Source organism: Mesorhizobium sp. CNPSo 4688 (genome assembly GCF_057784295.1).
The window spans coordinates 168,035-283,377 of the sequence record NZ_JBWLUY010000006.1; the positions used below are offsets into that span (position 1 = coordinate 168,035).

General features: G+C 63.4%; 104 protein-coding genes (2 of these 104 running past the window's edge). 40 read left to right on the top strand and 64 right to left on the bottom strand.

Annotation, left to right across the window (positions count from 1 at the left end):
• On the bottom strand, positions 1–345 hold the 5' end (the start) of the coding sequence (locus AC04SH_RS12990; RefSeq protein WP_488575310.1) for a FadR/GntR family transcriptional regulator. The gene continues 438 nt to the left of window position 1, outside the view; only the first 345 of its 783 coding nucleotides appear in the window; its start codon is at positions 343–345; its stop codon lies off the left edge, out of view.
• 176 nt (positions 346–521) lie between these two features.
• Complete coding sequence (locus tag AC04SH_RS12995) at positions 522–1,511, bottom strand: sugar-binding protein (protein WP_477231626.1); 990 nt, start codon at positions 1,509–1,511, stop codon at positions 522–524.
• A 417-nt stretch (positions 1,512–1,928) separates the two neighbouring features.
• Between AC04SH_RS12995 and AC04SH_RS13000 the strand changes: the two genes are divergently transcribed.
• The 12 genes from AC04SH_RS13000 to AC04SH_RS13055 all read left to right on the top strand — a co-directional run bounded on the left by AC04SH_RS13000 (position 1,929) and on the right by AC04SH_RS13055 (position 12,947).
• Complete coding sequence (locus AC04SH_RS13000) at positions 1,929–2,669, top strand: ATP-binding cassette domain-containing protein (RefSeq protein WP_112560281.1); 741 nt, start codon at positions 1,929–1,931, stop codon at positions 2,667–2,669.
• A gap of 20 nt (positions 2,670–2,689) precedes the next feature.
• Positions 2,690–3,688: an ABC transporter permease gene (locus tag AC04SH_RS13005; protein ID WP_477231627.1), complete on the top strand. Its 999-nt coding sequence runs from the start codon at positions 2,690–2,692 to the stop codon at positions 3,686–3,688.
• Between the two features lie 24 nt (positions 3,689–3,712).
• Complete coding sequence (locus tag AC04SH_RS13010; protein ID WP_488575311.1) at positions 3,713–4,483, top strand: SDR family oxidoreductase; 771 nt, start codon at positions 3,713–3,715, stop codon at positions 4,481–4,483.
• Between the two features lie 179 nt (positions 4,484–4,662).
• Positions 4,663–5,490: a helix-turn-helix domain-containing protein gene (locus AC04SH_RS13015; RefSeq protein ID WP_488575312.1), complete on the top strand. Its 828-nt coding sequence runs from the start codon at positions 4,663–4,665 to the stop codon at positions 5,488–5,490.
• A 112-nt stretch (positions 5,491–5,602) separates the two neighbouring features.
• On the top strand, positions 5,603–6,046 hold the full coding sequence (locus tag AC04SH_RS13020) for an SRPBCC family protein (RefSeq protein WP_488575313.1): 444 nt from the start codon (positions 5,603–5,605) through the stop codon (positions 6,044–6,046).
• 15 nt (positions 6,047–6,061) lie between these two features.
• Positions 6,062–6,856, top strand: a complete 795-nt coding sequence (locus AC04SH_RS13025; RefSeq protein ID WP_488575314.1) for an FAD binding domain-containing protein — start codon at positions 6,062–6,064, stop codon at positions 6,854–6,856.
• A gap of 61 nt (positions 6,857–6,917) precedes the next feature.
• The gene (locus AC04SH_RS13030) at positions 6,918–7,400 is read left to right on the top strand and encodes a (2Fe-2S)-binding protein (RefSeq protein ID WP_488575315.1); all 483 of its coding nucleotides are present in this window, start codon (positions 6,918–6,920) and stop codon (positions 7,398–7,400) included.
• Positions 7,401–7,527: 127 nt separating this feature from the next.
• Positions 7,528–8,895: a xanthine dehydrogenase family protein molybdopterin-binding subunit gene (locus AC04SH_RS13035; protein ID WP_488575316.1), complete on the top strand. Its 1,368-nt coding sequence runs from the start codon at positions 7,528–7,530 to the stop codon at positions 8,893–8,895.
• 1 nt (position 8,896) lies between these two features.
• Positions 8,897–9,901 (top strand): xanthine dehydrogenase family protein molybdopterin-binding subunit, encoded by a 1,005-nt coding sequence (locus tag AC04SH_RS13040; RefSeq protein ID WP_488575317.1) that lies wholly within the window; start codon positions 8,897–8,899, stop codon positions 9,899–9,901.
• Between the two features lie 9 nt (positions 9,902–9,910).
• Entirely contained in the window at positions 9,911–10,792 is an 882-nt protein-coding gene (locus AC04SH_RS13045; RefSeq protein WP_488575318.1) for an AAA family ATPase, read from the top strand.
• A gap of 149 nt (positions 10,793–10,941) precedes the next feature.
• Positions 10,942–12,060, top strand: a complete 1,119-nt coding sequence (locus tag AC04SH_RS13050; protein ID WP_488575470.1) for a vWA domain-containing protein — start codon at positions 10,942–10,944, stop codon at positions 12,058–12,060.
• Positions 12,060–12,947, top strand: coding sequence for an amidohydrolase family protein (locus tag AC04SH_RS13055; protein WP_488575471.1), 888 nt, complete (start codon positions 12,060–12,062; stop codon positions 12,945–12,947). Before AC04SH_RS13050 ends, AC04SH_RS13055 begins: the two co-directional genes overlap by 1 nt.
• Positions 12,948–13,115: 168 nt before the next feature.
• Here AC04SH_RS13055 and AC04SH_RS13060 read toward each other — a convergent pair whose 3' ends face one another.
• Entirely contained in the window at positions 13,116–13,523 is a 408-nt protein-coding gene (locus AC04SH_RS13060) for a carboxymuconolactone decarboxylase family protein (RefSeq protein WP_488575319.1), read from the bottom strand.
• 102 nt (positions 13,524–13,625) lie between these two features.
• A complete protein-coding gene (locus AC04SH_RS13065; RefSeq protein ID WP_488575320.1) occupies positions 13,626–15,059 on the bottom strand; it encodes a DHA2 family efflux MFS transporter permease subunit in 1,434 nt (477 codons plus the stop codon).
• A gap of 112 nt (positions 15,060–15,171) precedes the next feature.
• On the opposite strand from AC04SH_RS13065, the gene AC04SH_RS13070 reads away from it, so the two are divergent.
• Positions 15,172–16,173, top strand: a complete 1,002-nt coding sequence (locus AC04SH_RS13070) for an ornithine cyclodeaminase family protein (RefSeq protein ID WP_477231639.1) — start codon at positions 15,172–15,174, stop codon at positions 16,171–16,173.
• Entirely contained in the window at positions 16,170–17,651 is a 1,482-nt protein-coding gene (locus AC04SH_RS13075) for an HAL/PAL/TAL family ammonia-lyase (RefSeq protein WP_488575321.1), read from the top strand. Before AC04SH_RS13070 ends, AC04SH_RS13075 begins: the two co-directional genes overlap by 4 nt.
• 25 nt (positions 17,652–17,676) lie before the next feature.
• Here AC04SH_RS13075 and AC04SH_RS13080 read toward each other — a convergent pair whose 3' ends face one another.
• The 12 genes from AC04SH_RS13080 to AC04SH_RS13135 all read right to left on the bottom strand — a co-directional run bounded on the left by AC04SH_RS13080 (position 17,677) and on the right by AC04SH_RS13135 (position 29,534).
• The gene (locus AC04SH_RS13080; RefSeq protein ID WP_192259435.1) at positions 17,677–18,480 is read right to left on the bottom strand and encodes a 3-methyl-2-oxobutanoate hydroxymethyltransferase; all 804 of its coding nucleotides are present in this window, start codon (positions 18,478–18,480) and stop codon (positions 17,677–17,679) included.
• A gap of 84 nt (positions 18,481–18,564) precedes the next feature.
• Positions 18,565–19,650: a fatty acid desaturase family protein gene (locus AC04SH_RS13085; RefSeq protein ID WP_477231642.1), complete on the bottom strand. Its 1,086-nt coding sequence runs from the start codon at positions 19,648–19,650 to the stop codon at positions 18,565–18,567.
• A 20-nt stretch (positions 19,651–19,670) separates the two neighbouring features.
• Positions 19,671–20,585: a sugar phosphate isomerase/epimerase family protein gene (locus AC04SH_RS13090; protein WP_477231643.1), complete on the bottom strand. Its 915-nt coding sequence runs from the start codon at positions 20,583–20,585 to the stop codon at positions 19,671–19,673.
• 60 nt (positions 20,586–20,645) lie between these two features.
• The gene (locus AC04SH_RS13095) at positions 20,646–21,734 is read right to left on the bottom strand and encodes a Gfo/Idh/MocA family protein (protein ID WP_488575322.1); all 1,089 of its coding nucleotides are present in this window, start codon (positions 21,732–21,734) and stop codon (positions 20,646–20,648) included.
• A 103-nt stretch (positions 21,735–21,837) separates the two neighbouring features.
• Positions 21,838–22,902, bottom strand: coding sequence for an ABC transporter ATP-binding protein (locus AC04SH_RS13100; protein ID WP_488575323.1), 1,065 nt, complete (start codon positions 22,900–22,902; stop codon positions 21,838–21,840).
• Positions 22,902–23,690, bottom strand: a complete 789-nt coding sequence (locus AC04SH_RS13105; protein ID WP_488575324.1) for an ABC transporter permease — start codon at positions 23,688–23,690, stop codon at positions 22,902–22,904. The genes AC04SH_RS13100 and AC04SH_RS13105 overlap by 1 nt, the downstream gene beginning before the upstream one ends.
• Complete coding sequence (locus tag AC04SH_RS13110; protein ID WP_477231647.1) at positions 23,691–24,560, bottom strand: ABC transporter permease; 870 nt, start codon at positions 24,558–24,560, stop codon at positions 23,691–23,693.
• Between the two features lie 64 nt (positions 24,561–24,624).
• Positions 24,625–25,686: an ABC transporter substrate-binding protein gene (locus tag AC04SH_RS13115; protein ID WP_477231648.1), complete on the bottom strand. Its 1,062-nt coding sequence runs from the start codon at positions 25,684–25,686 to the stop codon at positions 24,625–24,627.
• 36 nt (positions 25,687–25,722) lie between these two features.
• A complete protein-coding gene (locus AC04SH_RS13120; RefSeq protein ID WP_488575325.1) occupies positions 25,723–26,691 on the bottom strand; it encodes a PfkB family carbohydrate kinase in 969 nt (322 codons plus the stop codon).
• Entirely contained in the window at positions 26,688–27,716 is a 1,029-nt protein-coding gene (locus AC04SH_RS13125; RefSeq protein WP_488575326.1) for an ADP-ribosylglycohydrolase family protein, read from the bottom strand. The genes AC04SH_RS13120 and AC04SH_RS13125 overlap by 4 nt, the downstream gene beginning before the upstream one ends.
• Positions 27,717–27,719: 3 nt before the next feature.
• Positions 27,720–28,445, bottom strand: a complete 726-nt coding sequence (locus tag AC04SH_RS13130; protein ID WP_477231651.1) for a GntR family transcriptional regulator — start codon at positions 28,443–28,445, stop codon at positions 27,720–27,722.
• A 318-nt stretch (positions 28,446–28,763) separates the two neighbouring features.
• Positions 28,764–29,534 carry an IclR family transcriptional regulator domain-containing protein gene (locus tag AC04SH_RS13135; RefSeq protein ID WP_488575327.1) on the bottom strand — a complete coding sequence of 257 codons (771 nt, stop codon included), beginning with the start codon at positions 29,532–29,534 and terminating at the stop codon, positions 28,764–28,766.
• A gap of 116 nt (positions 29,535–29,650) precedes the next feature.
• Here AC04SH_RS13135 and AC04SH_RS13140 point away from each other — a divergent pair, with 116 nt between their 5' ends.
• Genes AC04SH_RS13140 through pcaF form a run of 3 tightly spaced genes read left to right on the top strand, consistent with a single transcriptional unit; the run spans position 29,651 to position 32,500 of the window.
• The gene (locus AC04SH_RS13140; protein ID WP_488575328.1) at positions 29,651–30,508 is read left to right on the top strand and encodes a CoA transferase subunit A; all 858 of its coding nucleotides are present in this window, start codon (positions 29,651–29,653) and stop codon (positions 30,506–30,508) included.
• A complete protein-coding gene (locus AC04SH_RS13145; protein ID WP_488575329.1) occupies positions 30,505–31,293 on the top strand; it encodes a CoA-transferase subunit beta in 789 nt (262 codons plus the stop codon). Before AC04SH_RS13140 ends, AC04SH_RS13145 begins: the two co-directional genes overlap by 4 nt.
• Position 31,294: 1 nt before the next feature.
• Positions 31,295–32,500 (top strand): 3-oxoadipyl-CoA thiolase, encoded by a 1,206-nt coding sequence (gene pcaF, locus AC04SH_RS13150; RefSeq protein ID WP_488575330.1) that lies wholly within the window; start codon positions 31,295–31,297, stop codon positions 32,498–32,500.
• 13 nt (positions 32,501–32,513) lie between these two features.
• Here the strand turns inward: pcaF and pobA are convergent, their stop codons facing one another.
• The 6 genes from pobA to pcaD are packed head-to-tail and all read right to left on the bottom strand — an operon-like array spanning position 32,514 to position 37,332.
• Positions 32,514–33,686 carry a 4-hydroxybenzoate 3-monooxygenase gene (gene pobA, locus AC04SH_RS13155; protein ID WP_488575331.1) on the bottom strand — a complete coding sequence of 391 codons (1,173 nt, stop codon included), beginning with the start codon at positions 33,684–33,686 and terminating at the stop codon, positions 32,514–32,516.
• Entirely contained in the window at positions 33,686–34,738 is a 1,053-nt protein-coding gene (locus AC04SH_RS13160) for a 3-carboxy-cis,cis-muconate cycloisomerase (RefSeq protein WP_488575332.1), read from the bottom strand. The genes pobA and AC04SH_RS13160 overlap by 1 nt, the downstream gene beginning before the upstream one ends.
• A gap of 19 nt (positions 34,739–34,757) precedes the next feature.
• Positions 34,758–35,372: a protocatechuate 3,4-dioxygenase subunit alpha gene (pcaG, locus tag AC04SH_RS13165; RefSeq protein WP_488575333.1), complete on the bottom strand. Its 615-nt coding sequence runs from the start codon at positions 35,370–35,372 to the stop codon at positions 34,758–34,760.
• A complete protein-coding gene (gene pcaH / locus AC04SH_RS13170) occupies positions 35,372–36,127 on the bottom strand; it encodes a protocatechuate 3,4-dioxygenase subunit beta (protein WP_488575472.1) in 756 nt (251 codons plus the stop codon). Before pcaH ends, pcaG begins: the two co-directional genes overlap by 1 nt.
• A complete protein-coding gene (pcaC, locus tag AC04SH_RS13175; RefSeq protein ID WP_477231659.1) occupies positions 36,117–36,530 on the bottom strand; it encodes a 4-carboxymuconolactone decarboxylase in 414 nt (137 codons plus the stop codon). Before pcaC ends, pcaH begins: the two co-directional genes overlap by 11 nt.
• Positions 36,523–37,332 (bottom strand): 3-oxoadipate enol-lactonase, encoded by an 810-nt coding sequence (pcaD, locus tag AC04SH_RS13180; protein ID WP_488575334.1) that lies wholly within the window; start codon positions 37,330–37,332, stop codon positions 36,523–36,525. The genes pcaC and pcaD overlap by 8 nt, the downstream gene beginning before the upstream one ends.
• A 93-nt stretch (positions 37,333–37,425) precedes the next feature.
• Between pcaD and pcaQ the strand changes: the two genes are divergently transcribed.
• From pcaQ to AC04SH_RS13220, 8 genes are all read left to right on the top strand, one after another.
• Positions 37,426–38,343, top strand: coding sequence for a pca operon transcription factor PcaQ (pcaQ, locus tag AC04SH_RS13185; protein WP_181055612.1), 918 nt, complete (start codon positions 37,426–37,428; stop codon positions 38,341–38,343).
• A gap of 300 nt (positions 38,344–38,643) precedes the next feature.
• The gene (locus AC04SH_RS13190) at positions 38,644–39,942 is read left to right on the top strand and encodes an ABC transporter substrate-binding protein (protein ID WP_488575335.1); all 1,299 of its coding nucleotides are present in this window, start codon (positions 38,644–38,646) and stop codon (positions 39,940–39,942) included.
• Positions 39,943–39,965: 23 nt separating this feature from the next.
• On the top strand, positions 39,966–40,706 hold the full coding sequence (locus AC04SH_RS13195) for an ABC transporter ATP-binding protein (RefSeq protein WP_488575336.1): 741 nt from the start codon (positions 39,966–39,968) through the stop codon (positions 40,704–40,706).
• Positions 40,703–41,431: an ABC transporter ATP-binding protein gene (locus AC04SH_RS13200; protein WP_488575337.1), complete on the top strand. Its 729-nt coding sequence runs from the start codon at positions 40,703–40,705 to the stop codon at positions 41,429–41,431. The genes AC04SH_RS13195 and AC04SH_RS13200 overlap by 4 nt, the downstream gene beginning before the upstream one ends.
• On the top strand, positions 41,428–42,324 hold the full coding sequence (locus AC04SH_RS13205; protein WP_477406274.1) for a branched-chain amino acid ABC transporter permease: 897 nt from the start codon (positions 41,428–41,430) through the stop codon (positions 42,322–42,324). The genes AC04SH_RS13200 and AC04SH_RS13205 overlap by 4 nt, the downstream gene beginning before the upstream one ends.
• Positions 42,321–43,385: a branched-chain amino acid ABC transporter permease gene (locus AC04SH_RS13210; RefSeq protein ID WP_488575338.1), complete on the top strand. Its 1,065-nt coding sequence runs from the start codon at positions 42,321–42,323 to the stop codon at positions 43,383–43,385. The genes AC04SH_RS13205 and AC04SH_RS13210 overlap by 4 nt, the downstream gene beginning before the upstream one ends.
• Before the next feature lie 2 nt (positions 43,386–43,387).
• Positions 43,388–44,173 (top strand): coniferyl-alcohol dehydrogenase, encoded by a 786-nt coding sequence (locus AC04SH_RS13215; RefSeq protein ID WP_488575339.1) that lies wholly within the window; start codon positions 43,388–43,390, stop codon positions 44,171–44,173.
• Between the two features lie 95 nt (positions 44,174–44,268).
• Positions 44,269–45,714: an aldehyde dehydrogenase gene (locus AC04SH_RS13220; protein ID WP_488575340.1), complete on the top strand. Its 1,446-nt coding sequence runs from the start codon at positions 44,269–44,271 to the stop codon at positions 45,712–45,714.
• 93 nt (positions 45,715–45,807) lie between these two features.
• On the opposite strand, the gene AC04SH_RS13225 is transcribed toward AC04SH_RS13220, so the two are convergent.
• Positions 45,808–46,869 (bottom strand): LacI family DNA-binding transcriptional regulator, encoded by a 1,062-nt coding sequence (locus AC04SH_RS13225; protein ID WP_488575341.1) that lies wholly within the window; start codon positions 46,867–46,869, stop codon positions 45,808–45,810.
• A gap of 200 nt (positions 46,870–47,069) precedes the next feature.
• Here AC04SH_RS13225 and AC04SH_RS13230 point away from each other — a divergent pair, with 200 nt between their 5' ends.
• On the top strand, positions 47,070–48,101 hold the full coding sequence (locus tag AC04SH_RS13230) for a hydroxyacid dehydrogenase (RefSeq protein WP_488575342.1): 1,032 nt from the start codon (positions 47,070–47,072) through the stop codon (positions 48,099–48,101).
• Between the two features lie 201 nt (positions 48,102–48,302).
• The gene (locus AC04SH_RS13235; protein ID WP_488575343.1) at positions 48,303–48,542 is read left to right on the top strand and encodes an exopolysaccharide production repressor protein; all 240 of its coding nucleotides are present in this window, start codon (positions 48,303–48,305) and stop codon (positions 48,540–48,542) included.
• A gap of 165 nt (positions 48,543–48,707) precedes the next feature.
• Here AC04SH_RS13235 and AC04SH_RS13240 read toward each other — a convergent pair whose 3' ends face one another.
• Positions 48,708–49,037: a YciI family protein gene (locus AC04SH_RS13240; protein WP_488575344.1), complete on the bottom strand. Its 330-nt coding sequence runs from the start codon at positions 49,035–49,037 to the stop codon at positions 48,708–48,710.
• Positions 49,038–49,415: 378 nt separating this feature from the next.
• The gene (gene msuE / locus AC04SH_RS13245; RefSeq protein WP_477231672.1) at positions 49,416–49,976 is read right to left on the bottom strand and encodes an FMN reductase; all 561 of its coding nucleotides are present in this window, start codon (positions 49,974–49,976) and stop codon (positions 49,416–49,418) included.
• A 266-nt stretch (positions 49,977–50,242) separates the two neighbouring features.
• On the opposite strand from msuE, the gene AC04SH_RS13250 reads away from it, so the two are divergent.
• Positions 50,243–51,889, top strand: a complete 1,647-nt coding sequence (locus tag AC04SH_RS13250; protein WP_488575345.1) for an acetolactate synthase large subunit — start codon at positions 50,243–50,245, stop codon at positions 51,887–51,889.
• Positions 51,890–51,896: 7 nt separating this feature from the next.
• On the opposite strand, the gene melA (AC04SH_RS13255) is transcribed toward AC04SH_RS13250, so the two are convergent.
• The 6 genes from melA (AC04SH_RS13255) to melA (AC04SH_RS13280) all read right to left on the bottom strand — a co-directional run bounded on the left by melA (AC04SH_RS13255) (position 51,897) and on the right by melA (AC04SH_RS13280) (position 60,884).
• Complete coding sequence (gene melA, locus AC04SH_RS13255) at positions 51,897–53,267, bottom strand: alpha-galactosidase (RefSeq protein ID WP_488575346.1); 1,371 nt, start codon at positions 53,265–53,267, stop codon at positions 51,897–51,899.
• Positions 53,268–53,288: 21 nt separating this feature from the next.
• Positions 53,289–54,956: an ABC transporter ATP-binding protein gene (locus AC04SH_RS13260; RefSeq protein ID WP_477231675.1), complete on the bottom strand. Its 1,668-nt coding sequence runs from the start codon at positions 54,954–54,956 to the stop codon at positions 53,289–53,291.
• 10 nt (positions 54,957–54,966) lie between these two features.
• Complete coding sequence (locus tag AC04SH_RS13265) at positions 54,967–56,100, bottom strand: ABC transporter permease (RefSeq protein ID WP_488575347.1); 1,134 nt, start codon at positions 56,098–56,100, stop codon at positions 54,967–54,969.
• The gene (locus tag AC04SH_RS13270) at positions 56,101–57,108 is read right to left on the bottom strand and encodes an ABC transporter permease (RefSeq protein ID WP_488575348.1); all 1,008 of its coding nucleotides are present in this window, start codon (positions 57,106–57,108) and stop codon (positions 56,101–56,103) included.
• Positions 57,109–57,210: 102 nt separating this feature from the next.
• Positions 57,211–59,322: an ABC transporter substrate-binding protein gene (locus AC04SH_RS13275; RefSeq protein ID WP_488575349.1), complete on the bottom strand. Its 2,112-nt coding sequence runs from the start codon at positions 59,320–59,322 to the stop codon at positions 57,211–57,213.
• Between the two features lie 95 nt (positions 59,323–59,417).
• Positions 59,418–60,884 (bottom strand): alpha-galactosidase, encoded by a 1,467-nt coding sequence (gene melA, locus AC04SH_RS13280; RefSeq protein WP_488575350.1) that lies wholly within the window; start codon positions 60,882–60,884, stop codon positions 59,418–59,420.
• A 246-nt stretch (positions 60,885–61,130) separates the two neighbouring features.
• Between melA (AC04SH_RS13280) and AC04SH_RS13285 the strand changes: the two genes are divergently transcribed.
• Positions 61,131–61,973: an AraC family transcriptional regulator gene (locus tag AC04SH_RS13285; RefSeq protein ID WP_112562145.1), complete on the top strand. Its 843-nt coding sequence runs from the start codon at positions 61,131–61,133 to the stop codon at positions 61,971–61,973.
• A 19-nt stretch (positions 61,974–61,992) separates the two neighbouring features.
• Here AC04SH_RS13285 and AC04SH_RS13290 read toward each other — a convergent pair whose 3' ends face one another.
• From AC04SH_RS13290 to AC04SH_RS13320, 7 genes are all read right to left on the bottom strand, one after another.
• Positions 61,993–63,060, bottom strand: coding sequence for an ABC transporter ATP-binding protein (locus tag AC04SH_RS13290; RefSeq protein WP_488575351.1), 1,068 nt, complete (start codon positions 63,058–63,060; stop codon positions 61,993–61,995).
• 3 nt (positions 63,061–63,063) lie between these two features.
• Positions 63,064–63,912: a carbohydrate ABC transporter permease gene (locus tag AC04SH_RS13295; protein WP_488575352.1), complete on the bottom strand. Its 849-nt coding sequence runs from the start codon at positions 63,910–63,912 to the stop codon at positions 63,064–63,066.
• On the bottom strand, positions 63,912–64,835 hold the full coding sequence (locus tag AC04SH_RS13300) for a carbohydrate ABC transporter permease (RefSeq protein ID WP_477231682.1): 924 nt from the start codon (positions 64,833–64,835) through the stop codon (positions 63,912–63,914). Before AC04SH_RS13300 ends, AC04SH_RS13295 begins: the two co-directional genes overlap by 1 nt.
• Positions 64,836–65,052: 217 nt before the next feature.
• A complete protein-coding gene (locus tag AC04SH_RS13305; protein WP_488575353.1) occupies positions 65,053–66,330 on the bottom strand; it encodes an ABC transporter substrate-binding protein in 1,278 nt (425 codons plus the stop codon).
• A gap of 26 nt (positions 66,331–66,356) precedes the next feature.
• Positions 66,357–67,553: a PLP-dependent transferase gene (locus tag AC04SH_RS13310; protein WP_488575354.1), complete on the bottom strand. Its 1,197-nt coding sequence runs from the start codon at positions 67,551–67,553 to the stop codon at positions 66,357–66,359.
• The gene (locus AC04SH_RS13315) at positions 67,550–68,284 is read right to left on the bottom strand and encodes a FadR/GntR family transcriptional regulator (protein ID WP_488575355.1); all 735 of its coding nucleotides are present in this window, start codon (positions 68,282–68,284) and stop codon (positions 67,550–67,552) included. The genes AC04SH_RS13310 and AC04SH_RS13315 overlap by 4 nt, the downstream gene beginning before the upstream one ends.
• A 120-nt stretch (positions 68,285–68,404) precedes the next feature.
• Positions 68,405–69,112 (bottom strand): DJ-1/PfpI family protein, encoded by a 708-nt coding sequence (locus AC04SH_RS13320; RefSeq protein ID WP_488575356.1) that lies wholly within the window; start codon positions 69,110–69,112, stop codon positions 68,405–68,407.
• An 87-nt stretch (positions 69,113–69,199) separates the two neighbouring features.
• Here AC04SH_RS13320 and AC04SH_RS13325 point away from each other — a divergent pair, with 87 nt between their 5' ends.
• On the top strand, positions 69,200–70,147 hold the full coding sequence (locus AC04SH_RS13325; protein WP_488575357.1) for a GlxA family transcriptional regulator: 948 nt from the start codon (positions 69,200–69,202) through the stop codon (positions 70,145–70,147).
• A 49-nt stretch (positions 70,148–70,196) separates the two neighbouring features.
• On the opposite strand, the gene AC04SH_RS13330 is transcribed toward AC04SH_RS13325, so the two are convergent.
• The 4 genes from AC04SH_RS13330 to AC04SH_RS13345 form a co-directional block, all read right to left on the bottom strand.
• Positions 70,197–70,976 carry an SDR family oxidoreductase gene (locus AC04SH_RS13330; protein ID WP_488575358.1) on the bottom strand — a complete coding sequence of 260 codons (780 nt, stop codon included), beginning with the start codon at positions 70,974–70,976 and terminating at the stop codon, positions 70,197–70,199.
• A 24-nt stretch (positions 70,977–71,000) separates the two neighbouring features.
• Positions 71,001–71,951 (bottom strand): L-arabinose ABC transporter permease AraH, encoded by a 951-nt coding sequence (gene araH / locus AC04SH_RS13335; protein WP_488575359.1) that lies wholly within the window; start codon positions 71,949–71,951, stop codon positions 71,001–71,003.
• A 10-nt stretch (positions 71,952–71,961) separates the two neighbouring features.
• Positions 71,962–73,473 carry an L-arabinose ABC transporter ATP-binding protein AraG gene (gene araG / locus AC04SH_RS13340; RefSeq protein WP_488575360.1) on the bottom strand — a complete coding sequence of 504 codons (1,512 nt, stop codon included), beginning with the start codon at positions 73,471–73,473 and terminating at the stop codon, positions 71,962–71,964.
• 70 nt (positions 73,474–73,543) lie between these two features.
• Positions 73,544–74,533: an arabinose ABC transporter substrate-binding protein gene (locus tag AC04SH_RS13345; protein ID WP_477231691.1), complete on the bottom strand. Its 990-nt coding sequence runs from the start codon at positions 74,531–74,533 to the stop codon at positions 73,544–73,546.
• 259 nt (positions 74,534–74,792) lie between these two features.
• Between AC04SH_RS13345 and AC04SH_RS13350 the strand changes: the two genes are divergently transcribed.
• The gene (locus tag AC04SH_RS13350) at positions 74,793–75,482 is read left to right on the top strand and encodes a FadR/GntR family transcriptional regulator (protein ID WP_488575473.1); all 690 of its coding nucleotides are present in this window, start codon (positions 74,793–74,795) and stop codon (positions 75,480–75,482) included.
• Positions 75,483–75,489: 7 nt separating this feature from the next.
• Positions 75,490–76,638, top strand: a complete 1,149-nt coding sequence (gene dgoD / locus AC04SH_RS13355) for a galactonate dehydratase (RefSeq protein ID WP_488575361.1) — start codon at positions 75,490–75,492, stop codon at positions 76,636–76,638.
• Between the two features lie 39 nt (positions 76,639–76,677).
• On the opposite strand, the gene AC04SH_RS13360 is transcribed toward dgoD, so the two are convergent.
• Entirely contained in the window at positions 76,678–77,484 is an 807-nt protein-coding gene (locus AC04SH_RS13360; protein WP_488575362.1) for a family 1 encapsulin nanocompartment shell protein, read from the bottom strand.
• Positions 77,481–78,533 (bottom strand): Dyp-type peroxidase, encoded by a 1,053-nt coding sequence (locus AC04SH_RS13365; protein WP_488575363.1) that lies wholly within the window; start codon positions 78,531–78,533, stop codon positions 77,481–77,483. The genes AC04SH_RS13360 and AC04SH_RS13365 overlap by 4 nt, the downstream gene beginning before the upstream one ends.
• Positions 78,534–79,170: 637 nt before the next feature.
• On the opposite strand from AC04SH_RS13365, the gene AC04SH_RS13370 reads away from it, so the two are divergent.
• Positions 79,171–80,196 (top strand): WecB/TagA/CpsF family glycosyltransferase, encoded by a 1,026-nt coding sequence (locus tag AC04SH_RS13370; protein ID WP_488575364.1) that lies wholly within the window; start codon positions 79,171–79,173, stop codon positions 80,194–80,196.
• Positions 80,193–81,419, top strand: a complete 1,227-nt coding sequence (locus AC04SH_RS13375) for an FAD-dependent oxidoreductase (protein ID WP_488575365.1) — start codon at positions 80,193–80,195, stop codon at positions 81,417–81,419. Before AC04SH_RS13370 ends, AC04SH_RS13375 begins: the two co-directional genes overlap by 4 nt.
• A 194-nt stretch (positions 81,420–81,613) precedes the next feature.
• On the opposite strand, the gene AC04SH_RS13380 is transcribed toward AC04SH_RS13375, so the two are convergent.
• Positions 81,614–82,762, bottom strand: a complete 1,149-nt coding sequence (locus AC04SH_RS13380; protein ID WP_477231696.1) for a GNAT family N-acetyltransferase — start codon at positions 82,760–82,762, stop codon at positions 81,614–81,616.
• 259 nt (positions 82,763–83,021) lie between these two features.
• Here AC04SH_RS13380 and AC04SH_RS13385 point away from each other — a divergent pair, with 259 nt between their 5' ends.
• Positions 83,022–84,524, top strand: a complete 1,503-nt coding sequence (locus tag AC04SH_RS13385; protein ID WP_488575366.1) for a glucosamine inositolphosphorylceramide transferase family protein — start codon at positions 83,022–83,024, stop codon at positions 84,522–84,524.
• A 112-nt stretch (positions 84,525–84,636) separates the two neighbouring features.
• Here AC04SH_RS13385 and AC04SH_RS13390 read toward each other — a convergent pair whose 3' ends face one another.
• Together AC04SH_RS13390 and AC04SH_RS13395 are read right to left on the bottom strand one after the other, a co-directional pair.
• The gene (locus AC04SH_RS13390; protein ID WP_477231698.1) at positions 84,637–85,731 is read right to left on the bottom strand and encodes a glycosyltransferase family 4 protein; all 1,095 of its coding nucleotides are present in this window, start codon (positions 85,729–85,731) and stop codon (positions 84,637–84,639) included.
• Positions 85,728–87,140, bottom strand: a complete 1,413-nt coding sequence (locus tag AC04SH_RS13395; RefSeq protein WP_477231699.1) for a lipopolysaccharide biosynthesis protein — start codon at positions 87,138–87,140, stop codon at positions 85,728–85,730. The genes AC04SH_RS13390 and AC04SH_RS13395 overlap by 4 nt, the downstream gene beginning before the upstream one ends.
• Positions 87,141–87,373: 233 nt before the next feature.
• Between AC04SH_RS13395 and AC04SH_RS13400 the strand changes: the two genes are divergently transcribed.
• From AC04SH_RS13400 to AC04SH_RS13410, 3 genes are read left to right on the top strand one after another with little or no spacing between them, the layout of a single operon-like run.
• Positions 87,374–89,521, top strand: coding sequence for a GumC family protein (locus AC04SH_RS13400; RefSeq protein WP_488575367.1), 2,148 nt, complete (start codon positions 87,374–87,376; stop codon positions 89,519–89,521).
• A gap of 3 nt (positions 89,522–89,524) precedes the next feature.
• Positions 89,525–90,652 (top strand): glycoside hydrolase family 5 protein, encoded by a 1,128-nt coding sequence (locus AC04SH_RS13405; RefSeq protein WP_488575368.1) that lies wholly within the window; start codon positions 89,525–89,527, stop codon positions 90,650–90,652.
• Positions 90,649–92,178 carry a hypothetical protein gene (locus tag AC04SH_RS13410; RefSeq protein WP_488575369.1) on the top strand — a complete coding sequence of 510 codons (1,530 nt, stop codon included), beginning with the start codon at positions 90,649–90,651 and terminating at the stop codon, positions 92,176–92,178. Before AC04SH_RS13405 ends, AC04SH_RS13410 begins: the two co-directional genes overlap by 4 nt.
• Before the next feature lie 44 nt (positions 92,179–92,222).
• On the opposite strand, the gene AC04SH_RS13415 is transcribed toward AC04SH_RS13410, so the two are convergent.
• From AC04SH_RS13415 to AC04SH_RS13435, 5 genes are all read right to left on the bottom strand, one after another.
• Entirely contained in the window at positions 92,223–93,107 is an 885-nt protein-coding gene (locus AC04SH_RS13415; RefSeq protein WP_488575370.1) for a hypothetical protein, read from the bottom strand.
• 159 nt (positions 93,108–93,266) lie between these two features.
• On the bottom strand, positions 93,267–94,919 hold the full coding sequence (locus AC04SH_RS13420; protein WP_488575371.1) for an FAD-binding dehydrogenase: 1,653 nt from the start codon (positions 94,917–94,919) through the stop codon (positions 93,267–93,269).
• A 61-nt stretch (positions 94,920–94,980) separates the two neighbouring features.
• Positions 94,981–96,693: an aldehyde dehydrogenase family protein gene (locus AC04SH_RS13425; RefSeq protein ID WP_488575372.1), complete on the bottom strand. Its 1,713-nt coding sequence runs from the start codon at positions 96,691–96,693 to the stop codon at positions 94,981–94,983.
• Positions 96,694–96,715: 22 nt separating this feature from the next.
• Positions 96,716–97,888: an alanine racemase gene (locus AC04SH_RS13430; protein WP_488575373.1), complete on the bottom strand. Its 1,173-nt coding sequence runs from the start codon at positions 97,886–97,888 to the stop codon at positions 96,716–96,718.
• On the bottom strand, positions 97,885–99,174 hold the full coding sequence (locus tag AC04SH_RS13435; protein ID WP_488575374.1) for a D-arabinono-1,4-lactone oxidase: 1,290 nt from the start codon (positions 99,172–99,174) through the stop codon (positions 97,885–97,887). The genes AC04SH_RS13430 and AC04SH_RS13435 overlap by 4 nt, the downstream gene beginning before the upstream one ends.
• Positions 99,175–99,489: 315 nt before the next feature.
• Between AC04SH_RS13435 and AC04SH_RS13440 the strand changes: the two genes are divergently transcribed.
• Positions 99,490–100,665, top strand: a complete 1,176-nt coding sequence (locus AC04SH_RS13440; protein WP_488575375.1) for an alpha-D-ribose 1-methylphosphonate 5-triphosphate diphosphatase — start codon at positions 99,490–99,492, stop codon at positions 100,663–100,665.
• A 12-nt stretch (positions 100,666–100,677) separates the two neighbouring features.
• On the opposite strand, the gene uxuA is transcribed toward AC04SH_RS13440, so the two are convergent.
• Complete coding sequence (gene uxuA / locus AC04SH_RS13445; protein ID WP_488575376.1) at positions 100,678–101,862, bottom strand: mannonate dehydratase; 1,185 nt, start codon at positions 101,860–101,862, stop codon at positions 100,678–100,680.
• An 83-nt stretch (positions 101,863–101,945) separates the two neighbouring features.
• On the opposite strand from uxuA, the gene AC04SH_RS13450 reads away from it, so the two are divergent.
• Positions 101,946–102,731, top strand: coding sequence for an SDR family oxidoreductase (locus tag AC04SH_RS13450; RefSeq protein WP_488575377.1), 786 nt, complete (start codon positions 101,946–101,948; stop codon positions 102,729–102,731).
• 55 nt (positions 102,732–102,786) lie between these two features.
• Here the strand turns inward: AC04SH_RS13450 and AC04SH_RS13455 are convergent, their stop codons facing one another.
• From AC04SH_RS13455 to AC04SH_RS13505, 11 genes are all read right to left on the bottom strand, one after another.
• Entirely contained in the window at positions 102,787–103,623 is an 837-nt protein-coding gene (locus AC04SH_RS13455) for an amidohydrolase family protein (protein WP_488575378.1), read from the bottom strand.
• A gap of 51 nt (positions 103,624–103,674) precedes the next feature.
• Positions 103,675–105,204 carry an MDR family MFS transporter gene (locus AC04SH_RS13460; RefSeq protein WP_488575379.1) on the bottom strand — a complete coding sequence of 510 codons (1,530 nt, stop codon included), beginning with the start codon at positions 105,202–105,204 and terminating at the stop codon, positions 103,675–103,677.
• Between the two features lie 210 nt (positions 105,205–105,414).
• A complete protein-coding gene (locus tag AC04SH_RS13465) occupies positions 105,415–106,260 on the bottom strand; it encodes an ABC transporter ATP-binding protein (protein ID WP_477231714.1) in 846 nt (281 codons plus the stop codon).
• Positions 106,257–107,180, bottom strand: coding sequence for an ABC transporter permease (locus tag AC04SH_RS13470; RefSeq protein WP_477231715.1), 924 nt, complete (start codon positions 107,178–107,180; stop codon positions 106,257–106,259). Before AC04SH_RS13470 ends, AC04SH_RS13465 begins: the two co-directional genes overlap by 4 nt.
• A gap of 97 nt (positions 107,181–107,277) precedes the next feature.
• Positions 107,278–108,213: an ABC transporter substrate-binding protein gene (locus AC04SH_RS13475; protein ID WP_477231964.1), complete on the bottom strand. Its 936-nt coding sequence runs from the start codon at positions 108,211–108,213 to the stop codon at positions 107,278–107,280.
• A 349-nt stretch (positions 108,214–108,562) separates the two neighbouring features.
• Positions 108,563–110,623: an SPFH domain-containing protein gene (locus AC04SH_RS13480; protein ID WP_477231716.1), complete on the bottom strand. Its 2,061-nt coding sequence runs from the start codon at positions 110,621–110,623 to the stop codon at positions 108,563–108,565.
• A 398-nt stretch (positions 110,624–111,021) separates the two neighbouring features.
• Positions 111,022–112,218, bottom strand: a complete 1,197-nt coding sequence (locus AC04SH_RS13485) for a mandelate racemase/muconate lactonizing enzyme family protein (RefSeq protein ID WP_477231717.1) — start codon at positions 112,216–112,218, stop codon at positions 111,022–111,024.
• A gap of 8 nt (positions 112,219–112,226) precedes the next feature.
• Positions 112,227–112,553: an NIPSNAP family protein gene (locus AC04SH_RS13490; protein ID WP_488575380.1), complete on the bottom strand. Its 327-nt coding sequence runs from the start codon at positions 112,551–112,553 to the stop codon at positions 112,227–112,229.
• A gap of 104 nt (positions 112,554–112,657) precedes the next feature.
• Positions 112,658–114,016 (bottom strand): mandelate racemase/muconate lactonizing enzyme family protein, encoded by a 1,359-nt coding sequence (locus AC04SH_RS13495; RefSeq protein ID WP_488575381.1) that lies wholly within the window; start codon positions 114,014–114,016, stop codon positions 112,658–112,660.
• A 65-nt stretch (positions 114,017–114,081) separates the two neighbouring features.
• Positions 114,082–115,248 (bottom strand): mandelate racemase/muconate lactonizing enzyme family protein, encoded by a 1,167-nt coding sequence (locus tag AC04SH_RS13500; protein ID WP_352561441.1) that lies wholly within the window; start codon positions 115,246–115,248, stop codon positions 114,082–114,084.
• A gap of 54 nt (positions 115,249–115,302) precedes the next feature.
• A protein-coding gene (locus tag AC04SH_RS13505) for a GntR family transcriptional regulator (RefSeq protein WP_488575382.1) crosses the window boundary here: on the bottom strand, positions 115,303–115,343 show its final stretch. The gene runs 670 nt beyond the window's last position; the window shows 41 of its 711 coding nt (coding positions 671–711); its start codon lies beyond the right edge, outside the window — the gene reads right to left on this strand; the stop codon is at positions 115,303–115,305.

Here is a 115,343-nt window from a genome sequence, read left to right on the forward strand (position 1 = left end):
GGCCAGCACATCGCGGTCGAGCAGGTTCCAGCGTTCCCTCGGCTCGACCCAGCTGCCGATCTTGGGCCGTGAAGCCAGCAGGCTTTTGGCCATGAGCATCTTGATGGCTTCGCGCACCGCCGAGCGGCTGACGTTGAACATCTCCGCCCATTTGGCTTCGTTTGGCAGGATGGCGCCCGGCGGATAGTCGCCACGCACGATTCTGAGGCCGATTTCGCTGGCCAGCGATCCATGCACGCTCGATCCGGGGCTCCACGCCATATCCGGCCGTCGAACAGTTGTGGCCACCGGACTGGCCGGCACATCGGTCCTGGCGGATTGCCTTCTTGGTCTGTCGTCCGGCATCTTGGGCATCGGCAATCTGTCGCTGGCAATCCATTCCGGAATTGACCGAGCCCTTCGCCGAAAGCAAGACGCATGGACCCGTCAAAGCCGGAGCCTGACGCCCCGACAATGTTGCCTGTCCTTGTCCCTGAGGGAAGTGACGGGGCGCCCTCGAAAGGACGCCCCGGTATCGCTGGCTACTTCTGGATGCAGGTGTCGACTGTATCCTTGGTGCATTCGTCGAGGCCGGTGAACACCGGATCGTCGACCTTCTTGCCTTCGATCAGGTCGATCATCACCGACGGCGCCTTGTAGCCCATTTCGAACGGCCGCTGGCCAACCAGTGCGGTGACGAGGCCGTCCTTGGCGATCGCCACTTCGTCGCCGATCGTGTCGGCGGCGCCGATGACGAAATCATTGCTGGCGATGCGGTCCTTGAGCGGCCCGAACAGGTCGCGATAGGGCTGCGGGGCGCCGAACAGCGGCCAGCCGCCCATGATGCCGAACGCATCCAGCTTCGGGTTGGCGGCGAGGATGTCGGTCATCGCCTGCACGCCCTTGGCGCCATCGTCATTGGTGAACACCGGGCAGCCGGCGACTTCAGTCCAGCCGCCTTCGCCGGCCAGTGCCGCCAGGCCTTCCTTGCCCGACAACGCGTCGCGCATGCCTTGCGCGCGGCGCAAAATGTTGTCGGCCGCAGGATTGCCTTCGATGGTGCAGATCGTGCCGCCGTTCGGCTTGCCCTTCTTGATGTACTCACCGATCTTCTTGCCCATCAGGTAGTTGTCGGTGCCGAGATAGGTCTTGCGAAGTGCTGCATCTTCCTTGGCCAGGTCGGCGTCGACGGTCATGATCGGGATCGTCGGATTGGCGGTCTTGATCGTCTGCGCGATCAGCGGCGCGTTGGACGGCGAAATCGCCATCGCCACCGTGTCGGCCTTGCTCAGCATGTCCTGCACGATCTGCGCCTCGCCGGCCTCGTCGGAAGTCGAGGCCGGGCCGGTGTAGAAGCACTCATACTCCGAGCTGGCGTTTTCCTTGTTCCACTTCTCGCAGCCCTGGTGGATTGCCTCGAAGAACGGATTGTCGAGACCTTTCACCACGATGACGAGCTGCTTCTTGGCCAAAGCCGGCCCGGCGCCCAGCGCCATCGCGGCGACGGCGGCGAGCAAAACTGTTTTCCTCATATCAGTCCTCCCTTGGAAACAGACGGACACGGCGTGCCCGCCACACAAACCAACCCGGATGCGGTGACAGAGGATCGTTATGCGAACGCTCGTGTCGGCAGGCCAGGTCGATAAGCATTTTCATTTCGGTCAGCCGGATTCGAAAAGGCCGGCAAGCACCGATGCGTTCCCTGCTGATCCCATAGGCAAACCGGATGGGGCCGGCAGGTTACTCCTCCGCCATCCAGCTAATATCGGCTTGTGGCCAACGTCAATGGTATTTGTCCTACAAAACGGATTTTTAGATTCCGCCTGCCGATTGACGCCCGTGCAGTCATTTGCGTAAATGGAATTCAACATCGCTGTCCCGGGAGGAGCTGGGTAAGCGTGGGCCGCGGGCGGAACCGATGGCCAAAGCACGGGGAGGCAAGAAGGCTGGTGGCGGTTCTCGAACTCACCAACATCTCGAAACATTTCGGCGCCATCCAGGCGGTCAACGACGTCTCGTTGTCCATCGAGCCGGGACAGGTCGTCGGCCTGATGGGCGACAACGGCGCCGGCAAGTCGACACTGGTCAAGATGATCGCCGGCAATTTCCGCCCGAGCCACGGCTCGATGCAGATGGATGGCAAGGAGCTGATCCTGCATAAGCCGGTGGAGGCGCGCCAGCACGGCATCGAGATCGTCCACCAGGATCTGGCGCTGTGCAACAATCTGACCGCTGCCGCAAACGTCTATCTCGGCCGCGAATTGCGCCGGGGCGTCGGCCCGTTCCGCATCCTCGATTATGCCGCCATGTACAAGCGCGCCGGGCAGATTTTTGCCGAACTGAAATCGGAGACGCGGCCGCGCGACCTGGTCAAGCAGATGTCGGGCGGCCAGCGCCAGGCGGTGGCCATCGCCCGCACCATGTTGTCGCAGGCCAAGATCGTGCTGATGGATGAGCCGACGGCGGCGATTTCGGTCCGCCAGGTCGCCGAAGTGCTGAACCTGATCCGCCATCTGCGCGACCAGGGCATCGCTGTGGTGCTGATCAGCCACCGCATGCCCGACGTCTTCGACGTCGCCGACCGCGTCATCGTCATGCGGCGCGGCAGGAAAGTCGCCGACAAGAGGATCGCATCCAGTTCGCCCGAGGAAGTCACCGGGCTGATCACCGGCGCCATCGAACAGGTCTGATTAGGGGATAAAGGTCGACAATGGCAGTCACGCTTGACCAGACGATCGCGCAGAAACAGCACAGCTTTTTCTCGCGCATATTCGCCAGCCAGACCTTCTGGGTGGTGATTGCCGTCATCCTCGCCTGCATTTTCCTGTCGTTTGCCACCGACGCCTTCGCCACCCAGAAAAACCTCTACAACATCACCCGCAACATCACTTTCGTCGCCATCATCGCGCTCGGCATGACCTTCGTCATCATCACCGGCGGCATCGACCTGTCGGTCGGCTCGGTGCTGTGCCTGTCGTCGATGGTGCTGGCCGTGACCATGCATGCAGGCTACTCGATCGAGGTCGGCATCCTGGCCTCGATCGCCACCGCGCTGGCCATCGGCGCCTTCAACGGCATATTGATCGCCTATCTCGGCTTTCCGCCTTTCGTGGTGACGCTCGGCATGCTGTCGATCGCGCGCAGCCTGGCCATGGTCGCCTCCAACAACACCGTCGTCTTCCAGTTCGGCCCGGACCACGACAAGCTTCTGGCGCTGGGCGGCGGCGCCTGGGTGTTCGGCATCGCCAATCCGGTGCTCTACATGATCCTTTTGGCGCTGATCACCGGCTTCACGCTGCGCTGGACCAAGTTCGGCCGCCACATCTTCGCCATTGGCGGCAATGAGCACGCGGCGACGCTGACTGGCGTTCCCGTCAAGCAGATCAAGGTCGCCGTCTATATGATTTCGGCGCTGGCGGCCGGCATTGCCGGCATCGTCCAGACCGGATGGCTGGGCGCCGTCACCACCAATCTCGGCACCGGCATGGAGCTGCAGGTGATCGCCGCCACCGTCATCGGCGGCGCCAATCTCGCCGGTGGCGTCGGCACCGCCTTCGGCGCCATCGTCGGTGCCGCGCTCATCGAAGTGATCCGCAACAGCCTCGGTCTGCTCGGCATCAATGCCTTCTGGCAAGGCGTGTTCATCGGCGGCGCCATCCTGCTTGCGGTGTTGTTCGACCGCATCCGCAACTTCAGGCGCAATGACTGAAACCTTCGGCTGGAAACCATTGCTTTGACATCGAAATCGCTGTTCGATCTTAGCGGCCGGCTGGCGCTGATCACCGGCTCCGGCCAAGGCATCGGCCTGGCATTGGCGCGCGGCCTTGCCGAGCATGGTGCCAATGTCATGCTCAACGGCCGCGATGCCGGCAAGGTCGCGAACGCAGTGACAGGTTTGCGCGACGCCGGCTTCACGGCGCACGCCTCTGTTTTCGATGTGACCGATTTTCGCGCCGTCGATGCGGATGTCGCCAGGATCGAGGCCGAGATCGGTCCGATCGACATCCTGATCAACAATGCCGGCATCCAGTTTCGCGCCCCGCTCGAGGATTTTCCCGAGGAGCAGTGGGAGCGGCTGTTCAAGACCAATGTCTCCGGCGCCTTCCATGCCGGCAAGGCGGTCGCCCGCAACATGATCGCGCGCGGAAAAGGCAAGATCATCAACATCGGTTCGGTGCAGAGCGAACTCGCCCGGCCCAACATCGCGCCCTATACCGCGACCAAGGGCGCGATCCGCAACCTGACCCGGGGCATGTGCACCGATTGGGCGAAATACGGCTTGCAGATCAACGCCATCGCCCCCGGCTACTTCCGCACCGAAATGAACCAGGCGCTGGTCGACAACCAGGAATTCTCCGCCTGGCTGGAAAAGCGCACGCCCGCCGGCCGCTGGGGCTATGTCGACGAGCTGATCGGCGCCGCCGTGTTCCTGGCGTCGGACGCATCGTCCTTCGTGAACGGCCACACACTCTATGTCGACGGCGGCATGACGGCTTCGGTTTGATGGTTCTTCCCTTCTCCCTTGTGGGAGAAGGCAAAACCCTATCGCTCAGTCTGAAAATCCGCTGCCGCGCATGGCAGCACACGGCTGCTTTCGCCCTGCGCCTTGACGGGAGCCCGAACTCAGCCGCACAATCCCAATGCAGGCGAAGGGAGGCCAGTCGTCTGCGGGAGGATATACCCATGACGGACGCGATCAGGCTCTATTGGGGCCGGTTCGGACATGTTTCTGTCCTGAATGTCGCCAGCGACTTCGTCACCCATGCTCATGTCGAGGCCCACATCATCATCTGGCTGGAAGGCACGGCCGGCGAGATGACCATCGGCCGCGAGACGGTGCGGCTGGGTCCAGGCACCGCCGCCGGCATCAACTCCTTTCAGCCGCACAGCCATGTCCTGTCGCAAAACGGCAGGCCGGGCCTGTTCCTGGCCTTCTACATCGACCCGGACTGGGCGCGCCGGCGCCGCGACCTGCCTTCGTCAGCGCCGCTGTTCGCGCAGGCCGCGATCACGCTCGAACCCTGGCTGCACCAGGCCGCCGCCAATCTGCTCGATCATCTGAGCGACAATGAAAGCATCGACGACGTCGCCAATTACGAGATCGAGCGCTTCATCGATTCCGTGCTCGACGCCGCCGATGCCTCGGCGCCGCAGGAGGCACGCATCCGCATCAACACCATGCAGGATTTCCGCGTCCGCAAGGCAATCCAGCTGATGAAGGCCAATGTCTGCGAACGTATTTCGTTCGACGATGTCGCCCGCAGCGTCGGCCTGTCGCGGCCGCATTTCTTCGCTTTGTTCAAGGAACAGACCAATCTGACGCCCAATGTCTACTGGAACACGCTGCGCATGGAGGAAGCCGTGCGGCAATTGCAGTGGTCGCAGGAGCCGCTGATCGCGGTCGCCTGCAATCTCGGCTTCACCACCCAGGGCAATTTCTCGCGCTTCTTCCGCGACCATGTCGGCGTGCCGCCGACGCTTTACCGCGAGGCGGCGCGGGCCATGGCCTGAGCGAAACGGCTGTTTTTCAGACTCCTTGATACGGACGCGAGACGCATTGATAAGCGCCGCGCCAGCTGCCGCCCTACCCTCGCCACATGTTGGATTTGTAGGGGAAGAGCATATGGTTGATGTCACCATCTCCAGCGTCATCGACGCGCCGGTCGAAAAGGTCTGGGCGCGCATACGCGACTTCAACGGCCTCCCGGGCTGGCACCCACGCATGGTCGAAAGCCATATAGAGGACGGCAAGGACGCCGGCACCATCGGCTGCGTGCGCAATTTCGAGCTCGCCAGCGGCGCCCGCATTCGTGAAAAGCTGCTCGATTTCTCCGACGAGAATTTCCGCGTCAGCTATTCCATCCTCGAAACGCCGCAGCCGCTGACCAACCACACGGCGACGCTGCAATTGCGCCGGGTGACCGACGGCGACCGCACCTATGCCGAATGGACAGCGAGCTTCGACGCCGCGCCCGAAGAGGCCGACAAGATTGCCGCCGGCATGGGCGCCAATGTCTTCCAGGGCGGCTTCAATGCGCTGAAAAGCCATTTCGCCGGCCAAAGCTGAACCGGGGAGCCTGCCATGGCACTTGCCCTCCAGACTTTTTCGACCGTTCGGGATGCCAATGCGGCGCTAAAAGCTGCCGGCACCCGTTATCTCGGCGGCGGCACGCTGGTCGTACGCGCCGCCAATGAAGGCGACATTTCGGTCTCCAGTCTTGTTCGCTCGACCGATCCGGCGCTTTCGGCCATCGAGGTCACGGACGGCAAGGCCCGCATCGGCGCGTCGGTGACGATGGCGGCCGTCGCCCGCCATCCCGAGTTAGCCACGCTCACCAAGGCCGCACGCGCCGTCGGCGGCCCGGCGATCCGCAACATGGCGACCGTCGGAGGCAATTTGTTTGCACCCGCGCCCTATGGCGATTTCGCGGTCGCTCTGCTGGCGCTCGATGCGACGGTCGGTACCGATGACGGGGAATTGCCGATTGGGGATTTCTTGGCCATGCGGGACGACAACCACGCCATCGTCACCTCAGTCGGCTTCGCGCTGCCGAAGGCCGAGAGCTTCCGCTTCCTGAAAGTGTCGCGCGTGAAACCCAAGGGCGTCTCGGTGCTGAGCATCGCCGCCGTGCTCGAACAGACCGGCGACGGCGCCATATCCTCGGCGCGGATCGCGCTCGGCTGCATGGCAGACCGGCCGATGCGCGCCAGGGCGGCGGAAAAGGCGCTGATCGGCAAGCGGCTTGACCGGGACGGCATCGCAGCAGCGCTGGCTGCGGCAGGTGAAGGCACTTCGCCGATCACCGATCCGATCGCCAGCGCCTGGTATCGCGCCGAGGTCCTGCCGGTCCATCTTGGTCGTCTGCTGCTTACTTAACCACCGCTAGGGGGGGCGCGCGTCTGTCCGATCAATCGGGCAGGCGCGCTGGGAGGAAAACATGGCAAAGGTTCCGGTTCAGTTCACGCTCAACGGCAGCGAGAAGGCCGAATTCGTCGAGGGCGGCACGACGCTGCTGCATGCACTGCGCGACAAGATCGGCGACACCTCGCCGAAGGGCGGCTGCCATCAGGGCACCTGTGGCGCCTGCTCGGTCATCATCGACGGCGAACTCCGGCTCTCTTGCCTGACCCTGGCCGAAACCTGCAATGGGGCGGCCATCACCACGACATCTGGCCTCGCCGAAGCCGGCGTTTTGCATCCGCTGCAGCGCGCCTTCCTCGACGCCTTCGCCACGCAGTGCGGCTTCTGCACGCCGGGCATGATCATGGCGGCCAAGGTGCTGCTCGACCACACGCCCAACCCCAGCCGCGAGGATGTCGTCGAGGCGCTGTCCGGCAACATCTGCCGCTGCACCGGCTATGAGCCGATCATCCAGGCGGTGCTGACCGCGGCGCGCGCCAATTCGCAGAACGCGGCCTAGAGCCGGATGATTTCAGGTCGAATCGACCTGAAATCTGAATCCGGCTCTAAATCAAAGAGATAGAGCATAATGTCGTCCGAAAACCGCTTCACACTTTTCGGCATCATGCTCTGAGGGGACCAAAAGAATGGAACTGCGCAAGAGCTATTTCGCCGACCAGCGCAAGGACGGCCTGCACGAGATCGGCCAGGGGCGGCCACGGTTGGATTCGCCAGGCCATGTCACCGGCAAGACCGCCTATTTCGCCGACCGCAATTTCCCCGGCATGCTGCACCTGAAGATGGTGCGCAGCCCACACCATCATGCCCGCATCCGCGCGATCGACATTTCCGAAGCCGAAGAGCATCCGGGCGTTGTGAAAATCCTCACCGCCAAGGACGTGCCGCACAATGTCTACACCATCCTGATCCTGATCCAGATCGGGCCGGAGGACGAAACGGTGCTGGCCGACGGCAAGGTGCGCTGGAAGGGCGAGGCCGTGGTGGCGGTGCTGGCCGAGACGGAGCGCGCGGCGCAGGAAGCCGCCGCCAAGGTCAAGGTCGACTACGAGGTGCTACCGGCCGTCTTCGACATGGAGGAAGCGCTGAAACCTGGCGCACCGTTGGTCAACGAATACCACGGTCAGAATTATTATCTCTACGACAGCGGCGAATGCCGCAAGGTGCGTTTCGGCGATGTCGAAGCGGGCTTTGCCGGCGCCGACCACATCCTCGAGCAGAGCTACCAGTCCTCGCCGATCGAGCATGCGCCGACCGAGACCACCGGCTGTATCATCGCGCCCGAGGGCAATGACCGCTTCACCTGCTACACCAACACGCAGGCGATGTTCTTCACCCTCGACAACGCCTCGATCATCCTGCAGATGCCGGGCTCGAAGCTGCATTTCGTCGGCGGCACGGTCGGCGGCGGCTTTGGCGGCAAGGTCGATGTCATCGTCGAGCCGATTGCCATCCTCGGCGCCAAACTAACCGGACGACCGGTCTGTTTCATCTACAGCCGCGAGGAGGAGATGCAAATCTCCTCGCCGCGCGCGGCCGAAAAGGTCGTCATCAAGGACGGCGTGATGAAGGATGGCCGCATCGTCGCGCGCAAAGTCACCGGCTACACCGACGCCGGCGCCTATTCGCGCCACTCGCCCTATGGCGCGCAGAAAGGGGCGGCGCACTATCCCGGCCCCTACACGATCCCCAATGTCTGGATCGACACTTATTGCGTCTACACCAACCGCACGCCGTCGTCGGCCATGCGCGGCTTCGGCGTCACCATCGGCGACTTCGCGCTGGAGGTGCAGATGGACAAGCTGGCGCGGCTGATCGGCATGGACCCGCTCGAATTCCGCTTCATCAACGCCTATCGCGACGGCGACATGAAGGCGCATCGCCAGCCGACAGAAGGCGCCGCACTCATCGAATGCATGCAGGAGGCCTCGCGCGCCGCCAACTGGCCGGTGGCGGAGAAATTCATGGCGATGTCTTCCTATACGAAGGGAGCTTGAGATGGCGATCCGGCGCGGACGCGGCGTCGCCGCGATCAACTACCCCACCGGCATGAATCTCGGCGGCGATCCGACCCAGGCGCTGGTGCATTCGACACCGACCGGCAATTTCATGGTCACGCTATCCTCGGTCGATCTCGGCCAGGGCCTGAAGCAGATCATGGCGCAGATCTGCGCCGAGACCATCGGCGTGCCGACTGACCGCGTCATCATCGACACCGCCGACACCGACACCGGCCCGCACTGCATGGGCACCTTCGCCTCGCGCGGCACGCACCGCGCAGGCAATGCCGTCATCCAGGCGGCCAAGGAAGCCCGCCAGGTGATGCTGGAAGTGGCCGCCGAAGAGCTGGAGGTGAACGCCTCCGACCTCGAGACGGATGGCGAAGGCAACATCCTGGTCAAGGGCGCACCGCAAAAGTCGATTTCGATCTTCGATGTCGCGCTGTCGGCGCATTTCAAGCGCGGCCGCTCCATTTCGGGCCGGGGCATGTTCCTGATCCCGCGCTCCTACCCAGAGAAGGAAACCGGGGCGATGAAGCCGTCGACCTGCTACGCCCATGCCTGCACGGTGGCCGAAGTCGAGGTCGACGACGAGACCGGTGAGGTGACGGTGCTGACGGTGAAGAACATTTTCGAGATCGGCCGTGCGCTGAACCCGAAAATGGTCGAGCAGCAGTTGGTCGGCGGCTCCTGGATGGGCATCAGCCATGCCCTCTACGAGACGACCGAGCCCTATTATCCCAACCGCGACCATGGCGGCACCGACTTCAACCAGTATCTGATGCCGGGGCCCGGCGACCTCGCCGAGACCGAGATCATCGTGCTGGAGCGACCGTCCGCCGACGGGCCCTATGGCGCCAAAGGACCGGGCGAGATGTGCGCCAACCCGCAGATACCGGCGGTGGCCAATGCCGTCTTCGACGCCGTCGGCGTGCGCATCGACACGCTGCCGATCACGCCGGAGCGCATCCTGCGGGCGCTCAAGGCGCAGGCGGCGAGCTGAGGACTGGAAATGCCGGAGGTGACTGCCGAGACTGTCGCGACCTCACCGGAGGCGGTGGCGCAGCATCTCGCCGCCTCGCGCTATCTCGCCGACGACAGCCTGGCGACCGCCATCTTCCTCGCCATTCGGCTCCGCAAGCCGCTACTGCTCGAAGGCGCGCCGGGTGTCGGCAAGACGGAAGCCGCCAAGGCCATCGCCGAACTGCTCGGACGCGATTTGGTGCGGCTGCAATGCTATGAAGGCATTGATGCCGCGCATGCGCTCTACGAATGGAACTACCAGCGCCAGCTGCTCGCCATCCGCCATGCCGGCGAGCACGAAATTGACATCTATGACGACCGTTTTTTGATCGCCCGGCCGCTGCTGCAAGTGCTGCGGGCGCCCGAGCAGCTTGTGCTGCTGGTCGACGAGATCGACCGCTCGGACCATGAGTTCGAAGCGCTGCTTCTGGAATTTCTCTCCGACTTCCAGATCAGCATTCCCGAACGCGGCACCATTCGCGCCGAGGCGCAGCCGGTCGTCATCCTGACCTCCAACCGCACCCGGGAGCTGGCGGAAGCGCTGCGCCGCCGCTGCGTCTATCATTGGATCGGCTACCCCGATGCAAAGCGAGAAGCCGAGATCATCATGCTACGCGCCGGCGGTGTCGCCGAGGCCACCGCGCGTGCGGTCGCCCATGCCGTGCAGGAGATCCGCGGCCGCCCGCTCGCCAAGCCGCCGGGCATCTCCGAGGCCGTAGAGTGGGCCAACGCCGCAACTATCCTCGAAAAGGGCGGCAGTCCATGGCCACAAGCCTTCCGCCGCGCCATCGGCGTGCTGATCAAGGACGAGGAGGATCTATCCTCTATCGCACCGGAGCTTGGCCGGATTGTCGAGGAGGCACTGGCGTGAGCCGGGACCTCAACGACCCCTTCGCCCCGTTCACGGGGAGAAGGTGCCCCGAAGGGGCGGATGAGGGGCGGCGCCATGGTGGGCAGAAGGTGGCGCTGCCCCTCACCTGCCTGCCGGCATCCTCTCCCCGTAAACGGGGCGAGGAGAGCTTGCCCCGCGCCGCCGAACCCTTGCTCGGCTTCGCTCAGCTGCTGCGCCACCACGCCTTTCCCATCGCACCCGAGCAAGTCTCCAGCTTCATGCAGGCCGTTACCCTGCTCGGCCCGCGCTCCATGGCCGACATCCACGAGGCGGCGCTCGCAACGCTCGCGCCCTCACCCGACCGCCGCGGCGAATTCGACGCGCATTTCCGCAGTCATTTTTATGGCGACGCCAGCCCCTCGATCGAAGGCGAAGAGGACGAGGAAACCCGCATCAAGGACGATCACGGCACGCGCGAGGAAAAGAACCAGACCGCGCGCCAAGAGAAAGGTGGCGAATTGTCGTCGGCGATCGAACAGCTGAGCAGCCGCGACTTCCAGCGCGACGATGATGGCCTTGGCCCCTTTTGCCGCAAGCTCGCTTCCGCGCTGCCCGCGCGCCGCTCCTTCCGCACCGTGCGCACCCGTTCGCGCGGCACGCTCGACCTGCGCCGTTCGCTCAGCGAAATCGTCAGCGCCGATGGCGACATCCCCTCGCCGCTGTTGCGCCGCCGCCAGACCATGCCGCGCAAGCTGCTGCTCTTGATCGATATCTCCGGCTCGATGAAGCTGCATACTGCCGACTATCTCAAACTGGCGCATGCGACCGTGCAAGGCGCCGACCGTGCCGAGATCTTCACCTTCGGCACGCGGCTCACCCGCATCACCTCGGCACTGCGCATCCGTGATCGTGACCAGGCGCTGGCGCGCGCCGCTGCACTGGTCGACGACTGGGATGGCGGCACCCGCATGGGACCGACGCTGCTCGCCTTTCTCTCGGTGCCGCGCTTCTCGGCCTTCGCGCGCGGTGCTGCAGTCGTCATCCTGTCGGATGCGCTGGAACGCGGCGACCATGCCGATCTCGAAACCGCGATACGCCGCCTGAGCGCCAGCGCCTTCCGGCTTTCGCTGGCAACACCTTTGGCCGGCGATCCGCGCTTCCAGCCCGCTACAGCGGCGCTGCGCGCTATCCTGCCTGACCTCGACGATCTCATCGACGGCTCGTCGCTGAACAGCCTCACCGATTTCATCCTGTCGCTCGCCCACCCTGCCCCGGCGGCATCGACAATCTGGAAAAGGGTTTCGTGATGCAGAGAGCCATCGACGCGCATTTCCACATCTGGCGCCAGAAGGATCAGCCCTGGCTGGTCGGACCGATGGTGCCGCGCATTTTCGGCCCCTATGAGCCGATCCGCCGCGACTATCCGATCACGGAATTCCTCGAAGACCAGAAGGGCGCCGGCGTCGAGAAAGCCGTCTATGTCCAGACCAACTGGGCCAAGGAGGATTTCGAGAAGGAAGTCGCCTTCCTGCAGAAGACCGCTGATGAAACCGGCTGGCCGCACGCCATCGTCGGCTATACCGACATGACGGTCGACGATGTCAGACCGCGGATTGATCGGTTGAAAAAGTATCCGCTGCTGCGCGGCGTGCGCATGCAGCTGCACTGGCATGAGACGCCGGCCTTCCGCTTCGCCGCCTCGGCCGACCAGGTCATCGACCCCAAGATCCGCGCCAATGTCGCGCGGCTGAAGGATTATGGTCTGTCCTTCGACCTCCAGCTTTTCCCCGCCCAGATGAAGGACGGGCTGACGCTGGTCGGCGAGAACCCGCAGACCAATTTCATCCTCACCCATGCCGGTATGCTGACCAGCATGGAGCCGGAGACGACCGAGGCCTGGAAGGCTGGCCTGCGCACGCTCTCCGCCGCGCCCAACTTCTATGCCAAACTGTCCGGACTCGGCACCTTCGTGCACCGCAACGACCCGGATCTGATCGCCTACATCGTCAACAATGCGATCGACATTCTGGGTAGCGACCACCTGATGTTCGGCTCGAACTTCCCGATCGAGAAACTGTGGACCAGCCACGCCGAGCTGATCCAGGCGCACCGCGCGGCAGTGGCGAAGCACGGGGCGGCGGCTGAGGGGGATATTTTCTGGAACACGGCCGAGAAGGTTTATCGGCCGGTATAGCGCGGCGCTGCCCTTGCCTTCCCCCCTTGTGGGGGAAGGTGGATCGGCGCGCAGCGCCGAGACGGATGAGGGGTGTTCCAGCGGAGTGAAACGTTGGCGTTCCCTGGAGCACCCCTCATCCGTCGCCTTCGGCGACACCTTCTCCCACAGGGGGAGAAGGTGAAGAGCCTACTTCACCTCAAACTCCGGATCGACCGGAATCTGCATCGCCGTCACCAGATGGTTGGTCTGCCCGGCAAGCCCGATGATCGACACCAGCTCCCCGTGCTGCGCATCGGTCATGCCCTTGGCGCGAGCGGCGGCCGTATGCGAATGGACGCAGTAGGAGCAGCCATTGGCGGTCGAGACTGCGATGTAGATCATCTCCTTGGTCAGCGGATCGATGGCGCTCTCCGTGGCCATCACCACCTTCACCTGTTCCCAGGTCCGTTTCAGCAAGGGTGGATCATTGGCCAGCCCGCGCCAGAAATTGTTGACGAAATCCGATTTGCGCGTCGCCCGGATCTCGTCGAACACTGCCTTCACCGCGGGGATCTTCTCCACCTCGGCATCGCTGAGAAGTCTTGTGGCGGCCATGACGTTTCCTTTCGTTTGGATCATTCTGCAAGCTGGGGGTGAATCAAGGCGTGAGCAAACACGGCTAATCCCTTTGCCACACTTTGATTTTTGGGCTGAACGTCAACCCTGCGTCGCGTGACCCGAAACCTCGGCGCCCGCACCGGGCGGCAGCACGAGGAACCGCAACGCCGCCACCAGCCCGATGGCGCCGATCACAACAAAGGCGATGCGAAAATCGATGAGGTCCAGCGCCGGCTGCGCCCTGACGATCTGCGACAGGTTGAGGATCGCCGCCGCCACCGCGACGCCGAACAGCATCGCTATCTGCTGCAGCATCGATGACAGCGTCGCCGCCGAACTGCGCTGCGTCGCGTCGATGTCGGCGAAGGCCAGCGTGTTCAGCGCGGTAAACTGCATCGAGCGCGACAGGCCGGCGACCAGCATCAACGCCACCACCAGCGCCTGCGGCGTCTCAGGCGAGATCGCCGCGCAGGCCATGATCGAGGCCGACGCGATGATGCCGTTGACGACCATCACCGTGCGAAAACCGAAACGCCGCAGCATCGGCGTCGTCACCGTCTTCATGCCGAGATTGCCGAGGAAATAGGCCAGGATCATCAGGCCGGCATCGACCGGCGAAAGGCCGAAACCAACCTGGAACAGCAATGGCAGCAGGAACGGCGTGGCGTTGATCGCCACACGGAAGATCGTGCCGGCGGCAAGCGTCGAGATGGCGAAGGTCAGTACCTTGAACGCACTGAGATCGAGCAGCGGATGCGGTGCGCGCCTGAGATGCCGCGCCGCCAGCCAGCCGATGAAGATGCCCGCCGCGATCAGCAACACCGTCGGCAAGGCGCCGTCTTCGGGATGCGCAATGCGTTCAAGGCCATAGAGCAGGAGCGCAAGCCCCAGCGACGTCAGGAAAAACCCCGGCCAATCCAAAGGCTTGGGATCGGCCTCGCGGTCGCCGGGAATGAAGCGGGCGACCAGCGCCAGTCCGATCAACCCAAGCGGGATGTTGATGAAGAAATTCCAGTGCCAGGAGAGATAGGTGGTGATGAAGCCGCCGAGCACCGGCCCGACAACGGGCGCGAACAGCGCCGGCCAGGTGATCAGCGCCGTGGCGTTGAGCAGCTCCGACTTCGGCGCATTGCGTAGCACGAGAATACGCCCGACCGGCGTCATCAGCGCGCTGCCCAGGCCCTGCACGACGCGGGCAGCGACGAATTGAGGGAGACTTTGCGAGAAGCCGCAGACGAGCGAGGCCAGCGTGAACAGCACGATCGCCAGCAGGAAGATGTTGCGCGCCCCGAAGCGGTCGGCAAGCCAGCCCGACAGCGGTACGAACACCGCCATGGTCAGCATATAGACGGTGATGCCGATGCTCATCGCCACCGCCGGCACGCCGAAGGATTGGCCCATCTGCGGCAGCGAGGTCGAGATGATCGTCGAATCCAGCAGCTGCATGAAAAACGCGATGGCGACGATCAGCGCCACGCGCCGCGCATTGCTGGCGGTCTCAGTGGAGGCTTCGGTGTCGGGAACGGCAGTCATGACGAACCGCGTTGAACAGCATATGGCTGGCCCAGTCCAGAGCCTAGCCAACAAACTTCCGTGTCGGCGCGCGGCCTGTTATGGATTAGCGCCTTAGCGGCAAGGAACCTGCATGAAGCCGATCTATATCGACTACCTCAATGCCCTCGATATCGAAGCCCTTGAGATGACCGACGGCGAAATCATCGCCGCCGTCGAGGCCGGACTGGTCGCGCAAGGCAATGGCCAGACGGTGATCGAGCCGCGCGTCCATCTCGAGCCTGATCCCTCCTTCCACGGCCATTTCAACGTGCTGCGCGGCTACGTCGCGCCGCTCGATGCGGCCGGCGTGAAAATCGTCGGCGACTATGTCGACAATTATCTGCACGGCCTGCCCTCGGAATTCGGCATTTTGAACCTGTTCGATCCGCGCACCGGCACGCCGCGCGCCATCCTCGACGCCACCGTCATCACCGACATGCGCACCGGCGCCGTCACCGCCATCGGCGCCAAGCATCTGGCGCGCAAGAACTCGAAGGTGCTTGCCCATATCGGCGCGCGCGGCACCGCCTACTGGAATGTGCGCCTGCTCGATCATCTCTTCGATTTCGACGAGATCCGCGTCCATTCGCGCCGGCCGGAAAGCCGCGACGGCTTTGCGGCCAAACTTTCAGCCGATCTCGGCAAGAAGGTCACCGCGGTCGCTGACTGGGAGAGCTGCGTGAAAGGCGCCGACATCGTCGTCGAGGCCTCGCGGCTTTCGGAGCCGCAGCCGCTGCTCAAGACCGAGTGGATCAAGCCCGGCGCTTTCGTCGTGCCCTATGGTACGATGAGCGCGGTGGAGCTGTCGCTGACCGACATCATGCAGAAAATGGTCGTCGACGATTGGGGCCAGTGCAAGGGCGGCAAGTTCGGTTCGCTGCGCGCCCATGTCGAGACCGGGCGGCTGAGCGAAAAGACGCTGCATGCCGAACTCGGCCAGATCGCTGCCGGCCTGAAAGCCGGGCGCGAAAGCGACGACGAGACGATCCTGTTCTGGCATCGCGGCCTGTCGCTGTCCGACATTGCGCTGGGCAAGGCAATGCTGGCCAAGGCCGCAGACAAGGGCATTGGCCAGAGGCTGCGCTTCGCATGAGCGCGCTCGTCCTCAGCGGCGCCGGCATCAGCGTCGAGGATGTCGCGGCCGTCGCCCGTGGCGGCCGCAAGGTCGAGGTCGGGCCTGCGGTCATCGAGAGGCTCGACAAAGCTCGCAAAGTGCTTGACCAGGCCGCCGCGTCCGGCCAGCAGATTTACGGCCTCAACACCGGGCTCGGCGCCAATCTCGGCACCACGGTCGAAGGCGATGCCAGTGCCTTCCAGCGCCAGCTGCTGGAAGGCCGCAGCGGCGCTGTCGGCGAGCCGCTGCCGCAAGAGGCGGTGCGGGCGACCATGCTGGCGCGTGCCGCGATGTTCTCGGTTGGCGGTTCGGGTATTTCGCCGGCTGTTTTGACCGCCCTTGTCGACGCGCTCAATGCGGGCGTTCATCCTGTGATGCCGTCTCTAGGTTCAATCGGCGCCGGCGACCTGCTGCTGATGACCGCGATAGCCCGCACGCTGATTGCGGAGGGCGAGGCTGACTACCAAGGCCGGCGCATGCCTTCCGCAAAGGCGTTGATGATGGCGCGGCTGGCGCCGGTCAGCCTGGCGCCCAAAGACGGACTGTCGTTGATCAATGCTTCGGCGGTCTCGACGGGCGCCGGCGCGCTGGCGCTCGCTGATGCCCTCTCAGCCTTTGAACAACAGCAGCAAGCCGGCGCACTGACGATGGAGGCACTTGGCGCCAACCGCACCATTCTCGATCCGCGCCTGCATCTGGCGCGTCCGGCGGCCTGCCAGCAGCTTGCGGCAAAGGAGCTACGTGATCTGCTCGCCCGCGACGAGCAACCGCCGCCCACCACCTTGCAGGATCCGCTTTCGGTCCGCTGCATGCCGTCGATACACGGCGCGCTGATCCAGGCGATCGACAATGCAAGGCTTGCGGTAGAAATCGAGCTCAACGCCGCCGCCGACAATCCGCTGGTACTCGGAGAGGACAATCTGGTCTTGTCGACAGGCAATTTCCACACCGCCTCAATGGCACTCGCTTTCGAGACGCTTGGCCTCGCCATCGCGCAGGCCTCAGCCGCAACGGCCGCACGCTTCGTCCAACTCACCGGCTCCGGCCGCAACGGCCTGCCCAAATATTTGTCGCCAATCGGCGGCGCGTCCGCCGGCTTCGTGCCGCTGCAAAAGACAGTCACGGCGATCCTCGCCGCCATCCGCCACAAGGCCAATCCCGTGATGCTCGACTTCCTGCCGGTCTCGGAAGGCGTCGAGGACCATGCGACGCAGACGCTGCTCGCTGTTACGAAATGCGCCGGCATGATCGTCCTGTGGAGACGGTTGATCGCCTTTGAGCTGATGGCGGCAGCACAGGCGGTCGATTTGCGCGAAGGCCTGACGCTGGCGCCGGCGACAGGAGTCATCCATGCGGCGGTGCGCGCGCACGTGGCGAGCCTCAGGGAAGACAGGCCACTCGGCCCGGACGCCGAGCCGCTTTACGCCTCGCTCGCCAACGGTGGTTGGCGGGCGTAACCGCGACCAGGCCAGATCGGCGAGTTCAGGCCTTTTCATCCACCCTTTTCATGAATTGGCTGAGCTCGGCCGGGTCCATGCGCACCACATGCTTGTCTTCCGGATAAGCGCCGCTGTTGACGTCGGCGACATATTCGGAAAACGCCGCCACCCGCTCTGCTTGCAAGCGGTCATATTCGGCTGCGAAATTGCGATAGACCTTGGAATGGCGCGGCATGTGGCCCCGGTTCTGGCCAAGTATGTCGTCGGCGAACAGGTATTGCGCATCGCAGCCGGTGCCCGCTCCCATCGACAGCATGATCAGCGAGGTGCGCTCCGAGATCGCCTTCGCCACCTCGACCGGCACCACTTCGATCTCGGCGCCCAGCGCACCGACGGCCTCATACTGCTTGACCGCCTCGAAGATCTGCATGGCGGTGTCGGCGGTCTTGCCGACCGCCTTGAAGCCGCCGGTCCAGGTCGCGCGCGACGGAATGAGGCCGACATGGCCGATGACGGGGATGGCATCGTCGGCAAGCCGTTTGACGGTGGCGAAGCCGGCGCTGCAATAGACCGCGTCGGCGCCGGCCTTGTAGAGCCGGAAGGCCCAGCGCAGGAAATCGTCCGCCGTGCCGATCTCGTAAAAGTTCTCGCCCGGCATGGTGAACAGGCTGGGCGCGGCATCGCGGTATTGCGGGTTGAGCACCAGCTCCGGCGGCACCGAGACGATGTCTACCCCTGCCCGCTCGGCGGCCTCGGCCTCATCCATGGTCAGCACGCGCAGCATGGTTAGCTGGCGCTTGCCCTTCATAGCGCGTAAATCGGCCACCGTCGGTCTCTTTCGGCTCATCTAATGTCCCTGTTGCTGGAATTGATTTTCCCGATCACCTTACCGGCCACGAGACAGGCCGGATAGCTGGGTTCATAGGCACGACTACTCCGCCGCCGACATATCGACCTCGTGAAACTCACCGCGATAGGGCCGCGCCGTCGGCGGCAATTCGCGCTTGAGGAAATAGTCCTCGTATCGCAGCTGCTTCAAAAGCACCGGCCAGACCTCGCGGTAGGCATGCCACATTGACGGGTTCGCCACCGGCAAATCGTGCTTGATCAACTCGTGCAGCCTCGGCAGCGCGTGATAAGGCACCATCGGGAACATGTGATGTTCGACGTGATAATTCATGTTCCAGTAGATGAAGCGGCTGACCGGGTTCATGTAGACGGTGCGGGTGTTCAGCCGATGGTCGACGACATTGTCGGCCAGCCCGATATGCTGCAGCAGTCCGGTCAGCACCATGTGCCAGCTGCCATAGAGGCGTGGCAGGCCGATCAACACCAACGGCAGCCATGATTTTAGCGCGATCGCGGCGGCAATCGCCGCCGCATAGATGGCCACATGCCAGCGCGCCGCCATGATGGCCTTGCCCTGTTCGCTTTCCGGAATGTAGCTCTTTTCATCGTCAGACAGCTTGCCGAACGCCTGGCGCACCAGGATCGGCAGCGAATAGCGGAAATCGAGAATGCCGGTGAAGGCGAGCGCCGCCTTGATCAGGTTTGGCGGCCGCATGACAGCGATCTCGGCATCGCGCCCGACGATGACGGTATCGGTGTGATGCCGGGCATGGCTCCAGCGCCATTGCACCGGGTTGCGCACCACCATGAAGCTGGCAATCTCGTAGACGACATCGTTCATCCAGCGCGTGCGGAAAGCCGTGCCATGGCCGCATTCATGCCAGCGCGAATCGCTCGACGAACCATAGAGCACGCCATAGACAAGCAGGAATGGCACCACCCACCACGTCCCCCAGAACCAGACGATGCCGGTGGCCGAGCCCAGGATCGCAGCGATCCAGATGATGGTATCGCGGATCGCCGGCCCGTCGGAGCGCTGCATCAGCTCCTTCATCGCCTTGCGCGGCACGTCGGTATGATACCACTCGGCCGAAGCAAGCCCGGTCTCGATGGCCCGGCGGGTGCTCTCGCCGACCAGGCTGTAATCGCGCTTTGTCTTGGCCGCCATCGTCACCTCCCGCCCGGGCCTCAGAGACCGTTGGCGCGGAATTTCCCGTCGAGAAATGTTTTCGCGCGCGGCACGTCGTCCTCGGTCAGATGCTCGATGATAACAGGAATGTTCGGGTGCTTTTCGCTGAGCCGCTTGAGATAAAGATCATAGTTCAGTGAGCCCAAGCCGGGCGCCGGCAATTCGATCTCGCCGACGCCACGGAAGGTCAGCCCCTCATGCGCGTCCGCGTCACCGATATCGGCATGCTTCTCCGTCTTGTCACTGCCGGAGCGCTTCACATCCTTGGCATGCGCGATCCGGATCTTGTCGGTCAGCGTGTCGAACACCTGGTTCAGCACCTGATCCATGCGGTCGATGTTGTGCGCCTCGAAATAGTTGGTCGGATCCATCAAAAGGCCAAGGCCGGGGTGGTCGACCTGCGCGAACATTTTCACCGTCTCCTCGACCGAGCCGACGACATTGTTGACATAGGTTTCGAGCAGGAACACTGCGCCATGGTCATAGGCGGTCTGGGCAAGATCCGAGATCACCTTGCGGCATTCCTCGAACCCCTCCTCGGTCTTGTTCCTGGGGTGATGCACCCAGTCGGATTCTGTGTTGTAGGTGCCGGTCTCGGAGATCACATAGGGCGAGCCGAAGTCGCGCGCGTTGCGGATAATCTCCTTGAGGTAGCCGACGCGCTTCTCGCGCTCGGCTTTATCCGGGTGGATGATGTTGGTGTAGCCCGAGATACAGCAGACCGGCAGATTGTGGTCGCGGAACGTGTCGCGCACCGTCCTTGCTTTGTCTTTCGTGATCTGCCCGGCCGTGAGATCAATATCCCTGAAATGCAAATCGAGCTGCACCGTGTTGAAGCCGAGCGCTCGGATGCGCCGGGCGGACTCCGCGAGCTCATAGGGGAAATAGCCGGTGAAGATCCCTGCCTGCATCATGATGTGAGCTCCTCCCGGTAAGCGATTCAGCCGCCACGCTATTTGGGCGGCAACATGTGTTCAGTCGATCGAAATCTCGGACAGCTTGACGGTGCGGCCCTCCGCCATCGAGCGGTAGCCCGCCTCGACCAGCGCCATCGTCTTGACGTTGTCGGCGACCGACAGCGCCGGCGGCGAGCCTGTCTTCACCGCATGCTGCAGCTGCTCCATTACGCCGATGAAGGCATGCGGGAACCACATCGTCTCCCAGCTCGGGGTAACCCACTTGCCGCCGGTCGTCTCGGTCGAAGCATAGGTCAGTGTCGAGGCCACGCCCTTCGGCCAGCCGATGGTGCCCTTGGCAACGCCCTTGGTGCCATCGACGCGCCAGGTGATGTGCTGGTCGTCCTCGTATCCTTGCTGGCGCGGTCCGGACCAGACATCCTCCAGCGACACCGCGAGCACACCGGAGGGAAAGCGCAGCGTCGAAACCGTGATGCCGTCTGAGTGGTCGAATGTCGTGCGCGGGTCCTTGCGCGTCAGCGTGGTGATCTCCGAGGGATCGCCGAACAGGAAGCGCAGCACATCGAGATGGTGCACGCTCATATTGGCAAGCGTCAGCCGGTCGTAGTCCGCGAGGAAAGTCTGCCAGTGCGGGATTGCATGCATGTCTATCTGAGCAAAGACGATTTCGCCCAGCGCGCCGCTTTCGATGATCTGCTTCAGCACGCGCATCGATTGATCGTAGCGCATGTTCTGGTTGACCGAGAGGATCTTGCCGGACTTGGCAGCCTCGTCGCGTAGCTTGACGGCCTCTTCCACCGACAGCGCCAGCGGCTTCTGCGCCAGGATCGCCTTGATGTGCTTCTGCTTCAGCGCATGGCGGATCAGCGCCGGCTGCTGGTCGGGTGGAAAGGCAAGGTCGACGATCTCGACCCGCTCGTCCTCGATCAGTTGCTCGGGCGTGTCGTGAACGGTCGCAATGCTCCAGCGCGTCGCCACCTTCTCGGCGCTGGCCTTGGTCCGCGAGGCGATTGCCACCACGGGAAATCCGGCCTGCGCATAGGCGGCGAGATGGCATTCGGCCATGATCATGCCGGCGCCGATGCAGCCGATCCGGTATTCGCTGGTGCGAACCCTCACATCCGGCTCGAAACCCTGGCCTGCCATCCGTTCCTCCTCGAGGACAGGATATAACGCCACGGCCGGTCCTTCAGCCAAGGTCCGCTCCATCAATTCCCATCAGAACCGCTGAAGCGGTCGATGGCACCGATCAACTGGCGGCGATCAGAACCGTGCTTTCCGGCGACCAGCTGAGCATCACATCCTGGCCCTCGGCCAGCCGGTCATTGCCGGTATTCTGCACGATCACCTTCAGCGTCTGGCCGGCGCGTTCGACGAAATAGGTGCTGTTGTTGCCGGCGAAGATGCGCTTGGAGACCTGCCCCTTCAGCGTGTTGGCATTGCCGCTCGAAGCTCCGGCATCGGTGGCGATACGGATGCGCTCGGGCCGCACGGCGCAACTGGCCTTGGCGCCGGCGGCAACCCTGTCGCCGATGCCGGCGGCGATCGTTGTGCCGTCCGGCAGGCGGATACCATTGCCGATCGCATCGCCACGAAAAATGTTGGCGTCGCCGAGGAAGGTGGCGGCGAACTCGCTCTTCGGCTTGTCGTAGATCTCTTCGGGCGGTCCCTCCTGGACCAGCCTGCCGTCGCGCAAAATGCCGATGCGGTCGCTCATCGTCAGCGCCTCTTCCTGGTCGTGGGTGACGAAGATGGTGGTGATGCCGATCTCGCGCTGGATGCGCTTGAGCTCGATCTGCATGTCGACACGCAGCGCCTTGTCGAGAGCGCCGAGCGGCTCGTCGAGCAGCAGCACGCGCGGCTTGGTGACGATGGCGCGCGCCAGAGCCACGCGCTGGCGCTGACCGCCGGAGAGCTGGTGCGGCTTGCGTTCGCCAAGCTTGCCGAGCTGCACGAGGTCGAGCGCGCGCTGCACTTCCGTGGCGATCATGGCCTTGGCCTCGCCGCGCACCGACAGGCCGAAGGCGACGTTGTCGGCGACGCTCATGTTGGGAAACAGCGCATAGTTCTGGAACACCATGCCGATGCGCCGCTTCTCGACCGGCACGCGCTCCACGCTTTCGCCACCGATGGAAATGCGGCCAGAGTCTGGAAAGTCGAAGCCGGCGATTTGCCGAAGCAGCGTGGTCTTGCCGCTGCCCGACGGTCCGAGCAGCGCATAGAAACCGCCATCGGCGAAATCGATGGAGACATCATCCAGCGCCTTGTGTGCGCCGAAATTGCGGGAGACGTTTGATACCTGCACGCCGGCCATTATTTCTCTCCGCCGAATTTGAAGAAGCGCGCCGTGAGCAGCATCAGCGCCATCGACACGACAATGATAATGGTCGAGACCGCGTTGATCTCGGGCGTAAAACCTTTGCGGATCGCGGCGTAGATTTCGACCGGCAGCGTCGTCTGCCCCGGCGTCGCCAGGAAGTAGGAGACGACGAACTGGTCGAACGACACGGCGAAGGCAAACAGCCCGCCGGCGATGACGCCGGGCATGATCCAGGGCAGTGTGACGCGCGCTGTCACCTGCCACTGGTTGGCGCCGAGCGAGCGCGCCGCCTCTTCCAGCTCCGGCGCAAACGTCTGCAGCCGGGCCGAGACGACGACGATGACATAGGGCAGCGCCAGCGCCACATGGCCGAGCAGGATGGCGAACAGGCCGCGGCCGATGCCGACGCCGAAGAAGAAGATCAGCATCGCCGTGCCGGTGATCAGCCACGGAATGGCGATCGGCGGAAACAGCAGCGCCTGCAAAAACTTCTTGCCGCGGAAATCATGGCGGTAGGGCGCCAGCGACGCCGCCGTGCCCAGCACAACGGAGATGAGCGTGGTGATGACTGCAATCTCGAGGCTATTCCATGTCGCCGCGATCAGCTGGTCGTTTTGCCACAGCGATTGATACCATTCCGTCGTCCACTCGAATGGCAATTGGTAGAAGGGCGAGACGTTGAACGACATCAGCGCCATGATTATGATCGGCAGATAGAGGAAGGCGAGCAGCAGGAAGATGTAGAACCGGCCGAGGCCTTCGAGGATACGGGTGGTCTTCATCTAGGCAGCCCTCCTCAGCACCGGCGACGCCACCGCCAGGATGACCAGCACGACGGCGAGCAAGATGAAGGACAAAGCGGCACCGAGCGGCCAGTTGAACACGGCCACGAATTGGTCCTCGATCACCGTGCCGTAGAAGGTACCGGTGCGCCCGCCGAGAATGCGCGGTTCCATGAACGAACCGACGACGGGCACGAAGATGAGTGCCGCGCCGGCCACAAGGCCGGGCATCGACAGCGGAATGATCACCCGCTTCAGCACCTGCAGCCGCGAGGCGCCGAGCGAGCGCCCGGCCTCGATCAGCGAGTCGTCGATCGCCTGCAAAGTGAGGTAGCAGGTCAGCACCATGTAAGGCACGTAGGAGTGCACCAGGCCGATGATGACGGCCGGATAGGAATACATCAGATCGATGTTGATCTTGAACGGCAGCACGGCATTGAGCGCCGTATCGAGAATGCCGCCTTCGCGCAAAACCATCGCCCAGGAGAAGATGCGCACCAGCCCGTTCGACCAGAACGGCAGAATGACCAGCAGGAAGATTGCCTCGCGGCTGCGCCCCTTCAGCACCTTGGCCAGCACGTAAGCCGCGGGATAGCCGATGACGACGCACCACAGCGTCACTTCGAGGCCGAGCCGCAACGAAGCCAGCAGCAGCGTGAGATAAAGGCTCTGCGAGAAGAAGGCAGCGTAGTTGCCGAGGGTAAAGGCCCATGATTTACCCGACAGTGGAAGGTCGGTCATGAAGGAGAAGAAGACCATGGCCGAGAGCGGCAGGAAGATCGCCACCGTCAGCCAGAGATAGGCTGGCGCCAGCAGCGGCAGGGCCGATCTCAGCCCGCTGCGCGACGCGACCGCACTCTGTACTGCCATGATACCTCCTCCCCAGGATTGAAGGACCAGCCGGCGCGAACCGCCGGCTGGTCCGGACGCGAACTTACTTCACGTCGACCTTGAGCTGCTGCCACAGCGCCAGATAAGCCTCGCGCTGCGCGTCGGTGATCGGCGCCTGGAACTGGATGCGCTTGGCGACATCGAGGCTGCCCATCACCTTGCGGTTGAAGGAGTCTTCAGGCAGCGCGTCCACCGCCTTGGTGTTGGCCGAAACCGGCGCGCCGACCTTGGTGACCCATTCGACGTAGAATTTCGGATCGATCATCCAGTTGATGAAGGCCTGTGCCCCCTCGACGTTCTTCGAACCTACTGGAATAGAGAACGCATCGAGCCAGGCGACGGCGCCTTCCTGCGGCACGACCAGCGAGACCGGCAGCTTGAAATGCGTCTTGGCGCGGTCGGCCGAGCCGCTCCAATAGGTGCCAATGTCGATCTGGTTGGAAGCGACCATCTGGTTCCAGTCGTTCTCCGAACTCCAGAACGTCTTGATCTGCGGCATCAGCGAGGTGAGCTTGGTCTTGACCGCGTCCATATCCTTGATGTCGTTGATGTTCTGGCCTGTGGCGATGGCGCCGAACTGCACCGCTTCGACGGCATCGTCACGAATGACAACGCGGCCCTTATGCGCGGGGTCCCACATCTCGGCGATCGAGGTCGGCGCCTTGTCGAAGGACTTTTCGTTGATGGCGAGCGCCGTCAGGCCCCACACCCACGGCACGCCATAGACCTTGCCGTCATGGGCGAGCATCGGCGAGCTCGCCTTGTCCTTGCTGATGTCGGCATAGTTCGGCAGCTTGGAGGTATCGATCGGCTGGATCAGCTTTTCGGCCATCGCCTGGTCATTGAAGGCGGCGTTGATCATGACCACGTCGTAGAGGCCGGGATTGGTCCGGATCTTGGTCAGCATTTCCTGTTCGGAATTGAAGAAGTCGTTGACGACCTTGTTGCCGGTCGCCTTCTCGAACGCTTCGACGGCCCACGGCTCGTCGGCGCCGTAGCCTTTCCAGTTGAGCACATGCACTTCGGCGGCGCTCGCCGCCAGCGTGAGCGCGGTGGTGAAGACGGCGGTCGCCGTCAAGAGGGCAGTCAGTCTTGGCATGCGCATATCGGTTCCTCTCTTTGTGTTTGCCCGCTTGGCGGGTCAGGCTGTCTGATGGGCCTTGTGGTTCTGGCCAGGCGCGCGCGCCTGGCTCAGGAAAGTCTGGATCTCGCTGTCGGTCGGCGCGGACGACCCGCCATGCCGGGTGACCGAAAGGGCAGCCGCCGCATTCGCGTAGCGCGCCGCCTCGAAGGGATGCACGCCGCGCGCCAACGCACTGACGAAAGCGCCGATATGGGTGTCGCCGGCGCCATTGGTGTCGATGGCATCGACCTTGAAGCCGGCAATGGTCTGGGTCTCGCCGCTGGCCAGCCGCACGAAACAACCCTTGGCGCCGGCGCGGATGACGACGCCTGCGGCTTTCCGACAATGGTCGGCGAGCACCCGCCCGGCTAGTGTCTCGACATCGCCCTGCCCGGCAATCTCGGCCGCTTCCGTCGTGTTGCAGCTCAGCCATGTCGTGCGGGCAAGCACGCGCGCCAGGATGGGGCGCACAATGTCGGCGATGACAGGCGTCGGATCGAAGACAAAGGGAATGTCTACCGGCAGCGATTCGATCCAGTCGGTCAGCGCGTCGCGGCTGCCGGGATAGCTCAGCGTGTAGCCGGAGGTGAACACCCAGTCGCTGGACGCAACGGCCACGGGCGCCATCATATCCAGGCTAACCACGCTCTCGGCGCCAGGCCATGAGACGAAAGTGCGCTCGGCATCCCCAGAGATCATGGCGACGCAATTGCCGGTGTCCATGACCGGCGATGGCGGCGTCAGCGTTTCGATGCCCTCGGTGGCGAAGGCTGCACGCAGAAAATCGCCATTTGGCCCGCTGCCGAGCTGGCCGCCGAACACCACAATCATGCCGGTGCGGCGGGCCGCCACCATCATGTTGAAGCCGCCGCCGGCGACCTGCGCAAAGCTCGACGCCGTCTTCTCGCTGCCCGGCGCCGGCAAGGCGTCGATGCGGTAGACATAGTCGACCACCGCGCTGCCGATATGAACCAGACGCCCGCTCATGCCGCGGCGTCCTTGCTGGCCTTCGCCGACCGCGCCGCGACGAGATCTTCGGCAAGCGCGCGCACCTCGGCGATGTGGATGCCAACGAGCCTGGCGATGTGTTTTGGCGGCAGTTGGGAAAAGCCGACGCAGGCGCCGGCCATCCCCGAAGCAATCGCGCCGATGGTATCGGTGTCGCCGCCGAGATTGGCGCTGATGATCGCGGCCTTCCAGGGATCGCCATTGGCGACTTCCAGCACGGCAAAGGCCGCGGGAACCGATTCCTGGCTGGCGACGCCGGTGCCGACGAGATCGGTGATGAACCCGATCGCATCCCGCATCGCCTTGCCGCGCACTAGGTCCTGTGCCCAGACGATGCGCGCGGCGATGTCGCCGCCAGTCACCCAGTGGCCGTGCTTGGCCCCGCGCCGCGCCGCTGCAACGGCACTGTCGGACGCAGCACGCCAGTCGCCGCCGGCAAGGCCGCGGCTGACGGCGGCGGCAACGGCGGAAGCCGAGGCAATGGCGATCGACGTGTTGTGCGTGGCCCGGCAAGTCTCGGCCACCTTGGCGACAAAAACATCGAGCGGCTCCAGCGGCATCATGATGCCGACCGGCGCGATGCGCATGGCCGCGCCATTTGTGTCGCCGCGGCTTCCCGCCTCTTCCGCCGGCACACCTTCGTTGATGGCGTCGATGGCCCGCTTGGTCGATGGCCCCAGAAGATCATAGCTACCGCGCGCCTTGACCTCGCGCTCCCAGTCGAGCAGCGCATTGACCCAGCGCGCATGGTCGAAGCGGTCGCCGGACTCGACCAGGATGCGGCCGAGCAGCAGCGCCTGTTCGGTATCGTCGGTGATGGTGCCGGCCACCAGCCCCTTCGACACCGGATGGTCGGCAAAGGGTGCCACGAAATCCTCGACATGGCCGTAGAGTTCGGCAATGCGGGCCGGCGACAGAAGCTGCGTCGGCATGCCAAGCGCATCGCCCAGCGCCCCGCCGACAAGTGCGCCCATGGCGCGATCGAGAATGGCGTTTTCCGGCATCGCTCAAAACCTCATATGCAGCGCGAAATGCGCCGGGTTGAGCAGGCTGGTGACATATTCGATCGGCCGCTCGTCGGCCGCGCGCGTCAGCCGGCGGCCGCGCAGGAAGGGCGTGCCTTGCGGGCAGCCGAGTATTGCGGCATCCTCGGCGTTGAGCATTTCGATATCGACCCATTCCTCGCCATGGTCGGGAATGAGTCCGGCGCCGCGCAGCGTCTGGTGCAGCGAGCCTTCGCGAAGACCGCGCAACGGCACATCCTCGAGTTCCGGCGACAGCGGCAGGCGGCTGCGCTCGATCGAAATCGCATGGCCGTCACTGGCATTGGTGCGCACGCGGTCGACAGCGATGAAGAATGGGCTTTCAATCTCAAGCAGCGCGGCGAGCTCGGTGTCCTCGATCACTTCCAGCCGCAGCGTCCGCGTCTCGGCATTGGCGCCGGCATCGGCCAGCGCCCGTGACCAGCCGATGGCGTCATCGACCGGCTTGCCATCGAAGGTAACGAAGGAGCCGATGCCGACCTTGGTGGTGATCAGCCCACGGCTGGACAGTTCCTCGAGGCCCTTGCGGACGGTGTTGCGGCTGACGGAAAAGCGCTGGACGAGTTCGTTCTCGCTTTGCAGGCGGTCGCCGAAGCCGAGCACGCCGGAGCGGATTTCATGTTCAAGAACAGTGGCGATCTGCTCGGGCTTGCCCGTGCCGGGAGACAGTTGAACCGATCGCCGTGCCATATATGCACCTGTTCAATGAACCTGTATAATCCTGTTCAATATTGGATTTTTTGCTATCGGTCAACGGTATATTTTGCTTTGCGCATATGCACCGCGCTTCACCTATCGTCGGAACGATCGCATAGGGCGTTCCCCACTCCGTCTCGGACTTCGCCGAGCCACCTCTACCCCCACATTCGTGGGGGAGAGGAAATGCTAATCTCGGAGGGCGCGGCTTTGAAAGGCTTGGGTTTCCTCTCCCCCATGGACATGGGGGAGAGGTGGCCGCGAAGCGGCCGGAGTGGGGGTTGGCGCTGCCATATGCGATTGCCCGCCACCTCAAACGAAGAAAAATTCCTCGACGCGCTGCTTGGCCTTCCGCAGCACCGGCAGGATATCCCGCTCCATCTCTGCCACCGAAAACCGCGCCGACTGGGTCGACATGTTGATTGCCGCCACCGTCCGCCCGGAACGGTCAGCAATCGGCACGGCGATCGAGCGCAGGCCGAGCTCCAGTTCCTCATCGACGATGGCAAAGCCACCCGCCCTCGCGGCGTCGATCGCCTTGCTGAGGGCTGCGCGGCTGGTGATCGTCTTCGGCGTCCGCCGCTCGATCCTTGCTTCGGCAAGGAAGGCCTTCAGCTCGTCCGGCGCGAGCCCCGCAAGCAGAACCCGTCCCATCGAGGTGCAATACGCCGGCAGCCTGGTGCCGACATCGAGCGACACGCTGAGGATGCGCCGGCCGGGTATGCGCGCGACATAGACGACATCCTCGCCCGACAGCACCGCCGCATTGCAGGCCTCGTTGAACTGCCCTGCCACCTCTCGCAGGATCGGCGCCGCGAAGGTCCACAGCGAAGCGCCACCGAGCCAGGTTCGCACGACGGTGAGCAGGCGCGGCGAAAGCGAAAACTGTCGGCCGGATTGCGTTGCATAGCCGGTCGCGGTCAGCGTCAGCAGGAAGCGGCGTGCGCCGGCGCGGGTCAGCCCAGCTTCCTCCGCCATCTCAGTCAGCGTCATGCCGGCCGGATGCCGGGCAAGAATCTCCATGACCGCAAGGCCGCGCTCCAGCGAACCGACATGGTCGCGCGTCGTTCCCTCGTCGTCCATGCGGCCTCCGCGAAACAATGCGTCGCCTTGACTCATCGCGACGATACAATGTAAAAGTATCTCATACAAAACAATTGTTCGCAATACGAACTTTTTTCGTCTCCGGAGTTCCTGCGATGGTCAAATTCCTGCCACTCAAACAGGCCGTGGCCGAGAACCTGCACGATGGCGATGCGGTTGCCTTCGAGGGCTTCACCCATCTCATCCCGACGGCGGCGGCGCATGAGGCGATCCGCCAGGGCTTTCGCGACCTCACCCTGATCCGCATGACCCCCGATCTGATCTACGACCAGATGATCGGCATGGGCATGGCGAAGAAGATCGTCTTCTCCTATGTCGGCAATCCCGGCGTCGGCCTGCTGCGCCGCGCCCGCGATTCCATCGAGAATGGCTTTCCCCGGTCGATCGAGATCGAGGAGCATAGCCACGCCGGCATGGCCAATGCCTATGAGGCGGGTGCGGCCGGCCTGCCGTGCGCCGTGTTTCGCGGCTATCGCGGCGCCGGGCTTGTGGCCGTCAATCCGAACATCAAGTCGGTCACTTGTCCGTTCACCGGCGAGGTGCTGGCCGCCGTTCCTTCGATCCGCCCCGACGTCACCTTCATCCACGCGCAGAAGGCCGACAAAAAAGGCAACGTGCTGGTCGAAGGCATTGTCGGCATCCAGAAGGAAGCGGTGCTGGCAGCAAAACGCGCCGTGGTGACGGTCGAGGAAGTGGTCGACAATTTCGACGACCTGCACCCCAACCTGACGGTGCTGCCGTGCTGGACCATCGCTGCGATATCGGTGGTGCCCGGCGGCTCGCATCCCTCCTACACGCACGGCTATTATGCGCGTGACAACGCCGCCTATCTCGAATGGGACGAGATCGCCGCCGACCGTGACAAATTCCAGGCCTGGATGCAGGCCAATGTCATCGAGAAGAGCGCCGACGATTTCGCCGGCCGCGTCGAGCATCTGAGGAGCGCGGCATGAACGGCTTCACCCCCAACGAGATGATGACGATTGCCGCCAGCCGCGCCTTGAAGAACGACGATGTCTGCTTCGTCGGCATCGGCGCGCCGTCGGCCGCCTGCAATGTCGCGCGGCTGACGCACGCGCCTGACATCACGCTGATCTATGAAAGCGGCACCATCGGCACGGCGCCTGATGTTTTGCCGTTGTCGATCGGCGACGGCGAACTTTGCGACACCGCCGTCACCACCGTCTCGGTGCCGGAGATGTTCCGCTACTGGCTGCAGGGCGGCCGCATTTCGATCGGCTTCCTGGGCGCCGCCCAGCTCGACAAATTCGGCAACATCAACACCACCGTCATCGGCGACTATGCCCATCCCAAGACCCGCCTGCCCGGCGGCGGCGGCGCGCCCGAGATCGCCACCTCGTCGAAGGAAATCTACATCACCATGGCGCAATCGAAGCGTGGCATGGTCGAGAAGATCGACTTCTTCACCTCCTTCGGCCATGGCGACGGCGGCGATCATCGCCAGCGCCTCGGCATCGATACCGCTGGCCCGACGCTGCTGATCACCGATCTCGCCATCTGGAAGCCGGATCCGGCGACCAAGGAGTTCACCGTCGTCTCGTTGCATCCCGGCGTGACGCGCCAGCAGGTGCAGGAGACCTGTGGCTGGGTGGTGAAATTCGCCGATGCGCTTGAAGAGACGCCGGCGCCGACAACGCTCGAACTGACGACATTGCGCGACCTGCAGGCCCGCACCAAGGCGGCGCATGAGGGAAGCGGAAAACAAAAGGCTGCATGACATGGCCGAGGCCTTCATCTGTGATTACATCCGCACCCCGATTGGCCGTTTCGGCGGTTCGCTCTCCTCGGTGCGCGCGGACGACCTCGGCGCCATCCCGCTGAAGGCGCTGATCGAGCGCAATGCCGGCATCGACTGGCAGGCGGTTGATGATGTCGTCTACGGCTGCGCCAACCAGGCCGGCGAGGACAATCGCAATGTGGCGAGGATGTCGCTGCTGCTCGCCGGATTGCCGAAGGAGGTGTCGGGCTCGACCGTCAATCGGCTCTGCGGTTCCGGCATGGATGCCGTCACCATCGCCGCCCGCGCCATCAAATCGGGCGAGGCCGAATTGATGATTGCCGGTGGCGTCGAATCGATGAGCCGCGCGCCCTTCGTCATGCCCAAGGCCGAGACCGCCTTTTCGCGCCATGCCGAGATTTACGACACCACCATCGGCTGGCGCTTCATCAACCCGCTGATGAAGAAACAGTACGGCGTCGATTCCATGCCCGAGACCGGCGAGAACGTCGCCGAGGATTTTTCGGTGTCGCGCGCCGATCAGGATGCCTTTGCCGTGCGCAGCCAGGACAAGGCCGTCGCAGCGCAAGCCAATGGCCGGATGGCGAAGGAGATCACCCCGGTGACGATCCCGCAGAAGAAGGGCGATGCGATCGTCGTCTCCAAGGATGAGCATCCCCGTGCAGGCACTACAGTCGAGTCCTTGGCCAAGCTGCCGACACCATTCCGCCAAGGCGGGACGGTCACCGCCGGCAATGCGTCCGGCGTCAACGATGGCGCCGCGGCGCTGGTCATCGCGTCGGAAGCGGCTGCGAAAAAATACGGACTGACGCCGATCGCCCGCATCCTCGGCGGCGCCGCCGCCGGCGTGGCGCCGCGCATCATGGGCATCGGCCCGGCGCCGGCGACGAAAAAGCTCTGTGCCCGTCTCGGCCTGACGCCGCAACAATTCGATGTCATCGAACTCAACGAAGCTTTCGCCTCGCAAGGCATCGCCGTGCTGCGCCAACTCGGCATCGGCGAGGACGCGGATTACGTCAATCCCAATGGCGGCGCCATCGCGCTTGGCCACCCGCTCGGCATGTCGGGCGCGCGCATCACCGGTACCGCGGCGCTGGAGCTGCGCGAGCGCGGCGGCCGTTATGCGCTGGCCACCATGTGCATCGGCGTCGGCCAGGGCATCGCAGTGGCGCTCGAGCGCGTTTGAGATCGCACCGCCCTCAATACGGTAAACCGACATAGTTCTCGGCCAGCGCAGTCGACGCCGCTTGCGAATGCACGAGATAGTCGAGTTCGGCTTCCTGGATGCGCTGGCCGAACTCGCCCGTGTCGGGAAAGCGGTGCAGCATCGTCGTCATCCACCAGGAGAAGCGCACCGCCTTCCACACTCGCGCCAGCGCCTTGGCCGAATAGGCGTCGAGCCCGGCCTGCGATTTGTTCAGATAGAATTCGCGAAGTCCGGCAAAGAGATAGCGTACGTCGCTGGCAGCGAGGTTGAGCCCCTTGGCGCCGGTCGGCGGCACGATGTGGGCGGCGTCGCCGACCAGGAACAGCCGGCCGAAACGCATCGGCTCGGCAACAAAGGAGCGCAGCGGCGCAATCGACTTTTCGAAAGACGGGCCGGTAACGACCGCAGCTGCGGTCTGTTCCGGCAGGCGGCGGCGCAGTTCATCCCAGAAGCGGTCATCCGACCATGCCTCGACCCGCTCGTTCGCAGGGACCTGCACATAATAGCGGCTGCGATGGGTCGAGCGCATCGAACACAGCGCAAAGCCGCGCTCGTGGTTGGCGTAGACCAGTTCGTGATCGGCTGGCGGCACCTCGGCCAGTACGCCTAGCCAGCCGAACGGATAAGTCCGCTCGAAAGTCTTCAGCGCCCGTTCTGGCGCTGATTTGCGGCTGACACCGTGATAGCCGTCGCAGCCGGCGATGAAGTCGCAGTCGATGCGGTGGCTGACGCCATCCTTTTCATAAGTGACGAAGGGCGCTTCGCCGTCGAAACCGTGCAGCGCGACATTGGACGCCTCGTAGACAGTGGTCAGGCCAGCCGCCTCGCGCTTGTCCATCAGATCGTGCGTCACCTCGGTCTGGCCATAGACGGTAACGTGTTTCCCGCCGGTCAGCGCAGTGAGATCAAGCCTGTGCAGGCCGCCGCCGAAAGCGAGCGAGATGCCGGAATGCGGCAGGCCCTCGGCATGCAGCCTTGCCGCGGCGCCCGCTTCCTCCAGCAACTCGACGGTGCCTTGTTCGAGCACGCCTGCCCGCACGCGGCCAAGCACATGCTCCCGGCTCGAACGCTCGAGGATCACCGTCTCGACGCCGATGCCGCTGAGCAGTTGGCCGAGCAGTAGGCCGGACGGCCCGGAGCCGACAATGACGATCTTTGTACGCATCAGTGTCCCAGGCTTTCGATCCGTCCGGCGAGCTCCGCGGCGAGCCGTAGTGCAGCCGCGGTCGCAACCGCCATTTGCGGCAGAAGCAGCCATTCCAGCGTCCACGCCGCGCCGGAGCGCTCCTGCTCATGCACCAGCGCTTGGTGCATGCCGGAAAGCTGCGTGGCGTTGAAGCGCGCCAGCGCCACCAGCGCTTCGGCCTTCACCGGGTTCTGCTTGTGCGGCATGGCCGACGAGCCGCCGCCGCCGGACAGTGTGATCTCAGAACCGGCCTGCGCCATCAGCGCAATGTCCTGACCGAACTTGCCGAGGCTGCCGGTGATGAGCGACAAGAGGCCTGCGAATTCAGGCAGCGCATCGCGCTGGCTGTGCCATTGCGGCGCGTCGCAAAGACCGAGCTTTGCGGCAAGAGCCGCGCGCACCGCGGGGCCCTTGTCGCCGAGCTTTTCCAGCGTGCCGGCGGCGCCGCCAAATTGCACTACGAGCAAACGTGGCGACTGTTGCGCCAATCTCTGCTGATGCCGCTGTAGCGGTGCCCGCCACGCTGCGACGCGGTCCGACACTTTTATTGGGATCGCCACCTGCATCCGTGTCATCCCGGTCAATGTCCTGCCCCCGAAACGTTCTTCCAACGCCGTAAGCCGCACGATGTTTTCAATCAGCAAGAGATCGAGATGGTCGATGACCCGGCGCAGCCGAAGCACCAGACCGGTGTCGATGACATCCTGGCTGGTCGCACCGAAATGCACGTTGGCGTCATGCGGCGCGCTGACTGCCGCCTTCAACTGGCGCACCAGTTCGGGCACGATCACGCCGTCTTTTGCCACACCGGCGCGCAGCTTCGCGGTATCCGGCTTGTAGGACAACAGGACAGCGACAATTGCCGCCGCGGCGTCCTTGCCGATGATTCCGCTTTCGGCTTGCGCTTCCGCCAGCGCGCGCTCGAAATCGAGCATGGCGGCGATTTCGGCATCGGCGGAAAAGTGCCGAGCGGCCTCCTCGTCGCCGAGCAGGCCGGACAGCAGCGGATGGTCGAAGGGCGATACGGTCATTCGCAAGGTCTCCAGAGCATCAGCTGTCGAAGAAGACCGTTTCCTTCTCCCCCTGGAGATGGACATCGAAAATGTAGTTATCGCCTTGCCGCTCGGCGATCAGCGTCGGCACGCGCACTCTGTGCTCGATGCGGGCGAGGATCGGGTCCTCGGCATTGGCCTTGGCCTCGTCGGAAAAATAGAGCCTTGTGTGGAGACCGAGATTGATTCCGCGGGCGACGATCCACAGGCTGATATGCGGCGCCATCAGCCGCCCGTCGCCAAGCGGCACGCGACCCGGCTTGATCGTCTGAAAACTGCACAGGCCGGTTTCCATGTCGGTCGGCTGACGGCCCCAGCCCTGAAAATCCGGATCGGCATCGCCGCGCAATTCGGCTGGCGAATTGTAGAACCCGTTGGCATCCGCCTGCCAGATCTCGATCAGCGCGTCCCTGAGCGGCGTGCCGGTGCCGTCGAGCACGCGGATGCGCAAACCAATGCGCTCGCCCTTGGTCTTGTCGTTGATCATCGTCGCGCCGAGGTCGCTGGCATAGACGCCACCGATGCCGCCGAAATTCGGCGTCAGGCCGATATGCACATAAGGCCCCGCCGTTTGCGACGGGCTTTCCTTCAGCCGGGTGAGCGCCTGCGCCATCAAGTGCCCTCCGGCCGGTTTTCGAACAGCGAGGCGCGGCGTCCGCGCAACACGATGTCGAACTTGTAGGCGCGCGCGTCGAACGGGATCGTCGCCTGCATGTCGAGTGCCGCGATCAGCGTCTCGATGGCCGCCTTGTCGCGGATGCCCCGCACGATCGGGCACCGCCAGATCAGCGGGTCGCCCTCGAAATACATCTGCGTGATCAGGCGCTGCGCAAAGCCGTGGCCGAATACCGAGAAATGGATGTGCGAGGGACGCCAGTCGTTCGGCCCGTTCGGCCACGGATAGGGGCCTGGTTTGACGGTGCGAAAGGCATAGCCGCCATCGGCGCCGGTGATGGTGCGGCCGCAGCCGCCGAAATTCGGATCGAGCGGCGCCAGATACCCGTCCTTCTTGTGGCGGTAGCGGCCGCCGGCATTGGCCTGCCAGAATTCGAGCAGCACGCCGGATACGCCAACGCCGCGCTCGTCGAGCACCCGCCCATAGACGATGATGCGCTCGCCGATGGCGCTCTCGCCGGGCTTGGCGAAATTGTGGATGAGGTCGGCATCGAGTTCGCCCAGAATGGCGTGGCCGAACACCGGGCCGGTGATTTCCGACGCCGTGTTGTCGAAGGCCAGCAGCGCTTTCTGCGGCGAGCGCAGCACTGATGTCTTGTAGTCCGGCGTCAGCGCCGGCGGATGCCAGTTGCGGTCGCGCTGGAAGAAGGCGCCGGTCTCGGGCCTGCGGTTCGAGCCGAGATCAGCTGGCATGGCCATTCCTGCTTCCGTCCATGTCCGAAAACACCTCCTTGGCGATCCTGAAGGCGCGGTTGGCCGCCGGCACGCCGGCGTAGATCGCCACATGCAGGAACGCTTCGCAGATGTCGTCACGCGAGGCGCCGGTGTTGGCGGTGGCGCGCACATGCATGGCGACCTCTTCATCATGGCCGAGTGCGGCGAGCAGGGCCAGCGTCACGATCGAGCGCTCGCGCTTGCTGAAACCCGGCCGCGCCCACACCGTCCCCCAGGCTGCCTCGGTGATCAGCTCCTGGAACGGCCGGTCGAAGTCGGTGACGGCATCCTCGCTGCGGTCGACATGCGGGTCGCCGAGCACCGAGCGCCGCACCGTCAGCCCGGCCCGGTATCTGGTCGTGGTCTTGGACACTTCATCCATGGATCTGCTTTCTCTGAGGAAGCGACGCGAGAAATTCTCGGATCAGGGCGGTCAGCGCACCGGGCTGCTCGACGCAAGGAATGTGGCCGGCATCCCGGATGATCTCGAAGCGCGCGCCGGGAATGAGTTCGGCGAGCCAGCGAACCAGGTCCGGCGGCGTCGAGCCGTCCTGGTCGCCGACGACGCAAAGCGTGGGCACCGCGATAGCCTGAGCGACCTCGGTGAAATCGGCGTCGCGCACTGCGGCGCAGGTGCCGACATAACCGGCGACGGCTTGCCGGGTCATCATGTTCCAGTAGCCGTCAAGCTCGGCGGTACGGTCCGTGTGGAAGGCCGGGGTGAACCACAGTTTAAGCACTGCGTCGGCGATGGCCTGGATGCCTTTGCTTTCGACGGTTGCTATGCGGGTGTTCCAGCTGTCGGCGGTGCCGATCTTGTGCGCCGTGTCGCACAGGATGAGTCCTTCTATGAGTTCGGGCCGTCGCGCGTAAAACCCTTGCGCGACCAGGCCGCCGACCGAAAGGCCGCAAAGCACGACATTGGTCAGCTCGAAATGATCGATGAGGCCCGAGAGATCATCGACATGATCGTCAATCGAGGAGATGCCGCCAATGTCGGAGAGCCCGTGGCCGCGCTTGTCGTAAACCAGCAAGGGCATGTCAGCGTTCAAGTCAGACACCACTTCGTCCCAGATGCGGAAGTCGGTACCGAGCGAATTGATAAACACGACTGGCCGCGCGTCCCCATTCGCCTTGAAGTTGCGATGGTGGAGCGTGATGCCGCCAATGTCGACGAATGGCACGATTTCGATCCTCCGTGTTCACATTGCACAAGGCATTTGGTTTGGTAAAATGATATTTTGCGCCGTTTCATTAACTGGGAGGTTACGAGAACCATGTCCGAAAGCCGCATAAGGTTCCGTCACCTGCAGGCATTCCTTGAGGTAGCGCGGCAAGGCAGCGTGGCGAGGGCGGCCGACTTTCTTCACGTCAGTCCGCCGGCGGTGACCAAGACGCTGCGCGAACTGGAAGAGGCGCTTGGTATCGCAGTCGTCGAACGCGACGGCCGCGGCATAAGGGTGACACGGCTCGGCGAAATCTTCCTCGGTCATGCCGGCACGGCGATCACAGCCTTGAAGCGTGGCGTCGATTCTGTCCGCCAGGACGGCGCCATCAACCGCCATCCGATCCGCATCGGCGCCCTGCCCACAGTGTCGGCCAGGGTCATGCCGCTCGCCATGAGTCTGTTCCTGAGTGAAAATACGGGAGCGGCGATCAAGATCGTCACCGGCGAGAATGCCGTGCTGCTCGAACAGTTGCGCGTCGGCGCGCTCGATCTTGTTGTCGGCCGGCTGGCGGCACCGGAAAACATGACCGGCTTCTTCTTCGAGCATCTCTATTCCGAACAGGTTCTGTTCGTGGTGCGGGCCGGCCACCCCTTGGCGCAGCCGGGCCAGGACATCTTCGCCCGGCTCGATGAGTTTCCGGTGTTGATGCCGACCCGGGAATCGGTCATCCGCCCATTCGTCGACCGCCTGTTCATCACCAACGGCATGACCGCGCCGGCGACCGAAATCGAGACCGTCTCGGATTCCTTCGGCCGCGCCTTCCTGCGGCAAAGCAATGCCGTCTGGATCATCTCGACCGGCGTCGTCGCCAATGAAATCTCCAGCGGCGCCTTCGTCGCTCTGCCGGTCAACACCGAAGAGACCAAGGGACCTGTCGGGCTGACGATGCGGACCGACACGGCCCCCTCGCCGGCCTTCGCCATCCTGCTGAAAACCATCCGCGAGGCAGCCAGCCGAGGCGGCTGAGGCAAGTCGTCCTTCGCGCCGGCACAGCAAACAGTCAGTTTCGGCGACGCGGTTCCCGGGTGTGCAATTCTCGTAACCCCGGGGTTAACGAAACACCGCAAAATATCATTTTACCAAACCAAACACCTAGGGCACTGTGACGATGGGAGGATCGAAATCGTGCCGTTATCGGCATTGGCGGCGTTCCGCTGCCGCTTCAGAGCCAGCCGGGGCGATATCCGATCTGAATAAGGGCGGCACCGATTTTGAGCAGGCCGGCGGTCGCCTCCAGGCACCGTCAGGAAAGGGAGGAATATCAGCATGACCTCAAGCAAATCCGGCGTCTCGCGGCGCCAGTTCATCGCCACATCGCTCGCCGGCGGCGCAGCCCTTGCGCTCAGCCGCGGCAAAGCTTTCGCGCAAGCCGCCGACACGCTGAAGGTCGGCTTTGTCAGCCCACGCACCGGCCCGCTTGCCGGCTTCGGCCAGACCGACGGCTATGTGCTCGACCTCGCCCGCAAGGCGCTCGCCGGCGGCCTCGATGTCGGCGGCAAGAAGTACAGTGTGGAAATCCTCGATCAGGATACGCAATCGGATCCCTCGCGCGCAGGCCAGCTCGCCAAGGACCTGATCAACAACCAGGCCATTGACCTGATGCTCGCCGTCTCCACGCCCGAGGTGATCAATCCGGTCGCCGACGCCTGCGAAGCCGCCGGTGTGCCTTGCCTCTCAACCGTCATGCCGTGGGAAGCTTGGTATTTCGGCCGTGGCGCCAAGCCCGACGCCCCCTCGCCGTTCAAGTGGACCTATCATTTCGGCTTCGGCGTCGACGAGTTCTTCCGGACCTATGTTTCGCAATGGAACCTGATCGAGACCAACAAGAAGGTCGGCGTCATGTATCCCAACGATGCCGACGGCAACGCCATCCGCGCCCATCTGGCGCCGCTGCTGGCCAAGCAGGGTTTCACCATCGTCGATCCCGGCGCCTACGAGACCGGGACCACCGACTATTCCTCGCAGATCGCGCTGTTCAAGCAGGAAGGCGTCGAGATTTTCAACTCCTTCCCGATCCCGCCGGACTTCGCCGCCTTCTGGCGTCAGGCCGCACAGCAGGGCCTGATCAAGCAGATCAAGATCTGCCAGGTCGCCAAGACCGGGCTGTTCCCGTCCGACATCGAGGCGCTTGGCGATCTCGGCAACAAGATTTCGAGCGCCGCCTACTGGCACAAGGCCTTCCCCTATAAGTCGCCGCTGACCGGCGTTTCGGGAGCCGAGCTTGCCGACGGCTATGAGGCGGCGAGCGGCAAGCAGTGGACGCAACAGCTCGGCGCTTCGATGTCGCTGCTCGACGCCGGCTTCGAGGCGCTGAAGGTGAGCACCGACGCCAAGGACAAGGCAGCGGTCGCCAAGGCGCTGAGCACGCTCAACACCGAGACCATGATCGGCAAGGTCGACTTCACCAGCGGCCCGGTCGCCAATGTCTCGCCCGGCCCGATCATCGGCACCCAGTGGGTGGCCGCCAAGGAAGGCAGCAAGTTCCCGCTCGACTATGTGGTGACCGAGAACGCCACCGATCCGAAGGTGCCGGTCGAGGCCAAGCTCCAGCTGTATAACGGCTGATCGACGGTTACGGGGATCGCATCGTGGACGGTTCATCAAACTCTGCGATCCTCAGCGCCGCCGGCATCCATAAGCGCTTCGGCGCGCTGGTGGTGCTGGACGATATCGACTTTGCCATGACGGCCGACGAGGCGGTCGGCATTGTCGGCCCGAACGGCGCCGGCAAGACGACCCTGCTCAGCGTGCTGTCAGGCGCCTTTCCGCCGAGCGCCGGCACCGTCGCCTTTAGGGGCGGCGACGTGACGGCGCTGCCGGCCACGACCCGCTGTCGTCTCGGCCTGGTGCGCACGCACCAGGTGCCGAAGCCGTTCAGCGGCATGACCGCGTTCGAAAATGTCTTTGTCGCCGCGTCGCATGGCGCCGGGCTTGCCCGCGACGCAGCCTATGAGGAGGCGCTGGCTTCGCTGAAACTGTGCGGCATGCTGGGCGTCGCCAACCGGCGCGCCGAGACGCTCGGCCTGCTCGACCGCAAGCGGCTGGAACTGGCCCGCGCGCTTGCGGCGAGACCGACGCTTCTTCTGCTCGACGAGATCGGCGGCGGACTGACCGATGGCGAGGCGAGCGAACTTGTCGATACGATCAAGGAATTGCGCCAGCGCAAGATCGGCATCGTCTGGATCGAGCACATCGTCCACATCCTGCTGCAGGTGGCCGAGCGGCTGATCTGCATGGATGCCGGCAAGATCATCGCCGACGGCGAGCCGCAGGCGGTGATGGCCGATCCGGAAGTCGTGCGAGCCTATCTCGGTGGAGGCCCGAAATGAGCCTGCTCGCAGTCGAGAACCTGGTTGTCCGCCACGGCTTGCTGCAGGCAGTGCGTGGCGTGAGCTTTGCGATCGAGCGCGGCGAAACGCTGGCACTGGTCGGCGCAAATGGCGCCGGCAAGACGACGCTGCTGAGAGCGATCGCCGGCGCGCATCAGCCGACAGCCGGCCGTGTGCTGCTGGATGGCGCCGATATTACCGGCGTGCCGTCGCACAAGCGCGTCGGCATGGGCGTCGCACTGGTGCCCGAGGGACGAAAGCTGTTCGTGCAGATGACCGTCGAAGAGAACCTCCTGCTCGGCAAGACCACCGGCCGTCCCGGCGACTGGAGCGTGGAACGCGTGCTCGACACCTTCCCCAATCTGAAGCCACGCCGCCATGCCAAGACCGGGCATCTTTCCGGTGGCGAGCAGCAGGCCACCGCAATTGGCCGCGCGCTGATGAGCAATCCCGAGCTGCTGCTGCTCGACGAGGTCTCGCTCGGCCTGTCGCCGCTGGTGGTCGACCGCGTTTACGCTTCGCTGCAAGGACTGATCAGCTCCGGCACGACGATCATCCTGGTCGAACAGGATCTTAACCGCGCGCTCTCGGTCTCGAACAAGGTCATCTGCATGCTCGAAGGACGCGTGGCGCTCGAGGGTTCGAGCAAGGGCGTCTCGCGCGACGAGGTGACGAAGGCCTATTTCGGCCTGCACAGGAAAAGCGCCGGGAGTGTGCCGGCATGAGCAACCAGATCGTCCAGGGCATCCTGCTCGGCGGCTACTACGCGCTGATCGCCTGCGGCCTCTCCTTCATGTTTTCGGTGATGCGCATCATCAACCTCGCGCACGGCAGCCTTGCCGTATTTTCGGCCTATGCGCTGTGGTGGCTCGCCTCGCAATTCCACATCTCGCCATTCGTCGGCTTGCTCATCGTGCTGCCGCTGATGGCGGCGATCGGCTGGGCGCTGCAGCGCTTCCTGCTCGAACGCAGCGCACGCGGCGGCGCGCTGCTGCCGATCCTCACCACCTTCGGCCTCGCCATCGTCATCGACAATGCGCTGTTCGAACAGTTCGGCGCCGACACGCGTTCGCTGGCGCCCTATATCGGCAGCCTGTCCTACGATTCCTGGGAATGGCCGGGCAGCATCTATGTCGGCAAGCTTGCCGTCATCATGTTCGCCGCCGCCGTGATCTTGCTTGGCGGGCTGCAGCTGTTCCTGACCCGCACCAGGCTTGGCCGCTCGATCCGCGCCACCTCGGAAGATCCTGATACCGCCGGCCTCGTCGGCGTCGACGCGCGCCGCGCCAACGCCCTTGCCGCGGCCATCGCCATGGTCACCGTCGGTCTTGCCGGCGCCTTCCTCGGCATGCGCGCCACCTTCGATCCCTATACCGGCGCACCGCAATTGCTGTTCGCTTTCGAGGCGGCGGTGATCGGCGGCGCCGGCTCGCTGTGGGGCACACTTCTCGGCGGCATCGTGCTGGCGCTCGCCCAGACGCTCGGCGCGCAGGTGCATCCGCAAGGCTTCCTCATCGGCGGCCATGTCGCCTTCCTGATCGTGCTGTTCATCCGGCTCTCCACGTCCGGCCTCGGCCTGCGCGGCCTGCTGCGCCTGCCCGCGAGGAAGACGACATGAGCGCCGTTTCGACCTCCCCCGTCATCGAGCGCGGCACCCCGGCCTCGCGCATCTCGGCGATCGCGGTCGTCGTGATCATCGTGCTGCTCGCCGTTGCGCCGCATTTCCTGTCAGCCGGGGCCGTCGACCGCATGACCGCCTTGTTCATCTATGTGATCCTGGCGGCGATGTGGAATGCGCTGGCGGGCTTCGGCGGCCTGGTCTCCGTGGGACAACAAGTGTTCTTCGGCCTTGGCGCCTATTTCGCCATTCGCCTGGCCGATGCCGGCCTCAACCCGTTCGCCTCGCTGTTCGTCTCGGCGATCATTGTCGGCGCGATCTCCTGGCCGATGTCGCTGTTCATGCTGCGGCTCAGGAATGGCGAGTTCGCCATCGGCATGTGGGTCATTGCCGCGCTTACCCATCTGCTGGTCAATCTCGACCGGCTGGTGCAAGGCGAAACCGGGACGTCGCTGATTTCGCTCAACGTCTATGACGCCGGCGCCAGGCGGGCGACGATCTACTGGCTGGCGCTGGCCGCGATGACGGCGCTGCTTGCCATCCTGTTCGGCCTGCTGCGCGGCAGCACGGGCGCTGCCATCCGCGCCATCAGGGACAATGAGGATGCCGCCGCGTCGGTCGGCGTGCGCGTCACCGGCACCAAGCGGCTTCTGTTCGTGCTCGCCGCCTTCGGCATCGGCATTGCCGGCGCGCTGTGGCTGGCCACCTCCATCACCTTCCAGCCGAAAACCTACTTCAACGTCCAGTGGACCGCCTACATGATCTTCATGGTGCTGGTCGGCGGCATCGGCACCTTCGAGGGCGCCATCCTCGGCGCGCTGCTGTTCTTCCTCATCGAGACCTGGTTCGGCGGCACCGGCGTCTGGTATCTCATCGGCCTTGGCGCCACCGCGGTGCTGTTCTCGCTGTTCCTGCCGCGCGGCCTGTGGGGAACGCTGGAGGAGCGCTTCGGCGTACGGCTGTTGCCGGTCGGCTATCGTGTCAGACTGCCGGCAGGCGCTGCCGATGGCGACACCGCATCGACGTTGCAACAAGCCATGACACAGCGGGAAAAGGCCTAACCATGCTTTTCGGCAAGACCATCCTCATCACCGGTGTCGCCTCCGGCATCGGCGCGCGTACGGCGGAGCTCGCCGGCCAACTTGGCGCGGACGTGATCGGCATCGATGTGCGCGAGCCGGCAGCAACAGTCGGCAGCTTCGTCAAGGCCGACATCTCGTCCAAGGCCGGCGTCGATGATCTCGTTGCATCCGTGCCGCAGCGCATCGACGCGCTCTGCAACGTCGCCGGCCTCTCCGGCAACACCGGCGCGGCGTCGACACTGGCTGTCAACTTCTATGGTCTGCGCGCGCTCTCGGAAGGCCTCGCGCCACGACTTCGCGAAGGCGGCGCCATCGTCAACGTCGCCTCGATCGCCGGCTATGGCTGGCGCGCCAACCTCAACCGTGCCGCGTCGATGGTCGGCATCGAAGGTTTTCCCGATGTCGCCAAAGCGGTCGCCGACCATCAGGTGAAGAACGAGGAAGGTTACCCGGTATCCAAAGAACTGCTGCTGCTGTGGACCCAGCGCGCCGCGCATCAGGAGCTGTTCAGGAGCCGCGGCATCCGCGTCAATGCGGTCAGCCCGGGACCGGTGGAGACGCCGATCCTGAAACAGTTCCGCAATGTGCTGGGCGATGCTCGCGTCGATAGCGACATTGCCCGTGTCGGACGCGCCGGCACCTCGGGCGACATTGCGCCTGTCGTGCTGTTCCTGTGCTCGGACGGCGCGCGCTGGGTCAACGGCGCCAACGTGCCGGTTGACGGCGGCCTCGAAGCATCGATCAACGCCGAAGTGCTCGGCTTCTAGACCATGATCCCGAAAAGTGGGAACCGGTTTTCGGATAAGATCATGGTCAATAGCAGGATAGAAAAGACGCTCCGCTGCGAGCGAGGGAGAAAACAATGGACATCGGACTTCTGATCGACGGTGACAAACGGGACGCGTCGGGTGCTGCCTCTTACGAGCGTATGGACCCGTTCACCGGCAAGTTGGCGACGCGCGCCGCCGCGGCCAGCATTGCCGACGCCAATGCCGCGGTCGAAGCCGCAGCCGCCGCCTTCACCAGCTGGTCAAAGACTGGACCTGGCGAGCGCCGCGCCTTGCTGTCCAAGGCCGCCGATGTGATGGATTCCAAGGTCGGCGAATTCACCAAATTGATGATGGAAGAGACGGGCGCCACCGGCCCGTGGGCCGGCTTCAACGTCATGCTGGCCGCCAAAATGCTGCGCGAGGCAGCCGCCATGACGACGCAGATTTCGGGTGAGGTCATCCCCTCCGACAAGCCGGGAACACTCGCCATGGCGATCCGCCAGCCAGCCGGTGTGTGCCTCGGCATCGCGCCGTGGAATGCCCCGGTCATTCTCGGCACCCGCGCCATAGCCATGCCGATCGCCTGCGGCAACACCGTGGTGCTGAAGGCTTCGGAGATGTGCCCCGGCACCCACAGGCTGATCGGCCAGGTGCTGGTCGAGGCCGGCCTGCCCAAGGGCGTCATCAACGTCGTCACCAATGACCCAAAGGATGCGGCGGCAATCGTAGAGGCGTTGGTCGCGCATCCTGCGGTCAGGCGCGTCAATTTCACCGGCTCGACCAAGGTCGGCAGGATCATCGCAGAACTTGCCGGCAAGCACCTGAAGCCAGCCCTGCTTGAGCTCGGCGGCAAGGCGCCGCTCGTCGTGCTCGACGATGCCGACATCGACGCCGCGGTCAATGCGGCTGCCTTTGGCGCCTACATGCATCAGGGACAGATCTGCATGTCGACCGAGCGCCTGGTCGTCGATGAAAAGATCGCCGACGAATTCGTCGCCAAGCTCGCCGCCCGCGCCTCTGCATTGCCGGCTGGAGACCCGCGCGGCCATGTCGTGCTGGGCTCGCTGGTCAGTAGCCAGGCCGCCGACAAGATGGAAGAACTGGTTGCCGATGCCGTCGCCAAGGGCGCGAAGCTGGTGGCCGGCGGCAAGCGCACCGGAACCGTGGTCGAAGCGACGCTGCTCGACCATGTCACGCCGGCGATGCGCGTCTATTCGGAAGAATCCTTCGGCCCGGTCAAACCGGTGATCCGCGTCAAGGGCGAGGACGAAGCCGTGCGCGTCGCCAACGACACCGAATACGGCCTGTCCTCGGCCGTCTTCAGCCGCGACATCCGCCGCGCTTTTGCCGTTGCCGCGCGCATCGAAGCCGGCATCTGCCACATCAACGGCCCGACCGTAGGCGACGAGGCGCAAATGCCGTTCGGCGGCGTCAAGGGCTCGGGCTATGGCCGCTTCGGCGGCAAGGCCTCGATCGCCGAGTTCACCGACCTGCGCTGGCTGACCATCGAGGATCCGAACCAGCACTATCCGTTCTGATTCTTTCTCCCTTCTCCCTTGTGGGAGAAGGGAAGAACCGGTTGGTGCCGCGAGCCTAGGCCAGGTGCAGCTTCTGGGTGTCTACAATGGGGGCTATTGTCGGTGTCCTCCCCCGGAATGCGGGCCGTTGCGTGGCGAGCCAACGGATTCCCGCATCAAAACCCGGCAAGGCTCGAGCCGCGCGATCGGCGGCCCCTCCCCGCCTTCAATCCTGGCGAACAGCGCTTCCATGGCATGGCCGGCGATCTGGCGCACCGGCTGCACAACGGCGGCGATGGCCGGCCATGTCACCTGCATCCATTCGGCATCGTCGAAGCCGACCAGCGAAATGTCGTTCGGACAATGCCAGCCGCGGCGGCGGAACTCGGACAGCGCCACCAGCGTGCCCTTGAGGAACAGCGAATAGACCGCCGTCGGCCGGTCGCCTTTCGCGAAATACTCGCGCAACTGCGCTCGCAGCGGCTCCACGTCGGTTTCGGCCAGTACGACATCGATGCGCACATCCGGTGCCAGTCTGAGCGCAGTAGTGCGAAACCCATCGAGACGGGCGCGCATCGTGGCCGCCTGTTCGCCGAGGCCGACGACCAGTATATGGCGATGACCCTTGGCGATCAGTTCGCGCGCTACTTCGGCGCTGGCTGCGGCGCTATCGGCCGACACCGTGTCGAAGGCGTCGTCGGAGAGCACACGGTCGATCAGCACGCCGGTCATGCCATTGGCCTTCATGAAGTCGGCCGCCGGGCCATGCTCGTTACGAACAGGCGCCAGCACCACGCCGGCGACGCGCCAGTCATGCATGCGGGCCAGTATTTCCTTTTCGCGCGCTTCCGATTCACGGCTCGACGCCGCCACCAGCGTGTAGCCGCGCTGCTCGGCGAGGCTCTCGAGCTGGGTGACCATCTGGCCAAAGAATTCGCTTTCGAATTCGGGCATGATTGCGCCGATGATGCGGCGCTTGGCCCGGCGCATGTCGGAGGCGAGCGGATCGATGCGGTAACCCAGCTGCTCGACCGCATCGAAGACGCGCTGCGCATTTTCGGGCTTCACCGTGGTGACGCCGGCCATGACCTTGGAGACGGTGGCGGCGGACACGCCGGCGCGGCTTGCCACGTCATGGATCGACGCACGCCGCTGCTGGTCCTGCCTGTGCGCCATTGGTTCTCCTCCCGAGGCGCGGACCGAGGCATTCCGTCCGCTGGAGAAATGAGTAAATCGATTTTTCTGAGTTGTAAATCGTTTAATCGTGGGTATTTTACCCGTCGAGCGCATGTCGCCCCAAAGTGTGATGCGGTTTTGGGATAACGACAAGTGCAAAGCAAAAATACGCGATGCGGATCGCGCCGGGAGGAATCGTCATGCCAAACAGGGCCTTGCCGCTGGTCATCAGCGCGCCGGAACCACGCACGCTCGAGCTGATCTTCATCCCGCCACAGCTGGCGCGCCTCAGGGCGCATTACCGCATTGTAGAGACGACGGCCGACGGCGTGGCGAAACTGCCGGCCGATGTGCTGGCCGAAGCCCGCTATATCATCGGCCAGCCACCAATCTCGCCTGAGACGCTGGAAGCTATGAAGGCGCTGCGCTGCGTCTTCAATGTCGAGACCAACCTCGTCAACAACATGCCCTACGAGACGCTGTTTGCGCGCGGCATCCATGTCGTCACCACCGGCCTGGTCTTTGCCGAGCCGGTGGCCGAGCTCGGGCTTGCCATGGCGCTCAATCTCGCCCGCAACATCGTCGATGCCGACCTCGCTTTCCGCAAAGGCGAGGAGCTGTGGGGCGGCGACGGCAACCTCACCGCGCGGCTGCTGTCGGGCGCCGATGTCGGCATCATCGGCTTCGGCGATCTCGGCCGGGCGCTGAACCGCCTGCTGTCGGGTTTCCGCACCCGCACCAAGGTGTTCGATCCCTGGCTGCCGCCGTCGATCCTGATCGACAATGGCGTCGAGCCGGCTTCGCTCGACGATGTGCTGACATCGAGCGACTTCGTCTTCGTCGTCGCTTCGGTGACCTCGGAGAACCAGGGTTTCCTCGGCGCCGATGCTTTTGCCAGCATGCGCAAGGGTGCGGCCTTCATCCTGCTCAGCCGCGCCGGTGTCGTCGACTTCCCTGCTTTGATGGCGGCGGTAAAGAGCGGCCACATCGTTGCCGCCAGTGACGTCTTCCCGGAAGAGCCGCTGGCGCGGGACCATCCGGTCCGTACAATCCCCGGCTTCCTGCGCTCCGCCCACCGCGCCGGCGCGCTCGACATCGCCTTCAAGCGCATGGGCGACATGGTGCTGGAAGACATGGACCTGATCGACCGCGGCCTGCCGCCGCTGCGCTCCAAGCGCGCCGAGCGCGAGACGGTGTCGAGGATGCGCTCGAAGCCGGCGGATCGGAATTGATGGCAGGCGGGGGACCGTTTCGCTGATTTGTCCGTGGTTTGAGAAACACCGCGCGCCGTCCACAAGCTCAAACCCGCTATGACCGCGCCATGACCGTGCTCTCCGCAGGCGATTGCAATATTACTAATTTAGTGACAACTTAATTAAGGATGCTGGCAACAGATCCCAGCCCACGGGTTGGAAATGGGGGTGGAAAGAGACATGTACTTTCCGCAATTTCTGGTCGGGATGTCTGCAACGACAATCGGCGTTGCAATCTGGGTCTATCTGGAGACCGGGTCGATCTGGGCGACCCTTGGATGGTCAGTGCTGACACTGGTAATCCTGCAGGTCGGTTACTTCGGCCTGGTCGTTCACCTGGTGTTTAGGCGATCATCGGAACCATCGGACGCACGCTCGGCGGCGGATCCGACAAGCCCGCTTTTATTCCAGACTTTCTGAACGGGCGAGATCGAAGGCCACGTCGGCGATAGCCCCAGGCGCATGGACGACATGCTGCCAGAGGCCATGGGCCTGATCGACCACGGCCTGCCGACGCTGCGCTCCAAGCGCGCCGAGCGCGAGACGGTGTCGAGGATGCGCTCGAAGCCGGCGGACAGGAACTAGTTACCGCTCGTTGAGCGGCCAGATCTCGATCACCCCATGGGCCACCGCACAAGGCGATTTCGAGGCCAGCGCGATCGCCTCGTCCATGTCGCTGGCTTCCATGATCGAAAAGCCGGCGATGGGCAGGTCCGACGAGAGATAGGGCCCGGTTTCGGTCAGCACGCCGCTGGCGTCCGGATTTCGCACCTGCACCGGTGTTTCGGCGATGCCCATCACCACGCCGCGCTGCTTGAGCGATGCATCGTGTTCAAGGGCTGCCTGCCTGACATCCTGCGGCGTCCGGTCATATCCGGCCCGGTCGCCATAGCCGATGGTGATATACTTGGGCATGATTGGTTCCTCCATGTTCGAGGACAATGGCTGGGCAGCCGTGGTGGTTCCGGCAAAGCCAGCCGGCACGCTCGGCTGAAGCCCGGTCGGCGCGGGAACCTTTGTCCGGTGCTGGCGTTTTCTAGCCGGATCGTTCCCATTCGATCCAGACCCTCCAAACAATGCCCCGCCAGGCCTAGCCGGCGGGGTATTGATTTTGGCTATGACATGAGGACTTGCAGGAATCTCGCGGAACCATCCTTCCGCCGGATAGTTTTCAAGGCAGCCGGGCGGTGGGAAGCCCGGCGTACTCCACGGAGGCCCGTCACGATTCGCGTCGGTGGCGGGCCTTTTTTTCACTCCCGGGCCGTTAGGGCTGGAGGCGGCCCGCTCGCCGCGCTATCCGGCAGCGACGCCGGCAGCCGAGCGATTGGCCAGCACCAGCCCGACCTCGCCGACAACCTGCTCGACGCGCTTCAGGATGGGTTCGGCCTTCAGCACGCCGTCGGAAAAATCCTTGTCCGTGGCGTAGACCCCTGTCGGCAGCGTCAGCGCCTCGAAGAAGCCGAACAGCGGCCGCAACTGGTGCTCGACGATCAGCGCATGGCGATCATTGCCGCCGGTGGCGAGCAGCACCACCGGCTTGCCGCGCAAGGAAGCGGGATCGAACAGATCGAAGAAGTGCTTGAACAGGCCGGTGTAGCTGCCCTTGTAGGTCGGTGATCCCACCACCAGGACATCGGCATTGACGACGCTGTCGAAAATCGTCCGCGCCTGGCCGTCGAGATCGCGCGCCCATTTGGCGGCGCCCAGCGAGGGGCCAAGATCTTCAATGTCATAGGTGCTCGCCGACAGGCCATGCTGGCGCGCAATGTCCCTGACGACCTGGTCGACGAAGCCACGCGTCTTGGACGGCCGGGTGAAATTGCCGGAAAACCCGACGACGGTTGGATTGGGCATATTCTGGCACCTCTCGCGCGGCGGGCAGGCCCGCTTCATACCGCATATTTACAGGCGTACGCCTGCCGCAAGAAGCAAGGATAGGCCCTCCAGCGCTGTTCCTGAGGAATTTCTTTCCGTTTGCCCGAACCGTTCGCGAGAAACCGAACAGTCTGTAAGCGCAAAACGACGTTGGCGGCAGCCGTGCCTCGCGCTAGGGCTTTTTCAGGACTATGTCAGACCATATCCCGACGCGGTTCGCCGCCACTTCGCCCAGGAGACGCTTCGTGCCCAAAGGTTCAGACCTGCTTGTAGCCGCCCTCGAGAATGAGGGCGTCGATCGCATCTTCGGCATTCCGGGCGAAGAAAACCTCGATGTCGTCGAATCCATCCGCAAATCCTCGATCCAGCTGATCCTGACCCGCCATGAGCAGGCAGCCGCCTTCATGGCCGCCACCCATGGCAGGCTCACCGGCAAGCCTGGTGTGTGCATCACCACGCTCGGGCCCGGTGCCTTGAACCTGACGACCGGCGCTGCCTATGCGTTGCTCGGAGCGATGCCGATGATCATGATCACCGGGCAGAAGGGCATCCGGTCGTCGCGCCAGGCTCGCTTCCAGATCGTCGACATCGTTGCGGCGATGAAGCCGCTGACCAAGCTGTCGCGGCAGATCATCTCGCCGAGGACAATTCCCGCCGTGGTGCGGGAAGCCTTTCGCATTGCCGAGGAGGAACGGCCGGGACCGGTGCATCTGGAACTGCCCGAAGACATCGCGGCGGAAGAATGCGACGATGTCGCGCTGATCCCGCCGCACCCGGTCGAACTGCCGCTGGCGCGCCCGCTCGCCCTCGACCGCGCCGCTGAGATGATCATCAAGGCACAGCGTCCGCTGGCGATGCTCGGTGCCGCCGCATCGCGGCCGCGCTCGACCTCGGATCTCGCCCAGTTCGTGATCAGGACCGGCATTCCTTATTTCACGACGCAGATGGGCAAGGGCACGGTGCCCGGCGGCACCGAGCTTTACATGGGCACCGCCGCGCTCTCCGAGCGCGACTATGTGCATGAGGCGATCGAACAGGCCGACCTCATCATCACCATCGGCCACGACACGATCGAGAAGCCGCCCTTCATCATGGGCGACAAGGGACCGAAAGTGATCCATGTCGGCTACCAGCCAGCAAATGTCGAACAGGTCTATTTCCCGCAGACCGAAGTGATCGGCGACATCGGCGCGTCGCTCAGGCTGCTTGCCGACCGCATCGAGGGCAAGATCCCCAACGCACAGGCGCTGCTGCCGCTGCGCGAAGGGATATTGAACCGTATTGCCGCGCGCGCCACCGAAGACCGTTTCACGCCGCAGCGCCTGGTCCATGATATCCGCGCGGTGATGCCGGCTGACGGCATCCTGGCGCTCGACAACGGCATGTACAAGATCTGGTTTGCGCGCAACTACCGCACGCGTGTCGCCAACACGCTGCTGCTCGACAATGCTCTGGCCACGATGGGCGCCGGCCTGCCGTCGGCGATGACGGCGGCGATGCTCTATCCCGGGCGCCGCGTCATGGCGATCTGCGGCGATGGCGGCTTCATGATGAACAGCCAGGAGCTGGAAACCGCCGTCAGGCTGAAACTCAACCTGGTCGTGCTGATCATCGAGGACAACGCGTTCGGCATGATCCGCTGGAAGCAGGCGGTCGACCAGTTTCCCGATTTCGGCATGACCTTCGGCAACCCCGATTTCGTAAGATATGCCGAGGCCTATGGCGCCAAGGGCACCAGGGTCAGCGCCATTGCCGACCTCAAGCCGACGCTCGAAACGGCGTTCACCGCCGGCGGCGTCCATCTCGTCGTCGTCCCGATCGACTATTCGGAGAACGAGCGCGTCCTGGTCGAGGAACTGCGCCACCGGCTGCCGGCGCCACCGGAGGCTTGAGCGGCGATCAGGCCGCCCGGACTTTGGCGCTCCCACGCGCCCAGGCCGGCAGCCAGTCGCCATGCGCCGTAAGCAGCTCGTCGACCAGCGCCCAGATCTGGTCGAGGTCGAGTTCGGCCGCCGTATGCGGGTCCATCATCGCCGCGTGGTAGATGTGCTCGCGGTTCTCGGTCATCAGCGCCTGCACCGTCAGTTCCTGCACGTTGATGTTGGTACGGATCAGCGCGGTGAGCTGCGGCGGCAGCGCGCCAATATAGGTCGGCTGGATGCCTGAGGCGTCAACCAGGCATGGCACCTCGGCGGCGCAATTGTCCGGCAGCGAGGTGATGCAGCCATTGTTGCGGACATTGCCATAGATCACCGACGGCTCGCCGGTCCACACCGAATTCATGATCGAGGAGGCGTATTCCTTCGACTGCTCGACCTCGATGCGGTCGGCCGAGCGATAGGCCTCGGCCTGTCCCTTCCAGCGCTCGATCTGCTCGATGCAGCGCTTGGGATATTCGTCGAGCGGAATGCCGAATTTTTCGATCAGGTCGGGGCGCCCTTCCTTGATGAAATAGGGCGTGTATTCGGCGAAATGCTCCGAGCTTTCGGTGACGAAATAGCCGAGCCGCGTCAGCATCTCGTAGCGCACCTTGTTAGGGCAGCGCAGGTTCCAGCCGGGCTTCGGCGCCCTGCCCTCGCGATAGGCGCGGACAAGGTCGGGATAGAGGTTGCGGTAAGTGCCGTCCACCTGGCGATGCTCGAACTTGAGATAGAAGGCCATGTGGTTGATGCCGGCCGAGCGGTAGCGGATTTCCTCGTAGGGAATGTCGAGATCGTGCGCCAGCTCCATCGCCGTGCCTTGCACCGAATGGCAGAGGCCGACCTGCTTAATGGCTGGGTATTTCTCCGAGATCGCCCAGGTGTTGATCGCCATCGGGTTGACGTATTGCAGCATGATCGCGTCGGGACAGACAGCCAGCATGTCTTCGCAGATCTTCCACAAATGCGGCACGGTCCTGAGGCCACGCATGATGCCGCCGACGCCGAGCGTGTCGGCGATGGTCTGGCGCAGGCCGTATTTCTTCGGCACCTCGAAATCGGTAACGGTGCACGGCTCGTAGCCGCCGATCTGGAAGGCGACGACGACGAAATCGGCGCCGGCGAGCGCCTTCTTCTGGTCGGAATAGGTCTCGGCCTTAGCCTTCACGCCGAGCGTCGCGATCAGCTTGTTGACGACGATGGCACTCTCTTCCAGCCGCTGCGGATTGATATCCATCAGCGCGATCGTAGCATTCGACAGCGACGGCCGCTGCAGCACGTCGCCGACAATGTTCTTCATGAACACGGTCGAGCCGGCGCCGATGAAGGTGATCCTGGGATGTCTTGCCACTTTTAAACCTCCGGCACTTTGCTACGCCACATCGAACGCGGCTCTGACGAGCCGTTCGGTGTAGGCGGTCTTGGGATGGGTGAGGACCTCGTCGACGGGTCCCTGTTCGACGATCTTGCCGTTCTGCATGACGATGACGCGGTGGCAGAGCGCACGCACCACCTTGAGGTCGTGCGAAATGAAGAGATAGCTCAGGCCGCGCTCGTCCTGCAGCTTGCGCAACAGGTCGATGATCTGCGCCTGCACCGAGAGGTCGAGCGCCGAAGTCGGTTCGTCGAGCAGGATGAATTCGGGCTCCAGCGCGATGGCGCGGGCAATCGCGATGCGCTGCCGCTGGCCGCCGGAAAATTCGTGCGGAAAGCGCGAAAGAATATCGCCGGGCATGCCGGCGCTGACCAGCGCGTCGCGCACCCGCTCGACCCGCTCGCGCCGTGTCGCGCCCAACCTGTTGACGACCAGCCCTTCCTCGATGATCTGGCCGATCGTCATGCGCGGATTGAGCGAGGAAAACGGATCCTGGAAGACGACCTGCATGCGAGAGCGCAGCGGCCGCATCTCGGCGCGCGACAGGCCCTGGATCGGCTGGCCGTCGAAGCTGATCTCGCCGCGCTTGGCATCGGTGAGTTTGAGCAGAGCGAGACCGAACGTGGTCTTGCCGGAGCCGGATTCACCAACCAGCCCAAGTGTTTCGTGGCGGCAAAGTTTCAGGCCGAGATCGTCGACGGCGACCAGTTCGCGCCAGTCCGGCTTCAGGAACGAGCCATGGCGCAGCATGAAGCAGACGCGCATGTCGCGTGCCTCGAGGATGGTGCCGCTGTTCTGAGGCAGCGGCTGCGGTTTGCCGTGCGGCTCGGAGGCGAGCAACCGTTTGGTGTAGGGATGCTGCGGGTCAGCGAACAGGCGCTCGGTCACGTTGTGCTCGCACATCTCGCCATACTGCATGACATAGACATAGTCGGAGAATTTCCGCACCACGGTGAGGTCGTGGGTGATCAGGATCACCGCCATCCTGAGCTCTTTTTGCAGATTGCGGATCAGGTTGAGAATCTGCGCCTGGACCGTGACGTCGAGCGCGGTCGTCGGCTCATCGGCGATCAGCACATCGGGGTCGTTGGCGAGCGCCATGGCGATCATCACACGCTGGCGCTGCCCGCCCGACATCTGGTGCGGATACTGCTTGATGCGCGCTTCCGGCTCGGGGATCTGGACATGCCGCAGCAGCTCGAGCGCCCGCGCCCAGGCTTGCTTGCGGCTCACCTTGCGGTGCACCCGGATTGCTTCGACGATCTGGCTGCCCACCGTGTAGATCGGGTTGAGCGAGCTCATCGGCTCCTGGAAGATCATCGAGATGCGGTTGCCGCGCAGCTTGCGCCGTGCGCTCTCCGGAAATTTCAGTATGTCCTGCCCGCAATAGTCGACGGTTGATTTCGCCGACACGGTGGCCCGCTTTGACAAGAGCCCCATAACGGTGCGCGCCGTCACCGACTTTCCCGAGCCGGACTCGCCAACGATAGCGATGGTCTCGCCGCGATAGAGCTGGAACGAGACGTCCTTCACCGCCTCGACGACGCCGTGCTCGACCTTGAATGCGACCTCGACGTTGCGGGCATCGATGATCGGTTGGTCGTGGCGTCCGGCATGGTCGAGCCGGACGGCTGGTGCGAAGGTGGCTGCGAGCGCGACGGTCATCCTGGTCACCTCAATAGGGATCGACGGCATCGCGCAGGCCGTCGCCCAGCGCGTTGAAGGCAAAGACGGTGATCAGCACGAAGCCGACCGGCGACAGGATCCACGGATAGGTGCCGATGACCGAATAGGTCGCGGTGTCCTGCAGCATCAGACCCCACGAGATCAGCGGCGGTTTCACCGCGAAGCCGAGGAAGCCGAGGAAGGCTTCGAGCAGCACCACCGTCGGGATCGCGATGGTCACGGCAACGATGACGTGGCTCATCACATTGGGGAAAATGTGCTGCATGATGATGCGCATGTCGGTGGCGCCGACCGCCATGGCGGCGCGCACATAGTCGATCCGCGCCAGCGCCAGCGTCTTGCCGCGCACCTCGCGCGACATCTGCGCCCAGCCCAGCGCCGACATGACGATGATGACGAAGGCGAGGAAGACATTGGTCGGCGCGGTCACCGGGATCAGCGTCGTCAGCGCCAGATAAAGCGGCAGTTGCGGGAAGGCGAGCACCAGTTCGACGAAGCGCTGCACCCAGACGTCGAACCGGCCGCCGAAATAGCCCGAGACCATGCCGACCGTGGTGCCGATGACGGTGATGATGAACACTACCGTCAGCGCGATCATCAGCGAAACGCGCGAACCCTGGATAGCCCGCGACAGCACATCCCGGCCGAATTTGTCGGTGCCGAGGAAATGCACCGGTAGGCCGTCGGTCGAGGCGAAGAAATGGCGGTTGGCGGGGATCAGCCCCAGCAGCCGGTACTCGGCACCCCTAACGAAGAAGCCGAGCAGGCGCGGATGCTCGTAGTCCGGCCCGACGACCGGCTGGAAGGTGACCGGGTCGAGGTCAGCCGAATCCGCCAGCGCATAGACCCGCGGCTGGAGCACGAAATTGCCGTCCTTGTCGTGAAAACTCATCACCTGCGGCGGAGCGAAACCGACATCGGTCGCCTTGGGGTCCATCGGCGCGAAGAAATCGGCAAACAGCGCCATCAGCACTAGAAGCACGACAAGAATCAGCCCGGCCATGCCGGTCCAGGAGCGCCGCAGCCGGCGCCAGACCAGCGCCATATAGCTTTCATTGCCGCGCGGTGTCGGAATCGCTGTTGCTTCGGCCGGCGGCGGCGGGGATGGGTCGCGTGCCAGCATCTAGCTCTCCCCGAACTGGCGCACGCGCGGGTCAAGCAGCGCAAGCAGCATGTCGGCGATGATGTTGCCGACGATCAGCGTTGCCGAAAGCACCATCATGAACGTCGCCGTGACATAGACGTCGCCGACCGCCATCGAACCGACAATCGCCGGCCCGACCGTCGGCAGCGCGAAGATGATCGCCGTCTCGATCTCGCCTGTCAGCATGTAGGGCAGCACCACACCCTGATACATGATGAGCGGGTGCAGCGCGTTGGGTACGGCATGGCGCATGACGACGGCAGCGCCGGTAAGCCCCTTGGCCTTGGCCGTCTCGACATACTGGGCGTTGAGCGTATCGAGCAGATTGCCGCGCATGACGCGCATATTGTAGGCGAGCCCGCCAAAGGTGGCGATCGCCACCACCGGCCAGACATGTTTGACGAGGTCGGCAAACTTCGCCCACGACCACGGCGCGCCGCCATATTGCGGCGAAAAGAAGCTGCCGATCTCCGACACGTTGAACTGGAAGACCATGAGATAGAGGATGATCAGCGCCATCAGGAAGCGCGGCACGGTCATGCCGAGGAAGGAGATGGCCGACAGCGTCGAGTCGATCCAGGTGTACTGCCGGGTTGCCGCCCAGATGCCGAAGCTGATGCCGAGCACCGAAGCGAGCAGATGGCAGACCAGCGCCAGCAGCAGTGTGCGCGGCAGCCGTTCGCCGACCACGGCGGCGACCGGCTTGTTGTAGTAGAGGCTGTAGCCGAAATCGCCGCGGGTGACGATGCCGGCGATCCAGTTCACGTACTGAACCGGCAGCGGTTTATCGAGACCATGCTCGACGCGGTAGGCCTGCGCTTGCGCGTCGGCTTCGGCAAAAGACGCGCCGCCCTGGTTGATGAGCTGCGAGCGGATATAGTCGGCATAGTCGCCCGGCGGCGCCTGGATAATGGCGAAGGTGACCAGGCTCAGGATGACCATAACCGGTAACGCCGATGCTATGCGCATGGCCAGGAATCGCAGCACCGTCTCGCCTCCTCGTTGCAGGTTTCGGGATTCTCTGCCGCTGACCTTACTCCGTCCCGGCCGCGCGTGCAGCGCGGCCGGGCGTCAGCCAGGGGAGGTAACTCAGTTTGTCGGACCCTTGTCGCCGGGCTTGCCGGGAAGCTGCTCGGGAAAGAGTTCGTATTTCTGCTGCTTGTCGGCCGCGACGAACACGCGTTCGCGCACGATCGAATCCTCGGCCCAATTGAACATGAAGATCGGCGTTCCCTGCGGAATGTTGGAGAAGCGCTTGTTGATGATCAAGGCGCCGGGATATTCCGTTAGGCCGACATTGTAGACATGCTCGGTCGAGATCTTCTGGAACTCCTTCATCAGGCTGGCGCGCTCGTCATTGTCTGACGAGGAGACGAACTTGTTGACGATGTCGACGAGATCCTTTTCGAAAGGCATCAGGTCGACCTGGCCGCTTTCCGGCGCGCGGTGATCCCAACTGGTCTTGGGGCCGACGGGAGCGAGTTGCACAGTATTCTGCACGACGGAGGTCAACTCCTGCTCGTTGCGCCGGATCAGCCAGTCGAAGCGGCCGGAATATTGCGTGGCATCGCGCTGGGTGCCATTGAGGCCGTTGAGCACGACCCTCAAGCCCAGCTTCTCCATCTGCGCGACGACGCCTTCCGCAAGGCTCTTGTCGGTGGTGTAGTCGTTGTTGACCAGCATCACGATCTCGACATCCTTGCCGCCGGCGGTGCCGGCTGGGAAGTTCACGATACCGTCGCCGTCCGTATCCTTGAGGCCGGCCTTGGCGAGCTCCGCCTTGGCGCCTTCGAGATCGAAGGGGTAGTAGACGGTCGAGTTGCGGTCATAGAAGCTGGTGCCGGAAGAAAAGCCGCCGGGGTAGATGGCGGTGAACGGACCCTTGACCAGCGAGTCGCCGAGCGCCTTGCGGTCGAGCGCCATGGTGATGCCCTTGCGGAAGTCCTCATTGCGGTTGAGCTCGCGGATCGCCTGACCGCGTTCGTCCGGGTTGCCCCAGCCATTGGCGGAGAAATTCATGCGCAGATTGTAGCCGATCAGGCGCGGGCCGAAGGCGAGCCGGGCCGGTGCGTCCTTGTCCGCCGCGCGCTTCAGCGAAGCGACGAAGTTTTCCGGCTGCTCGAGATTGGAGAAATCGGCGGCTCCGGCAACAGCCTGGACATCGCGGTCGGCCCAGGTCGACAGCTTATAGTGCAGCTCGTTGAGATAGGGCAGTTGGTTCCCCTTCTCGTCGACCTTCCAGTAGTAGGGATTGCGGCGAAGGACGATGATGTCATCGGGCCGATACTCCACCGGCACCCAGGCGCCCATCACCGGCATATTCATATATTCCGGCGGGAACGCATTCTTGAACTGATCGTAGGTGTTCTTCGAATATTTCGGATGCTGCGGTTTCAATATATGCGCGGGGCCGGGGCAGAAAGTGCCATAGGCCATGGCATAGAGATACTGCTTGGGAAAGGCGTCCTTGAACGTCCATTCGACGGTGTAGTCGTCGATCTTCTTCAGCGTCGTGCCGACACCGAAGGTTTCCGCTGTGGCGCCGTTTAGCGGCGAGACATTGGGATCGACCACTTCGTCGTCCCAGTAGAACATGACATCGTCGGCATTGAACGCAACGCCGTCAGACCATTTGGCGCCTTCGACCAGGTGCATCGTCAGCGTGTGGCCGTCCTTCGACCAGTCCCAGCTTTTGGCGAGGTTCGGCAGCGGTTCGGTGTCCTTGGCCTCGACCTGGAACAAGGGCGCGGTGCGCGTCAGGCATTCGGAGAGGCCGATGTCGATGCCGCCCCATCCTTGCGTCTGGCCGGCGCCATAGTTCCAGCCCTCCGGCCGGCCGCCAATGACGTGGCGCATGGTGTCGCCATAGACGCCGATGCCGTCCGGCATGTTGCTGGTCTTGAACACCAGCGGCTCCTTCGGCAGGCGATCCTTGACCGGTGGCAGCTTGCCGGTCTTGACGTATTTTTCGGTGACCCAGTCGGGCTCGTGATATTCGGGCAGCGCCTTGAATTCCAGGATGGAATCGCGGGCGACATATTTGATCTTGCCCTCGGCTGGAAACTGCGCCGGCACCGGCGGCACGGTCGGCTCCGATGCGTATGCGCTGCTGAGCGCCGATGCCGAGACGCTCAGCGCCATGCCGGCGAGAATGCCAATTCTTCGCCCGGCGAGAATGCGAATTCTGCGAAAGTTCCTCATAGTCTCCTCCCAGATGTTTCGACGTCTGCTGCTGCCTGCATCACTTCACGACGGCTGATTGGCGAACCGGCCTCCCGCGGTTCGCCGCAAGCATTTCAGCCGGCCTGTTTCAGTGCCGTCTTCTCGGCGCGCAGCTCCTCGATCGAGCGCACATTGCGCCGCGCCGCGCCCGCCCAGTCGCGGGTCTTCACCTTCGATTTCGAAAGCCGTTCCTTGGCCGACGGCACGGCCTCGGCGTATTGCGGCAGCCAACGCGCCTGGGCGACGACCATCTCGTCGACCATCTGCCAAACCTCTTCCGGCGTCGACACCGCACCCACCAGCGGATCGTGCAGCACGGCGAGTTTCAACAGGTCGATGTCACCTGATATCGCCGCATGCACCGACATGCGCTGGACGTTGATCGACGAAATGCAGGTGGCCGCGCACGCTTCCGGCAGCGTGATGCCGGAAGCCATGTTGATGCCGAAGCGGTCGACGAAGCCAGGCGACTCGATGATGGCGTCCTGCGGCAGATTGGTGATGATGCCGGTGTTCTTGACGTTGAAATGACCGCGATAGACGCGGTTGGTCTCCAGCGCTTCGAGGATGCGGCTGGCATGCTCGTTGGAGCGCTTGGCCGGATCGATCGGCTGCGACGCCGCTTCGAGGAACTGCGGATACTCCGTCTCGAACCAGTTGCGCGTTTCGGTGGAATAGCGGAGGTAGCCGCCGGTCTCGCCGTGGATCCAGTCGGACATGTCGATCCAGCGGGTGATTTCGTCCGGCCGCTTGCGATACCAGGGCAGATATTCGGAAAGATGGCCGTTGCTTTCGGTTGAGTAGACACCGAAGCGCTTCAGCACGTCGATACGCAGTTTCTCCTGCTGCGAGTACACCGGATGCGCCTCGAAGGCGGCGACCAGTTCGTCCTTGCCTATTCTGCGGCCGTTGAGGCGCAGATCGATGAACCAGGTCTGATGGTTGATGCCGGAGCAGACATAGTCGAGTTCGCCATGCGATTTGGCGCCGAGCACTTCGGCGATCTGTGCGGCGCCGTGCTGGACGCCGTGGCACAAGCCGACCGTGTCGACCTTGCCGTACTCGATCGCCGCCCAGGTGTTCATCGCCATCGGGTTGGCATAATTGAGGAATTTGGCGCCCGGCTCGGCGACCTCCAATATGTCCTTGCAGAAGTCGAGGATGACCGGAATGTTGCGCTGGCCGTAGAGGATGCCGCCGGCGCAGATCGTGTCACCGACGCACTGGTCGATGCCGTATTTCAAGGGAATGCGGATGTCGTCGGCATAGGCTTCGAGCCCGCCGACCCGCACGCAGCTGATGACATAGCGCGCGCCTTCGAGCGCCTTGCGGCGGTCGGTGGTCGCGGTGACCTTTGTCGGCAGACTGTTGGCCTCGACGATGCGGTCGAGGATCGCCTTGATCATCCCGAGATTGTGCTCGCTGAGATCGGTCAGCGCGAATTCGATGTCGGCGAATTCCGGAACGCACAAAATGTCGGTGAACAGCTTTTTGGTGAAGCCGACACTACCGGCGCCGATAATAGCGATTTTGAAACTCATCACCTTCACCTCGATCCAGTCGAATGCCAGGCAAGGAGCAACGGAGGAGCGCATGGCGGCGCGCCGTGGCGCGCATGCCATTCGAGCCGGAATTCCGGCTCATTCTCCTCCCGCCCGCTCCTCGACCGCGGGTCTTTCGCGTTCTCAGGATTTGGATTATGCCGTTATTCCAGGGCGCGGCCAGAGAACGTTTATGCTTTCGAGGGTAATTTTGTGCTGCGTGACCTGATCGCGAACGGACAGTTGATGCGCACCATCTCGCTGCCGCGCGGCCGCCAGCGCCTGCATGCCATGCCGACCAGCACCGGCTATGAGGTGCGCGAGGGTGTCACCTACGACTGGGATGGGCGAAAGCGCGGCCAGACACCATTTACCGTGCTGCAGCACACTATCAGCGGCACTGGCCAGCTGCGCTACGAAAACCGCAACTACCGCCTGCAGGCGAACGACACGCTGCTGGTTCTGGTGCCGCACAACCATCGCTACTGGCTGGAGAAAGGCGACCGCTGGGAATATTTCTGGATCTCGATGAATGGCGAAGAGGCGCTGCGCATCCACAAATCCATTCTCAGCGTCTCCGGCCCGGTGTTCCGGCTGCAGCCGGAGACGATCGATCATCTCGCCGATTGCAGCCTGCGCCTGATCAAGGGCGGCGCTTCGCCGGGCGCTGCTTCGGCGATCGCCTACGAGGCGGCGATGGCGCTTTACGACGATGTCTTCGGCTCGCACGCCTTCACCGAGAAACAGAGCGCCATGCAGCCGGTGATCGACCATATCAACGCCAATCTCGACAAGCCCTTGCCGGTGGCCGATCTCGTCCAGATCAGCGGCCTCAGCCGCGCGCATTTCTCGCGGTGCTTCGCCGAAAGCGAAGGCATTCCGCCTGCCGAATTCGTGCTGCAGCAGCGGCTGCAGCGGGCAGCGAAACTTCTGACCAGGGCCGATTTCCTGCCGGTCAAGGAGGTCGCCATATTGTGCGGGTTCGAGGACGCCAACTATTTTTCGAAAGTCTTCCGCCGGCTCTACGGCATCAACCCGACGCAGTTCCGCACCACCGGCATGTATGCCAGCCTGGGCAACCACCGGTAAGGAGGGACTTCAGGCACTCTCACCCGATGCGGTTGCCGCTTTCCGGATCGAACAGGTGCAGCGCCGCCGGATCGGCGGACAGCCGCACCGTGTCGCCCGGCCGGATAGTGCTGCGCCCCATGACGAAGACGCAGACCAGCTGCCCCGCGAACCTGACATAGAACTGCGTCGACAGACCGAGCGGCTCGACCACCTCGACCTCGGCCTTGAGCGCTCCGTCGTCGACGAGCTGGATGTGTTCCGGCCGCAGCCCGACGGTGAGCTTGTCGCCATCCTTGAGCGGCAGACCATCAGGCAATCTCAGCTTCTGGCCGTCGGCCAGCACCGCATCGACCTTGCCACCCTTGGCGACCGTCGCCGGCAAAAAGTTCATGCCGGGCGAGCCGATGAAGCCGGCGACGAAGGTGTTGACCGGCCGGTCGTAAAGTTCGAGCGGATGGCCGACCTGTTGGACATAGCCGTCATGCATGACGACGATGCGGTCGGCCATGGTCATGGCTTCGATCTGGTCGTGCGTGACATAGACCGAAGTGGTTTTCAGCTGCTGGTGCAGCGCCTTGATCTCGGCGCGCATATGCACCCGCAGCTTGGCGTCGAGATTGCTGAGCGGTTCGTCGAAGAGGAACACTTTGGGATCGCGCACGATGGCGCGGCCCATGGCCACGCGCTGGCGTTGGCCCCCGGACAATTGCCGCGGCAGCCGGCCGAGGAAACTGTCGAGGCCGAGCCGCTTGGCGGCCGCCCCGACCCTGCCGTCGATCGTCGTCTTCTCCGCCTTCTTGAGCAGCAGGCTGAAGCCCATATTCGATGACACATCCATATGCGGGTAAAGCGCGTAGGACTGGAACACCATGGCAATGTCGCGGTCCTTGGGTGCTACGTCATTGACCAGCCGCTCGCCGATGCGGATCTCGCCGCCGGAAACCTCCTCCAGCCCGGCGATCATGCGCAACAGAGTCGACTTGCCGCAGCCGGACGGGCCGACCAACACGACGAATTCGCCATCGGCGATTTCGAGATCGACGCCGTGCAGGATGCGCAGCGAACCGTAGTCCTTCTCGACGTTTTGCAGCGTGACGGAAGCCATCGATTATCCTTTGACCGCGCCGGCGGTCAGGCCGGTGACGAGATAGCGTTGCAGGAAGGCGAAGAAGATGCAGACCGGGATCAGCGCCAGGATCGACGCCGCCATCATCTGCCCCCAGTCGACGGCGAACTTGCCGATATAGGTGAGCAGCCCGACGGCAAACGTCTTCTGGTCGTCGCTGGAGATCAGCATCAGCGCGAACAGCAATTCGCTCCAGGCGGCGGTGAAGACGAAGCCGAGCGTTGCGCCCATGCCGGGCAAGGTCAGCGGCACGATCACCTTGCGCATTGCCTGCGCACGGGTGCAGCCGTCGATCATCGCCGCTTCTTCCAAGTCCTTCGGAATGCCGTCGAAGAAGGACTGCATCAGGAAGGTGGCGAAGGCGGTGTTGAAGGCGGTGTAGATGATGATCAGCCCGACCAGACTGTTGGTCAGGCCAAGCTCGCCCATGACGCGGTAGATCGGCGGGATGACCATCACCAGCGGGAAGGTTTGCGTCAGCAAAAGCATGATCGCCAATGTCGCCTTGCCGCGGAAGGTGAAGCGCGACATGGCGTAGCCGGCGAGCGTGGCGATGATGGTGACGAAGGCTGCCGTCGACACCGAGACGATGACGCTGTTGAGGAAATAGCGCGGGAAATCAGAGGCTTCGAGCACGGTGATGAAGTTGTGGAATGTCGTTTCCGAGGGCCACAAAGTGATGCCTTCGGAATAGAGCAGCCGCTCCGGCGTCACAGAAATCTTCAGCGTCCAGAAAATCGGGAACAGCGCGAAGATCATGTAGGCCGCAATCGCGGCGTAGAGGCCGATGCCGCTGAAGATGCGCGAGGAGGTGGAGCGTCCGGCGATCATCAGACGTGCCTCACCAGCAAGCGGCGGATGGCGATCAGCGCGATCGCATAGGCGATGAGCAAGACCAGCAGAAGCACCGCGACCGCCGAGGCATAGCCCTTGTCCAGCGACTTGAAGGCGCTGACATAGATGTAGACCGGCACCGTACTGGTCGAGCCCGCCGGCCCGCCTTCGGTCATGACGAAGATCAGATCGGCGAAGGTGGCGATCCAGATCGTGCGCAGCATGACGGTGATGACGATGGTCGGCGCCAGGAAAGGCAGCGTTACCTTGGTGAAGCGCTGCCAGGGCGAAGCGCCATCGATGGCCGCCGCCTCATGCAATTCCGAAGGGATCGACTTCAGCGCCGCCAGCAGCGTGATGGCGAAGAAGGGGATGCCGAACCAGATGTTGGCGATGATCGGCCCCCACATGGCGGTGGCGGGATCGGAAAGCACATTGGTCGGCTCGGCCTTCAGCCCGAGGGCAAACAGCCAATGCGGCAGCGGCCCGATGATCGGATTGAAGAGCCAGGCCCAGGTCAAGCCAGACAGGAAAGACGGCACCGCCCAGGGCAGGAACACCACCGCCTGGACGAACTTGCGGCCAATGAACGGCTTGTCGAGCAGCAGCGCGAGACCCAGCCCGAGGAAGAACTGGAAGAACAGGCTGGCGACGGTCCACCACAGCGTGTTGACCAGCGCCTGCCCCAGCACCTGGTCGGTCAGCATCGCCTGATACTGCCCGAGACCGACATATTCGGATTTGAACGCGGAGAATTTGCGGAAGGAATAGCTGATGCCGATGATCAACGGCACCAACAGCACCACGACGAGCAGAACGATCGCCGGGCTGAGATAAAGCCAGGGTTCGATGGCGGCATGCGTCAGCCGCTTCTTTCGCGGCCGGCCGGCGGATCGTATTTCGGACACGGCATAGGTCATCGGGTGCTAAATCGTCTCCTCGAGGAGCGCCGGGATTGGCGACCAAGCGTCGTCCCCACTTACGGGGAAAGATGTCGGTCCACCCTCCGAAGCTGCAACGCAGCTGCGGCGGAGGACGAGCAGGCAGATGAGGGGCAGCGCCAGCCTTGGGGTGCTTGCACAGCCCCTCATCCCGCCTTCTCCCTGTAAACGGGGAGAAGGAAGAAGAAGGCGGCGCCTACTTTTTGTTCTTGGCCAGCCAGTCCTGCTGTTCCTTGGTCAGGAACGCAGCCCATTGATCGGCAACGTCCTTGGCCGACTTCTGGCCGAGCAGCACTTCCTGGAAATTCTTGATCGCCACCTGGTCGACGAAGTTGCCGAGGTTCTCCAGATGCGTCGGCGGCGTCACCATTTCATATTTGGAGGTGTCGCTGAGCTCGGTGAACCAGCCCTTGAACTGCTCGGTCTTGAAATGGGCATCCTGGTCGGCGCCATTATGGATCGGCACGACGCCGACTTCCTTGGCCCACTCCAGATTGTCCTTGGGCGACAGCAGCGTCGCCATCAGCTTCCAGGCATCGTCCTTGTGCTGCGAATTGGCAAACATCGCCCAGCCGGCATAGCCCAGCGTCGGATAGGATTTGCCGCTCGGTCCGACCGGCAGCGGCGCCACGGCAAAATCGTCGGCGCTCATCTTGTCGGCAATGCCGATCAGCGCATCCGGATCCTGGTTGAGCATGGCGCAGGTGCCGGAATAGAAACCGGTGACGGTCTCGTTGAAGCCCCAGCTCACCGCATCCTTCGGCGCCAGCCCGTCCTTGTACATGTCGGCCAGCATCTGCAGGCCCTTGACCGAGCCTTCCTCATTGATGGTCGAGGTGCCGTCCTCGTTGAAGTAGCCGCCCTTGCCCTGAGCGATGTTCATGAACATGTGCATGCCGTTGAAGGCGCCCGGGCCGCCGCGCAAGCAATAGCCGTATTTGCCCGGAATGGCGGAGATCTTCTTGGAGTCGGCGATGAAGTCGTCGAGCGTCGCCGGCGGGCCGTCGAGACCGGCTTCCTTGAACAGCTTCTTGTTCCAGAACAGCGCGTTCACATAATAGCCGTAGGGGATCATGAACTGGGTGTTGTTGACGGTCGAGCCGAACTGCTTGGCGCGCTCGCCGAGCGTCTTGGCGTCGTCCCATTTGGCCATGTAGGGGCCGAGATCCTCGAGCTGGCCGTTGGTGGCATAGAGGCCCATCCAGCGCTCCGGCATCTCGACGATGTCGGGCGTATCCCCGGCCTGCACCATGGTGAGGAATTTCTCGAACGCCTGGCCCCAGGGCAGCGAGACCACCTCGACCTTGACGCCCGCATTGGCGGCCTCGAACTCGGCGATCTGCTTCTTCAGGAATTCGGTGCGCTGCGGGCTGGTGATGACCTCGACCAGCTTGAGTGTGGTGTCGGCCAGCGCGCCGCTGGCGGAAATCGCCAGGCCGGCAGCAGTGGCAAGCATGACTGTCAGTCTTCTCATGTTCAGAACTCCCATTTTGAACCCAGTTATTTTTTTGCTTTGTCGAAGGCCTGGGCGATGTCGGCCCAGAGGTCCTCGACGCTTTCCAATCCGACATTGAAGCGGATGGTTCGGGGGCTGACGCCGAAGCGCGCCATCGAATTCAGACCCGGCGTCTGCTCGAGCGAGGCTTTTGCCGGCACGACCAGGCTTTCATGGCCGCCCCAGCTGACGCCGATGCGGAAGAATTTCAGCGCATCGACGAAAACCGGAATGTCGACATCCTCCGTCACCTCGAAGGAGAACAGCCCGGCATAGCCGGCAAGCGTCTTCTTGCCGGGATGGTTGGAATAGGCGGGATGATTGACCCGCTCGACCTTGTCATGCGCCTTCAGCCGCTCGGCGATGGTGAGCCCGCTCTTCATGTGATGCGGCAGCCTCAACGGCAGCGTGCGCAGGCCGCGCAGCAGCAGCCAGCCCTCGAAAGGCGACAGCTTGGCGCCGAGCTGGGAGTAGGTCTGATCGTTGATGTGCTTGATGTGGGCGGCCGAGCCCGCCACCACGCCGGCGACGGTGTCGCTGTGGCCGCCGAGATATTTGGAGGCCGAGTGCAGCACGAGGTCGACGCCGTGCAGGATCGGTTTCTGGAACACCGGCGTCGCCCAGGAATTGTCGATGGTGGTGACGATGCCCTGCTCTTTCGCCAGCCGCGCCAGATGCGCGATGTCCTGCAGCTCGAACATCATCGAGGTCGGGCTTTCCAGATAAAGCAGTTTAGCGCCGGGCAGCGCCGCCGCGATCGCGTCCGGATCGGAGCCGTCGACATAGTCCACCTTGATGTTCAGACGCGGGAACAGCCGCTCGAACAGCCGGTAGGCGTCGCCATAGCAGTTGCGCACGGCGACGATGCGCTCGCCGGCGCCGACGAAGGCAAGCAGCGTGGAGCTGATTGCCGCCATGCCGCTGCTGAAGCCGCGCGCGGCTTCAGCACCTTCAAGGGCTGCGACGCGCGCCTCGAACTCCATCACCGTCGGATTGTCGCCGCGCGAATAGATCGGCTGCTTGCGGCGGCCGGCAAAGGTGTCGGCCATCTCGGCATAGCTGCCGAAGGTGAACAGCGAGGTCTGGTAGATCGGCGGCACCACGGCATTGCCGGGGAACGGATCGTCATGCGCCAGCAGCGTCGCCGCCTCCGCGAGATAGTCGGTGCCGGAAGTGCCTGGGTCGAAGCTGTGCTCGTTCATTTGCGGTCTGAAAGTTTGAGGTTGGCCGCGCCGCGCTTCAGGTCGTCCTCGACGGTAGCGATCAGCTTCAGCGCCTCCGCCCGGGCGCCTTCCGGGTCGTGCGCGGCGATGCAATTGAAGATGGTGCGGTGGTAGGGGAAGCTGGCATGGCCGAAATCGCGCACGCCAAGCGGATGCTCCCAGAAGCGGTGGAACAGCTCGTGCATGGCGGCGATGATCTGCTCGAACAGCGGATTGCCGGAGGCGCGGTAGATCGCCTGGTGGAACTCCCAGTCCTCTTCCGACGACATGCCGGCGCGCATCTTAAAGGCGTCTTCCATGATGTCGAGCTTGCGCTCGATCTCGGCGAGGTCGTCCTCGTCGGCGCGGACAGCGCAAAGCGCGGCGGCTTCGGCTTCGAGCGCGCGGCGGATTTCCAGCGTGCGCATCAGGCCGGTGAAATCATTGCCGCCGGCGAGCGTCAGCGGCATGTGCAGCATGTCGAGCGAGACGGCGGCCTTGAGGTAGGTGCCCGAGCCTTGCCGGCGCTCGACCAGGCCAAGCCCTTCCCAGCGCGTCAGCGCCTCGCGCACCGTGTTGCGGCTGACCTTGAGGCGCTCAGCGAGGATGCGTTCGGTCGGCAGTTTTTCACCGGGTTCCAGCTTTTCGCGCATGACAAAGCCGGCCAACGCCTTCAGCACCGCATCGTCGCGGGCCGTCGTCTGGATCGGCGGAAGGCTGAATTCGGTCACGCCTGTGCAAACTCAAAGTGGTTCAATGGTCCAACCAATTCCTGCACAGACGAAGGAACGTGTCAACAGCGGAAACGCATGAGCCGAGGGACGACCATGTGCGCCCTCGGCCATGCCGCTTCAGCCGTGGATGCGCGCCGGTTCGGCGGCCTCGCGGGCGGCGCGCCAGCGCGCAAACATCTCCTCGCGAACCCGCCTCGAGCCCGAGAGGCGCTCTTTTGCCTGCGCCAGTACGGCAGCCGAAGCCTCGGCGGGCGTGCCCGACCGGAAAGGAGGCGCAGGCGCATATTCGAGCGAGAGCTGCACGATCTCGGCCTCCTCCTGCCCGAGCAGCCTCGCAACCAGCGCCAGCCCGAAATCGATCCCGGAAGTGACGCCGCCGGCGGTGATCAGCTTGCCGTCCTCCACGATACGCTCATCGACGGGGATCGCCCCGAACTCTTCAAGGAAATCATGCGCATACCAGTGCGTCGTCGCCCGCTTGCCCCTGAGCAGCCCGGCCGCGCCGAGCACCAGGGCGCCGCTGCACACCGAGGTGATGTAGCGCACCTGCGCTGCGCGCTCCCACACGAAATCGAGGACTGTCTGGTCCTCCAGCAGTGGGTTGGCCCCGCCTCCGCCTGGAATGCACAGCACGTCGAGCGGCGGGCAATCGTCGAAGGTCGCGGTCGGCGTGAGAGACAGCCGTGTCGAGGACATCACCGGGTTGCGATCCTTCCAGATCAATTCCACTTCCGCGCCCTTGGCCGATGCCATGACTTCGTAGGGACCGGTGAGATCGAGCTGTTGCACGTTGGGGAATACGAGGATGCCGAAACGCAGGGGCATGGAAATCTCCGTGGGTTGACTTCAGCCAATCTACGGCATCATGCTTTGGCGCGATTGCCATTCATCCCTCGTTTCAGGCCAAACCCGATGCGCCGTATCGAAGTGCTTGCCTATCCCGACATCCAGCTCCTCGATGTCAGTGGACCGCTTCAGGTCTTTGCCAGCGCTAACGACTTCAAGAGGCAGGCCGGCGAACCGGTGCCCTACGAGGTCGTGGTCGTCGCAGCCTCGCCGCGGATCCGAACATCGGCCGGGCTCGTGCTGGAGACCGCGGCGCTGCCGACACACGGAGGTGAGATCGATACGTTGATCGTGCCCGGCGGATGGGGCGTCAACGCGGCCTGCGACGATCCCGGGCTGGTCCAGTGGATCGCCTGCCGCTCGCGCGATGCCACGCGAACCGCCTCGGTCTGCAGCGGCGCCATGCTGCTGGCGCAGGCGGGCCTGCTCGACGGCCGCCGCGCCGTGACCCACTGGGGACGCTGCGCGGAGTTCGCCCGGCGCTTTCCGGCAGTCCGCCTCGAACCCGATCCGATCTTCATCCGCGACGGCAATGTCTGGACGTCCGCCGGTGTAACGGCGGGGATCGATCTCGCCCTCTCCCTCGTCGAGGCCGACCTTGGCCGGCACACGGCGCTGGCGGTGGCGCGCGAGTTGGTGGTCTTCCTGAAACGCCCCGGCGGCCAGGCGCAATTCAGCCAGACCCTCAAGCTGCAGCAAGGCGATGGGCGCTTCGATCGGCTGCATGGTTGGATCCTCGAAAACCTGGCCGGCGACCTGTCGCTGGCGCAACTGGCCGACCACGCCAATATGAGCCCGCGCAGCTTCTCGCGGCGCTATCGCGAGGCCACCGGCCGGACACCCGCCCGCGCCATTGAGGAGATCCGCATCGAGGCGGCGCGACGGATGCTGGAGCACGGCCAGCCCGTCAACCAGACGGCACGCCGCTGCGGTTTCGGCTCGGAAGAAACGATGCGGCGCGGTTTCCTACGCGTGCTGGGCACCAACCCGCGCGACTATCGCGAGCGTTTCTAATCGCAATGCTCGCTCCATCTGCGATCGTCTCTTGGTTATTTCGCAGCGTTCAGGCGGGATGCTGCAGCTGGCTGAGCCCGCCATCGACGACCAGGGTCGCCGCGTTCATGAACGGGCACTCGTCGGAAATCATGAACACAGCGGCAAGCGCGATCTCGCGCGCCGAGGCGATGCGGCCGCCGGGATGCAGCGCCAGCGTCTTGGCGCGCGCCGCCGCCGGATCGGCAAAACTGTTCCAGTAATCGGTCGCCTTCTGCGTCTCGACATAGCCGGGCGCCAGCGCGTTCACGCGCACGCCTTGCCCGGCATATTCCAGCGCCAGCGATTTGGTCAGGCCAAGCAGTGCGTGCTTGGCGACCGGATAAGGAAATGTGTGCGGAATGATGGTGAAGCCGTGCGTCGAGGCGATGTTGAGGATCGCCCCGCCGCCGCTTGAAATCATGCCCGGCAGCGCCGCCTTGGCGCAGTTCCAGGCGCCTTTGACGTTGACGTCGAAATTGCGGTTCCACTCCTCCTCGCTCGCCTCGAGCGGCGTCGAGAACACATTCATCCCGGCATTGTTGATCAGCGCGTTGATCGGCCCGATTGCATCGGCTGCTTGTCTAACCGCTGCGGCAATCGCGGCCCCGTCGCTGATGTCAGCTGCAACGTGCCCGACATGCCCCCGGGGCGCGGCAAGACCGGCGACCGTCTTGTTGAGCAGCGCACCGTCGCGGTCGACCAGGAACAGCTTTGCTCCCTCGGCCAGGCAGGCCTCGGCAATGGCAAGCCCGATGCCTTGCGCGGCGCCGGTCAGGAAGATGCGTTTGCCGGACAGGCGCTCAGCCATCGCTGTCACTCCCCTGGAAGATGGTCAGCGCCGGCCCAGTGCCGACGAACGCAGATTGTCGAGCAGCACGGCGAGCAGCAGGATCACGCCGCGCACAATGTACTGGTAGAAGGCCGGGATGTTGAGCAGGTTCATGGCGTTTTCGGCGATACCCATGATCAGCACGCCGACGATGACGCCCGACATGGTGGCACGGCCGCCGGCGAGCGAGACGCCGCCGAGCACGCAGGCCGAGATGACCGAGAGTTCAAGCCCGACCGCCGCATTGGGCTGGCCCGACGTGATGCGCGAGGCCAAAAGGATGCCGGCGATGCCGCAGACCACGCCTTGCAGCGCGAAAATCCAGATGCGCGTCCAGTCGACATTGACGCCGGCAAGGCGCGAGGCCTCGGGATTGCCGCCAATGGCCAGCGTGTTCTTGCCGAAGACGGTGCGGTTGAGCACGAAGCCGAAGACGCAGAACAGCACGGCCAATACCCAGACCGGCGTCGGAATGCCGAGCAGCTTCGACAGCGCCAGCTGGTAGAAATCCGGGCTGTTGATGCCGACCGCGCGGCCGTCGGATGCAATCAGCGCGAAGCCGCGCACGATCTGCATGGTGGCCAGTGTCGTGATCAGCGCGTTGATGCGGAATTTGGCGATGACGACGCCATTGATGAAGCCGACGAAGGCGCCGCAGACGATGGCTGCCAGCAAGCCGAGCACGATCGAGCCGGTATAGTTCGACGCCATCACAGCGACCATGCCGGCAAAGGCGACGATGGAACCGACCGACAGGTCGAAGTCGCGCGCTGCGAGGCAGAACATCATGGTGCAGGCGACGATGCCGACGGTGACCACCGACTGCAGCAGGCCAAGCATGTTGCGGTCGGTAAGGAAGTTCGGCACCAGAGCTGACACCAGCGCGAAGGCGACGATAAAGATGACGACGAGGCCCTGTTCGCCGAGCAGGATTTTCTTCAGCTGGTCGGTCATGGCAATATCCTCAGGATGCGATCGCGTCAGGTGTTTTCTGATCGGGAAGAGCGGCGGCCAGGATCGCCTTTTCGGCGAACTGGTCGCGCGTAAGTTCGGCGCTGATGCGTCCGCCGCACATCACCAGGATGTGGTCGCAAATGCCCATCACCTCCGGCAGTTCGGACGAGACCACGACGATCGCCATGCCGTCCTCGGCAAGCTGGTAGAGCAGTTCATAGATTTCCGCTTTGGCGCCGACATCGATGCCGCGCGTCGGCTCGTCGACGATGAGCACCCGCACGCCCTGCTCCGATAGCCAGCGACCCAGGATGACCTTCTGCTGGTTGCCGCCGGACAGGTTGATGATGTCCTGCTTGCGCGACGGCGTGCGCACCTTGAGCTTCTTGATGAAAGTCTCGGCGGTGGCGATCTCGCTGGCGCGGTTCAGCACACCGAAACGCGTGTGATGGCGCCGCGACGAGATGTTGATGTTCTCCTCGATCGAGCGGCCCTGGATGATGCCGTCATGCTTGCGGTCTTCCGAGCACAGCACGATGCCGGCGCGGATCGCGTCATGCGGATCGGCGGCATGGACGATTTTGCCGTCGACACTGATGGTGCCGCCCGAGCGCGGGTCGGCGCCAAACACCAGTCGCATCAGCTCAGAGCGCCCCGCCCCGATCAGGCCGAAGAAACCGACGATCTCGCCGGCCCGCGCCTCGAAGCTTGCCGGCGTCTTCAGTTTTGAACCGGAGAGAGCGTCGACCTTCAGCCGAACATTGCCGGATGCGCGCGGACGAAAACCCCAGATATCAGAAATTTCGCGGCCGACCATTTCGGCGACGACCTGGTCGCGCGTGACATCCTTCAGCGATGCGTGATGCGCCGCAAGCTTGCCGTCGCGCAGCACAGTCAGGCTGTCGCAGAGGCGGAACACTTCGTCCAGCCGATGCGAGACATAGATGATGACCTTGCCCTCGCCGCGCAGCCGGTCGATCAGGGCAAACAGGATTTCGCTTTCGCGCGACGACAGCGACGAGGTCGGCTCGTCCAGCGCGATGACACGCGCATCGAGCATGATCGCCTTGGCGATCTCGACCATCTGGCGCTCGCCGATCGACAGCGTCTTGACCTTGCGGCTGATGTCGATGTCGATGCCCGCCGATTTCAGCTTGGCGCCGACATCGTCCCGCATCGTGGCGCGGGAGATGATGCCGGCGCTGGCGGGAAAACGGCCGAGGCTGAGATTTTCGGCAACGGTGAGTTCCGGCACCAGCTGCAATTCCTGGTGGATGACGATGACGCCATTGTCGAAGGCGTCCCTTGTCGATGAATAGGCCTGAACCTTGCCGTCGATGCGGATTTCGCCCTCGTCGGCATGCTGATCGCCGGACAGGATCTTGATCAGCGTGGATTTGCCGGCACCGTTCTCACCCATCAGGCCATGCACGGCGCCCTTGTCGACGCCGAACGAGACGTCCGACAGCGCCTTGACGCCCGGATAGGTCTTGGTGATGCGCGAGAAATCGAGAAAGGACACTGGCGTCGATCCTTCTGCGTGATGCCAAACAGGCGGCGGGATGAGCCGCCGCCTGTTTGTACAGGGAGGATTATTCGATGCCGAGACCCTGGCGGACCTTCTGGTAGTCGTCGCGCTTGGCGAGCGCACCGGCGGTCAGGATCAGCTTCTCCGGTTCCTTGTTGTTGGCGACCCAGTCATACATGTTGAGCGCCGTCTCGTAGCCATGCCGCTTCGGCGAGATGATCACCGTGCCGACAAAGCCGGTGGCGGTCGGCTTCTTGAACTCATTGATCGCCGAATCCGCGCCACCGATGCCGACGCCGATCATGCCGTCAGCCGGAATGCCGACGCTTTCGGAGGCACGCACGGCGCCCAGCACCGCTTCGTCGTTGAGGCCGAAGGAGACCCACTTCTTGATGTCGGCATGGGCATTGAGCACCACCGTTGCAGCATTGAGCGCTGCCTCGGTGTCTGTCTTGGCCTGCGGCGCATCAAAGATATTCTCGGCCTTGAAGCCGTTCGCCTTGAGCACCGAGATGGCGCCTTCGACACGGTCGACGGCGGTCGGCAGCTGGTCGTAGGAGACGCGAATGGCGCCGACCTCGTCGGCCTTCCAGCCGCGCGCCTTCATTTCGTCGACGATCGCCTGGCCGACGGCCTCACCGATTTTGGTCGCCGAAATGCCCATATGCGGCACGTCTTCCAGCGCCTTGCCGTCGGCGCCGACCAGACGGTCGTCGACGGTCATCAGCTTGAGATTGTTGGCGGCCGCTTTGGCGACGATGCCGGGGCCGAGCTTCACGTCCGGTGTGCAGACGATGAAACCTTGCGCGCCCTGCGCGCCGAGATTGTCGATCGCCGACATCAGTTTCTCACCGTCCTCGGCGCCGATCTTGACCAGCGTAAAACCCTTTTCCTTGGCGGCCTGGTCGGCGAACTTCCATTCGTCCTGGAACCACGGCTCTTCCGGCTGTTTGACGATGAAACCGATCTTGGTGTCCTGAGCATATGCAGCGATGGTCGTGACGGACAGCACGGCAAGGGCGCCCGCGACGAGCGCGGTCTTTAAAAGTCGCATGATTACCTCCCAGCGATAGGCCGGGCGCTCAGGCCCGGGTGCTGGAGTCTCTAATTGTTTTTATCATACTCGTCAATTGATCTGGTATGATAATTAAGCTACATGCTCAGACAAGGGATCGCTGGCGCAAATCATCCGCATCCGGTAAGGCCGGACCGGTTGTGCGAGATCAGCGGTTTCGCCGCCTTGGAGGAGGGCTGAGGTGACCGAGACGTCTAAAAAGCTACAGGGCGACACGCCCACCCGCCGTCCGCGCGTTATGCCCGATGTGACCAAGGCGCTTGCCTCCGACATCTTTTCCGGGCGCTATCCAGCCGGCTCGTCCCTGCCGACCGAAAACGAACTCGGCGTCGAATATGGCGTCAGCCGCACCGTCATCCGCGAGGCGCTGAAGGTACTAGCCGCCAAGGGGCTGGTGCTGTCGCGTCCGCGCATCGGCACAGTTGTATGTGAACAGGACAACTGGAACATCATCGACCCGCAAGTGCTGGCCTGGCATGCGCCGCATGCGCTGGACGACAAGCTGTTCGACGCCATCCTGGAAACCCGCCGCGCCATCGAACCGCTGGTCGCCGAGCTCGCCGCCACGCGCGCGACGCTGCAGGAGATCGCAGACCTCGAAGCGGCATGGCGCGGCATGGCCGATGCCGGCGAGGACCCCGCCACCTTCTCGCGCTCCGACGTTGTCTTCCATCAGATCGTCTATGCCGCGAGCCACAACCCGATCTTCCGCCAGATCGGAAATCTGATCGACACCGGCCTGAAATTCTCGCTGGAGGCGTCGGCGACGATTTCGCTCGAACGGCGCATGGAAGCGGTTGCGGCGCATCGCGAAGTCGTCGAGGCGCTGCGCATGCGCGATGCCCCTGCGGCGCGCGCCGCGGCAAGCAAAATCCTCGACCTTGCGGCGCGCGATCTCCTCAGCGCCAAGAAACTCAAGAACAACTGAGACCAGCATGAAAATCATCTCGCTCACCACCTACATCGTTCCGCCGCGCTGGCTGTTCCTGAAGATCGAGACCGATGCCGGCGTCACCGGCTGGGGCGAGCCGGTCGTCGAAGGCCGGGCGCTGACCGTCGAGGCAGCGGTCAAGGAGCTTGGCGACTACCTCATCGGCAAGGACCCACGCCTGATCGAGGACCATTGGACGGTGATGCATCGCGGCGGCTTCTACCGTGGCGGGCCGATCCTGATGAGCGCCATTGCCGGCATCGATCAGGCGCTGTGGGACATCAAGGGCAAGGCGCTCGGCGTTCCCGTGCATGAATTGCTCGGCGGCAAATTGCGCGACAGCATCAAGGTCTATTCCTGGATCGGCGGCGACCGGCCGGTGGAAGTGGCGGCGGGCGCAAAGGAAGTGGTCGCGCGCGGCTTCCTGGCGCTGAAGATGAACGGCACCGAGGAACTGCAGATCGTCGACAGCCACGACAAGATCGATGCAGCCGTCGAGCGCGTCGCCATGGTGCGCGAGGCCGTCGGCCCCAACATCGGCATCGCCGTCGATTTCCACGGCCGCGTCCACCGGCCGATGGCGCGCATGCTGGTCAAGGAGTTGGAGCCGTACCGGCTGATGTTCATCGAGGAACCGGTGCTCAGCGAAAACCGCGATGCCCTGAAGGAGATCGCCGCACTCGGTTCGACGCCGATCGCGCTCGGCGAGCGGCTCTACAGCCGCTGGGACTTCAAGTCGGTGTTCGAGCAAGGCGCCGTCGACATCATCCAGCCCGACTTGTCGCATGCCGGCGGCATCACCGAATGCCGCAAGATCGCGGCGATGGCCGAAGCCTATGACATTGCGGTCGCGCCGCACTGTCCACTTGGGCCGATCGCGCTCGCCGCCTGCCTGCAGCTCGATGCCGTCAGCTACAACTGTTTCATCCAGGAGCAGAGCCTCGGCATCCACTATAACGCCGCCAACGACCTGCTCGACTATGCCGCCAACAAGGACGTCTTCCGCTACGAGGACGGCTATGTCGCCATCCCCGATGGCCCCGGCCTCGGGGTCGAAATCGACGAGGAGTATGTCAAGGAGCGGGCCAAGGAAGGCCACCGCTGGCGCAACCCGATCTGGCGCCACAAGGACGGCTCCTTCGCCGAGTGGTAGCCCGGCCGCTCTTGCGGCCAAGCCGTTACGACTTCGCGTTCACTTTCGCGGCGGTGCCAGCGTGACGCAGGCCTCTGAGGTAAGCAGCCGGAAGGTGAATGTCTCCTGCAGATAAAGCTCGACGCTCGTGCCGGAATGCGAGAGGTAGCCGATCGACAGGTCCTGGCCGATATCGAGCTCGAAATCGCCGCCGCGCGTGGAGAGCACGAACCCACCTTCGATGGCCGGCGCCCAGATGATGCCGCCATCGACCATGCGCTCGATATGATGGAAGACCGGGTAACCCTCGTCGCTGCCGCCGCTGACGGCGGTGTAGGCCGCAGCACCCAGCACCAGCGCATAGGGGCCGCTGACGCCGGCGAGCCGCAACTGGCTGACCGCCTGGGCAACAGCTTCCGGATAGCCCATCACATTGGCCGGCAGCGCCACCGCCGGATTGCTGGTGCCTTCCCGAATGCCCTGGATACCGGCGGCGGCGTAGCCGTCGAACACCGAGCGATCCTCGGCAAAAGCGATCTTGCGCGCCGCCTCCTTCACCGCGGACCAATCTGAATCCGTGGCGCCCCGGTCGACATCGTCGATCGCCTGGCGTGTCAGTTCGAAGGGAACCCGCAACTCGACCAGCGCCTTGACCTCGCGCTGTGTCGATTGAACCCCCTCGCCTAGCGTCGCGATCGGCTTGGTATGGCCGGTGCCGACGGACGAAAGCTCAAAACCCTTCGGGCCGACGACATCGACGACGCGCCGCGCCGCCAGATGGCGCTTGAGCGTGCGCGATGCCTCATCTTCGATCTGCGCCCAAGCGCCGTCGGAAATGGGAGCGAGTTCCCGGTAAAGTGTGTTCATGTCTGCCTCACATCCTTGAGAGATCCGATACCGAGTGAACCATCGCGCGAGCGCGGCTGGGTTTGATCCGTCGCCTCGGTTTGGGCCGCGGGCGGAGCGGCAGTCGCATCCGCTGCAACATCTTCGAGAAAAGTCGCCGACGGCACAAAAAACAGCGTGCCGGTCACCGCGCGGCTGAAGTCGAGCAGCCGGTCGTAATTGCCCGGCGGGCGGCCGATGAACATGTTTTCCAGCATCTGCTCGATGCGGCGCGGCGAGCGGGCATAGCCGATGAAGTAGGTGCCGAACTCGCCCTTGCCTGCATCGCCGAACGGCATGTTGTCGCGCAGGATTTCCAACTCCTCGCCATTCTCGGTGATCGACGTCAGCGCATTGTGCGCCGATGTCGGTTTGACCGCGTCGTCGAGTTCGATGTCGGAAAGCTTGGTTCGGCCGATGATCTTCTCTTGCTCCGCCACCGGCACCTCGTTCCAGCGCGCCAGATCGTGCAGGTATTTCTGCACGATGACGTAGCTGCCGCCGGCAAAACCAGGATCCTCGTCGCCGATGATGGTGGCGTCGATCGCGCCCTGATCAACCGGGTTCTCGGTGCCATCGACGAAACCGATCAGATCGCGGTTGTCGAAATAGTTGAAGCCCTGCACCTCGTCCGTCGTGGCGACAGCGCTACCAAGCCGCGCCATGATCTGCGTCGCCAGTTCGAAGCAGAGGTCCATTCGCGCCGAACGGATATGAAACAGCATGTCGCCCGGCGTCGAAACAGCATGATGCTGGCCGCGGATCTCGCGGAACGGATGCAGATCCCTAGGCTTTGGGATTGCAAACAACCGGTCCCACGCGTCGGAGCCAATTGCCATGACACAGGACAACCCGCCCTCGAGGTCGCGAAAACCGACCGCTCGCTTGAGCGCGGATAGATCGGCACACAGGCCGCGTGCGGTCGCGTCGTGTTCGGGGCCGGGTTTGAGCGTAACGACAAGAAAAATCGCGGCCCGCGTCAAGAGGGCGACGACCGGTTGCGAAACAACGGCTGGCAAACTGAACTCCATGCTTGATCCGTTCGGTATCCTCTGACGCGGTGCCTGAATCAAGCAGCATCTTACCCAGGTTGGTTCACAGGATTTGGCGCTTGCGCCTGCCCTCGACGATACGGTATTCCCGCCGCAATGGGCATCCCTCCAAGGGATAGGTCGGAAGGATTTTTGATCCGACTGCCTCACGATGCGCCTGCCCTTCGATTACCGGTATCGCGGGCAGGTCCGACAGGGCGAAGCGGGTTATGAAAAGCAGCGGCGTCGAATTGTCGACGCATGGCACGAGAACGATGCCTGCAAGTAAATGCAACCAGAACAACCTAGTTTTACTAGAAGCGGTTGCTTGAAAACATCGGATCGGTTGATGCTTTTGACATCCAATCTAAGGCAATCGCTATCCATGGAACATGACAGAAATCCGGTTCTCATCGACCTTTTCTTGGCGCAGGCCGCGTCGACATTTCCATGTCGTCCGGCGGCTGCGCAGGCGTTCTCAACGCCAAACTTCCCGCCACCCTGCAATCGAATTCTGCAGGCCGAAAAAATGCAAAGATCGCGTTGATCCAATTGGATTTTTTGCTGCAGGTCCCAAAAACAAACTCGACCTGAAATGGTCCGTTCTTCGCGATTTTGACAACGCTTCGCTGCGGCGATGCAACACATTGATTTATCTGTCAATTTTATGAAAAGTTTACCCGTTAACTACCTATTAACGTATCGCTTAACTTTCCCCTCGTTTTACTTAGAATACTTCGAAATGGGTACTTCCACGATGCGCAACGTTTCAAAAAAGTCTCAAGAGGGTAAGAGCGCGATCCGCGAAGCGGATGCGCGGCGCCCCGAGGCGTCTGCAGCAGGTGAGGCTTCCCATCCCCGCTCGCTTGGCGAGACCGCATCCGCAGGCGTGACAACCGGCGCGCAGCTTCCCACCTTGCCGACGGTTGTGCTCGGCGGCTTGCCGATCACCGTGATCGACCGGCAAGACGCCGCCCGGCTGATGATCGCGTCGGCGCGCGGGCATCTGCCCAACACCCGTCCCTATTATTTCACCTCCGCCAATGGCGATGTCATCGCCCAGGTGGGGCAGAACACGGAGGTCGCCGGGCTATTTCGCCAGGCCGACCAGATCTTCGCCGATGGCCAGCCGCTGGTTTTCGCCTCGCGCCTGCTGTGCAGCGTGCAGCTGCCCGAGCGGGTCGCCACCACTGACCTGTTCCATGATGTGGCCAAGCTCGCCGAACAGGAAGGCACGACGTTCTACCTGCTGGGTGCGACGGAGGCGGAGAACAACAAGGCTGTCGCCCGCATCAGCGCCAAATACCCTCGCCTGCGCATCGCCGGCAATTGTCACGGCTTTCTCGCCGGCCAGGCGCTTGAAAGGAAACTAGACGAGATCAACGCGCTTGCGCCCGACATATTGTGGCTGGGCCTCGGCGTGCCGCGCGAGCAGATCTTTATCCGCGATTATGCATCGCGGCTCCACAATGTCGGCCTGATCAAGACGTCGGGCGGGCTTTTCGACCATATCGCCGGCAAGGTCCGGCGCGCCCCGCTATGGGTGCAGAAGGCTGGCTTCGAATGGCTCTGGCGTGTGATGATGGAGCCGCGCCGGCTTTTCTGGCGCTACTTCACCACCAGTCCCCGCGCCGTCTACGCCCTATTGAGGTATTCCAAATGACTGCCGAGCACCGCCACAGTCCGCTGCCCGAAGGGACCGATGCCGAGATCGCCATCGTCGGCGCCGGACTTTCCGGCACCATTGCGGCGAATGTGCTCGCACGGGCCGGTTACAGCGTCATCCTGATCGATCGCCATTCCGTCTTTCCCAGGGAATTCCGTGTCGAGAAAGTCGCCGGCGACCAGATTGAAAAACTGCGCCGGCTTGGCCTTCTGGACAGGCTTTCGACGGCGGCCGTGGCCTTCGACGACATCGTCAACATTCGCAGGGGGCGTGTCCTCGACCGCACGCATGCGCGCCACTACGGCATTTTCTACGATGACCTCGTAGCTGCCATGCGTGCCGAACTGCCCGAAAACGTTCGCTTCATCTCCGGCCGCGTCAACGGGCTGGAGACAGGAGCGGAACGCCAGCGCGTGTCGATCCTCGATCATCACGACGTGACCGCGCGGCTGCTCGTACTGGCCACCGGCATGGGCGACATTCTGAAGCGTGACGTCGGCATCGAGCGCCACTTCGTTCACCAGAAGCAGTCGCTGACCTTCGGCTTCAATCTGCGCCCGGTGGGAATAAGCGCCTTCAAGCACGCGGCCGTCACCTACTACGGCGAGCGGGTCTCCGACGGCATCGACTACCTGACCCTGTTTCCCGCCGCCGACGTCACGCGCGCCAATCTGTTCGTCTTCCGCGATCACCGTGATCCCTGGGTGAAGGCGCTGCGCGAACGTCCACGGGAAACGCTCATCGAAACACTGCCGGGGCTGGTTAAGACATTCGGCGATTTCGAAGTCATCAACCGTGTCGACAGCTGGCTCACCGACATCACCGTGGCGCAGAACTGTGTGCGCGACGGTATCGTTTTGATCGGCGATGCCTACCAGACCTCTTGTCCGGCCGCCGGAACCGGCGTCAGCCGGCTGCTCACCGATGTCGAGCGGCTGTGCACGGTGCATGTACCGCAGTGGATGGCTTCGCCCGGCATGACGGCGGCCAAGATCACAACATTCTACGACGATCCGGTAAAGCAGGCGATGGACGAACACGGCCTGCATATGGCTGATTTTCGCCGCAGCCTGACCATCGACACGGACCTGCGCTGGCGCGCACGCCGGCAGCTTCATTTCAGCCGCCGCCGCGTCATGCAGAGGATCGACACTCTAAGCCCCGCTTTCGCCGCCAGGCTGCGGAGTTTCAGCAAACCAGGCATAGAAGCCACGACCTGAAACGGCTCTATCTTTGTTTTTACGCAATTCCGCGGCGAAGCGCTAACGCGCTTTCCCGCGAAAAACCGCTTCACCCTTTTCCTGTAATTGTTCTAGAGCAATTCCAGGAAAAGTGTGAGCGGGTTTTCCGTCCGGAATTGCGTAAAAACAAAGACATAGAGCGGTTCGCCGTTTCCGTGAAACGGCGAAACGCTCTAGGAGCCGGCCGCCTCGTCGCTGGGCGCCTGCGGCAGCACGGTACGGCCGGACTTGGGCTTCTTGCCATGCGACCCGACCAGCCGCCGCGCCAGCACCTTGGCCGCCGGCAGTTTCTCGACGGTCATGTGCGCGGCATAGCCGAGCGGGCTGCCGGCCCTGAAAATCTGCCACATCGGCGATGGCCGGCCACCAAAGGTAATCTTGTAGGGTTCGTCGCCAATCGTGAAGTCGAGCGAATGGTCGCCACGCTCGATGCAGTCGCGGGCGATCTGTTCGAACATCAGGCTGCCGATCGACTGCTTCCTGTAACCCGCCTCGTCAAAGCCGCCGAGAATGACCAGCAGCGAGCCACGATGTGCGAGACCGAGCGCGCCGGCGATCGCCCGATCGTCCATCCAGAACGTGTAGGTACGGGCAAAACCGCCACATCCCTCGGCCGCCACGGCCATATAGAACTCGAAATAGGACGGCGACTGCAACAGGTCGGCCGGGCCGTCGCTGCCGTCGAAACGTTTGCCGCGGTATAATTTGAGCGCATCGAATGTCGTCCGGATGGCGTCGATACTATCCGAACATTCAAAACGCGCCTGGCCCATCCGGCCGAGTTGCCGCGACTTCTTGTCGAGCTCCTTGCGATAGGAATTGTCGAGCTGATGTTCGCGCCACGCCGCGAATGTCGTCTCGAGCTTGCTGGAATAGGCGCTCATGCCCATGCTTTCACGCTTGTCGATGCCAAACAGGCGCTCGATTGGCAGCGAGCGGTCGGCCAACTTGCCGATGCGCAGCAGATCATAGGGCTTCAGATGTTTTTGGATAGCGGCCACAGTTCGGCCGTCTGACACGATACGCGAAAACGTCTCCTCGTCGGCGACCGGCGATATGTAGTCGGAAACACGCATGTCGGCGAATTCCACGACCTTCAGCAGCGTGTAGCGACGCCTGACCAACGGCAGGACCATCGCCAGTCTTCCGCCTGTGCGCACGACAATGATCAGCGGCGTGGCCGCACCATGCCCGACGATCTTCTCGTACAGCAAGGCGAGCCAAATGGGGTGCTGAAAAGCGGTCGCGGCCGAGTTGGCGAAAAGCTCGGCATATTCCTTCGAACGAAAATCAAACGAATCCTCGACTGTGACTTCAAACATGTATGGTCCGAACCGGCTGGGCATGGTCTATCGACGCTGTCTTGCGTTCCACGTCAAGGTCAACCACATGGAATGTTCGAAACTTGGTATATGCGGGGCCTCAAACGCTGATTGCATATCTGCCGTCAATCCAGCATTGCGCGACTGCCCGGCAGGATTGGTCAAGTTCTTCCCGTAAACCGAATGGCCAGACTTGCAAGTAACCGCAAGGTAAGTTTTTTCAGTCAGTCATTTGTTTGTACCGGTCATTTCTCTTCAAATGTCCAGGCCGGGTCCCGATACAATCGCGAACTGGTACGACATGCTGGCGATCGACGTCATTGTTCCGCAATCTACCCCGCGCCTGTGGCAGAAGATTGTCATCGAGCGGCTGCAGTCGGACGGCCACGATGTCGCCGTGCTGCAGCAGCCGGGAACGGCAGGCTGGCCAGGGTCGGCCAAAGCCGCGTTCGCGTTCGAACAGCGGCTGTTTCGGCGCCGCCGTCCCAATCTGGCCGCAGCGCTGAACGAGATTCCGGTCCAGCCGGCCGGCCGGCCCGCAGCACTCAGACTGGACCTTGCCGGCAATGCGCCGCTATCCGATGTCCCAACCATGGGCCTCCTGTTCGACGGGTCTCGGTCCGATCTTGCAGTGGCAACAGTGGTTGCGGCCGGAAAGTTGCCTGTTATCGATGCCGTCCTTGATGGAAAAGTGGTCGGCCAGGCACGGCCGATGATGGACAAGCGGGAATCGGTGGCGCTCGGAACGGAAGATGTGCTTGCACGCGCCATTACCCTGATCGTCTCGATCGCCAAGGCTTTTGCCGACGGCCGGCCCTTGCAGAACGAACCGTCGTCTGAAGCCCGCAGCGGTCCGGCAATGCAATTCCTGCCCGCCTATCTCGGTTCGGCGCTGCCGCGGCTTGGCCGTGAAATCATCCGGCGCGTCAGCTATCGCCACGCGCATTGGCGGGTCGGCTACCGCTTTGCCGATAGCCCCGGCGTCGTGGAAACCGGCAGGCTGGGCAGCGGCTGGTCGGTGCTGCCCGACCCCGGCGACCATTTCTACGCCGATCCGTTCCCGTTCGAATGGCAGGGCCAGTCGTTCCTGTTCGTCGAGGACTATCCCCATGCCACCGGCAAGGCTGTCATCTCGGTCGTTGCGTTCGATGCCAACGGCGTTCCGGAGGCGCCGCGGGTGGTTCTGGAGGAACCGCACCACCTCTCCTATCCCCAGGTGTTCGAGCGTGATGGGGCAGTCTGGATGCTTCCCGAAGCCAGCGCCAGCGGAAAGCTCACCCTCTATCGCGCGTCAGCTTTCCCGGATCGCTGGACTGCCGAGACCGTTTTGGTCGAGGGCGAGATTTCCGACGCAACGCTGCTCGAACATGACGGGCAGCTCTGGCTCTTCGCCACCGACCGCGACGGCTACGGCAGCACCTCCGACACGCTGGTGGTGTTTTCGGCTCCTGCCCTCACCGGCCCCTGGACGCCACATGCCGGCAATCCAATCCTGATCGACCATCGCATGGCGCGTCCGGGTGGCGCTTTCGTACACAGCCGCGACGGCCGTATCGTTCTTCCCCTACAGGACGGAACGCTCGGCTATGGCGGTGGCCTCGGCCTTTCCGAACTGTTGCAGCTCGACCGGCAGACGGTGCGGCTTTCAGCACCCCGGCCGATCGTCGCCGATGGCGACTGGCCATACCCGAAGATCCACACTTTCAACCGGGCCGGCAGGCTGGAAGTGATCGACGGGATCGCGGCGGTGCGGAGGCGCTAAAGCAATTCCAGGAAAAGTGTGAGCGGTTTTTCCGGGAAAAGCGCGCAGCGCTTTCCCTTGGGAATTGCGCAAAGAAAAGACAAAGAGCGATTCACCGTTTCCGTGAACCGCTCTAGGGAAGCAGTAGCGCCTCGTAGCCGGCACACATCTGGGCCGGCGAGTACTTGTCCTTGAGCCGCCGCCCGGCCGCCGAAAGCCTGGTCATGAGCTCCGGCCTTGCGATCATCTCGGCAAGCCCCGTGGCCATGCCGGCGGCGTCGGCCTCGACGAAGATCGCAGCCGGTTCGCCGTCCTGCGCGGTCAGCACCTCGCGCATCACCGCAAGATTGTTCGCCACCACCGGCAACCCGGAAATCGCCGCTTCGACACAGGCAAGACCGAAGGTCTCGCTCGTCGACGGAAAGGCGTAGACATCGCCTGCGGCCAGGAATTCGAAAATCTGTGCCGGCGGAACTTCGCCGACCAGATGCAACCGGTCCGCCACGCCCCGCTCCCTGGCAAAGGTGACAAGCGTCTCGAGTTCCGGTCCGACGCCGGCCAGCGCCACATGGATGTCGGACAACCGTGCAAGTGCCCCGACCAGCGCGATCTGGTTCTTCGTCCGCGTCAGGCGTCCGGACGAGACGGCAAGCCACGCATTGCCTGGCAAGCCGAAGCGGGCACGCGCAGCAGCCTTGTCGAATTGCTCACGCGGCGCCGATACACCGTGATCGATGCGATGGAGGCGGCGCCGGTAGGCTTGCGGATAGTGATCGAATTGCGCTTCGGTCCAGGCCGAGTTGACGATGTTTGCGTGATAAAAGCCGGTCACGCCCATCAGCTTGTCGATCCGGGAGAGCAGGCCCATGGTGCCCTTGGTATGCGGTGCGCCGCTCTGGTTGGCGACGATCTGCCTGACCCCGGCCAGTCGCGCGCCGATCGTGCCGAAGATATTGCCATAATGCTGATAGGTGATGACGGCATCCGGCCGCGCCTTGCGCAGATAGCTCACCAGTCCGATGGTCGCCCGGATCTGTCCCGGCAAGCCTTTTGGCGGCTCGGTAAGGATGAAATCGGCGCTGGCGTCGTGGTCGAATGCGTCGGTCTTCCGGTACATGAAGACGGTGCGGACATCATGGCCACGCACCCGCAATCCTTCACCCACCATGTCGGAAACGCGTTGCGCACCGGCCGCCTCCGCCTGAGTCTGGACCTGCACGATCTTCACGTGCGGTCTCTAAGCACAGGACGGGAAACGGCTGCCGCCTTGCCCATCGCGAGGCCGAAGATGGACGGGTTTATGCCTATTCGGCGCCGTGCGATCGACACCGCAATGGCAGTCCAGGCAATCACCGTTCCGGCGATAGTGACCGCCGCGCCGACCGGCCCGAAATAGTAGGTCGTCGCGGCCGTCGCGGCGAGCCCCAGCACGTTGACGATAATCAGCACTTTGAACAGTGCATGCTGCAGGCCAGTCAGCTGCAGCAGTATCTCGATCGGGCCGCAAGCGGTGGCGAAAGTCGCGCCGATGCCGAAGATGACGAGCGTCGTACGCATGGTCGGCGTGTCATAGGCCGGATTGAAAATGGACAGGATGAAGCCGCCGAAAAGCCAGAACGCCGCCAGCACGCAGAGCGCAATGGCGAAGCTGCCGAGTGCCGCAAGGCTGGTGATGCGCTGCACATGCGCCCTGTCGCCGCTGTAGAAGGCGCTCGAAATCTGCGGCGCCAGCGCCTGGTTGATGCCGTTGAGCGCCAGTGCCACGAAACGGGTTGTCCGGTCGGCCACGAAGATGGCGCCGGCCGGCACCGGCCCCAGGATCATGGCCACCAGCAAGGTGCTGACCTGGCCGAGCGCCGGCGGCAGCGAGGTGACGCCCCACAGGCCAAGTGTCACCGTCTTGAATTCCTGCTTTTGCGCTGGGCTGAGCGGGCCGCGCTCGGCGCGCGCGGTTTCGCGCAGCAGAAGCACCGTCTGTGGCACGACCGAAAGGATGAGCAGCCCGGCGGTCAGAAAGGTCGCTGCGACCGCACCCATCTCGATATGCAGGAAGCGGCACCCGAGCATGGCGGCAATGGTCGCCGCCCGCCATATGATATCGCGCGGCAACAGGCCGTAAATGAGTGCATGCTTGGCGCGGAAGGCGCCGGAGGTGAATTCCGACCAGCCGAGCGAGAATGACAGCACCGCGGCAGCCAGGCACAGTGATAGCCATTCGGGCGTGCCGCCGCCGACGAACGGCAAAAACCCCGCCACCAGGATGAGCAGGCTGGAGACGACAAGCCCGAGCAGCGCCACCAATATGGCGCGCGCCATCATGCCATGCGCCGAATTGAGGTCGCCGAGGCCGGCATATTGCGGCCAGAACCTGAGCACGGTGCTCTGCTGGCCAACCGATGCAAAGAAAGAAACCAGGCTGGCGCCGGCGTATGTGGCGCTGTAGAGGCCGAACTGCCGCTCGTCCATCACCATCGCCACGGCCACGAACATCAGGAACGACAGGCCGGCACTGGCGAGCTTGATCACACCCGCGACCGCCCCGCTCCTGGCGAGCGCGGGGATGGACATGCGCATGTCGGCTGCCGGATTGCCGCTCCCAGCCATTGCGGCTTTGTTGTCGCTTATGTTGTCATCCAAGATCGGCTCCTGTGACGACCGGCAATGGCCTTGCCCCCGCGGCAGCCGAACCGACCCTGAAACCTGTCCCTGAATAGAACAAAAACTCCCGCAAGCGCCAGCCCGAACGCGACGAATGGTTACTGGCGCCCCTGCATACAAAGGTGAAACGCTTTGGTAACCTTAACGAAGGGCTAACGATAATGGGAAATAGTGCGAGGTGTAGAGTGACGTGACTCTGCAGAGGAAAAATCATGAGTCCTGCCAGCATCGACGATCGCACGCTTCCACCGCTGTTTGATATCGCGGCGCTCTGGGCGATTCTTTGGGGCCGTCGCCTGATGATTTTTGTCATTGCAGGTGCCGTGCTGCTGCTGACGGTGCTCTATCTCTTGGTGACCAGCCCGAGCTACACGGCAACAGCCTCGACCCTGATCGACCCGCGCGATTCGCGTTCCACCAATTTCAACAATGTTCTTCCCGGCATCGGCTCCGACAGCGCCGCCATTGCCAGCCAGGTCTTCGTCATCGAATCGCAGGATCTGCTGGGAGACGTATTCGACGGTCAGAAGGTGGAGAACGACCCCGAATTCTCGGGCCGCGGCCTGGTATCGCGGCTGTTTTCCATATTCGGATCGGACCAGAAGGCCACGCGCGATGCGACCTTCAAGCGCTTTCAAAAAGCGGTATCGGTGGAGCGCGAAGGGCTCACCTATGTCATCAATGTCAGCTTCACCTCGAAATCGCCGGAGACGGCTGCGCGCATCGCCAACGCCATCGTCGAGCGCTACCGGACCGGCCTTGCCGGAGAGCGCGAAGGCGCCAACAGCGATGTGAACTCCCTCCTCAACGACCGGATCAAGGGCCTGCAGAAGGACGTCAGCGACGCCGAACGCGCGGTCGAGGATTTCAAGACGACGCACAGGATCGTCGATCCGACCGATGGCGGCACGCTGCAATTCCAGCTCGACCAGCTGACGACGCAGCTGATCACCGCCCAGGGCGACGCCGACCAGGCAAGGGACCGCTACAATCAGGCGCTTGCCGTGGGCAGCTCGCCTGCGGGTCTGGCCAGGCTGGCGGAAATCCTGTCCTCCAACTCGGCCATAAAATTGCGCGACGACTATAACCAGCGCGCCGCCGAACTTGCCAATCTCGAAACCATGTATGGGCCTCGCCATCCGGCGATCGCGCGGTTGCGGTCCGAGCTCGAACGGATGAACCGGCTCATGGGCGCCGAGGCCGACCGCATCAGGCAGCAGTTGAAGGCCAGCTACGATCTTGCCGCGCAAAATGTCGGCAAGTTGCAGGCCAAGCTCGAAGCCCTGCGCCAGCAGTCTTCCGACTCCAGCCTTGCCCAGGTGCAGCTACGGCAGCTGGACTCCAAGGCCCAGGCCGCACGCGGCGTCCTCGACGACTATCTGAAGCGCGCCAAGGAAACCTCGCAGATGGAGGGCGTCCAAACCTCCGAGGCGCGCACGATCGCCAAGGCTTCGCCGCCACTGCAGCCGACATGGCCGAAGCCGGCCCTGCTCCTGCCGGTGAGCGCGGTTCTCGGACTTCTCGCCGGATGCGGTCTCGCTCTGGCGTTCGGCCCGGTCCGCCGGCCCGAAGACGAACCGCAAGCGCCCAAGGAAGAAGTGGTGCCGGCGGTCCAGCCGAGGCAGGACGCACCGCGTGCCGCTGCCCAGCCGGCTCCCCAGCCGCTGCCGGCCAGCCTGGGCGAATACCGCGTGCCGGCCAGCGGTACGGCGCTTTCTGGCATCAAGGCAATCAGGGCCTCACTGTTCCAGAACGGCGACGAGGCGCTTTCGCGCGACGTGCTGAAGCTGATGCGGCAGATCATCCTGCGCCTGCACGACCATCCCAAACCCTTTGTGCTGGTGGTGTCCTCGACGCGCGGCAGCCTCGAGGCAAGGCTTGCCGGCGCATTGATCGGAATCAGCCTGCAACGCGTCGAGCAGAACGTGCTGGTCGTCGAGATCGAAGGCCAGCCGTCGGCTTCGGCGGACCACGGCCCCGGTATTTTCGTCGACAGCGCCAGCGGCCTGCGAACCGCCATCTGCAGCCCGCAGGGGCAAAAAGGCGGCCGGACCTTGGGCGACGTTCTGACCGAGGCTGGAAACGCCTTCGACTTCATCCTCGTCAGCGCCCCGGCCTTCAGCGAAAAGGCCTGGTCCCCGGAGTTTTTCACGCGGGCTGATCTGACACTTCTGGCGCTGACCCCGTCGGAGCAGGCAGCCGACGCTGCCGCCCTGTTGGCGCAACGGCTGGGCGTCGCCCAGATCGGACGCAGCGCCACACTGGTGATCGCACCGCAGACCGCGCAGCCGGCCGCGCGCACGCCTGTGCCGCCTTCCGGCGCTGCCGATTGGCGCCGCAGTTTGGCTGCGAGGAGCTGATCCGTGCCGGCCGAGCTGACATCGCTGCCAGTGATGTCACGGCGGCAGGCGCTTGCGCTGGCCGGCGGGGCTGTGCTTGCCACCTTCCCCTTTCCGGCCTCCGCCACGACGATCGCGCGCAGCGTTCCATCGCGTGGCTTCAACCTTCCGGGATGGCTCGATCGCCAGGCAGGGACTGCTCCCGCCACTGCGACGCTGGAAAAGCTGCGCCAGTCGGGGTTCGAAACCATCCGCTTGCCGGTGAACAGCGATCTTATCTCGGCCGGCGACACGGTCGGGCTCCGCCGCATCCGTGACGGGGTCGCCGACCTTGCCGGGTTGGGCTTTGCCGTTCTCGTCGACATGCACCCGTCCGCCGACCTTCACGCCGCTTTCGAGCGCGATCCGGCAGCCGCAAGCGAACAGGTGGTTCAGGCGTGGACGGCCTTGCGTCCCGTCATCGCCGATCTGCCGGCGGCCTCGGTCTATCCGGAGCTGCTGAACGAGCCGCCGATGGAGCGCGCCGTCTGGCTGGCGCTGCGCGACAGGCTTGCCGAGACGCTGCGCGCAACATGTCCGCGCCACACACTGGTCTGGGGCCCGGCACGCTTCCAGGGCATATGGGAAATAGCCGATACGCCGCCTCTGGCCGACGACAACCAGATCGCCGCCATCCATTTCTACGCACCTATGGCGTTCACCCATCAATGCGAGAACTGGGATACGTCGCCGCTCGCCCGCATGGCCAACCTGCCTTTTCCCGCGACAAGGGAGACCCCTGCGGTCCGCGACCTCATCGCAAGACTGCGCACTGCCGGCGACGAAGAAGCCGCTTCCCTGCTCGAGAAAGAACTTTCGAACCCATGGACGCAGGCCGCGATTGCTTCGAACTTTGCCGAGGCCGCACGCTGGTCGGCGGCTCATGACTGCCCGCTGATGCTGAACGAATTCGGCGTGCTCAATTTCTGCGTCGATGCGCAAAGCCGCGCCGCCTGGGTCCGCGCCGTGCGCGAGGCCGCCGAAGCCAACGATATCGGCTGGACCTATTGGGAGCTCGACCAGGGCTTTGGCTTCATCCCCAGCAGGCAGAGCACGGAAGGCTTCGACGCCTCGATGATGGCTGCCCTCCTGGGCGAGGCAGGCCAGCTATGAGCGTCACCGGAGCCTATCCGCCAGTCGGCCTGCGCGCGCAAAGCCTGGCAGCCCCGCGCGACGCACTGCTGCATGTCTGCGTGTCGCTGATCGTTGTTGTCTTGACGGTTTCGGCCTTTGCCGTCTGGACCCCGTTCGGCATTGCCGCGACCTTCCTCCTGACGCTAATCGTGTCCAACGCCCTGCCCGCGGGCGTTCCCGTCCTGATCATCTGCGCCTTCCTCTACCAGAACCTCGTGGTCACCTGGTACACCCCTTACATCCCAGACAACGATACGTTCGATTCGCTGCGCGGTACCAATTTCGTCATCCTGATGAGCGCCTTCGGCATTTTCCTTGCCGCGTCGTTCCAGCACCGCGTGCGCGCCCTGGTCGAATTGCGCTTCTGGCTGCTGCTCAGCCTCGTGCTCTGTGGAACCATCACCTTCTATCTCGCCCTGGGGGTCGTGCACGGCCAGCCCAAGGACGCGGTCGTCTATTTCCGCAACACGATCACGCCGCTTGCCTGCTTCCACATTGCCGTGCTCGCCGCCAGCCTCTATCCGGTCGACCTGCGCAAGAGCATGTTGTGGCTCGGTGCCGGCGCGGTCGTCTACGGATATCTGGAATTGATCTTCACGATGAATTTCCTCAGCCTCTTCCATGGCGACCTTTACATCGAACGCAGCATATCGCGGCAGATCGAGACCGGCGTCTGGGAGAAGGCGCTGCAGGAGACCGGCTTCGTTTTCCGTGGGCTTGAGGACGTGATGACCACGACCTTCTTCAACACGCCGGTCTTCAACGACATCCTGCCCAGGGTCTTTCGTGTCGGCGGCCCGAATTTTCATCCGATCAGCTATGCCTATGCCCTCAGCATCATATCGGCCTGGCTGCTGTTCAAGGGACGCTGGCTGCTGCCCATTGCGGCCTTGCCGCTGCTGCTCGTCATCGGCTCCAAGGGCGCGACGTTCCTGCTGCTCATCGCGCTCGCCACGCGTCTGATCTACAGCCCCTCCCGTGTCGGTTTTACGCTCACCGCCGTCATAGTCCTGGCTTTAGTCTGGACGACCGCGGCAATCGGCTATGGGGCGACGCATGGGGACTATCACGTGCTTGGCCTGACGGCCGGCCTGCGCGACTTCCTGGCCAACCCGCTTGGACAGGGACTGGGATTTGGCGGCAATTTGTCGAGCACCAGCCTCAATCTCAGCTGGACCAACGCCCAGGCGGAAGGTGTCGCCTCCGTTCCCGTCGAAAGCGCCGTCGGCGTCATGCTCTATCAGATGGGCATAGGCAGCTTTGTCTTCTTCGGCTTCCTAGCGGCGCTCGCCATGGCGGCGCGGCGTCAACTGATCGAAACCCGCGACCCGGATTTCCTGTTCGGTTTCGTCGTCATCGTCACCATCTCGGCCAATGCCGTGCTGCAGGAAGAAGCCTTCTACTCGCCGCTTGCACTCGGCTTCTGCCTGCTGCTCGTCGGCGTGTCGCTGGGCACGCGCTGGCGCGAACTGGCGATGCAAAGAGCAATTCCAGGAAAAGTGTAAAACGGTTTTCCGTCCGGAATTGCGTTAAAACAAAGAGAGTGCGATCACGGCCCGAACACCACAAGCTCGGTGAAGGTCAGGTCGCCAGGCGCCGGCGGCTTCGGACCCTTGAAGTATTTTATCCCCCGGTTGGCGAAGTAACGGCCGAACAGGCCAGGGATGGGCTCCTTGGCGTCGACAAGGCAAAGCAGGATCCCCCTTCGCAAGACAAAGCGCCCCAAGGCGCCGGCACATCGGCTCAGATCCGCCGGGGAGCGGCAATAGACGATCTGGGCGCAGGGGATGAGACCATGCAGTATTCGGCGCGGCATCAACACCAGCGGAGACGCCACCCCGTCGCAAATACAGACCAGAGAGATGCAGCCCAGCGCGGCGTGTTCCAGGACGATGTATCTTTCGCCGTCGGAGAGCATCGCCAATTCGGCAAGATCGGGACGAACCTCAAGCACCCGGCACGACCGCCGCACCGAACTCAAGGCGGGCAGGAAGGCAAACTGTCCATTGGAAAAAAGCTGAAAGCCGAGTGCCTTGTTGGCCTTCAATGTCGCGGGCGCCGGCGAAATGTTGGTGAAGGTCACGTCCCTGCGCCTGAGGATCGCCCAAATCAACTTCATGGCCTGGGGACGGTACCCTTCGTCCACCGTCCAACTGGAAATGTTGCAGCGGATTTCATCGCCTTCACGGCCAGGGAAGCGGGCGTAGAGCGTCAGCACAACGCCAACGATCCGGCCGGCATTCTCCAAGGCAAAACCGTATTGTGGAAAATCGGCGACGACGGGACGCTGCGACAAACGGGCAAGCGCCCGCATCCAGTAATTGCGGCTGCGTTCTGGAAAGCCCCGGAGCAGGCAATCGGCTACGCCGTCCCAATCAGCCTGGTGAATCGGCCGGCAGTTGAGATCGGGAGGGAGGGTACCAAGTACTGCCATAGTCGACCCGCGAACACGATCAAATTACCAGATCCATTCACCCCCAGGTTCCCAATAACGCAGGACGATTAACAATCTCCTCTGCGGTCGGGAAATATCCCCGCTATGGCACCCGATGATGGCCTGTCTCGGCGTCGATGGCAGGGTTGGCCAGGGTTGTCACCTGCCCGCGGCGTGCCGGCCTGCATTCCTGCCGGAAAAGATGCAGCTGCCGAGAAATGTCCCTTCCAGCGCATTGTAGCCGTGATAGCCGCCGCCACCGCCGCCAGCCACTTCGCCCGCCGCATAGAGTCCGGCAATGGGCTCGCCATTGCCGTCGAGAACCTGCGAATTGAGGTTGGTGTGCAGGCCGCCCAGCGTCTTGCGGGTCAGGATGTTGAGGCGCACCGCAATCAGCGGCCCGTGCTTGGGGTCGAGTATCTTGTGCGGTTTGGTCACCCGGAAAATCTTGTCGCCGATGTAGTTGCGGGCGCCGCGGATGGCCGTGACCTGCGCGTCCTTGGTGTAGGCATGCTCGACCTCGCGGTCGCGCGCCACAATCTGAGCCTTGAGCCGGTCGTAGTCGAGCAGATTGTCGCCGGAGAGCGCGTTCATGCCCGCGACCAGATCAGCCAGATTTTCGCGGACGACGAAGTCCTCGCCCTTTTCCAGAAACGCCGCCACCGATGGCGGCGCCTTGCCGCCGCGCCGGTTCTTCAGCACGGCCCGCCAATCCTTGCCGGTGAAGTCGAGATTCTGCTCCGAGCCCGACAGCACGAACTCCTTCGAGGCGATCGTCTTGGTCAGCACAAACCAGGAATAATCGTGCCCGGTCGACAGGATGCGCTTCAGCGTGCCGAGCGAATCGAAGCTTGGAAAGAACGGCGCCTCCATGCGTTGTCCGAGCGCGTCGAACCATAGCGGCGACGGCGCCGACAGGATGCGGATGCCATGGTTCGGCCAGATCGGATTCCAGTTCTTGAGCCCCTCGACATAGTGCCACATGCGGTCGGCGTTGATCACGGCGCCGCCGGCGTCCTGCGTGATCGCCACCATGCGGCCATCGACATGGTGCGGCACACCGGCGACCATCCGCTTCGGCGCCGGCCCGAGCCGATCGACCGGCCAGACCTTGCGCACCAGCTCATGATTGCCGCCGATGCCGCCAGAGGTAACGATCACGGCGCCGGTCGAGAGTTCGAAGTCACCAACGACCGTGCGGTTCGACTGCTTGCCGCGCTCGACGTTGGACGCCTCCAGGATTTCGCCAGCGACACCGGTGACCGCGCCGTTGGTCTTGATCAGCCGGCTGGCCTGATGGCGGAATTTCAAAGTGATCAGCCCCTTGGCGACGTGATCGCGCACGCGCCTTTCGAACGGCGCGACCACGCCCGGCCCAGTGCCCCAGGTCAGATGGAAGCGCGGCACCGAATTGCCGTGGCCATTGGCCAGCGCGCCACCGCGCTCGGCCCAGCCCACCACCGGCCACCAACGCATGCCCATGCCGTGCAGCCAGGGCCGCATCTCGCCTGCGGCGAAATCGACATAGGCTTCCGCCACTTTCCTTGGCCAGTGATCCTCGGGCCGGTCGAACTGGGCTGAGCCCAACCAGTCCTGCCAGGCGAGGTCGCGGCTGTCCCTGATGCGCAAGCGGCGCTGCTCGGGCGTGTTGACCAGAAACAGGCCACCGAGCGACCAGAATGCCTGGCCGCCGAGAAAACCGCCGCCTTCCTGCTCGACGATGATTACGCGCTTGCCGGCATCGCCGAGTTCCGCGGCGGCGGCCAGGCCGGCCAGGCCGCCGCCAACGATGATTGCATCCGCGTCAGCCATTGTCGTAGCTCCTGTCTCGCCTTTGCGATGCTGCCTTGGGATCGTTGCTTGCCACTCGGCACTATCCCAGCAGCGCGTTCCAGATGATACGCGGCAGTTTCAGGATGCTCGGCCGGTAGTGAAACTCGGTGATCAGCCGGCCGACGATGTGCGCCCTTTTATGTGTCAGAAACCACGCCGGTTTCGGCATGATGCGGAACGGCGCTTCGAGCACGCTGCGCTCGGGCTTGTCGAACAGGTAGGTGTTGTGGACGACGCCGATGCCGCTCTGCACGTCGTCGAGCGTGTGACCGGGGAAAGCGCCCCAGGTCGGCCGCAGCAGCGCAAACAGAACGCCGCTCCAGGAATTGATGCCGATGCCGCCGTAGCGCAATTCGGCAACGATTTCCTCGAAGCGCGGCCGGCCGATCTCGGCAATCGTCTTGGGATGGATGAGAATGTTGGCGGCCAGCGTGCCGTGCAGCTTTTCATTGGCGTAGGCGATCGCGCCGCGCAGATAGGATTTGGCGTTGCCTGCCGGCAGCCGCAAGACGCTGAGCGCCGGCGCGAACACTTCGGCGTTTTCGAGGTAGGCGTCGGTGCCCGGCCGGAACGGCACCACCACGCAGGCTGGCCCGCCGGGCCGCCCGAATTTCTGCACGCTATCGGCATGCGCCTCGAACGCGGCGAGGCGCTCGGTGGCACCTGGATAATAGGCCGGCCGCGACGGCGCCTTCTGCATCACCTTTTCGAGTGCTGCCAGCAGCGCATCGGATTTGTTCCAGCTCTCCGGCAGCACCAGCATCTGGCAGGCGATGCAGTTGAAGCCGGAATTGTTGAGCTTCTGGGTTGCGATCAATTCGGCGTGATAGGCGATGTCGGCATCCGACCATGGGCCGGGCACCACGATGGTCGGCGCCACCCCGCCGAGTTCCGAGGTGATGCGCCTTCTGTTCCTTGGCGTGCCCGCCGCCTTGTTCTTGCGGCCCTCCTCGCCCGGTCCCCAGACGATCGCATCATGCGAGGCGGCGGCACCGGTGATGTGGATGTCGTCGACCAGATCGTGGTTGCACAGATAGGCACCGACATCGGCACCGCCGCGCACGATGCGCAGCGCGCCGAACTCGATCAGCGGCCGCAGCGCCGGCCGCAGGAAATCGATGAGATAGTCGTTGACCGGGTTCATCTTGAGCAGGACGACCTGGTGTTCGACCAGGAGCTTGTGCAGGCAGTCGAGCGGTGCGATCGAGGCGACATTGCCGGCACCGAGCACCAGCCCGATCTTGCCCTTGCGGCTCGTCGGCGGCGCGTCATAGGCCGATGCGGTGTTCTCGGCCAGGTTGGCTTTGGTCACACCCGGCTGCATCCAGATCTCGGCCTTCAGCCCGGTGAACAGCACCTTGTCCCAGACCGAGTTCGGAACCACCGTCACTGCCAACTGTCCACTGGGCAGAGTGCGGACCGGCAGCCTGTCGAGGAACGCCTTGCCCTCCATCAGGCTCAGCGTGTGGATGAACTGGTTGCAGCCATCCATCAGCGCCGCCGGGCCGGCCAGCCATTCCTCGCCTTCCAGCGGCGAGCCGGTCGGGATGCCCTTCTTGCGGGTTGCCGTCTTGACCCAGGCCTCGGCGACTTCGCGGATATGGTCCTTGACCTGATGCAGCAGTGCGATCCGCTCGCCATTCGAGGTCTGCGCCCAGTCATCCTTCTTGCTGTCGAGATCGGTGAGCGCCAGATCGAGTTCGGCTGCCCATTCAGGCTGCACGGGGTAGGTTTTGACTGCCTTTGCGACCATCGTGTCCTCCTCCATTTCGATTTTACGAAAACGGCAGCGCGGCCCATTGCGCGGCAATCTTACCGCCGGAATAAACCTGGATCGAACCGAATTGCTGTAGCACGAATTCGCTCTGCGTCGGACGCAGGAAGGCGTAGTCGTCGGGTCCGACATTGGCATCGTCAGGCAGCGCCATGAATTGCTGATTGGTGGAGAAGCCGAACGTCTTGTCGGTCTTCATCCCCACGGGATGGACGGGCTTTGCCATCCATTTGCCGCCATAGAGAAAACAGCCGCGCCGCGGCAACAGCCCGAGCTTCTGCAGCAGCCAGGAGCGCTGATCGAGGCCCGGAACCTGGACATCGACCACCTTCAGGATTGGCGCCGCGATGAAAGCGGCAGGCTGCAATTGGCTGAGGCTGGGGACATCGAAATCGGTCGGCAGCATGAAAGCCGATCCGATGGACAATTCATTGGCGCCGACCCAGCTGTCGTAGAGCAATGCGGTGCTGCTGCCGCCAAGGTTGAGGATCTTGCGCTGGTCGGGCGCAAGGCAGCCGACATACTGACGAAACAGGCTGACCGCCTTGGCGCGCGCCTTGGCCGGTCCGCCCAGCCCTTTGGGGATGTGGCCGATATGCGCCTCATAGGCCATGACGCCTTCGCATTTCAGCCGCGGATAGTTCGCCAATGTGGCCACCGCCCGCGCCAACGTGTCGGGATTGCCGATACCGCCGCGATGCAGCCCGACATCCACCTCGAAGCAGATGCGCAGCTCGCGGTCGAGCTCAGCGGCAAGCGCGCCATAGGCGGCCAGCCGTTCCTCGGTGTCGACCAGCCAGACGATGCGCGACGTCGCTTCGCCAAGACCGGCGAGAACACCCTTGGTCAGCGCGTGCCTGGCGCCGGCGACCGGCATCGGCTTCCCAAGAAGGAGATCGACATCGGGAAAGGCTTTCAGCATTTCGGCGCTGATCGGCAGATGAAACGTCATCAGCCTGTCGGTCGCGAATGCCGCACGGATGTGCGCGATGAGCGGCAGGCAAGGCAGCGACTTGTCGACGATGCGCAGGTCGAGACCCGTGGCGAACTTCGCCTTGATCGCAGCGATGTTGTAACCGAGTCGGTCGAGATCGAGCACCAGGCAAGGCTGAAAGATCCCGGCCGCCTTGAGCGCACCCGACAGTTCGGCGAAATAGGTGTCGGTCAGGCTCATGCCGCAACGCCGAGCAGCCTGGCCATGTAGGGCGTCACGAAACGGTTGTCCGGGTCCATCTCCCGGCGCACTGCCATGGCATCGTTCCAGCGCGGATAGAGCGTGCTCAGCTCTTTGGCGGTGAGGCTGTGCATCTTGCCCCAGTGCGGGCGGCCGCCGCGCTTGCGGAAGATCGGCTCGGCGGCGTTGAAGTACGCCATCGGATCACGCTCGACGCCGTGATGAATGGCGATCGAACAGGTCGGGCGCCTGTAGAACGGGCTCAGCCAGATGTTATCAGGCGCGACGACGCGAACTTCGATCGGAAAGTAGACCTCCGGAAACCGCGTCTCGAGCATCGCGATGATTTCGCCGAGCGCCGCCGCCCCTTCCTCGAACGGAAGGTGGTACTCCATCTCGTTGAACTTGACGTTGCGCTCGGAGGTGAAGACCTTCAGCCAGTCCTCGACATAGTCCTCGGCCGGCACCTTGGCGAAGGCCGAGCCGATGAGACGGCGGCGCAGCCACGGGAACCAGCTGAGATAGTCGCGCAGTTTCCTCAGCGTGGTGACGGCATCGTCGTCTTCCGTCGGCGGGCGCACCGTCGCCGGCGCTTCGGTGATGTCGCTGGCGATCAGCAGCGCCTGGCCGGAAAACGGCACGTAGTAGAACTCGGCGGAGCGATGCGCCGTCATGGTGCTTTCGAATTGCGCAAGCACGTCGGCGATCGGCGCTGTCCAGCGGCGGTGCCGCATGCGATAGCTCGCCATGTTGCGGATCGTCACTTCGGTGACGGCGCCGAAGGCACCGAGCGAGGCCCCCATGGCATCGATCATGTCGGCGTTTTGGGCACGGTCGAACTCCTTCACCGCGCCACGCCCGTCGACGATCTGCATCGCCTCGAGCTGGGTATGATACGCGCCGAGCGTGATGCCCGAACCATGCGTCGCTGTGCCAAGCGCCCCGCCGAACGCCTGCTTGTCGATGTCGCCCATATTCGGCAGCGCCTGGCCGACGCCGTGCAGCAGCTTGGCCATCGTGCCGATCTTGGTACCGGCGCCGACCCTCGCCGTCAGTCTTTCGGGATTATGCGCCTTCAGGCCTTCGAAGCGGTCGAGCGACAGGATGGTTCCGTCATTCTTGACCAGTGGCGTGAAGGAGTGCCCGGTGCCGACGAAACGAACCGGTCCCGGCGAATTGCGAATGGCGACGCTCAACGCATCGAGAGTTTGCGGTTCGGCAAAAGCCTGCGGCGTGGCCGTGACATAGCCCGACCAATTGCTCCACTGGCTGGTAGCCTCTCCCACAATCGCCTCCCTGGGACGGCCGGTTTGACCGGCCTTGATCGCTGCATGGAATAATATGATACATAGTCAGCTTTTTGAATATGATACATTGTCAGCTTTCTGTCAAGCTGGCAATCGAGCGGCAAGCGGTCTGAAGCCGGCTTGGAAAGAAAAGCAGCCGTCGGCTTCATGCCTCACGACTTTTCGCGTCAATCACCAAGCATATCATCGACTGTCATTTTTCGGGGGTAAGCAGCTGTTATGGGACGGCTGTCCCTCGGTCTTGCCGACTGGGAACCCGTCCTGAACCGCTCCTGTCCCCCGAAGAGAAATCGCATGTGGCTAAGTGAATTCGAAATTGTCCTGCGCGACCGGATCATCCCGAGCGGCGCCATCCGCATCGAAAACGGCCGGATTGCTGAGATCCGGAACGAGCCGGTCGAAAATGCCGACATCTCAGGCGGTGGCCGCCTGCTCCTGCCCGGCTTCATCGACATGCATGGCGACATGGTGGAAAAGGAAGTCGAGCCGCGGCTCGGCGTGCATGTGCCGATGAAGATCGGCATTGCCGAACTCGACAAGAAGCTCGCCTCCTGCGGCATCACCACCGCCTATGCCGCGCTCTCCTTCATCGGCGCCAGCATCACCAGCGGCGTGGCGCGCTCGGAAGAGCATACATCGGCGATCATCGACACCATTGCCGGCATGAAGGACCACCTGCTGGTCGATCACCGCATCCATGCGCGCTTCGAAGTCACCTTCACCCCGGCCATTGCCATGCTGCAGAAGCTGATGGACGCCGGCAGGCTGCATCTGATCTCGCTGATGGATCACACGCCCGGACAGGGCCAGTATCGCGATGTCGAGCTTTACATCGCCCGCATCGCCAAGGAGCGCGGCATGTCGGTTGCCCAGGCGTCCGAGGTCGTCGGCCATCGCATCGCCGGCCGCGAAGGCCAGGGCGATGTGCTCAACGCACTGCAAGACCTGTCGGCGCGTGCACAGGCCAACGGCGTCGCGCTTGCATCGCACGACGATGACACGCTGGAGAAGGTGGAACTGGTTCACGGTCTTGGCGCCACGCTGAGCGAATTCCCGGTGACCCTGGAAGCGGCGCAGGAAGCCAGGAGGCTGGCAATACACACAGTGATGGGAGCGCCCAATGCGCTGCGCGGCCAGTCCTATTCCGGCAATCTTTCGGCACGCCAGGCTTATGAGGCCGGGCTGCTCGACATGCTGGCCAGCGACTATCATCCGGCCTCGATCCTGCCCGCCGTGCTCGGCCTGGCGGAACTGCGCGAAGGCAGTCTTGTGGCGGCGGCAGCGCTGACGAGTGCCAATCCGGCCACGGCGCTCGGGCTTACCGATCGTGGCGCCATCGAGACGGGACTGCTGGCCGATCTGGTGGTAGCCGATCGCCAGCCGGTGGCGCGGGTGCGGGCGACATTCCGCGCCGGCCGCATGATCTATAGCGACGGAACGCTGGGTCGGAGCCGGGATGACGAGGCATAAAGTCCAGCCCTGTCACGCCAGCCCGAACGTCTCCACGGCGCGCATGATGCCGCGCAGTTCTGCGAGGCCCTTCAGCCGGCCGATCAGCGAGTAGCCGGGATTGATCCTTGTCTTGCCGATATCGTCGGCAAGCAGATGGCCATGGTCCGGCCGCATCGGGATTTGCCAGTCGGCGCGGCCTTCCCTGTGGCGGCGCGCCTCTTCCTGCATCAGCGCCAGGATGACATGCGCCATGTCGGTGCCGCCCTCGAGATGCTCGGCCTCGTAGAACGAACCGTCCTTCTCGATGGTGATGTTGCGCAGATGGGCGAAATGGATGCGGTCGGCAAATTCCTTGACCATAGCGACAATGTCGTTGTCGGCGCGCGTGCCGTAGGAGCCGGTGCAGAACGTCAGTCCATTGGCCTGGCTGTCGACAGCACTCAAGATGAAGCGCGCATCCTCGGCGGTCGAAACAACGCGCGGCAGGCCGTAGAGCGAGAAGGGCGGGTCGTCAGGATGGATGCACATGCGCACCCCCTGCTCTTCCGCCACCGGAATGATCTCGCGCAGGAACCAGGCGAGGTTGTCGCGCAGCTCCTTCGGCCCGATCCCCTCATAGTCCGCCAACGCCTCTCGAAAACTATCGCGGTCATACTTGCGCTCTGTCGCCGGCAGGCCGGCGATGAGGTTGCGCTCGATCTGGTCGATCTTCTCGGGCGGCAATTCCTTGAGCCGCTTCTCCGCCTGCGCAATGCGCGCCGGCGTGTAGCTGTCGGCGCCGTTTTTGCGCTTCAGCACGAACAGATCATAGGCGGCGAAATCGATCGCATCGAAACGCAGGGCATAGCCCGTCGTCGGCAGCCGGTAGGCGAGATCGGTGCGGGTCCAGTCGACCACAGGCATGAAATTGTAGCAGATCGTGGCGATGCCGGCCTTGGCCAGCGCGCGGATGCTATCGCGATAGTAGCCGGCATAGCGCTCGCGTTCCGGCGCGCCGATTTTGAAGGAATTGTGGACCGGGATGCTCTCGACGACCGACCAGGTCAGTCCGGCTTCCTCGATGATGTGCTTGCGCTCCAGCACGTCGGCTTCAGGCCACGCCCTGCCGTCGTAGATATGGTGAAGCGCCGAGACCACGCCGGTGGCGCCAGCCTGCTTGACATGATCGAGTGTCACCGGATCGTCAGGTCCATACCAGCGCCAGCATTGTTCCATTTTCGGCTTTCCTTCTGCGAGAGGTTGGCAACTTATTGTTGGACCGCGACGGGAGTCGATAGAAAAGGAAGGAGTTTTCGAAAATGACGGATTTCGAGGGCAAGGTGGCCCTGGTGACCGGGACGACCGGCATTGGCCTGGCGACCGCCAGGCGCCTTGCGGCCGGCGGCGCCGCAATCATCGCCTGCGGCATCGACCGCGTCGCCAATGCAGCGATGAAAGCCCAGATGGAAAGCGCTGGAGCAGCAGTGCTGATCATCGACACCGACGTCTCCATCTCTGACCAGGTGCGCGACGCGGTAGCAGCCGGCGTCGCGAAATTCGGCGGCCTCGACGTCATCGTCAATTCGGCCGCGGTGCATCCGTACGGGACCGCGACGACGACCGATTGGGAAACCTGGAACCGGGCAATGACCGTCAATGTCGGCTCGATCTATCTGACGGCGCATTTCGGCATTCCGGAAATGATCAAGCGCGGCGGCGGCGCCATCGTCAACGTCGCCTCCGTGCAGGGCTTCGCCTGCCAGCAGAACGTCGCCGCATACGCCACCACCAAGGGCGCCATTCACACGCTGACGCGCTCGCTGGCGCTCGACTATGCGGCGGCTGGCATCCGCGTCAATTCGGTGAGCCCCGGTTCGATCCGCACGCCGATCCTGGAAAAGGCCGCGCGTGGCGAGAGCGGCAGCGATGCCGATGTCGAAGAGGCCTACAAGCGCTTCGGCGCGGCGCATCCGCTCGGCCGCATCGGCGAACCGGAGGAAGTGGCCGAGCTCATCGCCTTCCTGTGCTCGTCAAAAGCCGGTTTCTGCACCGGCGCCGACTACAGGATTGATGGCGGCCTGACGGCAGGCATTGGCGTGAAGTAAGGCTGTGATGGCGTTCTGCACGCTTGCCGGCAATCGCGAACCTTGTCCGATCGCCCTATAGCTTCCACATCCGCCTGGCATTGCCCGACAGCAATTTCATCCTCTCCTCGAGGCTGGCGCCCGCGATCAGCGCGTGCGTCGCCGCCACCCAGGTCGCGAGCCCTCCGCCAAGCGTGCACACCGGCCAGTCGCTGCCCCAGACGACGCGATCCCAGCCGAAAGACCCGATCGTGTGTTCGACGTAGGGACGCAAGTTCTCGACACTCCACGAGCTGGGGTCCGCATAGGCCACGACGCCCGAAATCTTGCCAATGACATTGGGGCGCCGCGCGATCTCGGCCATGTGCTCGCGCCATGGGTGCTCGGCGCGGCCTTTGATATCGGGCACGCCGCAATGGTCGAGAACGAACTGGACGGCCGGCGCGAGATCGGCGAGCGCAATCGCGCGTGGAATCTGATGCGGCAGTACCACAAGATCGAAGGTCAGCCCGCTGCCGGAAAGCCGTTTGATGTTGTCGCGAAACAGCGCACTGTCCGAAAGCTCGTCCGGCATGACATGCAGCACGCGGCGGAACCCCTTGATGAAGGGATCGGCCTGTTGGCGTTCGAGATAGGCGGCAAAGCCGCCCTCCTCTGGACGACAAGCGGCAATCGCGCCGCGCAAAAGACTGCCCGCCTGCCGCGACAGCGCCTTGACATGGCTGGTCTCGGCCTCGATGTCGGCTTGATCGACATCGACCTCCATATGCAATGCCGCCTCGATGCCGGCGCGGCGGGCCTGGGTCGCATACTCCTCATGCGGGAAATCGCGATTGAGCGCCGGTGCGCCGGCAAGCCAGGGATAGCGCAGCGCCGACAGATCGATCAGGTGCAGATGGGTGTCGATGATCATGCTTTCCTCGCGAGTCGATTTCGTATCGTCGCCAGATATTCCAGGCCTGGTTCAATGCCGCTTCGGGATCTCTTTGTCCTCGAGCAGCAACGTCAGCCCCATGGCGACGAAGTAGAGCGCCGCCACCCAGATGAACATCATGTTGAACCCGCTGGAATAATGGTCGAGCACCACTTCGCGGATCGCGCCCGGCAGGTTCGACGCGAGTTGGGGGGTCAACCCGTTCAGGCCCTGCGGCAGAAGGGCGGCAGCATCGGCGGGGAGTTCGGCAGTCTGCCGGTTCAGCGCCCAGATCATCACCGCGCCGTTCAGCGCCAGTCCAAGCGATGCTCCGAGCGTCCGTGCCTGGGTGATCAGCGACGTCACCGCGCCGATGTCCTGCAGGGGTGCCGCCGCCTGGATCGCCACGATCAGCACCTGGAATTGCAGACCCATGCTGATGCCGAACACAGCCATCATTGTCGCCAGCACCCAGATCGGCGTATGCTGGTTGGTGACGACGAAGCCCAGCATCAGGAACCCGCCAATAGCCATCGCGACCACCGGCATCCATTTGTAGCGTCCGGTTGCGGCAATCACGCGACCGGCGACGATCGAGATGACCATCGACGTCAGCGACGCCGGCAGGAACAGGAAGCCGACTTCGGCCGGGCTTAGACCCGTCAGCGTCTGCATGTAGAGCGCGAAATAGAAGAACATGCCCAGCGTCACCGTTCCGGCGACCAGCGACACGCCCGAAACGATGCTGACCGTCGAATTGCCGAACAGCCGCAACGGCACGATCGGTTCTTCCGCCCGGCGCTCGACCATGATGAACAGGACGATCGCGACCAGCGCGACGACCGGCAGCGCGAAGGTGATGAGGTCCGGCCCGGTGGGGTCGAACACATGATAGCCCCAATAGACGATGGCCGTCGTGCCGATGGCGAGCAGCGCGCCGCCGAGATAGTCGATGTGGTGCTTTCTCTCGTTGAACCGGCTGCGCATGGCGAAGGCCAGCACCGCCATCACGATGATGCCGATGGGCAGGTTGACCAGGAACACCCAGCGCCAGCCGAACAGGCTGGTGATGTAGCCGCCGGCCAGCGGACCCAGCACCGACGACAGCGCGAACACCGCCGAACTGTAGCCCTGGTATTTGGCGCGGTCGCGCGGTCCGAACAATTCGCCGATCATGGCGAAGGCCGAGACCATCAGGCCGCCACCGCCGATGCCTTGCAGGACGCGCGCGGCGATCAGGCTCTCCATCGACCATGCCATGCCGCAGACCAGCGACCCTACGAGAAACAGGCCGATCGCCGTCAACACGACATTCTTGCGGCCATACATATCGCCGAGCTTGCCGTAGAAAGGCGAGACCGCGGCGGTCGACAGCAGATAGGCGGCACCCACCCAGCCGAACAGATGCAGATTGCCGAGTTCACCGGCAATGGTGGGCAAGGCGGTGACGATGATCTGCATGTCGATGGTGGCCATGAACATGGCGATCAACGCACCGAAATAGACGACCAGTGTCGTCAGATTGGGCCTGGCTTCGGCCTCCACGGGCACCACATCTGGCAGCGTCTGGTCGACAGTCATCGGGGTCTCCGTAACTTGGGGCGCGATTTATGTGCCCGCGGCCGAGAGGTGTCAAATAGGCGATGACGCCATGCCTGGACGCAGTCCGTCCGGTTAACAGGAAGAGCCCCAGCGCCGGAAGCGCCCTCTCCTCCTCCTGCCCCGGCTCCTGCCAGAGGATGTCGACGTGCGGAAGCCTGACCGGAGGTATTGTTCACAGAGACGTTGAGATCAGCTCGACGCCGTCTTGCCCACCCTTATCGCTGCTGCCTGCTTCGCTCCCATTCCGAGCAGCAGATTGTCGTCGGAGAGTTCGTCCCCTCTCGCCTGCCGGAACAGGTTCAGCATATCGGGAACGTCGAGGCTTTTGCGCTGGTCACCGGCAATATCGAAGACGATGGTACCCTCATGCAGCATGACGGTGCGGGTGCCGTGGTCGAGCGCATCGCGCATCGAATGCGTCACCATCAGCGCCGTCAGTCTCTGCTCCTCGACAATCCTGCGTGTGAGTTCCAGAACGAAGGCCGCCGTACGCGGGTCGAGTGCGGCGGTGTGTTCGTCCAGCAGCAATATCTTCATGCCCGTCAGCGTCGACATCAGCAAACTGACCGCCTGGCGCTGGCCGCCTGACAACAGGCCCATGGAATCGCCGAGCCGATTCTCCAGGCCGAGACCCAGCATCGACAGTTTTTCGCGAAACAGCGCGCGGCGGGAGGCATCGAGCGCGCGGCCGAAGCTCCGCACGCTGCCGCGCGAAAAGGCGAGCGCCATGTTTTCTTCGATCGACAGCCGCTCGCATGTGCCGGCCATCGGATCCTGGAACACGCGTGCGATCAGCTTCGCCCGCTTCGGTGCCGACCAGCGGGTGACGTCCGTGCCATCGACGATGATCGAGCCTCGCTCCGGCCTTGCCGTGCCGCTGAGTACATTGAGCAGCGTCGACTTGCCGGCGCCGTTCGAGCCGATGACGGTGACGAACTCGCCTTCGGGGATGGTGAGGTCGAGGCCACGCAGCGCGCGATGCTCGAGCGGCGTGCCGCGGCCGAAGGTGACGTGAACGTCGCTGAGGCTGATCATGTCGCGCTCCTTTCCAGGAGACTGCGCATCGGATTGGCGACCTTGGGCAGGATCAGCGCCATCGCCACCAGAACCGCGGTGACCAGATTGAGGTCGGAGGACTGCAGGCCGAGCCAGCCGGTGTTCAGCGCCAGCGCAATGGCGATGCGATAGGCGATGGCGCCGAAGACGCAGGAGAAGATCGCAATCACGATCGACTTCGTCCGGAATATCGTTTCGCCCAGGATCACGGCGGCAAGGCCGGCGATCGCCGTGCCGGTGCCGACGGTGACATCGGCAAAGCCGGCGGTCTGCGCAAACAGCGCGCCCGCCAGCGCCACCAGCCCATTGGCCATTGCGACGCCGATATAGGTGTGCATCTCGGTTGGAATGCCTTGCGCCTGCGCCATGCGCGGATTGGCGCCGGTGGCGCGCATCGCCAGGCCGAATTCCGAGGTCAGGAAGCGGGCAAGCAACGCGCCGACAACACTGACGATGATCAGCAGCGCCAGCACCTTGAGCGTCGGCCGTCCTGGCAGTCCGGAAGCCTCGACCAGCGGCCGCAACCACGCAAACAGGTCGATGACCGTCGGCTGGTTCATCAGCGGAATGTTGGGCCTACCCATGATGCGCAGATTGACCGAAAACAGCGCGGTCATGGTGAGAATGCCGGCGAGCAAGTGCAAGATGCCGAAGCGGATGTTCAGCCAGGCGGTGACGATGCCCGCAAGGCAGCCGGCGACGATCGCCGCAAGCGTGCCGGTGATGGGATTGATGCCGCCCGAGATCATCGCCGCGGCGACGGCAGCACCCAGCGGAAACGAGCCGTCGACCGTCAGGTCGGGAAAGTCGAGGACGCGAAACGAAATGTAGACGCCGAGTGCCACGAGCGCGAAGACAAGCCCGATCTCGACAGCGCCGATCAGGGAAATCAGGTTCATGAACCGCTCCGTTGGTCCTAACAGATCAGGCGAGGCGCTTGCGCGCCACGCCTGATCCTTCTGTGCTGCAGGGCGCTTTCGCGCCCGCGCGGTTGTCCTATTCGATGACCTGCTTGGCGCGGTCGCGCACGCTTTTCGGGATCGTCACGCCCATGGCCTCGGCTGCCTTGGCGTTGACCATCAGGTCGGTGCCGGTGGCGTTGCGCACCGCAATGTCGCCCGGCTTCTCGCCCTTCAGCACACGCACCACGATCGCGCCAGTCTCGAGGCCGACCTGGTAGTAGTCGAAGCCGACGGACGCGATCGCCCCGCGCTTGACGGTGTCGTTCTCGGCCGAGAACACCGGCAGTTTGTTCTCGGCGCCGACGGCCAGGATCGTCTCCAGCGCCGAGATGATCGTGTTGTCGGTCGGAAGATAGATGACATCGACCTTGCCGACCAGGTTCTGCGCCGCACCGGCGACATCGGCCGACTTGGACGCCGGCGCCTCGACGATCTCAAAACCCTTGGCCTTGCCCAGTTCCTTCAGCGCCGCAAGCAACGCGATGCTGTTCGATTCCGCCGGATTGAAGGGCACGCCGATCTTGGCGGCGGACGGCAGGAATTCCCGGATCAGGTCGAGCTGCTGCTCAAGCGGCGAGAAGTCGGAAATGCCGGTGACGTTGCCGCCGGGATGATCGCGGTCGGTGACGATCTGCGCCGAGACCGGATCGGTCACCGCGGTGAAGACCACGGGGATGTCCTGCGTCGCCGACACCACAGCCTGCGCCGACGGCGTAGCGATGGCGACGATGACGTTCGGCTTCTCGCCGGCGAATTTCTGCGCGATCTGCGCGGCGGTCGCCGGCTGTCCCTGCGCCGACTCGAACTCGAAGGTCAGATTGTCGCCTTCCTTGTAGCCGGCATCCTCTAGGGCCTTCTTGACGCCGGCGCGCGCAGCGTCCAGCGACGGATGCTCGACGATCGCGGTAACCGCAACGGTGACCTTGTCGGCCGCCAACGCACTCGCGCAGCCCAAAATCGCCAGCGCCATGACGCCTGCGGCGAGACTTGAGATGAAACCCTTCAATTCTTCCTCCCACTGCTTCTGCTGGACGTCGCCTGACGTTCAGTTGCCAATCGCGAATCTATCGCTTTCCCGGCCGCAAAGCGACCGGAAGCCTTTCGAAATCCTGCTGTCGATGCCCGACAGCAGCGCCGCCAGGATCGAACGGCGCCGCCGCCCGTCTGATAGCAGGCAGACCGGCTTGCTTGCTAGTTTGATGCTTTATGCCACCCATTTGGGCAGGCGCCTTGCCCTCGAGCATCCCTTGGAAACCACATCGCGGTATCTTTCGGCAGGGCGCAAAAAAATGGGCCGGTACAAACCGGCCCATTTTCAATCAATCCTGCTCAACGGATTCCTCCTCAACGGGTGCCGGGGTCGTATCCGGCAGGTTCCGCTGTCCAACCCGGTCGGCAACGAGCATCGAAAGCATCATCTCGACAAGGCCATTGGCGGCCCCCCTCTCGCCACCGGTGGCGCCGATCTGGATCTGCGGCACGAGCGGCAGCCTGCCATTCTCGATCGCCTCGGCGAAGCGCATGAGAACCTGCGAGTTGAGCTGATAGTCCGGGCCACCGAAGGCCGCGACCTTCTTCTCGGTGGCCTCGGCCTCCGCCAGACCGAGAGCGCGCACCTTCTCGGCTTCCGCAAAACCGGTCGCCTTGATGCGCTCGGCATCGGCAAGCGCGACAGCCTTGATCATGTCGGCCTCGCCCTGGCCGCCGAGGCGCACCTTCTCGGCCTCTGCCTTGGCAGTCACCTGAATGGTTTCCGCCTCCTGGCGGGTGCGGGCGAGTTGCGCCTTGCCCTCGTTCTCACTGATCTCGATGGTAAGTGCCGACGTCGTGATCTTGGCTTGCTGTTCGGCGAGCGCCTCCTTCTCACGCAAGGTGCGTTCCTGAATGGCCGCCTTCTCCTGCAATTTATAGGTCTCGACCTTTTCGACTGCGATCTGGCGCTCGCGCAGCTGGATCAGGATCTGCTCTATGCTGTTCTGGCCATTGGCAGCACGGGGCGTACCAATCAGCACTTCCTGCAGCTCGAGGCTGTAGGTATTGAATTTTTCGCGCATCTCCTCGCCCGATTTGCGCTGGATATCGCTGCGCTCCTGCAAAAGCTGGATCAGCGTCTTTGTCTGGGCGATATTCTTGAAGTAGGCAGAAACCATCGGGTCGAGCGTTTGTTCGACCAGCCGCTTGATGTCACCGAAACGCTGCACCACGAGCGGCGCCTTCATATAGTCGATATGCACGACGACGGAGAGCGGCAGCACAGGCTCGAACGCATCCTTGGTGATCAACGATACTTCAGACAGGTTCTCGTCCAGCCTGTGTTCGCCAAACTGCTCCTTCGTCCATTTGAGCACGAAGTTGGTGGTCGGCACGGTGATGATTTTGCCGGCATAGGTATTGAACGCATACTTGCCTGGCAGCAGCGGCGTTGACCAGACACCGCGTGCACCGATTTCGACCAGCTCGCCGTGACGGTATGCCTGCCCGGATATATCCGTGCCGTGGCGGCCGTTATAGGAGACGACGACACCCACCGTGCCAACGTCGATGATCGTCTTCTCGACCAGTTCGACGGTCGCGAAAATGCGATTGAGGAAGTAGCTGCCGTCGGCCAGCACCTGCAACTGCCGGCCACGGTAGCCACCGGCATTGAGAAACTTCTCCGGGTCCTGAAAATTGTTGTGGAAGTTCGGGTCGTTCGGATCGTTGGCGACGGTCGGCGCGATGATCTCGCCGTCCGGCAGGGCCGGACCGTCATGGATGGTGACGACGCCGATCATGTCATCGGCATTGTGGATGACGACCGGCTCAAAACCGCCCCGCTCCGAGATCATGCTGGACATGTTGGAAAAAAGGCTTTGTTCCGACGAACTCAGATTGACGGCATAGATCGACTGGGCGGTCAGCACGATGAATTGTGCGAGATTGATGGCATAGGTGCCTTCACGCAAGATCTTGCGTTGCGGTCCTTTCTGTCCGCCTTTTTCGAGAAAGCCGCGCACATCCTGGAAATCATCGGCGTCGGTGTTGCTAGCAAGTGTTTGCGTCGGAGGCAGCGGTTTGCCATCACGGGCAAAGACATAGCCGATCTGACCCTGCGGGATGGTGACAAGATTGGCGCGATGCATCAAATATTGGAACGGCATGAAGAAATGCAGGCCACCGCGCACGACTTCCGGCTGGTAGCCCGCCTCACGGTTGAGCGCGATGAAGCCATTGCTGATGGAACCGCGAAAACTCCATAGCTTTTCCAGAATGCCGAGCCTGTCGTTTGGAATGTAGCGGACCACGCCGCTCCACCAGAACAGGATTGCCAGCACGACGACTGTTACGGCTACCTCGATTGCCGTCCATTCGATCGGGTCGAGATATTGCAGGGCTTCCATCTCTTCTCTCCTATAGGGCGCACGGGTTCGTTCACCCGAGGGCCACTCAGTTGGTGTTGATTGATGAAGCGGGGAGATTGCGCACCGGCGCGCCCGACGCACCAAGGGCGTGTCGAACGTTTGGGCTGCTCATTGTGTGGAAAAATGACCGCGCGTCCCGAGTCCCCAGTGGGGGCGGCGTGGCCGTGAGTTATCTCACATCGGTGTTGCCTTGATAGACACTACACCAAATGACGTAGGCATAGCGCCAACGGGTTTAAAGATACTTCGCGCGAAAACCGAATAATTATTTCCAATGCTATTTCGAATAGGGTGGCGGTTGGCTTTTATAATTGGCAAGAGCGCGAAACGGCGCTCCCTGACGGGTTAGAACCGTCGGCCGCCCATGGCCGCACACGCTAGTCGAAGAAACCGGCGTCCTCTTCCGCGAGATATTTTTTCGCTCCCGCTGCATCGATGTCGAGGCCCAGCCCCGGTGCTTCGAGCAGGTCGACCATCGAATCCTTCACGATCTGCTTTGGCAGGCCGATGACGATGTCCTCCCACCACGGGTCCGAGGCGCTGGGATATTCGAAGGCGATGTAGTTGGCCGGCAGCGTGGCGCAGACATTGATCAGCGCGCCGAGGCCGAGCAGGCCGTTGGCCGTGCCGTGCGGCGCCATCATGATCGAATGCATATAGGCGTGTTCGGCCACCCATTTGAGCTCGGCGATGCCGCCGATGTCGGCGGGGTCCGGGCCGATGACGCGGACCGCCTGGGTTTCGATCAGTTCCTTGAAGTTGTGCCGCAGATAGATCTGCTCGCCTGTATGGATGGGTGTGGACGTCGATGTCGTGAGTTCGCGGTAGGCCTGCGGATTGACCCATGGCACGTAATCGCCGGTCAGCATGTCCTCCAGCCACATCAGATTGTATTTCTCGACGGCCTGCGCAAAGCGGATAGCGTCGGGCAGGAACCAGCCGGGACCGCAATCAAGGGCCAGCGAAACCTTGTCGCCGAGCACCTCCTTCATGGCGATGACGCAGTCGATCATATGCGCCATGCCGCGCTCGCTGATCTGCCCCTGGTCCATCGCGCCGTGATAGGTCGGCGGCTGGCGTACGCCATAATGGAAGTCGGGCACTGATGTCTTCATGTTGGAGTGAAAGCTGATGCCTTGCTTGACCATGAAGAAGTTTTCCGGCCGCTCCATCATCCATTTGACGTCGGCCGCGTAGTCCTCGGGCTTGTCGCCGGTGCGCTTCTTGCGGATCGAGCCGTTATAGACCCGCACCTGGTCGCGGACCTTGCCGCCGAGCAGCTTGTAGACCGGAACGCCAGCGGCCTTGCCGGCGATGTCCCACAGCGCGTGCTCGATGGCGCTGACGGCGGCGCCATAGGGCTTGAACGAGCCGCGCTGGCGGATTTTCAGCATGCAGCGTTCGACGTCGGTCGGGTCCTCGCCGATCAGCGCCTCGCGAAAATGCAGGACCCAGGGTTTCAGGTAAGGCTTGGTGTATTCGACCTCGCCGAGGCCATAGAGACCTTCGTCGGTGACGATGCGCACGATGGGGTGCTTGCCGATAACGGCGCACCGGAGATCGGTGATTTTCATGATGTCCTCTATTTCACCGACGAGAAGGCGGTTGGCGCGAGAAACTGGCTGGAAATATTGGCCACGATCGGGCCATCGCGCTCGGACTCGTCGCGGACCTTGAGCCATGCCGGATCGGTGGTGAAGGCCTTCCATTTCACTTCGCGCTCGGCAAGGGATTCCCAGGCGACGAGATAGGTCAGTCGATTGCTGTTTTCGCCGACCACCGTGGTGAAGAACCCGGCCTGGCGGATGCCGTGCCCCTCCCAGATGGCCAGCGTTTGCTCGGAAAAGCGCTTGAGCAAAGCCGGCAGCCTGCCCGGCAGGCAGTCATAGATACGCAGTTCATAGATCATGGTTTTCGTCCGTTTCTTTCTTTGCCTCTCCCTTGGGAGAGGTCGACACGAGTGGTCGGTCGTTGACCCTGTGAGCCTGGGGGAATGAGCGCAGGGAGTCTGGGCTAACTCCAGGTCCGGTCCCAGCTATATTCATTGTCCCAATGCTCGGTGGATTGCCAAATCCCCCTGACATCGGGCTGCAAATGCTGGCTGATAACCTCGTCGACGACGTCGTCTATGCCGAGGCCTGGCTTGTCCGGCACGGTGATGAAGCCGTCCTTGACCAGGGGCTTGGGCAGACCGGTGACGATGTCGTCCCACCAGTCAACTTCGACGCTGTGATATTCGAGCGCCATGAAGTTTTCCGTCGCCACCGCGACATGGGCGGCGGCCATCGCGGCGATCGGGCTTTCCGCCATGTGAATGGCCATGGCGACGCCATGCTCCTGCGCCGCGTCGCCGATCTTCTTGGTCTCGAGAATGCCGCCTGACGTCAGCAGGTCTGGGTGGATGACCGAGATGCCCGCGTTGAGCAGCGGCTCGAATGCTTGCCTGAGGTAGATGTCCTCGCCTGTGCAGATCGGCACCGACGTAGCCTGCTGCAACTGCCGATACTGCTCGGTGTACTGCCAGGGGATCACGTCTTCGAGCCAGGCCGGTGCGTATTTCTCGATCCGCCGGGCGAGACGGATGCCGTCCTGCAGCGAGATGTGGCCGACATGGTCGATGGCGAGCGGAATCTCGTAGCCGATCACCTCGCGGACCTCATGGATATACTGATCGAGCAGGTCGATGCCCTTCTCGGTGAAGTGCAGGCCGGTGAAGGGATGCGGCACGTTCTGCGCATCATAGGCGGCATTGCGCGCCCGCCGCGCGTCCAGCGTGCGCGCCGGACCACGGGCGGCATGGCTGCGGAAACCGTCGAGCACGCCGGCCGGCGCCACCACCGCGCCCGGTATGTGCGAGATCTGCGCCAGCCCGAGATCCATTTTGAGGAAGGCGAAGCCGAGATCCATCCGCGCCTTGAGCCGCTTGCCGGTCTCGGTGCCGCTGGGCTTGTCCGCATCGGTGTCGCAGTAGACACGCACCTTGTCGCGGAACCGTCCGCCAAGCATCTGATAAATCGGCACGCCATAGGCCTTGCCGGCGAGGTCCCAGAGCGCAATCTCGATTGCCGAGACACCCCCACCTTGCCGCCCATGGCCGCCAAATTGCTTGATGCGCCGGAACAGCCTGTCGACGTCACAGGGGTTCTCGCCCAGCAACCGGCTCTTGAGCATCAGCGCATAGGTCGCGCTGGCGCCGTCGCGCACCTCGCCCAGGCCGACAATGCCCTGGTTGGTGTAGATCTTGACAAGCGCCGAGGTGAACGGCGCGCCGACGATCTCGGCGACGCGCAGGTCGGTGATGCGCAAATCGCTCGGTTTGGAGTTCGTGTTCACGCGATTGAGCGCCTCGCCGGCGCTATCCGTCTTTGGCATGATCTGTCCTCGTTCTGGTTGGCTGCGCTTGGCCGGCCTGCACGCTGCGCCGGGGCAGAGCATTGCTAGCCCAGCTCAATCTCGTGGGCTTGCAGGTACTCGCGGTTCATCTCAACGCCCAGACCGGGTTTCGACGTCAGCTTGAGGTTGCCGTTTGACACGTCGAGGGGTCTGTCGATGAGGTGATCGTATTTGCCAAGGTTCCACTCCGACGTCTCGAGCTTGTAGAAGTTGGGAACGGTCATCATCACCTGCGCTCCCGCAACCACGTTGATCGGTCCCGCCGCGTCATGCGGCGACACCGGGATGTAGTAGGCTTCGCACAGCGCAGAAATCTTCTTGAGCTCGGTAATGCCGCCGGTCCAGGTCACGTCCGGCATGATGTAATCCGCCAGCTTGTTCTCGAGCACCGGCACGAAATCCCACTTCGTGTGACCGCGCTCGCCCCACGAGATAGCGGCACTGACTTTCTCGCGCACCTGTTTGAGGGCGTTGAGGCTCTCGGGTGGACAGGGCTCCTCGAACCAGTCGATCTGGCCGGCTTCCTCGAGGCTGCGACACAGGCGAATGGCGGTGGGGACGTCGAAGCGACCATGCGCATCGATGAGGATGTCGATGTCGGGGCCTGCCGTTTCGCGGATCAGAGCCGTGAGTTCGGCTGCCTCGCGTTCGTCCTTTCGGGTCATGCTGCCATCGAGGTAGCCGTCCCGCTGCTCGCGCGATTGCCCATCGGCGGTGCGGCCCTGATGCGGGAAAGGATCGAACTTCAGCCCAGTGTGCCCGGACTCGACGATGTCTCGAATTTCGCGAACCACAGCCTCCTTGCTGGTAAACTTGCGTTGATCAGGATGGGTATAGAGCGCGACCTCATCGCGTACCGGTCCGCCCAGCAGCTCGTAGATCGGCTTGCCAAGGACTTTGCCGCGGATGTCCCAGAGAGCTATGTCGATGGCGCTCACGCATTCGACAGCGGCGCCGCGGCTGCCCATATAGGTGAAGCTGCGGAATATCTTGTGCCACAGATACTCGATACGCGCCGGGTCCTCGCCTGTTACGGCGGCACCGATCTGCCGCAGGATCGTGCAGAGCGCGCGGTTGGCGAGCCTTGTGGTGGTGGTGATCTCTCCCCAGCCGCTCACCCCCTCGTCGGTCGTCACTTCGACGAACAGGAACTCTCCCCAATAAGAAGCACCGGACTTGATCAGCCACGGCCGAACGCTCGTGATTTTCATCTCATCTGCCTTATGCGAAGTGGATCGGGATAGCTGAGTTCCGGACCGGATGTTCTATCCTGCCCGAGCGGCGCTGCGCGCGCGCATGTGTTCGA

Coding starts and splice junctions, on each gene's coding strand:
- AC04SH_RS13060 (WP_488575319.1), bottom strand. CDS start 13,523: ATGGCCGCCACAAGACTTCTCAGCGATGCCGAGGTGGAGAAGATCCCC.
- AC04SH_RS13465 (WP_477231714.1), bottom strand. CDS start 106,260: ATGATCAGCCTCAGCGACGTTCACGTCACCTTCGGCCGCGGCACGCCG.
- AC04SH_RS13495 (WP_488575381.1), bottom strand. CDS start 114,016: ATGCCAAAGACGGATAGCGCCGGCGAGGCGCTCAATCGCGTGAACACG.
- AC04SH_RS13400 (WP_488575367.1), top strand. CDS start 87,374: ATGAGTCCTGCCAGCATCGACGATCGCACGCTTCCACCGCTGTTTGAT.
- dgoD (WP_488575361.1), top strand. CDS start 75,490: ATGAAAATCATCTCGCTCACCACCTACATCGTTCCGCCGCGCTGGCTG.
- AC04SH_RS13375 (WP_488575365.1), top strand. CDS start 80,193: ATGACTGCCGAGCACCGCCACAGTCCGCTGCCCGAAGGGACCGATGCC.
- AC04SH_RS13110 (WP_477231647.1), bottom strand. CDS start 24,560: ATGGCAGTACAGAGTGCGGTCGCGTCGCGCAGCGGGCTGAGATCGGCC.
- AC04SH_RS13075 (WP_488575321.1), top strand. CDS start 16,170: ATGAGCGCGCTCGTCCTCAGCGGCGCCGGCATCAGCGTCGAGGATGTC.
- AC04SH_RS13430 (WP_488575373.1), bottom strand. CDS start 97,888: ATGAGCCTGACCGACACCTATTTCGCCGAACTGTCGGGTGCGCTCAAG.
- AC04SH_RS13300 (WP_477231682.1), bottom strand. CDS start 64,835: ATGACCTATGCCGTGTCCGAAATACGATCCGCCGGCCGGCCGCGAAAG.
- AC04SH_RS13460 (WP_488575379.1), bottom strand. CDS start 105,204: ATGACTGTCGACCAGACGCTGCCAGATGTGGTGCCCGTGGAGGCCGAA.
- AC04SH_RS12995 (WP_477231626.1), bottom strand. CDS start 1,511: ATGAGGAAAACAGTTTTGCTCGCCGCCGTCGCCGCGATGGCGCTGGGC.
- AC04SH_RS13040 (WP_488575317.1), top strand. CDS start 8,897: ATGGCGATCCGGCGCGGACGCGGCGTCGCCGCGATCAACTACCCCACC.
- AC04SH_RS13350 (WP_488575473.1), top strand. CDS start 74,793: ATGCCCGATGTGACCAAGGCGCTTGCCTCCGACATCTTTTCCGGGCGC.
- AC04SH_RS13285 (WP_112562145.1), top strand. CDS start 61,131: ATGCGCACCATCTCGCTGCCGCGCGGCCGCCAGCGCCTGCATGCCATG.
- AC04SH_RS13210 (WP_488575338.1), top strand. CDS start 42,321: ATGAGCGCCGTTTCGACCTCCCCCGTCATCGAGCGCGGCACCCCGGCC.
- AC04SH_RS13190 (WP_488575335.1), top strand. CDS start 38,644: ATGACCTCAAGCAAATCCGGCGTCTCGCGGCGCCAGTTCATCGCCACA.
- AC04SH_RS13035 (WP_488575316.1), top strand. CDS start 7,528: ATGGAACTGCGCAAGAGCTATTTCGCCGACCAGCGCAAGGACGGCCTG.
- AC04SH_RS13095 (WP_488575322.1), bottom strand. CDS start 21,734: ATGGCAGGCCAGGGTTTCGAGCCGGATGTGAGGGTTCGCACCAGCGAA.
- AC04SH_RS13415 (WP_488575370.1), bottom strand. CDS start 93,107: ATGGCAGTACTTGGTACCCTCCCTCCCGATCTCAACTGCCGGCCGATT.
- AC04SH_RS13265 (WP_488575347.1), bottom strand. CDS start 56,100: ATGCTGGCACGCGACCCATCCCCGCCGCCGCCGGCCGAAGCAACAGCG.
- AC04SH_RS13115 (WP_477231648.1), bottom strand. CDS start 25,686: ATGCGCATGCCAAGACTGACTGCCCTCTTGACGGCGACCGCCGTCTTC.
- AC04SH_RS13140 (WP_488575328.1), top strand. CDS start 29,651: ATGGTCAAATTCCTGCCACTCAAACAGGCCGTGGCCGAGAACCTGCAC.
- AC04SH_RS13070 (WP_477231639.1), top strand. CDS start 15,172: ATGAAGCCGATCTATATCGACTACCTCAATGCCCTCGATATCGAAGCC.
- AC04SH_RS13100 (WP_488575323.1), bottom strand. CDS start 22,902: ATGGCCGGCGTGCAGGTATCAAACGTCTCCCGCAATTTCGGCGCACAC.
- AC04SH_RS13310 (WP_488575354.1), bottom strand. CDS start 67,553: ATGAACGAGCACAGCTTCGACCCAGGCACTTCCGGCACCGACTATCTC.
- pcaG (WP_488575333.1), bottom strand. CDS start 35,372: ATGGCGCAGGCGCTCACCCGGCTGAAGGAAAGCCCGTCGCAAACGGCG.
- AC04SH_RS13425 (WP_488575372.1), bottom strand. CDS start 96,693: ATGGTCGCAAAGGCAGTCAAAACCTACCCCGTGCAGCCTGAATGGGCA.
- AC04SH_RS13090 (WP_477231643.1), bottom strand. CDS start 20,585: ATGATGCAGGCAGGGATCTTCACCGGCTATTTCCCCTATGAGCTCGCG.
- AC04SH_RS13360 (WP_488575362.1), bottom strand. CDS start 77,484: ATGAACACACTTTACCGGGAACTCGCTCCCATTTCCGACGGCGCTTGG.
- AC04SH_RS13440 (WP_488575375.1), top strand. CDS start 99,490: ATGTGGCTAAGTGAATTCGAAATTGTCCTGCGCGACCGGATCATCCCG.
- AC04SH_RS13385 (WP_488575366.1), top strand. CDS start 83,022: ATGTCCAGGCCGGGTCCCGATACAATCGCGAACTGGTACGACATGCTG.
- AC04SH_RS13055 (WP_488575471.1), top strand. CDS start 12,060: ATGCAGAGAGCCATCGACGCGCATTTCCACATCTGGCGCCAGAAGGAT.
- AC04SH_RS13205 (WP_477406274.1), top strand. CDS start 41,428: ATGAGCAACCAGATCGTCCAGGGCATCCTGCTCGGCGGCTACTACGCG.
- AC04SH_RS13275 (WP_488575349.1), bottom strand. CDS start 59,322: ATGAGGAACTTTCGCAGAATTCGCATTCTCGCCGGGCGAAGAATTGGC.
- AC04SH_RS13345 (WP_477231691.1), bottom strand. CDS start 74,533: ATGCGACTTTTAAAGACCGCGCTCGTCGCGGGCGCCCTTGCCGTGCTG.
- pcaC (WP_477231659.1), bottom strand. CDS start 36,530: ATGGATGAAGTGTCCAAGACCACGACCAGATACCGGGCCGGGCTGACG.
- AC04SH_RS13420 (WP_488575371.1), bottom strand. CDS start 94,919: ATGGCTGACGCGGATGCAATCATCGTTGGCGGCGGCCTGGCCGGCCTG.
- AC04SH_RS13020 (WP_488575313.1), top strand. CDS start 5,603: ATGGTTGATGTCACCATCTCCAGCGTCATCGACGCGCCGGTCGAAAAG.
- pcaH (WP_488575472.1), bottom strand. CDS start 36,127: ATGCCAGCTGATCTCGGCTCGAACCGCAGGCCCGAGACCGGCGCCTTC.
- AC04SH_RS13145 (WP_488575329.1), top strand. CDS start 30,505: ATGAACGGCTTCACCCCCAACGAGATGATGACGATTGCCGCCAGCCGC.
- uxuA (WP_488575376.1), bottom strand. CDS start 101,862: ATGGAACAATGCTGGCGCTGGTATGGACCTGACGATCCGGTGACACTC.
- AC04SH_RS13370 (WP_488575364.1), top strand. CDS start 79,171: ATGCAACACATTGATTTATCTGTCAATTTTATGAAAAGTTTACCCGTT.
- AC04SH_RS13015 (WP_488575312.1), top strand. CDS start 4,663: ATGACGGACGCGATCAGGCTCTATTGGGGCCGGTTCGGACATGTTTCT.
- AC04SH_RS13080 (WP_192259435.1), bottom strand. CDS start 18,480: ATGAGCCGAAAGAGACCGACGGTGGCCGATTTACGCGCTATGAAGGGC.
- AC04SH_RS13295 (WP_488575352.1), bottom strand. CDS start 63,912: ATGATCGCCGGACGCTCCACCTCCTCGCGCATCTTCAGCGGCATCGGC.
- AC04SH_RS13455 (WP_488575378.1), bottom strand. CDS start 103,623: ATGATCATCGACACCCATCTGCACCTGATCGATCTGTCGGCGCTGCGC.
- AC04SH_RS13130 (WP_477231651.1), bottom strand. CDS start 28,445: ATGGCACGGCGATCGGTTCAACTGTCTCCCGGCACGGGCAAGCCCGAG.
- pcaQ (WP_181055612.1), top strand. CDS start 37,426: ATGTCCGAAAGCCGCATAAGGTTCCGTCACCTGCAGGCATTCCTTGAG.
- AC04SH_RS13215 (WP_488575339.1), top strand. CDS start 43,388: ATGCTTTTCGGCAAGACCATCCTCATCACCGGTGTCGCCTCCGGCATC.
- AC04SH_RS13365 (WP_488575363.1), bottom strand. CDS start 78,533: ATGGAGTTCAGTTTGCCAGCCGTTGTTTCGCAACCGGTCGTCGCCCTC.
- AC04SH_RS13320 (WP_488575356.1), bottom strand. CDS start 69,112: ATGCCCCTGCGTTTCGGCATCCTCGTATTCCCCAACGTGCAACAGCTC.
- msuE (WP_477231672.1), bottom strand. CDS start 49,976: ATGCCCAATCCAACCGTCGTCGGGTTTTCCGGCAATTTCACCCGGCCG.
- AC04SH_RS13260 (WP_477231675.1), bottom strand. CDS start 54,956: ATGACCGTCGCGCTCGCAGCCACCTTCGCACCAGCCGTCCGGCTCGAC.
- AC04SH_RS13230 (WP_488575342.1), top strand. CDS start 47,070: ATGCCAAACAGGGCCTTGCCGCTGGTCATCAGCGCGCCGGAACCACGC.
- AC04SH_RS13240 (WP_488575344.1), bottom strand. CDS start 49,037: ATGCCCAAGTATATCACCATCGGCTATGGCGACCGGGCCGGATATGAC.
- AC04SH_RS13045 (WP_488575318.1), top strand. CDS start 9,911: ATGCCGGAGGTGACTGCCGAGACTGTCGCGACCTCACCGGAGGCGGTG.
- AC04SH_RS13125 (WP_488575326.1), bottom strand. CDS start 27,716: ATGCCGGAAAACGCCATTCTCGATCGCGCCATGGGCGCACTTGTCGGC.
- melA (WP_488575350.1), bottom strand. CDS start 60,884: ATGAGTTTCAAAATCGCTATTATCGGCGCCGGTAGTGTCGGCTTCACC.
- AC04SH_RS13200 (WP_488575337.1), top strand. CDS start 40,703: ATGAGCCTGCTCGCAGTCGAGAACCTGGTTGTCCGCCACGGCTTGCTG.
- AC04SH_RS13120 (WP_488575325.1), bottom strand. CDS start 26,691: ATGAGCGGGCGTCTGGTTCATATCGGCAGCGCGGTGGTCGACTATGTC.
- AC04SH_RS13220 (WP_488575340.1), top strand. CDS start 44,269: ATGGACATCGGACTTCTGATCGACGGTGACAAACGGGACGCGTCGGGT.
- AC04SH_RS13235 (WP_488575343.1), top strand. CDS start 48,303: ATGTACTTTCCGCAATTTCTGGTCGGGATGTCTGCAACGACAATCGGC.
- AC04SH_RS13030 (WP_488575315.1), top strand. CDS start 6,918: ATGGCAAAGGTTCCGGTTCAGTTCACGCTCAACGGCAGCGAGAAGGCC.
- AC04SH_RS13450 (WP_488575377.1), top strand. CDS start 101,946: ATGACGGATTTCGAGGGCAAGGTGGCCCTGGTGACCGGGACGACCGGC.
- AC04SH_RS13135 (WP_488575327.1), bottom strand. CDS start 29,534: ATGGACGACGAGGGAACGACGCGCGACCATGTCGGTTCGCTGGAGCGC.
- pcaF (WP_488575330.1), top strand. CDS start 31,295: ATGGCCGAGGCCTTCATCTGTGATTACATCCGCACCCCGATTGGCCGT.
- AC04SH_RS13480 (WP_477231716.1), bottom strand. CDS start 110,623: ATGGAAGCCCTGCAATATCTCGACCCGATCGAATGGACGGCAATCGAG.
- AC04SH_RS13490 (WP_488575380.1), bottom strand. CDS start 112,553: ATGATCTATGAACTGCGTATCTATGACTGCCTGCCGGGCAGGCTGCCG.
- AC04SH_RS13065 (WP_488575320.1), bottom strand. CDS start 15,059: ATGACTGCCGTTCCCGACACCGAAGCCTCCACTGAGACCGCCAGCAAT.
- AC04SH_RS13325 (WP_488575357.1), top strand. CDS start 69,200: ATGCGCCGTATCGAAGTGCTTGCCTATCCCGACATCCAGCTCCTCGAT.
- AC04SH_RS13410 (WP_488575369.1), top strand. CDS start 90,649: ATGAGCGTCACCGGAGCCTATCCGCCAGTCGGCCTGCGCGCGCAAAGC.
- pobA (WP_488575331.1), bottom strand. CDS start 33,686: ATGCGTACAAAGATCGTCATTGTCGGCTCCGGGCCGTCCGGCCTACTG.
- AC04SH_RS13290 (WP_488575351.1), bottom strand. CDS start 63,060: ATGGCTTCCGTCACGCTGCAAAACGTCGAGAAGGACTACGGTTCGCTG.
- AC04SH_RS13500 (WP_352561441.1), bottom strand. CDS start 115,248: ATGAAAATCACGAGCGTTCGGCCGTGGCTGATCAAGTCCGGTGCTTCT.
- araH (WP_488575359.1), bottom strand. CDS start 71,951: ATGACCGACCAGCTGAAGAAAATCCTGCTCGGCGAACAGGGCCTCGTC.
- AC04SH_RS13160 (WP_488575332.1), bottom strand. CDS start 34,738: ATGACCGTATCGCCCTTCGACCATCCGCTGCTGTCCGGCCTGCTCGGC.
- AC04SH_RS13225 (WP_488575341.1), bottom strand. CDS start 46,869: ATGGCGCACAGGCAGGACCAGCAGCGGCGTGCGTCGATCCATGACGTG.
- AC04SH_RS13485 (WP_477231717.1), bottom strand. CDS start 112,218: ATGAAAATCACCGATCTCCGGTGCGCCGTTATCGGCAAGCACCCCATC.
- AC04SH_RS13475 (WP_477231964.1), bottom strand. CDS start 108,213: ATGGCGCTGGCGATTTTGGGCTGCGCGAGTGCGTTGGCGGCCGACAAG.
- AC04SH_RS13380 (WP_477231696.1), bottom strand. CDS start 82,762: ATGTTTGAAGTCACAGTCGAGGATTCGTTTGATTTTCGTTCGAAGGAA.
- AC04SH_RS13005 (WP_477231627.1), top strand. CDS start 2,690: ATGGCAGTCACGCTTGACCAGACGATCGCGCAGAAACAGCACAGCTTT.
- AC04SH_RS13105 (WP_488575324.1), bottom strand. CDS start 23,690: ATGAAGACCACCCGTATCCTCGAAGGCCTCGGCCGGTTCTACATCTTC.
- AC04SH_RS13330 (WP_488575358.1), bottom strand. CDS start 70,976: ATGGCTGAGCGCCTGTCCGGCAAACGCATCTTCCTGACCGGCGCCGCG.
- AC04SH_RS13305 (WP_488575353.1), bottom strand. CDS start 66,330: ATGAGAAGACTGACAGTCATGCTTGCCACTGCTGCCGGCCTGGCGATT.
- AC04SH_RS13025 (WP_488575314.1), top strand. CDS start 6,062: ATGGCACTTGCCCTCCAGACTTTTTCGACCGTTCGGGATGCCAATGCG.
- AC04SH_RS13085 (WP_477231642.1), bottom strand. CDS start 19,650: ATGGCGGCCAAGACAAAGCGCGATTACAGCCTGGTCGGCGAGAGCACC.
- AC04SH_RS13470 (WP_477231715.1), bottom strand. CDS start 107,180: ATGAACCTGATTTCCCTGATCGGCGCTGTCGAGATCGGGCTTGTCTTC.